Below are 114,470 nucleotides of genomic sequence, written 5' to 3' on the forward strand. Positions count from 1 at the left end.
GCCCGCACCGGGGTGGTCGACCGCGCCATCGCACAGGCCTTTGCGCTGAAAGACTGGATCGCCTGCCGCAAGAAGGGCCGGGTCACCACCTATGAGATCACAACGGCAGGCCGGGCCGCCCTCAAGCGGATGATCGACGAGAGCGATCTGGCCCGGCAGGCCCAGCACAGCGGCATGGCCGAGGCCGCCATGCCCTTTGCCGCCCAGCACCGGATCTGGGATGACCGCCAGATCGAAGAGGGCGGGGCGTCACGCCGCATCCGCTATAACCTTGCCGAAAGCCCGCTGGCGGCCCTGGGGCGGCGGCGCGACAAGGATGGCCGGCCGTTTCTGGAAAACGATCTGATCCGCGCCGCTGAACGGCTGCGCGAAGATTTCGAGCTGGCGCAGATGGGTCCGCGCGTGGCGCAGAACTGGGAGCGTTTCCTGACCCCCGGCGACCGCGGCGGCTTCCGCCCCGATGCTGGGCATGGCGAAGGCCCGACCCGCGCCCGCGACCGGGTGGCGGCAGCATTGCGCGATCTTGGCCCCGGTCTGGGCGATGTGGCGCTGCGGGTGTGCTGCTTTCTCGAAGGCATCGAGACGGCGGAAAAGCGGATGGGCTGGGCCGCCCGGTCCGGCAAGATCGTGCTGCGGATCGCGTTGCAACGCCTGCGCCGGCATTATGAGGAAGACACCTGCGCGCAGAGCCAATACATCGGCTGACCCCACAGGACTGGCCGGGGCAGGGGCCTTGCCCCGGCCCCGGCCTGCCATGCGCTGCGCGCAACCCCTTGTGCCCGCAGCGCCGGTTGTGTGCGGGGCGGGATCGGGCTAGACAGGTGTCAGCATGCATTGTGGAGGCCCCCTTGCGCGATCTGACCATTCCCGACCAGCGGCACCCGGAAAAGGCGCATCGTGCCGACAATGCGCAGCCCAAAAAGCCTGACTGGATCCGCGTGCGCGCCCCCACCTCTGAGGGTTACAAGCGCACCCGCGACATCCTCAAGGAAAAGAAGCTGGTCACCGTCTGCGAAGAGGCGGGCTGCCCCAACGTGGGCGAATGCTGGTCACAGGGCCACGCCACCATGATGATCATGGGCGAGATCTGCACCCGTGGCTGCACCTTCTGCAACGTCGCCACCGGCAAGCCGCAAACGCTTGATGCGTTTGAACCCGGCCGGGTGGCCCATGCGGTGGCCGAACTGGGGCTGAACCATGTGGTGATCACCAGCGTGGACCGCGACGATCTGGATGACGGCGGGGCCGAGCATTTTGCTCAGACCATCCGCGCCATCCGCCACCGTGCACCCGGCACCACGATTGAAATCCTGACCCCGGATTTCCTGAAATGCGCCCCTTCGGCGTTGGAGCGTGTGGTCGAAGCGCGGCCCGATGTGTTCAACCACAATCTGGAAACCGTGCCCGGCCTGTATCTGGAGGTGCGCCCCGGCGCGCGCTATTTCCACTCGCTGCGCCTGCTGCAAAGGGTCAAGGAGCTGGACCCGACGCTGTTCACCAAATCCGGCATCATGGTCGGTCTGGGCGAAGACCGCGCCGGTGTGCTGCAGGTGATGGATGACATGCGCAGCGCCGATATCGATTTTCTGACCATCGGCCAATACCTGCAGCCCACCCCGAAACACCACCGGGTAGACCGCTTCGTCACCCCCGATGAGTTCAAAAGCTATGAGACCGCGGCCTATGGCAAAGGCTTTCTGATGGTCTCTGCCACCCCGCTCACCCGCTCTTCCTATCACGCGGGCGACGATTTCGCGCAACTGCGCGCTGCGCGTCTGACAAAACTCGGCCGGGGCTGATCACCACCCCCGGCTCTTTGGCTTTGCAGCTTTTCCAAATACTCCCGCCGGAGGCATTTGCCCCGAGGAGACACGCCCCTTGGCGTGCGACGAGACAAAAACAATGCGCCGCAGGCGCTCTATCAGATCAACGCAGGTCTCAGCGCCGCCCGTACAAGTCTGCCGCGCGGCGCTCAAAGGCGCGCACGATCCGCAGCATCGCCTCGTTGAACACCACCCCGATGATCCCTTGCAGGATCGCATTGCGGAACTCGAAATCGACAAAGAAATCGACCTCGCAGCCGCCCTCCGCGTCCCGGAACTTCCATGTCGACCGCATGTGCCGGAACGGGCCGTCCAGATATTCGGTCTCGATCCGCTTTTCCTGCGGCCACAGCACCACGCGGCTGCCAAAGCGTTCGCGGAACACCTTGAAGCTGATCACCAGATCGGCCTCCATCACCTCGGACCCGTCGGGCGCCTGCGCGCGCGACCGGATGCGGGCGGCGGAATTCCAGGGCAGGAACTGGGGATAAGACCCGACATCGGCCACCAGATCATACATCTGTTGCGCGCTATAGGGCAGAAAGCGGGTTTCGGAATGGGTTGGCATCGCAGTATCCGTGACTTGTTCCGTGCTTTTGGGTAGAAAGCGCACAGAAATCAAGGGGACGCCATGACGCAACGACCTTATGTGATCGATCAGATGATCAGTGCCAAATCCATCGCCGCCCGGGTCGAGGCGCTGGCCCGCGACATCACCACGCATTTTTCGGGCACCGACAAGCTGGTGGTGGTGGGGCTGTTGCGCGGGTCTTTCGTGTTCATCGCTGACCTCGTACGCGAACTGGACCTGCCGGTCGAGGTCGATTTTCTTGAGGCGTCAAGCTATGGCGACTCGATGCACTCGTCCCGCGAAGTCCGCATTCTCAAGGACTTGCGTGGCGAAATTGCCGGGCGCGATGTGCTGTTGGTGGAAGATATCGTCGACACCGGCTTCACGCTCAGCCATGTCATCCACCTGCTCAAGGCCCGCGAACCGGCGCGGCTGAAGGTCTGTGCGCTGCTCGACAAACCCACGCGGCGCGAGGTGGCGGTCAAGGCGGACTGGACCGGATTTGAGATCCCCGATGAATTTGTCGTGGGCTATGGCATCGACTTTGCCCAACGCAACCGCAACCTGCCCTTTATCGGCAAGGTGCGCTTTACGGATGATGCGCCGTGAACCCGGTCTGGCTGATGCGTATGGCGCGCTGGGTGCGCAACCCGCCGTCGCCGGCGCGGGTCAAGCTGGTGGTGGGCGTGGTGCTGGTCTGTTTTTTGATCTTCGGCGTCGAATATTTCTGGGGCTGGCCCGAGGCATTGACGGTGCAGAAGGTCAGGCCCTGACCGGCTTGCCAGAAAGGTGATGCCCTGGCCGCGCAGAATGCGCTAGCCTTTGCCTGATGCCGCGACCCAAAGGAGTGCCCATGCGCCGCCTGTTTCTGTTTATGCTTGTCGCGGCTGTGCTGGGGGCCGGGGTGTTCTGGTCCGTCACACGGCCAGACCCGCTGCCTGCGGATCATTTCGCCGGGCTGACCGGCGATGCGGTGCGGGGCGGTTCGGTGTTTCACGCCACCGGCTGCGCCTCGTGCCACGCGGCTCCGGGCGCGGTGGGTGAGGCAAAGCTGGTGCTGGCCGGGGGGCAGGCCTTTCCTTCCGATTTCGGCACGTTCCTTGCCCCCAACATCAGCACCGACCCGGCGCAGGGCATCGGCAACTGGTCGCTGCCGGATCTGGCCAATGCCATCCAGCGCGGCATCTCGCCGGGTGGGGCGCATTACTATCCGGCCTTGCCCTACTGGTCCTATGCCCGGATGCAGCCGCAGGATGTGGTGGATCTCTACGCCTTTCTGCAGACCCTTCCGGCAGATGCCACCCCCAGTCAGCCGCATCAGGTGGGCTTTCCCTTCAGCATCCGCCGTCTGGTCGGCGGCTGGAAAGTCCTGAACACGGACCGGGATTTCGTGCTGCAGGGCGATCTGACCGAGGCGGAGACGCGCGGCCGCTACATTGCCGAGGCGATGGCCCATTGCGGCGAATGCCACACCCCGCGCAACGCGCTTGGCGGGCTGGACACCAGCCGCTGGATGGCGGGCGCACCCAATCCGTCGGGGCGGGGCACCATTCCCAACATCACCCCGGCGAAACTGGACTGGAGCGAGGGCGAGATCGTGCAATACCTGACCAGCGGCTTCACACCCGACTACGATTCGGCGGGCGGCCATATGGTAGCGGTGATCGAGAACATGGCGCTGCTGCCCGAAAGCGACCGTGCTGCGGTGGCGGCTTACCTCAAAAAACTGCCCGCCGTCGAGTAGCCGCTCCACGCTCCCTGCGGGCGCTTGTCGCTGCCCGGCGATGATGCCCGTCAGGGCGGAAGAGGGTTCAGGTCACCCCTGCCGCAACGCCCGTTCCAGCAGCACCAGCGCATGGGCCACCGTGGCCTGCCGCACCTGTGCGCGGCCAATGGCACCAAACTCCACCGTTTCGGTGATCACGGCTTGCCCGGCATGGGCCAGACCAAAGCACACCCGCCCTTCGGGCTTGAACTCCGACCCGCCCGGCCCGGCAATGCCGGTGACAGACACCGCCAGCCCCACCCTCGCGCGCAGCAGCGCGCCTTGTGCCATCTCGCGCGCCACCTCTTCACTCACCGCGCCGAAACCGGTCAGGCTCTGCGCCTGTACCCCCAGCATTTCGGTCTTGGCGGCGTTGGAATAGGTGACAAAGCCACGGTCGAACACGTCCGATGAACCCGCCACTTCGGTCAGCGCGCCGGCAATCAGCCCGCCGGTGCAGCTTTCTGCGGTGGCAATCCGCAGGCCCTTTGCCCGCGCCAACGCCAGAACCTGTTCCGCGCCGCTCACATCAGCACCCCATGCGCCACGCCCGCCGCGACCAGCACCGCAACCCCGGCGAAGACCCCGGCCCACAGATCATCCAGCATCACCCCCGCCGGATCGCCGCGCCGGTCGGCGCGACCGATGATCCAGGGCTTCCAGATGTCGAACAGGCGGAAGAACAGAAAGGCCGCCACCCAGCCGGGATAAGCCGCCAGCCACCAACCCTCCATCCCCCGCGACCAGAAGGCGGCGGCGGGGAACAGCAGGGCGATCCACTGGCCCGCCACCTCGTCGATCACAATTTCCGAAGGGTCGGCGCCGGGCCGGTCGCGCAGCGCCTGCTGGCAGGCCCAGAAACCGAGCGCCGTCACCGCAACCGTGGCCAGCACCAGCGCCGGAAACCCCAGCAGATGGTCAATGGCCAGCCCCAAAGCGACGGCCACGGCAGACCCCCATGTCCCCGGCGCAGGTCGCAGCAGGCCGACATAGCCAAAGGTTGTAATTGCCCGGATCCCTTTGGCGTTCATGCCCGCACCAGCGCGCAGGTGGCGAGTGCGGCGATGCCCTCTTCGCGCCCGGTGAAGCCCAGCCGTTCCGAGGTTGTGGCCTTGACGCTGATCCTGTCCATATCGACCCCCATGATACCCGCCAGCGCGCTGCGCATTGCCGCCTGATGTGGCCCGATTTTGGGCCGTTCGCAGACCAGTGTCACATCGCAATTGGCGAGTGTATAGCCGCGCGCCGCGACCCGGCTCATGGCATGGCGCAGGAATATGTGGCTGGCCGCCCCTTTCCACTGCGGATCACTCGGCGGGAAGTGCACGCCGATATCGCCCTCGGCCAGCGCGCCATAGATCGCATCGGTCAGCGCGTGCATTCCGACATCGGCGTCGGAATGGCCCAGCAGCGCCTTGTCATGCGCCACTTTGACCCCGCACAGCCAGACGTGATCGCCCGGCGTAAAGGCATGAACGTCATAGCCGTTGCCCAATCTGATATCCATGTCCCGCCCCCTGAGAAGCCTTTCTGCGCGGATGAAATCCTGCGGATAGGTCAGTTTCATATTGTCTTCATCGCCCTGCACGATGGTAACGCGATGACCTGCCCAGCGCGCCACCTCGACATCATCCGCCGCCCCGCCGGGGTGGGCGCGGTGTGCGGCCAGAATCGCCTCAAAGCGAAAGCCTTGCGGCGTCTGTGCCCGCCACAGCCCGTCGCGCGGGGCGGTGCCGGTGACGTTGCCATCGGCCCCGCGCCACAGCGCATCGGTCACCTGCAGGGCAGGGGCCGCGCCCGGGGCCTCATCCAGCGCCCGCAGCACCGCCGCGATCACGGTGGCCGACACCAGTGGTCGGGCACCATCATGGATCAGCACCTTGGTCACGCCTTGCCCCGCCAGCCAGTCCAGCGCGTTTCTTACCGACTCAGCGCGGGTTGCCCCGCCCTCCACCACCTGCAGGCCAAAGCCCGCCGCGCGGTCGCGGTCTTGCGGGTGGATGACCAGAATCACCCGGTCGACCTGTCCGGCAAAGGCGGCGATGGTATGGGCCAGCACGGGTTTTCCGGACAGATCCTGCCATTGTTTGGGCAGATCGCCCCCGGCGCGGGTGCCCCGGCCTGCGGCGACGATGATGGCGGCTGTGGTCATGGGTACCTCTTTGCCCCATGTGCTTAAATCAGGGGGAAGAGTTGCGCAACGTGCGTAGAATTCATCCCGTTTTGATTAAAAAACGTGCACTGCATGTTTTTCAACCGTTTTATTGCCCCTCTGCCTTTGTTATCCCCGCTAAACAGGATTACCTCCACCTCAGGCGCATAAGGATTGTGCAATTGGCTTTGGTGCTCGACAGGCTTGTCATCGACCCTCCGGTGCTGCTGGCCCCTTTGGCTGGCATCACGGATCTGCCGTTCCGCCGGGTTGTCGCCCGGTTCGGGGCCGGTCTGGTGGTGTCCGAGATGATTGCCAGCGAAGATGTGATGCGCGCGCAACCGCTTGCCCGCGCCAAGGCCGAGCTGGGCTTTGGTGAGGCGGCAACCTCGGTGCAGATCGCCGGGCGCGATCCGTACTGGATGGCCGAAGCCGCGCGCTATGCCGAAGCGCAGGGCGCGCGGGTGATCGACATCAACATGGGTTGCCCCGCCAAACGGGTGACAGCGGCGGGCGGCAACGGGGCCTGCGGCTCGGCGCTGATGCGCGACCCGGATCTTGCGCTCGCGCTGATGGAGGCTGTGGTCGGCGCCGTGAACCTGCCGGTCACGCTGAAAACCCGGCTGGGCTGGGATCATGACAGCCTGAACGCGCCCGAGATTGCGGCAAGGGCCGAGGCGGCAGGCATCCGCATGATCACCATCCATGGCCGCACCCGGAACCAGTTCTACAAGGGCAGTGCCGATTGGGCGGCGATACGGGCAGTCAAACAGGCGGTGACCATTCCGGTGATCGCCAATGGCGATATCACCGATGCCGATACCGCCGCCCGCGCGTTGCAACACTCGGGGGCCGATGGCGTGATGGTCGGACGCGGGGCGCAAGGAGCGCCCTGGCGTCTGGCCGAAATCGCCCATGCGCTGTACGGCACCCCGGCGCCGCAGGTGCCACAAGGCCCGGCCCGCGCCGATCTGATGACTGAGCATTATGAGGCGCAGCTGTCGTTCTACGGCCGCAGCCTTGGCATCAAAACCGCCCGCAAACACCTGTCCTGGTATCTGGAGGAGGCGGGGGCCATGACCCACCGCAGCGCGATCCTCACCTCTGACGACCCGGCGCAGGTGATCCGCCTGATCCGCGCCAGCTTTGCTGACCCTGAACAGGCCGCTGCATGACGACCCCGCCGCGCACCCCTTACCGCACGCCCTATCCGGTTCCCGGGGTGATCTGGGCCAGCCTGCCGATACCGGCGGTGCTTCTGGGTCTTGACGGACGCATCACCGAAGTGAACCCGGCGGCAGAGACTTTCCTGAACGTGTCGTCCCGCGCGCTGATCGGGCAGCCGGTGCTGGACCGCCTGTCGATCGACGCCCCGATGGAAGAGGCGTTTTCGCGCGCCCGCGCCAACCAGTCGACCATATTCATCAATGATATCGACGTGACCACCGGCGAACGTGCCCCGGTGCAATGCAACGTGCAGGTTGCCCCCATGCACGACAATTCCGACTTTCTGATGCTGCTGATCAGCCCGCGCGACATTGCCGACCGTCTGGGCCGGTCGATGAGCGTGAAGTCGGCGGCAAAATCCGCCATCGGCATGGCAGAAATGCTGGCGCATGAAATCAAGAACCCGCTGGCGGGCATCTCTGGCGCGGCACAGCTGATCAGCATGAACGTCAATGCCGAAGACCGCGAGCTGACCGATCTGATCGTCGAGGAAACCCGCCGCATCGTCAAACTGCTGGAACAGGTGGAACAATTCGGCAATCTGCGCCCGCCGGACCGGCGCGCGGTCAATATCCATGATGCGCTGGACCGGGCCCGCAAATCGGCACTGGTCGGCTTTGCCGCCCATATGCAGATTGTCGAGGATTACGATCCGTCGCTGCCCGCCACGCTGGCCGATCCGGATCAGCTGATGCAGGTGTTCCTGAACCTGATCAAGAACGCGGCCGAGGCGAGCAAGGGCCAGCCCGGCACCATCCGCTTGCGCACCTTTTACGACCTGTCCTTGCGCCTGCGCCGCAAGACCGGGTCGCCGTCAGTGCTGCCACTGACAATCGAAATCATCGACGACGGCCCCGGCATTCCGCCAGAGCTCGCTGCTGATATCTTTGAACCCTTTGTGTCGGGCCGTGAAAACGGCACCGGGCTGGGGCTTGCACTGGTTTCAAAGATCATTTCCGACCACGAAGGCTGGGTTCAGGTCGACTCGGTGCCAGGCCGCACCGCGTTCCGCGTCTCGCTTCCCGTGGCCCCCAAGAAGATGGAGAGCTACTGATGGATGGCACTGTTCTGGTCGCAGATGACGACCGCACGATCCGCACCGTGCTGACCCAGGCGCTGACGCGGGCGGGGTGCAAGGTGCACGCCACCTCCAGCCTGATGACGCTGATGCGCTGGGTCGAAGAGGGCAAGGGCGATCTGGTGATATCAGATGTGATCATGCCCGATGGCAACGGGCTGGATGCGCTGCCCCGCATCGGCAAAATGCGCCCCGGCCTGCCGGTAATTGTGATCTCGGCGCAGAACACCATCATGACCGCCATTCAGGCCGCTGAGGCCGAGGCTTATGATTACCTGCCCAAACCCTTCGATCTGCCCGACCTGATGAAACGCTCCGCCCGCGCGCTGGAACAAAAGCGCCGCGCGCCAAAACTCCCGGTGCAGCCGCTGCGCGAGGCGGGCGACGATCTGCCGCTGGTGGGGCGCACGCCTGCGATGCAGGCTTTGTACCGGCTGGTGGCGCGGGTGATGAACACCGATCTTGCGGTGCTGGTCACCGGCGAATCCGGCACCGGAAAAAGCCTGATCGCCCGCGCGATCCATGATTTCTCCGACCGCCGCAGCCAGCCCTTTGTGGTGGCGCAGGCTGGTGATCTGCAGGGCATGGAAGGCCCCTCGACCCTGCTGGCCCGCGCCAAGGGCGGCAGCCTGGTGTTTGACGAGGTGGCCGATTACGACGATGACACCCAGGCCCGCATTGTGCGGATGCTTGATCTGATGGGCGATGGCGCGCCGCGCATCATGGCCACCAGTCAGGTCGATCTGTCGGCGCGGATGGAGGCGGGGGCGTTCCGGCAGGATCTGTATTACCGCCTGTCGGGGGTCACCCTGCACGTGCCGTCCTTGCGCGAACGGGTCGATGACATTCCGCTGCTGGCAGACCACTTCCTGACCCGGGGCGAACGCGATGCCGGCACCATCCGCCGCCTGTCGAATGACGCGCGCGATCTGGTGCGCGGCTATTCCTGGCCCGGCAATGTGCGGCAGCTGGAAAACACCCTGCGTCGGCTGATGGTCACATCGTCCGAGGCGGAAATCACGCGCGCCGAGGTCGAATCGGTGCTGGGCAATCAGCCGGTGATGGAGCCGCTGAAAGGCGGCGGCGAGAATGAGAAACTGTCCGCCTCTGTCGCGCGGCATCTGAAGCGGTATTTCGATCTGCACGGCGGCCATCTGCCCCCGGCAGGGGTTTATCAGCGCATTCTGCGCGAGGTTGAGATGCCGCTGATCGAAATCGCTCTGGATGCCACGGCGGGAAATCAGGCCAAATGTGCCGATCTGCTGGGGATCAACCGCAATACCTTGCGTAAGAAGATCACCGACCTCGATATCCGCGTGACACGGAGGCGCAAGCTGATGTAAAACCGCAACATTAGGCGTGTCCTTGCCGCCGATGGCGGAATGGGCGGCTGATGTGGCGGAATGGGCACGCAATGCGTGCCTGCATCGGGGGGCGTTGGCGGAGTGCAGCATGCGTTGAGATCAGCAGCCTGGGAACGGCTGTCGCGCTTGCGCAGGCAACGTCGGGTGCAGACGGCCACCACCTTCGGGCTGGTGTTTCTGGGCCCGGTTCTGGCGGTGTTTACCTTTCTGACGCTGGGGCCGTTCAGCCAGGGGTCGAACAGCCCGGCGCTGCGGCTGGTTTTGCTGGCCGACCTTGTGTATATACTGGTGGTGGCCGCGCTGGTGCTGGCGCGGGTGGCAAAGCTGGTATCAGACCGGCGCAGCCAGTCGGCTGGGTCACGCCTGCACCTGCGCCTGTCGGGGGTGTTTGCGCTGGTGGCGCTGGTGCCGACCGTTCTGGTCGCGGTCTTTGCGGTTCTGACCGTCAATATCGGGCTGGAGGGCTGGTTTTCCGAACGGGTGCGCTCGGTCGTCGGCACCTCACTGGCGGCGGCGCAGGCCTATGACCGGCAAAGCCGCGATGACCTGATCGAGGATGCCACCGGCCTTGCCGCCTATCTGAACGTGGCCAAGCAATCGACCTTCTTTCTGCCCGATGACGGGCTGCGCCCCTTGCTGTCGCAGGGGCAAGAGGCGGTGCAGCGCGGGCTGAAAGAGGCGTTTCTGATCGATGGCAGCGGCACCTTGCTGACCCGTGGCCAGCGGTCCTACCTGTTCGATTTCGAAGAGCCCCCCGCCGACGCGCTGATCCGGGCGCGGACCCAGGGGCCGCAGCTGATTGAGGACTGGGAAAACGATGAATTCCGCGCGATTGTGGCGCTGGAAGCCTATGTCGACCGCTATCTCTACGTCAGCCGCACCGTTGATGGCCAGCTGCTGTCCCTGCTCGATTCCACGCAGGAAACCGTGCGGCTGTACAACCAGCTGGAGGCGGACCGGGGCCGGGTGCTGTTCAACTTCGGCCTGATCTACCTTGGCTTTGCCATCATACTGATCCTTGCCGCCACCTGGATGGGCCTGTGGTTCGCCGAACGCCTGTCAAAACCCGTGGGCCGTCTGGCAGGGGCGGCGCAGCGGGTGGGCGGCGGCGATCTGGATGTGCAGGTCATGGAGGAAAAGGGCGATGACGAAATCGCCATGCTGGGCCGGTTGTTCAACCAGATGACCCGGCAGCTGAAGGGCCAGCGAGAGGCGCTGATTGAAAACAACCGCCAGACCGAACGCCGCCGCCGCTTGTTCGATTCCGTACTGTCCAACGTGACCGCCGGGGTGATCGGGCTGAACTCTGACGGGCAGATAGACTTTGTGAACCGCGCCAGTGAACGCTTGCTCGATATGCCGCAGCCGGGCGATGATCTTTCTCTTGCCGATGCGGTGCCGGAATTTGCGCCGCTGTTTGACCGGCTGCGGGAAAGCAATACGGGCGCGGTGCAGGAAGAGGTGCGGCTGACCCGCAAGGGCAAGCTGGAAAGCCTGCTGGTCCGGATGAGCGTGCGCAGGAGCGATACCGAACGGCTGGAAGGCTATGTGGTGGCGTTTGACGATGTGACCGAACTGGTCAGCGCCCAGCGCATGGCCGCCTGGGGTGATGTCGCCCGCCGCATCGCGCATGAAATCAAGAACCCGCTGACCCCGATTGCCCTGTCCGCCGAACGCATCAAGCGCAAGTTCCGCGATCAGGTCAGGGAACCGGCCGACCTTGAACAGTACACTGACGTTATTGTCAGGCAGACCAATGACTTGCGGCGCATTGTTGATGAATTTTCCAAATTCGCCCGCATGCCCGAACCCGACCGGCGTGACACTGACCTGACCCGTCTGGTCCGCGATGCGGTGACCTTGCAGGAAAGCGGGCAGCCATCCGTGCGCTTTGTGTCCGATATCCCCGACACACCGCAGATGATGGAGCTGGACGCCACCATGATCACGCAGGCGTTGACAAACCTGATCAAGAACGCCGGCGAAGCCATTGAAACCCTGCACGAAAAGGACGCGCCGCAGGGGCATGTGCCCGAGATCCGGGTGCAGATGGCGATGGATGAGGATGGTGTCACCATCCGCATCATGGACAACGGCACCGGCCTGCCACCAGACCGGGCGCGGCTGTTTGAACCTTACGTGACCACCCGCGAAAAGGGCACCGGCCTTGGCCTGCCGATCGTGAAGAAGATTATCGAAGAACATGGCGGCACTCTGGCCCTGCTGGATGCCCCGGTTTTTGACGGACATACCCACGCGGGTGCCATGGCGGAAATCCGTCTGCCACGCCTGACCCGCAAACGGGGGCGTAACAACATGGTCGCACAGGGCCAGGGAGGCTGAGATGAGCATTCTGATCGTAGATGACGAAAAAGACATTCGCGAACTGATCGGGGATATTCTGAAGGACGAAGGCTATACCATTCGTCTGGCAGGAAATTCCGACGATGCGATGGCCGAGATCAACGCCGATCCGCCCAGTCTGATGATCCTGGATATCTGGCTGAAAGACAGCCGGATGGACGGGATCGACATCCTGAAAACCGTGAAACGCGACAACCCCGATGTGCCGGTCGTCATCATTTCCGGCCATGGCAATATCGAAATCGCGGTCGCGGCGATCAAGCAGGGTGCTTACGACTTTATTGAGAAGCCCTTCAACATTGATCAGCTGATGGTGGTGGTCAGCCGCGCGATGGAAACCAGTCGGTTGCGGCGCGAAAACGCCGATCTGCGCCGGCGTGAGGTCACCAGTTCGGAAATGCTGGGGTCCAGCCCCGCGTTCCGCGCGCTCAAGGCGCAGCTGGAAAAGGTGACGAAATCCAACGGGCGGGTGATGCTGACCGGGCCTTCGGGCAGCGGCAAGGAAATGGCGGCGCGCTTCATCCACACCAATTCCAACCGGGCGACGGCACCGTTTATCTCTGTGTCTTCGGCCACGGTCGAACCGGACCGGATGGAAGAGGTGCTGTTTGGCCGCGAAACGCCTGAGCGGGGGATCGAAAAGGGCCTGCTGGAACAGGCGCATGGCGGTGTGGTCTATTTTGACGAAGTGGCGGATATGCCGCTTGGCACCCAGTCGAAAATCCTGCGGGTGCTGACTGAACAACAGTTCACCCGCGCGGGCGGCACCGACAAGGTGCGTGTCGATCTGCGGGTGGTGTCCTCGACCACGCGCGACCTGCGGGTCGAAATCGCATCGGGCCGGTTCCGGCAAGAGCTGTATGACCGGCTGAATGTGGTGCCGATCCCGGTGCCCAGTCTGGAAGAACGGCGCGAGGATATTCCCGAGCTGACCCGCCATTTCATCGACCTTTTCCACCGCACCCAAGGCCTGCCGCAGCGCCAGCTGACGCAAGAGGCGGAAGCCATGTTGCAGACCACCGCCTGGCCCGGCAACGTGCGCCAGCTGCGCAATGTCATCGAACGGGTGCTGATTTTGGGCGAAGCATCCGGCCCGATCGAGGCGACAGAGCTGCCGGGGCAGGAGGCTGCGGTCGAAGGCAATGGCCGTCTGGTGCTGGGGGGTGCCATGGCAACCCTGCCGCTGCGCGAGGCGCGCGAGGTGTTTGAACGCGAATACCTGCTGACCCAGATCAACCGCTTTGGCGGCAACATCAGCCGCACTGCGAATTTTGTCGGCATGGAGCGCAGCGCCCTGCACCGCAAGCTGAAATCGCTGGGCGTCGTGACCACGTCAAAATCCGGTGGACGGTCCGCGCATTTTGACGAGATGGACGACGAGGATGACAGCTGAACCGGCACCGCAGACCCTGGCCCGACATTGACCCCGCCGCCGCCTTCTGCGATGCAAGGGGCGTATGGTGGGGCCAAGGCCGTTCGTGCCATCGCATAAGGGGCTGACATGAAAGTCATCATCTGCGGCGCGGGTCAGGTTGGCTGGCAGATTGCGCGTCAGTTGTCGGGTGAACGCAACGACGTGACTGTGGTGGATGTGAACCCGGATCTGGTGCGGCGTGCGACAGATACGCTGGATGTTCAGGGCATTGCGGGCTTTGCCTCATACCCCGATGTGCTGGAACGGGCGGGCGCGCGCGACGCAGATCTGATCATCGCCGCCACCCATTCCGACGAGGTGAACATGGTCACCTGTCAGGTCGCGCATTCGGTGTTTTCGGTCCCGCGCAAGATTGCGCGGCTGCGCGCGCAAAGCTATCTGGATGCGATCTATTCCGACCTCTACCGCCGCGAACATCTGCCGATCGACGTGGTGATCAGCCCCGAACGTGAGGTTGCCGAGGCCGCGCTGCAACGTCTTGCGGCGCCGTCGACCTTTGACACTGAAAGTTTCATGCTGGGCCGGGCGCAGCTGCTGGGCATCGCGCTGGATGATGACTGCCCGGTGCTGAACACGCCGCTGCGGCAGCTGAACGATCTGTTTTCCACCCTGCGCGCCATTGTGGTGGGCGTGCGCCGCGACGGACGGCTGTTCGCGCCCGACCCCGATGATCAGCTGTTTGCCCGCGACCAGATCTATGTCTTCACCCATTCCGAGGATGTGAACCGCACGCTGGAAATCTTTGGCAAGAAAGCCAAAAAGCAGGAACGCATCGTGATTATCGGCGGCGGGAATGTCGGCCTTGGCGTCGCCCGCGCGCTGGAGGCCCGCAGTGACAGGGTGCGCGCCAAGATCATCGAGAAATCCCGCGCCACCGCCGAACGCGCGGCTGACAGTCTGGAACGCACCATCGTGCTGCATGGCGACGGCATGGATATGGATATTCTGCTGGAAGCCGCCATCGACCGCGCCGATGCGGTGCTGGCGGTGACCGATGACGACAAGACCAACCTGCTGGTGGCGGTGCGCGCCAAGCAGGCCGGATGTCAGATGGCGATTGCGCTGGTGAACGACCCCACGCTTGCGCCGATGATGGGGCCCTTGGACATTGACGCCTATATCAACCCGCGCGCCACCACCGTCAGCTCTATCCTGCGCCACATCCGCCACGGGCGGGTGCGCGCGGTCTATTCCATCGGTGATGCCGAGGCCGAGATGATCGAGGCGCAGATCCTGTCCACCAGCTCGCTTGCGGGCAAGATGATCCGCGAGATCGATTTTCCCGAAGGCGTGCTGGTCGGCGGGGTGATGAAGGGCGACAAGGTGGTGAAACCGGCGGCAGAGCTGCGGCTGGAAGCGGGCGACATCATCGCGCTGTTTGCGATGACCTCTGACGTGCGGGAGGTGGAGCGGCTGCTGCAGGTCTCCATCGACTTTTTCTGATGGATCTGCGCGACCGTCTGCTGGCCGCACCGCTGCTGGTGACCCTGTCGGCCCTGTCGGGCGTGGCGATGTTCCTGCCGGCCGTGCATGCCACCCTGACCGGGATGCACAGGGTGGCACAAAGCTTTTTCTATTCCGGGATGCTGGTGCTGATTGTCACGGCGATGGTCTGGCTGGCCACGTCGAGCTGGCAGCCGCGCAATCTGGCGCGCAGCCAGCTGGCATCGCTGGTCGGGGCCTATGCGCTGATGCCGCTGATCTTTGCGGTGCCGGTCACGCAGGCGCTGCCCGATACCAGCTTTCTGAACGCCTGGTTTGAGATGGTCTCGTGTTTCACCACCACGGGTGCGTCGGTCTATGACACGCCGGGCCGGTTGGCCCCGTCGCTGCATCTGTGGCGTGCGACGGTGGGCTGGCTGGGCGGTCTGTTCATTCTGGTGGCCGCCAGCGCGATTCTGGCCCCGATGAATCTGGGCGGGGTCGAGGTGATGTCGGGCCGCGCGCCGGGGCGGGGGGCGGCGGGGCTGAGCCAGATCACCCGCGTGGCCGACCCGTCGCAGCGGTTCCTGCGCTATACGCTGCTGTTGTTCCCGATCTATTTCGGGCTGACGCTGCTGTTGTGGCTCTTGCTGATGATCGCGGGTGAGGTCAATCTGCTGGCGCTGATCCACGCCATGGGCACGCTTTCCACCTCTGGCATTGGTCCGGACGGTGATCTGAGCATGTTGCGCACCGGGCTTTGGGGCGAGGCGCTCATCGTGCTGTTCCTGATGCTGGCGGTCACCCGGCGGTTTTTCCCCGGCACACAATTTGCCTCGATGCAGGGGCCTTTGCGTCGCGACCCCGAGGTGCGGCTGGCCACCATCGTGGTCGCGACCACAACGGCGGTGCTGTTTTTCCGCCACTTCATCGGCGCGATAGAGGTTGAGGCGACCGATGATGCGGCGTCAGCCTTCCGGGCGCTGTGGGGCACGTTTTTCATGGCGGTCAGCTTTCTGACCACCACCGGCTACGAATCCGGCGAATGGGCGGGCGCGCGCAGCTGGTCGGGGTTGCCCAGCCCCGGCCTTGTGCTGCTGGGGCTGGCGATCATCGGCGGCGGGGTCGCCACCACGGCGGGCGGGGTAAAGCTGCTGCGGGTCTATTCCCTGTTCCGCCATGGCGAACGCGAGCTGGAAAAGCTGATCCACCCGTCGTCGATCGGTGGGCAGGGGCCGCAGGCACGGCGGCTGCGGCGCGAAGGGGCTTATTTCGCATGGCTGTTCTTCATGCTGTTTGCGCTGTCCATCGCGGCCAGCACCGCCGCTCTGTCGCTGATGCACCTGCCGTTCGAAGATGCGCTGGTGCTGACACTTGCGGCGCTGTCCACCACCGGCCAGCTGGCCGATCTGGCCGGATCGGCCCCGATCCGCTATGCCGCGCTGGACGGCACTGCCAAGGTGTTTCTGGCGATGGTGATGGTGGTCGGACGGCTGGAGACTCTGGCACTTCTGGCGCTGTTTGCCCCGTCCAGCTGGCAGCGCTGACGGGGCCTGCGGTAACGGACTGTTTTTTGGGCTGGAATCTCTGCGATTCGCGTCCCATACTGGCAGGCAATGCGCCAGCGGCAGACTTATAAGCCGAGGGACGGGTAAAACGCGCAACATTAAGGGCACGAAGAGAATGGCCGGTGATAAACAGAACTTGCAGGACGCTTTCCTGAACCATGTCCGCAAGGCAAAAGTTCCAGTGACAATTTTCCTGATCAACGGGGTGAAGCTGCAAGGCGTGATCACCTGGTTTGACAATTTTTGCGTGCTCTTGCGCCGGGATGGTCAGTCGCAGCTTGTCTACAAGCATGCGATTTCCACCATCATGCCGGGCGCGCCGATCAATCTGTATGAAGGTGAAGACTGATTTCCGATTTGCCTGACGATGATGAAGACGAAGATATCTGGCCCGACACGGGTACAGGCATCGACGCCTATGAAAGCGAAAGCCCCGCGATGCGGGCCTTTGTGCTGCACCCCGATATCAAATCCAGCCCGTCGCGCCGGCTGCCCGAACACGGGTTGGCCGAAGCGGTAAGCCTGGCCGCCGCCCTGCCGAAGATGGAGGTGGTGGGGGCCGAAGTGGTGCGGCTGCAGCGACTGCACCCCGGCATGCTGTTCGGCTCGGGCAAGGTCGAGGAACTGGCGGCGCGCTTCAAGGCGGCAGATGTCGGGCTTGTGCTGGTCGACGGGCCGGTGTCGCCGGTGCAGCAGCGCAATCTGGAAAAGGAATGGGGCGTCAAGCTTCTGGACCGGACCGGGCTGATTTTGGAGATTTTCGCCGACCGCGCCCGCACCCGCGAAGGCGTGTTGCAGGTCGAACTGGCGGCGCTGTCGTTCCAGCGCACAAGGCTGGTGCGCGCCTGGACCCACCTTGAACGCCAACGCGGCGGCTTTGGCTTTGTCGGCGGTCCGGGCGAGACGCAGATCGAATCCGACCGCCGCGCCATCGACGAACAGGTCATCCGGCTGAAACGCCAGCTGGCCAAGGTGGTGAAAACGCGCGAGCTGCACCGCGCCGCGCGCAAGAAGGTGCCGTTCCCGATTGTGGCGCTGGTGGGCTACACCAACGCCGGCAAATCGACACTGTTCAATCGCATCACCGGGGCCGAAGTGTTGGCCAAGGACATGCTGTTCGCCACGCTGGACCCCACGATGCGCGCCATGGTGCTGCCGACCCCGCAGGGCGGGGCGGGCCGCAAGATCATCCTGTCCGACACCGTGGGCTTTATCTCTGATCTGCCGACCCAGCTGGTCGCCGCCTTCCGCGCCACGCTGGAAGAGGTGCTGTCGGCCGATCTGATCCTGCATGTCCGCGACATCGCCCACCCGGAATCGGCCGAACAATCGGCCGATGTGATGGATATCCTGTCCTCGCTTGGCGTGAACAAGGCCACCCCGATGCTGGAAATCTGGAACAAGCTGGATCTGGTCGGCGGCTCGGCCCGCGAGGCGTTGGCGACACAAGCCGCGCAACGCAGCGATGTGCTGGCCGTCTCGGCCCTGACCGGAGAGGGCGTCGATGCCCTGCTCGACCGGGTGTCGCAGGTGTTTGACGAGGCGAAAACCGAACGCTCGCTCACATTGCCGTTCAGCGAGGGCAAACGCCACGCCTGGCTGCATGCGCAGGGCGTGATCGAGGAGGAAGCGCAGACCGATGACGGCTGGCAGCTTTCCCTGCGCTGGACCGCCCGGCAGGAAAAGCAGTACCGCGAGCTGTAGCGGCAGTGCCCTGCGCCAGCGTCGCCGGGGGCTTTCCGCCCCCGCGGCCTGCGGCCTTCCCCCGAGAGTATTTTTATCAAGATGAACTCCGGGCAGGCTCCTGGCCTTCATCTTGATAAAAATACTCCCGGGGGGTCAAGGGGGCAGGCAGCCCCCTTGTCGCGGCCAGTCCCAGGCGGCGGCATTTCCCCTTGCATCCCTGCGGCAGAGGTGAAACAGGGAACCGCCAAACGATCACTCCTTTGGAGGCTCCTATGGAGATTCGCGAGGCCCTTACTTTTGACGACGTTCTGCTGGTTCCGGCGGCATCATCTGTGCTGCCGTCTGAAGCGGATACGTCTACTTTCGTCACAAAATCCATCCGCATGAACATCCCGCTCTTGTCCAGCGCGATGGATACGGTGACCGAAGGCCGGATGGCGATTGCCATGGCGCAGGCGGGCGGGATCGGCGTGATCCACCGCAATCTGGACCTTGAGGCGCAGGCGACCGAAGTGCGCCGGGTCAAGCGGTTCGAATCCGGGGTGGTCTACAAGCCGATCACCCTGACCCCTGACCAGACGCTTGCAGATGCGAAAATCCTGATGGGGCGCTACAACATCACCGGCTTTCCGGTGGTGGACGAACGGGGCCGGGTGCTGGGCATCGTGACCAACCGTGACATGCGCTTTGCCAGCGATGACAAGACGCCGGTTTCGGTGATGATGTCTTCGGACAATCTGGCGCTGCTGCATGAACCGATCGACCGCGAACAGGCGATCAGCCTGATGAAGGCGCGGCGCATCGAAAAGCTGCTGGTCACCGATGGCACCGGCAAGCTGACCGGCCTGCTGACGCTGAAAGACACCGAACAATCGGTGCTGAACCCCAATGCCTGCAAGGATGAGATGGGCCGGCTGCGCGTCGCCGCCGCCAGCACCGTGGGCGATGCCGGGTTTGAGCGCTCGCAGGCGCTGATCGACGCCGGGGTTGATATGGTGGTGATCGACACCGCACACGGCCATTCCGAAGGTGTGGCGCGCGCGGTGGAGCGCATCAAGCGGCTGTCGAACACCGTGCAGGTGGTGGCGGGCAATGTCGCCACCGCAGAGGCGACGCGCGCGCTGATTGGCGCGGGCGCCGATGCGGTCAAGGTCGGCATCGGTCCGGGGTCTATCTGCACCACCCGCATCGTCGCGGGTGTCGGCGTACCGCAGCTGACCGCGATCATGGATGCGGCGCGGGCGGCGGGAGATATCCCGATCATTGCCGATGGCGGCATCAAATATTCCGGCGATTTCGCCAAGGCCATCGCGGCAGGGGCGTCCTGCGCCATGGTCGGATCGGCCATCGCGGGCACCGACGAGTCGCCGGGTGAGGTGATCTTGTGGAACGGGCGGTCGTATAAGTCCTATCGTGGCATGGGGTCTTTGGGCGCGATGGCGCGCGGCTCGGCCGACCGCTATTTCCAGAAGGATGCCGCCAGTGACAAGCTGGTGCCCGAAGGCATCGAAGGTCAGGTGCCCTACAAGGGCACGGCCGCGCAGGTCATCCACCAGATGGTCGGCGGCTTGCGGGCGGCGATGGGCTATACCGGCTGCGCCACCGTGGCCGAGATGCGCGCCAATTGTGAGTTTGTCCGCATCACCGGCGCCGGGCTGAAGGAAAGCCATGTGCATGACGTACAGATCACCCGTGAAAGCCCGAACTACCGGGTGGGGTAAGCCTGTGCGGGACGAGACCGGATCATGACCCCTGCCGCGCGCTGTTCTGCCGCCATTGACGTGCTGGACCGTATCCTGTCCGGCACCCCCGCCGAACAGGCGCTGACCAACTGGGGCCGGGCCAGCCGCTTTGCCGGATCGGGTGACCGCAACGCGGTACGCGATCTGGTCTATGACGCGCTGCGCTGCCGCCGGTCCTATGCGGCGCTTGGTGGGGCCCAAACCGGGCGGGGGCTGATGCTGGGCGCTCTGCGCGCCGCGGGCACCGATCCGGCCACGTTGTTTACGGGGGAGGGCCATGCCCCACCGCCAGTGGCGGCGGCGGAGGCGGGGCGCGCGCCGGAAGGTGCCGAAGCGCTCGATCTGCCGGACTGGCTTCTGCCACAGCTGACAGAGTCGCTGGGCGATGATCTGACGGGCATTGCACAGGCCCTGCGCCAGCGGGCACCGGTGTTTTTGCGGGTCAATCTGCGGCGCGGATCGGTAGCGCAAGCCATCACGGCGCTGCAGGCCGAGGGCATCACGGCAGAGCCACATGACCTTGCCGATACCGCGCTGAGGGTGACGACAGGCGCGCGCAAGATCCAGACCAGTCAGCCCTATCTGTCGGGCCTTGTCGAGCTGCAGGATGCGGCGTCGCAGGCCGTGGTGGCCGCCCTGCCGCTGCGTGACGGGATGCGGGTGCTGGACCATTGCGCCGGGGGCGGTGGCAAGACCCTTGCCATGGCCGCCCGCGCGCAACTGTCGCTGTTTGCCCATGATGCCGCCCCCGCCCGGATGCGCGATCTGCCCGCCCGCGCCGCGCGCGCCGGGGCCAGAGTCACGCTGACCGAGGCACCCGAAAAGCTGGCCCCGTTCGATCTGATCCTTGCCGATGCGCCCTGTTCCGGATCGGGCAGCTGGCGACGCGATCCGCAGGGCAAATGGGCGCTGACACCGGAGCGTCTGGCGCAGATCGGCGCGGTGCAGGACGCTATTCTGGACCGTCTGGCCCCGATGGTCGCGCCCGGCGGGGTGCTGGCCTATGCCACCTGTTCGCTGCTGCGGGTGGAAAATGAGGACAGGATTGCCGGTTTTCTGGCCCGCCACCCGGGGTGGAAAGTACACAGCCTGGACCGTTTTACACCACTGACCGGCGGAGATGGCTTCTTTCTGGCGCAACTGGTGCAGGCGCAGGCTTGAAACCCATCACGACCCCGCGCATTCTCGCGGTTCCGTAACGTCGTTAAGGCCCTATTAAGCATTTACATGCTGTGCTGCGCGGCGAAACGGGTGAACAAGGTGGGGACGGGGCGTGCTGGCCAGTATTCAGGGAGCCAACGAAATTGTCGCGCTGTCGCGGGCCATTGCGCCCCGGTCCCGGCTTTTGCTTGCCGGGGCGCTTGCGTCGCTGATTGCTGCAAGCTTTGCCACTGACCTTTTGGTCCGTGTGGCTGCTTCGGTGGTCGGGCTGACGCTGGTGGCGCTGATCGCGGTGCTATGGCTCATTCTGAGCCTGGCAGAACGGGCCGAACGTGGCGCTGAACGCAGCGTGGCCCTGCTGACGGGGCATGATGCCACGCCGTGTTTCACCACCGATCCGCAGGGCCATATCCTGTATCGCAATCCGGCGGCCCAGTCGCGCTTTGGCCTTGCGGCGGCGTCTCTGAATGCGGCGCTGCAGGATCATTTTACCAGTCCGGCCTCGGTCCTGTATCGTCTGCAGTCGCGCGCCATGAAGGCCGGTGCCGCGCGCGAAGACGTGGTCACCCGCCGCGGCCATACCCGGCTGACGGTGCACCGCATTGCCGAAGACCGTTTCCTGTGGCGGCTGGATGAATTTGTCGACCGTGCGGTGTCGGGGCGCGGGGCCGAAGGGCTCAGCCTGCCGATGCTGGTGGTCAACAAAAGCGGCGTCATCCTGTTCACCAATGAGGCGATGCGCCGTCTGCTGGGGGGGCGGCCAAAACGGCTGGAGGGGGTATTTTCCACCCAGAACCCGCGCAGTGGCGAAGTGCTGGAAGTGTCTGGCGTCGATGGTCCGGTGCAGGCCATCCTTGCCGAAATTTCCGGTGCGGGGGACCGGCGCGAGATCTATCTGCTGCCGGTCAGCGACCGGCCCGCCGGGGCGCAGATCGTCGAGGATTTCGAAGACATCCCGGTCGCCATCCTGCGCTTTGATGCCGACGGCAGCTTGCGGGCCGCCAACCGCGCCGCCCGCGATGTGCTGGATCTTGCAAAAGACGCGCATCCGATGTTTCATGATCTTTATCAGGGGCTTGGCCGGGCCGTTATGGATTGGCTCGATGATGTCGTCGCCGAACGGCACAGCGGCGGGTCAGAGGTGCTGCGCGCCCGCGTCGGCCAGCCGGATGCGTTTCATCAGGTCACCCTGCGGCGCTATGTCGATCATGGCCGCCCGGGGGTGATGGCCGTCGTGCAGGATGCAACGGCGATGAAACGGCTGGAGGCGCAGTTCGTGCAAAGCCAGAAGATGCAGGCCATCGGTCAGCTGGCCGGGGGAATTGCGCATGATTTCAACAATCTGCTGACGGCGATTTCCGGTCATTGTGATCTTTTGCTGCTGCGCCACAGCAAAGAGGACCAGGATTTCGCCGATCTTGTGCAGATTCATCAGAATGCCAACCGGGCGGCGGCGCTGGTCGGCCAGCTTCTGGCCTTTTCGCGCAAACAGACGCTGAAGCCGGAACGGATTGACCTGCGCGAGGTGCTGTCGGACATGACGCATCTGCTGAACCGGCTGGTCGGCGAAAAAATCCAGCTGCATCTGGCCCATGCCACCGATCTGGGTCTGATCCGCGCCGACAAGCGGCAGCTGGAACAGGTGCTGATGAATCTGGTGGTCAACGCCCGCGATGCGATGGCAGAGGGCGGCACCATCCGGGTTGAGACCGAAGCACTGACCTTGCACGACGAGCTGCGGCGCGACCGCGCCGTGGTGCCCGCGGGCGACTACGCAACCATCCGGGTGGTGGACACCGGCACCGGCATCGCGCCGGAACGGCTCGACAAGATATTCGAGCCGTTCTTCACCACCAAACAGCCCGGCGAAGGCACCGGTCTGGGCCTGTCGACGGTCTACGGCATCGTCAAGCAATCGGGTGGCTTTGTCTTTGTAGATTCAACGCCGGGCGAGGGGACGGTGTTTCACCTTTACTTCCCGATTCACGACGCTGCCGATGAAGATATCCCCGAACCCGCCCGCGAACCCGCTCGCAAGATTGTGCTGCGACAGGGCGAAGGCGTGGTGCTTCTGGTCGAGGATGAGGCCCCGGTGCGGGCCTTTGCCAGCCGCGCGCTGCGTCTGCGCGGCTATACTGTGCTGGAGGCGGATTGCGCCGAACAGGCGCTGCGCCTGCTGGAGGACCCGGCGCTGCAGATTGATGTCTTCGTGACCGATGTGGTGATGCCCGGCATGGATGGCCCCACCTGGGTCAAACGCGCGCTGGAGGCGCGGCCTGACGCGCGGGTTGTGTTCATGTCCGGCTATGCCGAGGATTGCCTGTCCGAAGAACAGGGCAGAGTGCCCAATTCGGTGTTTCTGGCAAAACCCTTTTCGCTCAACGATCTGGCGGTCACGGTGCAGGGTCAGCTGCACTGACTCTCAACGGCACTGACCCCGCCGCTTAGTCCAGACTGTCATAAAGCGCAAAATCATCCGCCGCCGCCGTCCGCAGCCGTGCCAGCGTTTCCGGCGTCAGATCCATCGGTGCCTTGGGCGACACGTTCAGCTGCGGCAGGAGGATCTGAAAATCCAGACGATCCTCCAGAAACGCGATGAAACTGCCAATGTTTTCATAACGGAACACCCGGTCCGCGCCCTGACCTTCCGGGCCTTTCAGGAACCGGGCCTGCGAGCCGACCTGGGCAAAACCCGGGCGCGGGGTCTGGCACCAGGCCTGCACAAAGGCATCAAAATCTATGCCTTGCGTGCTTTTGGCCGGGTCGGGAATGTCGTCGCGGCTGCGGTAGCGGTACCAGCTGCCCAACCAGTCGCGCGGTTCGCGCATCAGGGCGACCACGGTGAACGGCCCGCCCGCCGCCGTTTCCAGATAGGGGCCGACAAAGCGGCGGAACCGCGCGACATTGGTGTGCTTCAACGCCGGCGGCCGCTGGATCGACACGGCGGCCAGCGATTCGAGCGCCGATTCAATCGCGGTCGACCCGGTTTTCGGCGTTGCCAGTATGGCCAGCCGCTGCTCCCAAAACACCAACATCTCTGCCCGCCCCTTCATGCGCCTCTCTGCGACGCGTTTTTCTTTGTCTTCGGTAAACTATCGCTTAACCAAACTGTGAAAAAGATGATTTTACGAGAATTTTGGTTGATATGTTCCTGTTTTGGTCCCATACAAACAGGAACACTTGGGGAACAAGCGCAAAGATTGCCGCCATGTCGCGGCTGTGAAATAAGGAGCGGGAATATGGCGGTGGCGAACCTCCTCGATTTGAACGGGAAGCGCGAAATGGACAAGTCAAAGGCGCTGGAAAGCGCTCTGGCACAGATCGAACGGCAGTTCGGCAAAGGCTCGATCATGCGGCTGGGGATGAACAGCCCCGCCATGGATATCGAGGCGACATCAACCGGCTCTCTGGGCCTTGATATCGCCTTGGGCATCGGCGGTCTGCCGAAAGGCCGGATCATCGAGATTTACGGCCCGGAATCCTCGGGCAAGACCACGCTCACCCTGCATGTGGTGGCCGAAGAGCAGAAAAAGGGCGGGGTTTGCGCCTTTGTCGATGCCGAACACGCGCTTGACCCGCAATATGCCAAGAAACTGGGCGTCAATCTGGATGAACTGCTGATCAGCCAGCCCGACACCGGCGAACAGGCGCTGGAGATTGTGGATACTCTGGTGCGTTCCGGTGCGGTCAGCCTTGTGGTGGTCGATTCGGTCGCGGCCCTGACACCCAAGTCCGAGATTGAGGGCGATATGGGCGACATGCAGATGGGCGCTCAGGCCCGTCTGATGTCGCAGGCCATGCGCAAGCTGACCGCCAGCATCGGGCGCAGCAATTGCATGGTGATCTTCATCAACCAGATCCGCATGAAAATCGGCGTGATGTTCGGCTCGCCCGAAACCACCACCGGCGGCAATGCGCTGAAATTCTACGCCTCCGTGCGGCTGGATATCCGCCGCATCGGCTCGATCAAGGAAAAGGACGACGTGGTCGGCAACTCCACCCGCGTCAAGGTGGTGAAGAACAAGGTCGCACCGCCCTTCAAACAGGTGGAATTCGACATCATGTATGGCGAAGGCATCTCGAAGACCGGGGAACTGGTCGATCTGGGCGTCAAGGCCGGCGTGGTTGAAAAGTCGGGTTCGTGGTATTCCTATGGCGATGAGCGGATCGGGCAGGGGCGCGAGAATGCCAAACTGTTCCTGAAATCCAACCCGACCACCGCAGCCGAGATCGAAGACAAGATCCGCGCCGCCAACGGGCTGGATTTCCATATGGCGGAAAGTGAAGCCACCGCCGATGATGATGTGATGGATACCTGATCCATCTGGCGAACCGGCCGGGGTCCAGCCCCGGCCGGTTCAGGGCTTTTTCACTGGTGCCGCGCAGCCCCCGGTGGACAGGCAAGGCGCGCGGCGATAGACGGGGGGTCACAAGATGAACCCCTCAGCCGAAGGGCACCACCATGGCGTCGCTGAACGATATCCGCTCGACCTATCTCGATTTCTTTGCCCGCAACGGCCACAAGGTGGTGGACTCATCCCCGCTGGTGCCGCGCAACGATCCGACGCTGATGTTCGCCAATTCCGGCATGGTGCAGTTCAAGAACCTGTTCACCGGGGTCGAGACCCGCGATTACACCCGCGCCACCACCGCGCAGAAATGCGTGCGCGCGGGCGGCAAGCACAATGACCTTGATAACGTCGGCTATACCGCGCGCCACCATACGTTTTTCGAGATGCTGGGCAACTTCAGCTTTGGCGATTACTTCAAGGATGATGCGATTGCCTTTGCCTGGGAATTGCTGACGAAAGACTTCGGTCTGAACAAGAACAAGCTGCTGGTCACCGTTTATCATACCGATGACGAGGCGGCGGCGATCTGGAAAAAGGTCGCCGGGTTCAGCGATTACCGGATCATCCGCATTCCCACGGACGACAATTTCTGGCGCATGGGCCCGACCGGCCCCTGTGGCCCCTGCACCGAGATTTTCTATGACCACGGCGACCACATCTGGGGCGGCCCGCCGGGCAGCGCCGATGAGGATGGCGACCGTTTCATCGAGATCTGGAACAACGTGTTCATGCAGAATGAGCAGTTCGCCGATGGCAGCATGCGCCCGCTGGAAATGCAGAGCATCGACACCGGCATGGGGCTGGAGCGGATTGGCGCGCTGCTGCAGGGCAAGCACGACAATTACGACACCGACCTGATGCGCAGCCTGATCGAGGCCTCGGCCCATGCCACCAGCTCTGATCCCGATGGCCCGGGCAAGACCCACCACCGGGTGATTGCCGACCATCTGCGCTCCACCTCCTTCCTGATTGCCGATGGCGTGATGCCGTCGAATGAGGGGCGCGGCTATGTGCTGCGCCGCATTATGCGCCGCGCGATGCGTCATGCGCATATGCTGGGGTCACAAGACCCGGTGATGTTCAAACTGGTGCCAGCGCTGGTGCGCCAGATGGGGGCGGCCTATCCGGAACTGGCCCGTGCCCAAAGCCTGATTGAGGAGACGCTGAAGCTGGAGGAAACCCGGTTCAAGACCACTTTGGATCGCGGGTTGAAACTGCTGGATGACGAGCTGGTGCGCCTGCCCGAAGGCGGCGATCTGCCCGGCTCCACCGCGTTCAAGCTTTATGACACTTACGGCTTCCCGCTCGACCTGACGCAGGATGCGCTGCGCGAACGCGGCCGCGCGGTGGATGTGGCGGGCTTTGATAGCGCCATGGCCGAGCAAAAGGCCAAGGCCCGCGCCGCATGGTCCGGCACCGGAGAGGCTGCGGATGGCAAGATCTGGTTCGAGCTGGCCGAAGAGCATGGGGTCACGGAATTTCTCGGCTATGACACCGAAACGGCTGAGGGCGTGATCAACGCGCTGGTGCGCGACGGTGCTGCGATTGAGGCCGTCAAGGCGGGCGAGTCCATTCAGATTGTGGTCAACCAGACCCCGTTTTACGGCGAATCCGGCGGGCAGGTCGGCGATACCGGCCTGATCCGCACCGCCACCGGCATGGCCGAAGTGACCGACACCCGCAAGATTGCCGGCGTTTTCCTGCACATCGCATCGGTGATCGAGGGCAGTCTGACCAAAGGCCAGCCCGCCAAGCTGGAGGTCGGCCACGCGCGGCGTGCCCGCATCCGCGCCAACCATTCGGCCACGCACCTGCTGCACGAAGCCCTGCGCCGCGCGCTTGGCGACCATGTTGCGCAAAAGGGCAGCCTGAACGCGCCTGACCGTCTGCGGTTCGATTTCAGTCATTCGGTGGGCCTGACCGCAGGCGAGCTGGCGCAGGTGGAGGCCGAGGTGAACACTTTCGTCCGCCAGAACAGCCCGGTCGACACCCGGATCATGACGCCGGACGACGCCCGCGCCATCGGCGCGCAGGCGCTGTTTGGCGAGAAATATGGCGACGAGGTGCGCGTGGTGTCGATGGGCGTCCTCGATGGCAGCGCCAAGGGGACCGAGGGCAACACCTACAGTCTTGAGCTGTGCGGCGGCACCCATGTCGCGCGCACCGGCGATATCGGGGCCTTTGTGCTTTTGGGCGACTCGGCGTCGTCGGCAGGCGTTCGGCGGATCGAGGCGTTGACGGGGCAGGCGGCACTCGACCATCTGCGCCAGCAGGATGCGCGGTTGAGCGATGTGGCAGCGGTGCTGAAAGCGCCTGCGGCAGAGGTGGTGGAACGGGTGAAGGCCCTGTTCGATGAACGCCGCGCGCTCCAGAACGAAGTGGCGCAACTGCGCCGCGAGGTGGCGATGGGCGGCAAATCCGGCGGGCCAGAGGCGAAAGACATCAACGGAATCAAGTTCCTGGCGCAGGTTCTTCAAGGGGTTTCCGGCAAGGATCTGCCGTCACTGATTGATGAGATGAAAACCAAACTCGGCTCCGGCGCGGTACTGCTGATTGCTGACACCGGCGCCAAGCCTGCGGTGGCTGCTGGCGTCACTGCTGACCTGACCGCCACCTTGTCCGCCGTGTCACTGGTCAAGGCTGCCGCCGAAGCCATGGGCGGCAAGGGCGGCGGTGGCCGCCCCGACATGGCGCAGGCCGGAGGCGCTGACATCACCCAGGCGGAGGCGGCGATTGCCGCTGCCGAAGCCGTCATCAAAGGATAAACCCATGCCAACCGCCCTCTGGATCGCCCATGTCGAAGTGACCGACCTTGACGCCTATGCGCTTTATGCCAAGGGTGCGGGCCCCGCACTGGCCGCACACGGCGGGGTGTTTCTGGCCCGGGGGGGCCGCCATGTTCAGCTGGAAGGCAATGACCGTGCCCGCAACGTGGTCGCCCGCTTCCCCAGTCTGGAGGCGGCGGTAGAGTGCTACCACAGCCCGGAGTATCAGGCCGCACTGGCCCATGCCAAAGGCGCATCGGTGCGCGATCTGGTCGTCGTCGAAGAAAACGACTGAATTTTCAGCACAATTGTGCCGCAGACCGCGACGCCGGAAGGAACCTCCTTCCGGCGTCGCTTTGTTTCATGCTAGTGTTCCAGCAAGAAACGCTGCAAAAAATGACTGGGGCAGAGCCATGTTGATCACCGCTGGGGCCTGTTGATGTGCCGTTGGGCCGCCTATACCGGGCAACCGGTTTTTCTTGAGGATATCGTCAGCCGTCCGGGCCATTCGCTGATCCACCAGTCGCATTGCGCCACGCAATGCCACACCGCCATCAACGCCGACGGCTTTGGCGTGGCGTGGTATGGCGAACGCCCCGAACCGGGGCTGTACCGCGATGTGATGCCGGCATGGTCAGACCCCAACCTGCGCAGCCTGACAGCACAGGTCAGATCCGGCCTGTTCTTGGCCCATGTCCGCGCCAGCACCGGCACCGCAACCAGCCGCAACAACTGCCATCCGTTTACCTGGGGGCGCTGGTCTTTCATGCACAACGGCCAGATCGGCGGCTATGACAATTTCCGCCGGGATGCCGATATGATGATCCCCGATGCGCTGTACCCCTGCCGCAAGGGCGCGACGGATTCCGAAGCGCTGTTCCTGATCGCCATTGCCGAAGGGCTGGAGGATGACCCCAAGGGCGCGATGGAACGGGCGGCGGCCAAGCTGATCACCCTTGCCCGCGCCAAAGGCACCGCCCCGCATCTGCGCCTGACCGGGGCCCTGTCGGATGGCAAAAAGCTCTATGCCATGCGCTATGCGACGGATGATCACGCGCCCACGCTCTATCACCGCTGGTCAGACAGCCGGCAGGGCACAGCCGTGGTGTCGGAACCGCTGGAAACCGGCGAGGGTGGCTGGATAGAGGCGCCGCCGTTCAGTTTCTGCACCTTTGACGGCCCTGATGTGCGGGTGGAGGAGTTTCACCCCTGCCGTCTGGCCGTGGCTGCCTGAAGGCCGGTTGCGGCCCAGCCTGCTTTGCCGGTAGTCTGGCAGCACGGGGGCAACATGCGCAAAACCACGCGACCATGGCTATGGCTGGCTGCTGCACTGGCGGTTTTGTGCTGCTGTCTGGCCGGTTGGCTGACGTGGCAGCAAAGCCTTGCCCGGTCACTCGATGACACTGCGCGGCGCGGTGACAATGTGTTGCAGCTGGCGGCGACTGCGCTGTCGGGGCAGCTGGACCGCTTTGAGCGGCTGCCGCCGCTGATCGCGGAACAGGCCATCGTCACCCGCCTGTCGGCAGACCCGCGCAATCCGGGGCTGGTGGCACAGGCGAATGATTACCTGAGCCGGATTCAGAAACTGCTGGGGGCGACCGACATCTATCTGATGGACAGGCAGGGCCTGACCATTGCGGCATCGAACCATGATACCGACACCTCGTTCATCGGGGGGAATTTCGTGTTCCGCCCGTATTTCTTTGATGCTCTGGCGGGCGGGGCGGGGCAATTTTATGCGCTTGGCACCACCAGCGGCAAACGCGGCTATTACTTCGGCGCGCCGGTCTGGGTTGCGGGGCAGATCACCGGGGTTCTGGTGTTCAAGATCGACCTTGATGCGATTGAAAGCACGTGGAGCGGTGGCGATTACGCCGTGCTGGTCACCGACCCCGAGGGCGTGACCTTTCTGTCGTCGCGTCCCGACTGGCGCTTTGCCGCCATGCACCCGCTGACCGCAGAGGCGCAGGCGCGCATTGCCACCACGCGGCGCTATGCCGATACGCCGATCGGGCTGATGCAGATCACGGCAGAGGGGCTGCACCGCACCACCCCGGTGCTGCGCATCGCCGAAAGCGCAGGCGCGCGCGAATACCTGCAGCGTGACATGCCGATGGACCGGGCGGGCTGGGTGGTGCATGTGCTGATCGACACCGCCGCCGCGCGGGCGTCCGCCCTGACGCTTGCGATCCTGGCCATGCTCGCCGCCGGGGTGCTGGGAATGGTCGGGGCGGTGGTCTGGCAACGCCGGGCGGCGCTGGACGAACGGCTGCAGGTGCAGGCCGAAGCGCAGGCGGGTCTTGAACGCCGGGTGGAAGAGCGCACGCATGAGCTGCGGCAGGCGCAGGCCGATCTGGTGCAGGCGGGCAAGATGGCTGCCCTTGGCCAGATGTCGGCAGCGCTGAGCCACGAGTTCAACCAGCCGCTGGCCGCCGCCCGCACCTATGCCGACAATGCGGGTGTGCTGATGGACCGGGGGCGGATGGAGGAGGCGCGTGGCAACATCAACCGTATCCTGAGCCTGATCGACCGGCTGACCAGCATCAGCCGCCATCTGCGCAGCTTTGCCCGCGCGCCGGGGCAGAAACTGAGCCACGTCTCGCTGGCCGAAGTGGTAGAGGCGGCGGTGGAAATCGCAAAGCTGTGCATCCGTGCCGCCGATGCGACGCTGCGCATCGACCTTGAACCCGGTCTGCCACTGGTGATTGCCGGGCCGGTGCGACTGCAACAGGTGCTGGTCAACATCCTGACCAATGCCGCCGATGCGGTGGAGGGGCTGGCAGACCGGCGGATTACCCTGACCGCGACATGCGTGGCCGATCAGGTGCTGATCCGCATTTCCGACTCCGGCCCCGGCGTGCCCGAAGGTCTGGCCGCGCGGATCTTTGATCCGTTCTTTTCCACCAAGGGCGTGGGCAAGGGGCTTGGCCTTGGGCTTTCGATTTCCTACAACATCGTCAAAGACTTCGGCGGTGATCTTTCCGTGGCGTCTGACCCCGGGGCCTGCTTTACCCTGCGGCTGGCGGCGGCCCCCACCGCCCTGCAAGAGGCTGCCGAATGACCCCGATGCGTATCCTTCTGGTCGATGACGAACCCGATCTGCGCGCCTCGACCGCGCAGGCGCTGGATCTGGCGGGCTTTGCGGTGCAGGATTTTGCCCTGCCGGAACGGATCATGGATCTGGTCAGCTTTGGCTTTCCCGGTGTGGTGCTGACCGATATCCGCATGCCCGGCATGGACGGGCTGACGCTGATGAACCGCATCCACGAGATTGACCGGGATATTCCGGTGATTTTGATCACCGGGCATGGCGATGTGCAGCTGGCCGTGCGGGCGATGCGCGAAGGGGCCTATGACTTTGTCGAAAAGCCGTTCCCCGCCAGCCAGTTGGCCGAGATTGTTGCGCGCGCGTCTGATTACCGGCGGCTGGTGCTGGAAAACCGGGTGCTGAAGGCGGCGGCGGGGCAGGTTGATGATATGGAACAGCGGCTGATCGGCCGGTCGAATGTGATGATCGACCTGCGCCGCCGCATCCGCACCCTTGGCCCGACCGAAGCCGATGTGCTGATCGTGGGCGAGACGGGTGCCGGCAAAGAGGTGGTGGCGCGCGCCCTGCATGATATGTCGCCGCGCGCGCGCAAACCCTTTGTCGCCATCGATTGCGCCGCGATCCCGGCGGCGCTGATCGAATCGGAACTGTTCGGCCATGAGGCGGGGGCGTTTCCGGGGGCCTTGCGCGCGCGCTTTGGCAAGTTTGAACATGCGCGGGGTGGGACCATTCTGCTGGATGACATCGCCTCGATGCCGCTGGACATGCAGGGGAAACTGGTGCGGGTGATTGAAGACCGCACCGTCACCCGGCTTGGCTCGAATGAATCGTTGGCGCTGGATGTGCGTTTCATGGCCACCGCGCGCGTGCCGCTGGAGGCGGAGGTCGAGGCCGGGCGGTTCCGCGGTGACCTTTTGTACCGGCTGAATGTTGTCACCCTGCAGGTGCCCCCGCTGGCGGCCCGGCGGGAAGATATTCCGCTGTTGTTCCTGCGCCTGCTGTCAGAGGCTGCCAGCCGCCACCGATCAGACCCGGCCCCGGTGCCGCCATCACTGGTGGCGCAGCTGACCGCGCGCGACTGGCCCGGCAATGTGCGCGAGCTGCGCAATGCCGCCGACCGCTATGCACTGGGGCTGGGGGAGGGCGCGCAGGCGGTGGAAGAGGCACCGTCACGGCTGGCGCAGCGCGTCGCCGACTTTGAACGGCGCGAGATAGAGGCCGCACTGGCCGCCCATCGTGGCAACCTGAAGCCGGTCTATGAATCACTGGGCCTGTCGCGCAAAACCCTGTGGGAAAAGATGCAGAAGCACGGGCTGGACAAGGCGCAATTCGGTGCCGGGGGCGAGCCCGAGGCGGAATAGGCCACCAAATCCCCCCATGCTTTGCCTGCGATGTTACGATATCCACCCATCAAGCCCCGCTGAGCGCCATTTGATTGCGCAAACAGCGAACAACACGGTTGAGTGATCGCCGGATTAACCGCTTTCTAAGATCAGCACGGCGGGCGCAGGAGGCGCTGGCCAGTGTAGAATTTTTGGGAGGACTGCATGTTCATCAAGACACTCGCCGCCGCTTGCGCGGCTGGCCTCGTTGCAACCACCGCCATGGCGCAGGATAAATCGGACTGGCCATCGGAAATCACCATCGGCACCGCATCGCAGGGCGGCACCTATTTCGTTTATGGCAACGGCTTTGCCGGCTACATGTCCGAAGCGCTTGGCGTGAACTCCACCGGCGAAGTCACCGGCGGCCCGGTGCAGAATGTGACACTGGTGGAAACCGGCGATCACCTGATGGGTCTGGTCACCATGGGCCCGGCCTATGACGCCTGGATGGGCAAATCCGAACTGGCCCCGGGGCTGGAGCACCGCTCGATCCGCGCGCTGTTCCCGATGTATCAGACCCCGTTTCAGGTGGTTGTGCTGCGGTCTTCCGGCATCACCTCGGTGTCTGATCTGAACGGCAAGCGCGTGTCGGTCGGTCCGGCAGGCGGCACCCCCGGCACCTATTGGCCGCAGTTCATGACCGCGGTTGGTGTGAATGCCAATGTGTCCTATGCCGGTGCTGCCGATGCGGCGGGCCAGTTGCAGGATGGTCTGATCGACGCCTTCGCCTTTGCCGCCGGTGTGCCGATTTCGGCTTTCGCCGAACTGGCCGCGCAGCAGGATGTGGTGATGTTCGGCCTGACCGAAGACGAGCAGGCATCGGTGCTGGAAGCCTTCCCGGCGATGGCCCCGTTCACCATTGATGCGGGCACCTATGCCGGTCATGACTATGACCAGCCCACGGTCGCGCTGTGGAACTTTGCCATCGCGCATTCCGACATGCCGGATTCGCTGGCCTATGAGATCACCAAGCTGGCGCTCGACAACAATGACCGCATGGTCCAGATCCACGCCACCTCGTCCGAGACGCTGGCAGAGAACTGGGACAAGAACACCTTTATGCCGTTCCATCCAGGTGCAGTGCAGTACTATGAAGAAAAAGGGATCACGATCCCCGACACCCTGAAATAATCCACACAACGCTGCACTTTATGGGCGTCCGGCAAGGTTCGGACGCCCATTTTGATAAAAACCGTCATTCAGGGACACCAGATCATGATCGCTCCCAGCACGGACGCACCAGAAAAGGCCATTGCCTCTGGCGTCGACAATGAGATTTTCTCGGCCAACCAGCGCAAACCGATGGGTTCGGTCGGGCTGCTGATCGCCGCGATGTGCATCGCCTATACCGCATTTCATATCGGGGTGATGAACCTGTATCCGCTGGAAACCTGGACCTACCGGCTGCTGCATGTCGGCGGCGGGCTGGTGATCGGGTTCCTGCTGTTTTCATCGCTGACTTTTGCTGAAACCGATGGCACCCCGCGTGCGGGCCGCCTGCTGATGCTGGCCCCGGCGGCGGTGCTGGTGGGCGTGGCCTTTGTGCAGGTGCTGCTGTTCTGGATTTCCGGGTCGGGCGTCGATCAGGCCGCACAGTCCACCGCCATGCGCTGGACCTTTGGCGTGCCGCTGATGGCGGGGACAGTCTGGGCGCTGCTGGTGGGGTGGCTGATGCCGGACCCGCGCCGGGGCCAGCTGGATGCGGCTGATATCATTCTGGCTTTTGCCGCCGTTGCGGTGACCGCCTATATCATCTTCCACGCGCCGCTGTTGCGGCTGCGGGCGGGCACGGCGCTTGCGAAAGAGGCCGATATGTACGCGGCCCTGATCGGCGTGGTGTTGATTCTGGAGCTGACACGGCGCATGGCGGGCCTCGCGCTGGTGATCATCGCGGGCATCTTTGTGCTGTATAGTTTTGTCGGGCCTTGGCTGCCGGGCATCCTGTATCACCGGGGCTATTCGCTGACCCGGTTCTTTACTTACGTCTTCACCGACCAAGGTATCCTTGGACCCACGACGGCGATTTCTTCGACCTATATCATCCTGTTCGTGGCCTTCGCGGCCTTCCTTCAGGCCAGCCGCGTCGGTGAGTATTTCGTGAACTTTGCCTTTGCCGCCGCCGGGGATCGCCGGGGCGGGCCTGCCAAGGTGGCGGTGTTCGGGTCGGGTCTGATGGGCATGATCAACGGCACATCCGCCGGTAACGTGGTGGCAACCGGGTCGCTGACCATCCCCTTGATGAAAAAGGTCGGTTACAAGCCGCAGACGGCGGCGGCGGTTGAGGCGGCGGCGTCTTCGGGCGGGCAGATCCTGCCGCCGATCATGGGGGCGGGTGCCTTCATCATGTCGGAAATCACTGGCATTGCCTATTCCGAGATCGTGGTGGCCGCGATCATCCCGGCTTTGCTGTACTTCGTCAGCGTCTATTTCAACGTCGATCTGATGGCGCAGAAGTTCAACATGAAGGGCCTGCCGCGCGAAGAGCTGCCGCAGTTCCGCAAGCTGGCCAAGCAGGTGTTTCTCTTCATCCCGATCCTGATCCTGATCGGCGCGCTGTTCATGGGCTATTCCGTGATCCGCGCAGGCACGCTGGCAATGGCGGCGGCGGCGGTTGTCTCGTGGCTGACGCCGCACAAGATGGGCGTGCGCGAGATCCTGTTCGCGCTGGAAATCTCGACCAAGATGACCCTGCAACTGGTCGCGGTCTGTGCGGCGGCGGGTATCATCGTGGGCGTGATCGCGCTGACCGGGCTTGGCACGCGGTTTTCCAGCCTGCTCTTGGGGCTGGCCGCGAACAACCAGATGCTGGCGCTGTTCTTTGCGATGATCGTGTCGATCGTGCTGGGCATGGGCATGCCGACCACGGCGGCCTATGCGGTGGCGGCATCGGTGATTGCGCCGGGGCTGATCGGCATGGGCATTGATACGCTGACCGCGCACTTCTTCATCTTCTACTTCGCGGTGATGTCGGCGATTACCCCGCCGGTGGCGCTTGCGGCCTATGCCGGGGCGGCGATTGCCCGGTCGGACCCGATGAAAACCAGCGTTGAGTCGTTCAAGATGGGGATGGCGGCCTTTGTGGTGCCGTTCATGTTCTTCTCGTCGCCCGAACTGCTGATGCAGGGCGAATGGCTGAACATCATCCATGTGGTTGCCGGTGCGCTCTTGGGGGTGTTCCTGCTGTCGTCAGCGGTGCAGGCCTGGTACTTCGGTCATCTGCACACGGTGCTGCGGATTGTGCTGGGGGCGGCGGCGATTGCCATGATCGACTCCGGCTTCCTGACCGACTTCATCGGCATCGGCACGGCCGTGGTGGTCTGGGCGATCCAGAAGCGGCTGGTCAAGCCCGGCGCGGTGGCGCGCGGGGCCGACTGACAGGACCAAAGCCGCCCGGGCGACCGGGCGGCGGATCAAAGAAAACGCGCGCAGGGCCAATGCCTTGCGCGCGTTTTTTATTGCCGGATCTGAAGGGCATCACCCAAAATGAAAACGGCCCCCGAAGGGGCCGCAATCTTCAGGCGCTGCGGCTGTGCCGCTTGCGCTCATGCGGGTCGAGATAGCGTTTGCGCATCCGCACCGATTTCGGCGTCACTTCGACCAGCTCGTCATCGTCGATATAGGCGATGCACTGTTCAAGGCTCAGCTTCACCGGGGTGGTCAGGCGCACGGCTTCATCGGTACCGCTTGCGCGCACGTTGGTCAGCTGCTTGCCCTTCAGCGGGTTCACTTCCAGATCGTTGTCGCGGCTGTGCTCACCAATGATCATGCCGGTGTACACAGGTTCCTGCACGCCGATGAAGAAGTGGCCACGGTCTTCCAGCTTCCACATCGCGTAAGCGACGGAAACACCCGATTCCATTGAAATCAGCACGCCCTGACGCCGGCCTTCGATGGCACCCTTGTGCGGGGCCCAGCCGTGGAACACGCGGTTCAGAACACCTGTGCCGCGCGTATCGGTCATGAACTGGCCGTGATAGCCGATCAGACCGCGCGAGGGCACATGCGCGATGATCCGGGTTTTGCCCGCCCCTGCGGGTTTCATCTCGACCAGATCGCCCCGGCGCGGGCCGGTCAGCTTTTCGATCACCGGGCCGGTGTATTCGTCATCCACATCGATGGTGACTTCTTCAATCGGCTCGCAGCGCACGCCGTCCATCTCTTGCATCAGCACGCGCGGGCGGCTGATTGACAGCTCAAAACCCTCACGGCGCATGTTCTCGATCAGAACACCCATCTGCAATTCGCCACGACCCGCGACTTCAAAAGCGTCGCCGCCCGGGGTGTCGGTGACCTTGATCGCGACGTTGATCTCGGCTTCTTTCATCAGGCGTTCGCGGATCACGCGGGACTGCACCTTGCTGCCTTCTTTGCCAGCAAGGGGGGAATCGTTGATGCCAAAGGTGATCGAGATCGTCGGCGGGTCAATCGGCTGTGCGGGCAGGGCGGTATCGACATCCAGCGCGCAAAGTGTATCGGCCACGGTGGCCTTGGTCATGCCAGCCAGCGTGACAATGTCACCCGCCTCGGCGGCATCAATCGGGGTCATCACCAGACCACGATAGGCGAGGACTTTTGACACGCGGAACTGTTCGATCCGGTCGCCATCGCGGCTCAATGCCTTGATGGTTTTCCCGGCGCGCAGGGTGCCCGATTCTACCCGTCCGGTCAGGATGCGACCGATGAACGGGTCAGCCGACAGCGTGGTCGCCAGCATCTGGAACGGTTCAGCCCGGCGCGCGATCTGCTTTGGCTCCGGCACATGCTTGATCACCAGTTCGTACAGCGCGGACAAGTCCTTGCGCGGCCCGTCGAGTTCGACATCGGCCCAGCCAGAGCGGCCCGAGGCATAAAGCACCGGGAAATCAAGCTGATCGTCATCGGCACCAAGGTTGGCGAACAGGTCGAACACTTCGTTCAGCGCGCGGTCCGGTTCGGCATCGGCCTTGTCGACCTTGTTCAGCACCACAATCGGGCGCAGGCCAAGGGCAAGCGCCTTGGAGGTCACGAATTTGGTCTGCGGCATCGGGCCTTCGGCCGCGTCCACCAGCAGTACCACACCATCGACCATCGACAGGATGCGTTCCACCTCGCCGCCGAAATCGGCGTGGCCGGGGGTGTCAACGATGTTGATGCGCGCGCCGCCCCATTCCAGCGAGGTGCACTTCGCCAGAATGGTGATCCCGCGCTCACGCTCGATATCGTTGCTGTCCATGGCGCGTTCAGCGACGGCCTGGTTGTCGCGGAAAGACCCCGACTGTTTCAGAAGCTCGTCGACGAGCGTGGTTTTGCCATGGTCAACGTGTGCGATGATGGCAATGTTGCGAAGCTCCATCGGGAGGGGTCTCTTTCAATAGGGTCTGATGATTGTTGGGCAGCCCTTACAGGGTTTCACCCTGATTGGCCAGTGCCGATCATGTGGCGACGTAACGGTCACGGCGATGGTTGATGGCGATGATCAGATTAAGCACCACCGCACCCAGCAAGGACCACAAAACAACGGCCAGCGGGAACAGGAACAGCGCGACCGTGAAGATCACCGCATCGGCGCACAACTGCACATATCCGGCGCGGAACCCGGTCTTGTCCTGCACGATCAGCGCCACCACCCCCAGCCCGCCAAGCGAGCCGTTGTGGCGGAAGATCACCAGCAGGCCCACCCCGGTCAACGCGCCAAAGATGATGGCGGCCAGCGGGGTCGACAGGTGGGCGAAGGAAATATGGTCGGGGATGATCAGCGTCAGCGCCGACAGCGCGGTGACAGAGATCAGCGATTTGGCGGTGAACTGCGGCCCCAGCCGCATATAGGCCAGGATGTAGAACGGCAGGTTGACCACAAAGAACACCACCCCAAAGCTCCACCCAGTCAGGTAAGAGATGATCACCGCAATCCCCGCCGTCTGCCCGGTGATCAGCCCGGCATGGGTCAGGAACTGCAGGGCAACGGCACAGAGGAAGACGCCAAGCGCAAAGCCTTGGGCATCTTCGGTCAGGGTATGTCGGGAGGCGTCTTTCATGGCCGCGAAACTATGGCAGACATGCTGACCAGTCCAGCCCTTTTCCTGCCATAGATTGGCCCCGATGGTCTTGTTTCTTAAGACAAGCATCAAATGGGCTGAAAAACAGGCGAGGCAGATCATGCAGGCAAAACGCGTATTGGAAATTGTGTCCACCACTCTGGCCGATGCCGCGCCGGATCAGGCGGCGGCGCTGTCGGCCAGACTGGATCAGATGATCCGGCTGACGGAAGAGTCGCTGCATCTGCAACGGGTGGCGCTGCTGGAGGCGGGCCATATCCTGCGCTTTCATGCCGGGCTGACGCCCGTTGCGCTGTCCTTGCCCGAGGCGCAGGACGACTATGTGCAGCGCATCATCCTGCGGACCCGCCAGTTTTATGAGGCGCGGCTTTTGGCCACCGTTCAGGGCCTTGGGCTGATCAAACCCGGTGCCACGGTCTGCGACATTGGCGCCAATATCGGCAATGCGGCGGTGTTCTTCGGCAAGGTGCTGGGGGCAGCCCGCGTGGTGGCGTTCGAGCCGCTGCCGCAGGCCTACAGCACGCTGCGCCGTAATCTGGATCTGAACGGCCTCACCGATGCGCTGGCCTATCGCTGCATGGTGGGGGCGCAGTCAGGGCGCGGCGATATCGCCCGCTTCAACCCGCGCAACATCGGTGCCACCAGCTTTATCCCGATGCCCGAAGGCCCGGTGCCGATGGTGGCGCTCGATGATCTGATCGAGGCGGAAGAGCTGGATGGGCTGTCCTTCCTCAAGATCGATGTCGAAGGCATGCATCTGGAGGTGCTGCAGGGCGCAAAACAGGTGATTGCCGCCCACAAACCCGCAATCTGGGTCGCGCTGACCGATGCCGGCAGCGATTATGCCGCCTGCGCCGGTTTGCTGGAGCCGCTGGGGTACAAGGCCACACCGATTGGCCCGAACGACTTTGTTTTCGCGCAGACCGCATGAAAAAAATCCGGGGGGCTGTGCACCCCCCGGACCGATTCCGTCTGACCGTAAGACCTTAGCCCTTGAGCGCGCGGTTCAGGTAGTCATCCACCTTTTCCAGATAGCCCATGGTCGTCAGCCATTTCTGATCGGGGCCGACCAGCAGCGCCAGATCCTTGGTCATGTGGCCATCTTCCACCGCATCCACGGTGACCTTTTCCAGCGTGGCGGCAAAGCGGGCCAGCTGATCGTTGTTGTCCAGCTTGGCGCGGTGCTTGAGGCCCCCGGTCCAGGCAAAGATCGACGCGACCGAGTTGGTGCTGGTCTGCTGACCCTTCTGGTGCTGGCGGTAGTGGCGGGTGACGGTGCCATGCGCCGCCTCTGCCTCCACCACCTGACCATCGGGCGTCATCAGAACGCTCGTCATCAGACCCAGCGAGCCAAAGCCCTGCGCCACAGTGTCAGACTGCACATCGCCGTCATAGTTCTTGCAGGCCCAGACATACCCGCCCGACCATTTCATGGCGCTCGCCACCATATCGTCGATCAGGCGGTGTTCGTAATGGATGCCTGCGGCTTTGAATTTATCCTCAAATTCCTCGGCGTAAACCTTTGCAAACAGATCCTTGAACCGGCCGTCATAGGCTTTCAGAATGGTGTTCTTGGTTGACAGATACACCGGCCAGCCCTTCAGCAAGCCGTAGTTCAGCGACGACCGCGCAAAGTCGATGATGCTGTCATCAAGGTTGTACATGCCCATGTAAACGCCCGACGACGGGGCCGAATACACGTCACGCTCAATCACCGTGCCGTCGTCGCCGACGAATTTCATCGTCAGCTTGCCGGGGCCGGGGAAGCGGAAATCGGTGGCGCGGTACTGGTCGCCAAAGGCGTGGCGGCCGACCACAATCGGCTGGGTCCAGCCCGGCACCAGACGCGGCACATTCTTGCAGATGATCGGTTCGCGGAAGATCACGCCGCCAAGGATGTTGCGGATGGTGCCGTTGGGCGAGCGCCACATCTGTTTCAGCCCGAACTCCTCAACCCGCTGCTCATCGGGGGTGATGGTCGCGCATTTGACGCCAACGCCGTATTGCTTGATGGCTTCGGCGGCATCAATGGTGATCTGGTCGTTGGTGCGATCCCGCTCTTCGATGCCCAGATCGTAATATTTCAGGTCTATATCCAGATAGGGCAGGATCAGCTTTTGCTTGATGAAATCCCAGATGATCCGGGTCATTTCATCGCCGTCGAGTTCGACAACGGGGTTTGCCACCTTGATTTTGGTCATGATCGCCCTTTCGGTGTGGGTTGAGGTTGCCGCGTCTATAGCGCAAATCCGGCCCGCAGGGAAGCATTGTATGCAATTGCATACCGAAAATGCAGGATATCAGGAAAAGAACGGCGCGGCCCTTGCCTTGACCCAGTCCCACAACCCCGGTGCCCCACGGGCGATCTTGGTGCCCACGCGGGTTTCCAGCTGATCGGCGGTGACGTTATACGTCGTCCACGTCCCGCCACCCGACATCAGGTTGGCCATCACCGGCTGTACCCGGTCAAGGCTTTTGGCGAAGATGGCGTCGGGGGTCTCGGCCGCTTCGAACTCTTCCCACAGCGCGCGAAGATCGTGGCGTAAGTCACTGGGCAGAAGTCCGAAAATGCGGTCGGCGGCCTGCGCCTCTGCCGCCATCGTGTCCACCGATCCATGCGCCAACCCCCCCGCCGAATGGATCGGCACATCGCCCACGTCGATTTCCACCAGATCATGGATCAGCAGCATGCGGATCACCCGGTTGATATCGACGTTCGCAGCGGCCTGATCGGCCAGCACCAGCGCATAAAGCGCCAGATGCCAGGAATGTTCGCCTGAATTTTCCACCCGCGACCCGTCAACCAGCGTGGTCGCCCGCAGCACCGATTTCAGCCGGTCCGCCTCATTCAGAAAGGCGAACTGCGCCGCCAGCCGGGCAGAAGGGGTGCCCGCGCCGTCCACGTCAGTGCCCGCCCTTTTCCGCCTCACGCGGGGCGTCGGGCAGCTTGGCCCCGGCCCGTTTGGCGGCCAGGGCCTTTTCCAGAAATTCGCGCCCGCGCTTTTCGGCCAGCCGGATGCGGATCGAGGTCATGAATGCCTCTTGCAGGGTGGGCGAGGATGCGCCCACCACCTTGGCGACCTGTTCAAAGAAATAGGGATCATCCAGATCGACCGACCCTGCCAGCACATCGCGGGCAAGGCCATCGGCCAATTCCTGGACAAAATCGCTCACCGCGAAACCTCACCCAGACGGCGGCGGACATAATCCGACACGGTCCCGATCATCGGCTTCATATGGGCCTCTTCATCCTTGAAGAAGTGGTCGGCACCATCAACCTCTGTATGGGTGATGGTGATGCCCTTCTGCTCATGCAGCTTGCCCACCAGGGTTTTCGTGTCTTTCGGCGGGGCCACCTTGTCGGCGGACCCGTTGATGATCAGACCCGAAGACGGGCAGGGCGCGAGGAAGGAAAAATCATACAGGTTCGCAGGCGGGGCCACCGAGATGAATCCGGTGATTTCCGGCCGCCGCATCAGCAGTTGCATCCCGATCCATGCACCAAAGCTGAACCCGGCCACCCAGCAATGCTTGGCATTCTGGTTCATCGACTGCAGATAATCCAGCGCGCTCGCCGCATCGGACAATTCGCCAATGCCCTGATCGTATTCGCCTTGGCTTCGCCCGACACCGCGGAAGTTGAACCGCAGCACCGTAAAGCCCAGATTGTAAAACGCGTAGTGCAGGTTATACACCACCTTGTTGTTCATCGTGCCGCCATAGGCAGGATGCGGATGCAAGACGATGGCGATGGGGGCGTCACGGTCCTTTTGCGGGTGGTATCGGCCTTCAAGTCGGCCCTCTGGGCCTGCGAAGATCACTTCGGGCATGTGTTTCCTGCCTGTCTTTCCCGCGAGCGATTTCTTGACGATTCCGCTCGGCATATCTAGAACCGTTCTAAAGCATGACGTGTCAACATGTGACGGGGCCAGCCCACGGGTCGAATTCAGGTAATGGCCCCTGTGTGCGGCGTCAATCCATATGGGGCCATTTGCGGGCGGTATTTCCGCCATTCAGGGGTAAGAACATGAAACTCTCGACCAAAGGGCGCTATGCGATGGTCGCATTGGCCGATCTGGCACTGATGGAGGCGAAGGCAAAGTCGGGCGAGCTGGTCTCGCTGGCGGCGATTGCCAAGCGGCAGGATATCTCTTTGCCCTATCTGGAGCAGCTGTTCGTCAAGCTGCGCCGCGCCAAGCTGGTCGAGGCGGTGCGCGGTCCGGGCGGCGGCTACAAACTCGCGCGCCCCCCGGCCGAGATCAGGGTGTCCGAGGTGATGGAGGCGGTTGAGGAAACCGTCGATGCGATGCACACCGGGGCAGGGGCGTCGGGTGGCGTGTCGGGGTCGCGGGCGCAAAGCCTGACCAACCGGCTGTGGGAGGGGCTTTCGGCCAACGTCTATGTGTTTTTGCACCAGACCCGGCTGTCGGATGTGATCCGCAATGAAATGCGGCCCTGTCCGGCGGTGCCGGCGCTGTTCCGCGTGGTGGATGAAGAATGACCCGGCTGTATCTGGACTGGAACGCCACCACGCCGCTGCGCGATGAGGCCCGGGCGGCGATGATCGCGGCGATGGATCTGGTCGGCAACCCATCGAGCGTGCATGCCGAAGGCCGCGCCGCGAAAGCGTTGATCGAAAAATCCCGCGCGCAGATTGCGGCGGCCTTGGGGGCGGATGGGGCGGATATCGTGTTTACCTCGGGGGCGACCGAAGCTGCGGCCCTTGCTTCGGCGGGCCGCGATCTGGCCTGCTCGGAAGTCGAGCACGATGCGGTGCTGGCCTGGTGCGAACCGCTGCTGCCGGTCGATGCGGCGGGCCGGATCGAGGCGAATGTGCCGCGCGAATCCGCCATGCAGCTGGCCAATTCTGAAACCGGCATAATGCAGACCCTGCCACAGGGCCTTGCGCTGTCAGACCTGACGCAGGCCTTTGGCAAGGTGCCGATGGCCTTCAACTGGCTGGGCTGTGACATGGGGATGGTGTCAGCGCATAAGCTGGGCGGGCCAAAGGGCGTCGGCGCGCTGGTGATCCGGCAGGGGCTGGAGACTCACGCCCAGATGCGCGGCGGCGGGCAGGAAATGGGCCGCAGGGCAGGGACCGAAAACCTGATCGGCATCGCAGGCTTTGCCGCAGCGGCAGAGGCGGCGGCGCGCGATCTGGCCAACGGGGTCTGGGACGAGGTGGCTGAAATTAGAAATATTCTAGATTCAGCATTGTCCGCCTTGGCGAAGAATACTATTTCAGTCGGGAAAGAGGTGTCGCGCCTGCCCAATACCCTGTGCCTGATCGCACCGGGCTGGAAGGGCGAGACGCAGGTGATGGCGATGGATCTGGCGGGATTTGCCGTTTCGGCAGGGTCTGCATGTTCCAGCGGCAAGGTGCGTGCCAGCCGCGTGCTGCGGGCAATGGGCTATGAGGACGGGTTGGCCGCACAGGCGATCCGCATCTCGATCGGCCCCGGCATTTCGCGCGACGATGTGTTGCGCTTTGCCGATGTCTGGGCCGCCGCTTATGCAAGGGCGCAGACACGCGCCGCATGAAATACGGGTCGCAAGGCCCTGAGGAAAAGGAAAAGTCCGATGGACGGTGTTGAAGTAGAAGTGCGTGACGGTGTGGACCGCGAAACGATTGAAACCGTGGCGGCCATGTCTGGCAAATACAAACACGGCTGGGAAACCGACATCGAGATGGACTATGCCCCCAAGGGCCTGTCCGAAGACATCGTGCGCCTGATTTCCGCGAAAAACGAAGAACCGCAGTGGATGCTGGACTGGCGGCTGGATGCTTACCGGCGCTGGGTCAAGATGGTCGAGCCGACCTGGGCGATGGTCAGCTACCCCAAAATTGACTATCAGGATCAGTATTACTACGCCAAACCCAAAAGCATGGCCGTCAAACCCAAATCGCTGGATGAGGTGGACCCGAAGCTGCTGGCCACCTATGCCAAGCTGGGCATCCCGCTGAAAGAGCAGGCGCTGCTGGCGGGGGTTGAGGCCCCTGAAGGCGAACGTCAGGTGGCGGTGGATGCGGTGTTCGATTCCGTGTCACTGGGCACCACGTTCAAGAAGGAACTGGCGAAAGCCGGGGTGATCTTCTGCTCGATTTCCGAGGCGGTTCGTGAGCATCCGGAGCTGGTTCAGAAATACATCGGCTCGGTCGTGCCCCCCACCGACAACTTCTTCGCCACCCTGAATTCTGCCGTGTTCTCCGACGGGTCTTTCGTCTACATCCCGCCGGGCACCCGCTGCCCGATGGAGCTGTCGACCTATTTCCGGATCAACGCCGAAAACACCGGCCAGTTTGAACGCACGCTGATCATCTGTGACCGGGGGGCCTATGTGTCCTACCTCGAAGGCTGCACCGCGCCCAAGCGCGACATTCCGCAGCTGCACGCAGCCGTGGTGGAAATCGTGATTCTGGAAGATGCCGAGGTCAAATACTCGACCGTTCAGAACTGGTATCCGGGCGACGAGAATGGCGTGGGCGGCATCTACAACTTCGTCACCAAACGCGCCGATTGCCGCGAGGCGCGGGCCAAGGTGATGTGGACGCAGGTGGAAACCGGCTCGGCGATCACGTGGAAATACCCGTCCTGCATCCTGCGCGGCGACGACAGCCAAGGCGAATTCTATTCCATCGCCATCGCCAACAACGCACAGCAGGCCGATACCGGCACCAAGATGATCCACCTGGGCAAGCGCACCAAATCGCGCATCGTGTCCAAGGGCATTTCCGCGGGCCGCGCGCAGAACACCTATCGCGGTCTGGTGTCGATGCACCCGCGCGCCACCGACAGCCGCAATTACACCCAATGCGACAGCCTGCTGATCGGCGACAAATGCGGCGCGCATACGGTGCCCTATATCGAGGTCAAGAACAATTCGAGCCGGGTGGAGCATGAGGCGACCACATCCAAGGTGGACGAGGATCAGCTGTTCTATTGCCGCTCACGTGGGATGGATGAGGAAGAGGCGGTCGCCCTCGTGGTGAACGGTTTCTGCAAGGATGTGCTGCAGGCGCTGCCGATGGAATTTGCCATGGAAGCACAGGCGCTGGTGGCGATCTCGCTCGAAGGCTCGGTCGGCTGACGCCGCAAATATAAATTGGGCGTCGCGTGGCGCCGCTTCAGAAGTCTAGAAAGCCGAAAAAATGTTGAATATCAAAAACCTGCACGTTAAACTTGAAGAAGAAGACAAGGTGATCCTGAACGGCGTCGACCTGACCATCGGGGCAGGCGAGGTGCATGCCATCATGGGGCCGAACGGCTCTGGCAAGTCGACCCTGTCCTATGTTCTGGCCGGGCGTGAAGGCTATACCGTCACCGATGGCAGCGCTGTGCTGGAAGGCGCCGAACTGCTGGACATGGAACCGGAAGAGCGCGCGGCGGCGGGCCTTTTCCTGGCGTTTCAATATCCGGTCGAAATTCCCGGCGTTGGCAACATGACCTTTCTGCGGACGGCGGTGAACGCACAGCGCAAGGCGCGCGGCGAGGAGGAGCTGTCGGCCGGCGATTTCCTGAAAATCGTGCGGGCCAAGGCGAAAACCTTGCAGATCGACGCGGAAATGTTGAAGCGCCCGGTCAATGTGGGCTTTTCGGGCGGCGAGAAAAAGCGCAACGAGATCCTGCAGATGGCGATGCTGGAACCCAAGATGTGCATTCTTGATGAAACCGACTCTGGCCTTGATGTCGATGCGATGAAGCTGGTGGCCGAAGGCGTGAACGCGCTGCGGGGTACCGGCCGGTCGTTCCTTGTTATCACGCATTATCAACGGCTTCTGGACCATATCAAACCTGATGTCGTGCATATTATGGCTGGCGGTCGCATCATCAAATCCGGCGGGCCGGAACTGGCGCTGGAGGTCGAGAACAACGGCTACGCTGACCTGCTGGCGGAGGCGAAGTAATGCTGGCGCAAGCGAAAACCGACGCGCTGACGGCGCGCACGGCGGCGCTGACCGCCGGGGGCAACGGCTGGCTGGGCGCTGCCCGGCGCGACGCCGTGGCGCGGCTGAACGCGATGGGCATGCCGGGCAAGCGTGATGAATACTGGCGCTACACCGATCCCATCAGCCTGACCTCTGCCGAACCCACCCCGGCGGCGCTGTTTGACGCAAGGGATGAGGCCCCGGCCTTTGACGGCATCGACGCGGTGAAGCTGGTGTTTGTCGATGGTGTGTTTGACGCGACCCAATCAGACGACCCAAAGCTGGCGGGGGTAGAGATCACCCATCTGGGCCAAGCGGGGGACGTTGATATCCACTGGGCGCGCGATGTATATGGTGTGCTGGAAACCCGGGGACAAAACCCGGTGCAGCGCCCCTTGGCCACGCTGAACACCGCCTATGCGACGCAAGGCTTCCTGATCCGCGCGACCGCAAAGGCGGCGAAGCCAATTTCAATGATTTATCATCATAAATCAACGACATCCGACGCGCTTTTGCACCATTGCATCAAGCTGGAAAACGGGGCAGAGCTGACCATTCTGGAAAGCGGCCCCGCCGCCGCCCGCGCCACCGCGGTGATGGAGGTTGAGGTCGCCGATGGGGCCCGCTTTCACCACATCCGCGCGCAGGGCCGTGACCATGAATTGCGCACCGCAACGCATGTGTTTTCGCGTGTGGGGGCAGGGGCGCTGTTCAAGTCCTTTACCCTGACCGCCAACGGCTGCCTGACCCGGAACGAGCAGATCGTCGAACTGGTAGGCAATGATGGCGTGGCGCATGTGGCCGGTGCTGCGGTGGGCGATGGCACCTTCCACCACGATGATACAGTGTTCATGACGCATGAGGGCCTGCGTTGCGAAAGCCGTCAGGTGTTCAAAAAGGTGCTGATGAACGGTGCCGTCGGCGTGTTTCAGGGCAAGATCCTCGTCAAACAGGGCGCGCAGAAAACCGATGGCTATCAGATCAGCCAGAGCCTGCTGCTCGACGGTGACAGCCAGTTTCTGGCCAAGCCGGAGCTGGAAATCTACGCCGATGATGTGAAGTGCAGCCACGGCAGCACCTCGGGCGCGATTGACGACACGGCGCTGTTCTACCTGCAATCGCGCGGCGTGCCCAAGCGGATGGCGCAAAGCCTGCTGGTGCTGGCCTTTCTGGCCGAAGCCATTGGCGAGATTGAAGATGAAGCCATCGCCGAAGACATCCGCACCCGTCTGGAAGGCTGGCTGCAACGCCATGAACACTGATGTCGATCACCACCGACATTGTTGAATCGTGGCGGCGTCCGCGCGTTGTGGTGCGCCGTCACCTTGCGCGCGGGCAGTCGGAACCCTTTGCCTTCAGCCTGCTGGTGGCGTTTCTGGTGTTGGCCTTTGTGGCGCAATGGCCCGGTGCGTCGCGCGCCGCGTTTGCCGATGGCAATACGCCGGTGGCCCCGCGACTGCTTGCCATCGCGTTGGCGCTGTTGGCAACGATTCCGCTGTGGTACGGTCTGGCGGCGGCAAGCCGTTTGGTGGCGCGGGTGTTCGGGGGCAGGGGTAGCTGGTATGGCGCGCGGATTGCGCTGTTCTGGTCCCTGGTGGCGATCACGCCGCTGATGCTGCTGCAAGGCATGGTCTCGGGTCTGATCGGCCCCGGTCCGGGGCTGACGGCGGTGGGCATTCTTGCGGCAGCCGGGTTTGTGATATTCTGGGCGCTGGCCCTGATCGAAGTGGAACGCTGAATGGACCTGTCGCTGTCATCCTTGCTGTCGCTGGCGCGCTATACCGTGCAGAACCCGCGCGAAGGCGCGCGGATGGTGATGGGGGCCAATCTGCCGATCAGCGCGCGCTGGGTGGCGCTGGCGCTGATGGCGGTCACCTCGGCCATTCTGGCGCATCTGGCCTTCGCGCTGATGCCGGCCGATGTGCGCCTTGCCATGGACGGCGCGATGTCGAGCCCGCTGACCAGTGCTGTCATGCAGGGCGGGCTGATGCTGATTGCGGTCTTCGTCATCCATTACGTTGGCCGCTGGCGCGGGGGCACGGGCCGGTTTGACGATGCGCTGATCCTGATGATCTGGCTGCAGTTCATCCTGCTGATCCTGCAGGTGGTGCAGATCGTGACCCAGGTACTGCTGCCGCCGGCATCTGTGCTGGTGGGCTATGTGTCGATTGGCATTTTCCTGTGGCTGCTCAGCAACTTCGTGGCCGAACTTCACGGGTTTTCTTCAGTGCTGCTGACATTCTTCGGGGTACTGGTGACGCTGATCGCCATCGGCTTTATCCTCGCGCTGTTCCTGATCCCGTTCATCGGGCCAGTGGCATGACGGCGCTTGATGTCGCACAGATCCGCGCCGATTTTCCGATCCTGTCACGGCAGGTCAACGGCAAGCCGCTGGTGTACCTTGACAACGGGGCCTCGGCGCAGAAGCCGCAGTGTGTGATCGATGCGGTGACCACGGCTTATTCCATGGAATATGCCAATGTTCACCGGGGCTTGCACTACCTTTCCAACCTTGCCACCGACAAGTATGAAGCGGTGCGCGGCACCATCGCGCGCTTTCTGAACGCCGGGTCAGAGGATGAAATTGTCTTCACCACCGGCACGACGGAAGCGATCAACCTGATCTCCTATGCCTGGGCCGCGCCCCGGTTTGAACCGGGGGATGAGGTGGTGCTGAGCATCATGGAGCATCACGCCAATATCGTGCCCTGGCATTTCCTGCGCGAACGGCAGGGCGTGGTGCTGAAATGGGTCGAGTGCGATGCCAACGGCGATCTGGACCCGCAGGCGGTGATCGATGCCATCGGGCCGCGCACGAAACTGGTGGCGATCACCCAGATGTCGAACGTGCTGGGCACTGTGGTGGATGTCGCCAGCATCTGTGCGGCTGCGCGCGCGCGAGGGGTGGCAACGCTGGTCGACGGCTCGCAATCGGCGGTGCATATGCCGGTGGATGTGCAGGCCATGGGCTGCGATTTCTTTGCCATCACCGGACATAAGTTATACGGGCCAAGCGGTTCCGGCGCGATCTTCATCCGCGGTGACAGGATGGCAGAGATGCGTCCGTTCCTTGGTGGCGGTGACATGATCCGCGAGGTCGGGCGCGATATGGTCAGCTATAACGACGCGCCGATGAAGTTTGAGGCGGGCACGCCGGGCATTGTGCAGCAGACCGGGCTTGGCGTGGCGCTGACCTATCTGATGGACATCGGGATGGACCGGATTGCCGCACATGAACGGCAGTTGCGCGATTATGCGCAAACCCGGCTGTCGGGGCTGAACTGGCTGAACATTCAGGGCAATTCGGCGGGCAAAGGCGCGATTTTCAGCTTCACGCTGCAAGGTGCCGCCCATGCGCATGACATATCCACCATCCTCGACAAACGCGGCATTGCGGTGCGCGCGGGCACCCATTGCGCCATGCCGCTGATGACCCATATGGGCGTGGGGGCCACGTGCCGCGCGTCTTTCGCGATGTACAACACGCAAGCCGAGGTTGATGCGCTGGTCAACGCGCTGGAGTTCTGCCACGAGATTTTCGGCTGACGTGCCGCGTGGCATTCCTTTCCCGTTGCAGGGCCGCGCCAAGGCCGCTATAGAACCCCGCAGGCACCCATAGCTCAGCTGGATAGAGCGTTGCCCTCCGAAGGCAAAGGTCGCACGTTCGAATCGTGCTGGGTGCACCAAACCTCATAAGTTCAGCGTTGCAGGGGGCTTAATGGCCCGGTCTTGCCTTTAATGTCTCATTAACCGATAATGCATATTATGTAATATGCTCGCACTGGCAGACGCCTTAAACCACGGCCAGTTCACGAAACGCCCGGCCTTCGATCATCCGCCCTACGGAAAGATCGCTCAGGTCAATCGTCTGCCAGCTCCCCGTGAGGATGTGTTCGGCAATGCCGCGCCCCACGGCGGGTGCCTGTTGCAGACCGTGGCCGGAGAAGCCGTTGCACAGCATCAGGTTCGGCACCTCTGGGTGCGGACCCAGAATCGCGTTCTGATCCAGCGTGTTATAGGCGTAATGGCCGACCCAGTGCCGGATGACCTTGACCGCATCAAAGCCCGGTGCGCGGGCGTAGAGCTGTTCCCAGATCGCCTCTTCGAACAGATGCAGGTCCGGCTCGAAATCATCCGCCGCGCATGGGCCGTCATTTTGCGGCACGGTGGCGGTGATCCAGTGGTTCTGTTCGGGCCGCAGGTAGAACCCGGCATCGACCAGCAAGGGCGCATCCGGGTGGCGGGCGTTGGGTGCGTCGATCACAAAGACCGTGCGTTTGCGTGGCTCTACCGCCAGCGGCAGACCCGCCATCCGGCAGACATCGGCCGCGCGGGTGCCGGCGGCGTTCACCGCGAAACGGCAGGCCACCACGCCTGCCCGCTCCAGCACCACGCCTGCCACCTGCCCGCCTGCCATCTGCAACCCGGTCACCTGGTCGGTGACAAAGCGCGCGCCTTGCGCCTTGGCCTGTGCGCGAAAGCCTGACATCAGGCCCATGTTGTCAAACCAGCCCTCTCCCGTCGCGCCAAAGCTGCCGGCGGTCAGATCACCGACCTCCAGCCACGGATAGCGCGCCTTGATCTGGTCTGGCGTCCACACTTGCGTGGCGGCACCATGGGCGCGCTGCATCTGCGCCACGTTGTGCAGGGTCGCAGCGCCTTCGTCGGTCTGGGCAAGAAACAGATAGCCCTGTTCCTTCAGCCCCAGATCCAGCCCCATCCGCGCCTTGAACGCGCGGATGAACCCGATGCCAAAGCGCGAAATCTCGACGTTGACCGCCGTGGTGAACTGCTGCCGGATCGAGGCCACCGACAGCGCGGTCGAGGCATGGGCGAATGTCGGGTCCTGTTCGACCACCAGCACATCCAGACCGGGTTGCAGAACCGTCAGCCAATAGGCAACCGACGCCCCCATCACGGCTCCGCCGATGACAACCACATCTGCCTGCATCATTTGCCCTTTTCAGAATCACAGAAGTTTGACCAGACGGCCAGTGCGGGTTAGAACAATACTCAGGGATAAGGACAAGGCCATCAGGGGGGCCCGATGGGGAAAAGCGCAACGGCGGTTCTGCCGCTGATTTCACGTATGGCCGAAGCCGCAACGGTGGAAGAGGTCTGGGGCATTGCGACCGGATTTTTCACCAAACTCGGCTTTGCGCGGGCGAATTACGGATTCACCCGGTTTTTGTACATGCGCAATGTGGGCGACCCGGATGATGCGATTTTCCTGACCACCGGCGATGCCGATTATGCGCGGTTCTATTTTCAGAACGGCTTTTATGCCCGCACCCCGGTTTATCGCTGGGCGGTGTCGAATGTCGGGTCCTGCACCTGGAAATGGGTGAAGGAGGCGTTCGAAGCCGGGCAGCTCACGCCCGAGGAAATGGACGCCGTGCGCCAGAATGCCGCGATCGGCATTGTGGCGGGGGTTTCCATCAGCTTTCCCGAAGCAACGACCCGGTCCAAGGGCGCGCTGGGTCTGATCGCCGACCCCGGCATCAGCCCTGATCAGGTCGAGGCGATCTGGGAGCGGCACCGCGATGAGGTGCTGGCGGTTGCCCATCTGATGCACCTCAAGATCATCACCCTGCCCCAGCCGACCGCCAAGCGCAGCCTGACGGAACGCCAGCGTCAGGCGCTGGAATGGGTGGCCGATGGCAAGACCACGCAGGATGTCGCCATGCTGATGGCGGTATCGCCGGCCATGGTGGAAAAGCACCTGCGGCTGGCGCGCGAATCGCTGCAGGTCGAAACCACCACCCAAGCCGTTGCAAAGGCTTCACTTTTGAACATGATTTTCCAGAGGGTTCCCAAGGCCCCGATGGTAGGGAAATCCTGACTTACGCTGCGTCAGCTTTCAACGCATTGTGATGAAGTTCCGTGAGTGGTCGCCTTCGGGCAATGGAACGGTCAGCGGCAGGCAATGCATTTTCATTGATCTTCCGCTGGCCTCGGTATCGGCCGAAGGGATCCCCAGTCCCTTGGGTTTTAACTCTGTTGATCGCGTCAATTACGGGCGCAACCTGCAGACTGTTCCGCCTGGCACCCTGTTCTTATCCCCATAGGTGCGGTGTTGGCAAAGGGCGGTGCGTTCCTTCGGGGGCGCACCGTTTCTTTTTGTCCGGCGTCAGCCCCCTGCCCCACACGGTCTGCTGGCGGCAATGAAAAAGGGCGGCCCGAAGGCCGCCCGTTCAAAGTCTGCCAAGGCTGAAATCAGCCCTGAACCATTTTCGCGACTTCTGCCGCAAAATCTTCTTCTTTCTTCTCAATGCCTTCGCCGACCGCCACGCGGGCATAGCCCACGATTTCAACACCGGCGTCCTTGGCGGCTTGTTCCACCGTCAGGTCCGGGTTGATGACGAAAGCCTGACCCAGCAACGTGTTCTCGGCCAGAAACTTCTTCATCCGGCCCGGAATGATGTTGTTGGTGATCACGTTTTCCGGCTTCGGCTTGGCCGAGGTTGCGTTTTCTTCCAGCGCCTTGGCGGTCTGCACGGTCAGCTCACGCTCCACCACAGCCGGGTCCATCGTGGCTTCCGACAGCGACAGCGGCGCGGTGGCCGCGATGTGCATGGCGAATTGCTTGCCGATGGCCTGCGCCTTGTCGGCCGGGCCGTTCAGCGCGACCAGCACGCCGATCTTGCCCATGCCTTCAGCGGCGGCGTTGTGCACGTAGGACACCACCGTCTCGCCCTCAAGGATGTGCATCCGGCGGAAGGTCATGTTCTCGCCGATGCGGGCGATCGATTCCTGAATCACCTCATCGACGGTCTTGCCGTTCAGATGCGCGGCTTTCACCACTTCGACCGAATCGCCGGTGGTCAGGGCGACATTTGCGACATCACGCACCAGCGCCTGAAAATCGGCGTTCTTGGCGACAAAGTCGGTTTCCGAGTTGATCTCGACAGCGACGCCTTTGCCGGTGGTCACAGCCACGCCGACCAGACCTTCGGCGGCAACACGGTCGGCCTTCTTGGCGGCTTTCGCCAGACCCTTGGTGCGCAGCCAGTCGATGGCGGCATCCATGTCGCCATTGCTTTCGGTCAGGGCCTTTTTCACGTCCATCATGCCTGCGCCGGTGGATTCGCGCAGTTCTTTCACCATTGCAGCGGTGATTGTCATGGTCAGTCTCCCGAATTCCATAAATGGGGTTGGCGGGGGTTATCCCCCCGCCATGTCACAAATTGACGACAGCCAATCAGGCTTCGGCGGCAGCTTCTTCGACAGCTTCTTCCACGGGCGCTTCTTCCAGCGCGCCAAGGTCAACGCCAGCGGCACCCATCTGGGCCGACATGCCGTCAAGCGCTGCACGGGCGATCAGCTCGCAATAGAGCGCAATCGCACGGGCGGCGTCGTCATTGCCGGGGATCACGTAATCGACGCCCTTGGGCGAGCAGTTGGTGTCAACCACGGCCACAACCGGGATGCCAAGTTTTTTGGCTTCCAGAATGGCCAGATCTTCCTTGCCCACATCGATGATGAAGATCAGGTCAGGCGTGCCGCCCATTTCGCGGATCCCGCCAAGCGAGGCCTGCAGCTTGGACTGGTCGCGTTCCATGCCAAGGCGTTCTTTCTTGGTCAGACCTTCAGCGCCGGCAGCCAGCTGCTCGTCGATCTGCTTCAGACGCTGGATCGACATGGAAATGGTTTTCCAGTTTGTCAGCGTGCCACCCAGCCAGCGGTGGTTCATGTAGAACTGCGCGCAACGCTCTGCGGCTTCGGCGATCGGCTTCTGGGCCTGACGCTTGGTGCCGACAAACAGGATGCGGCCGCCTTTGGCAACCGTGTCACGCACGACTTTGAGCGCCTGATCCAGCATCGGAACAGTCTGCGTCAGGTCAAGAATGTGAATGCCGTTGCGGTCGCCGTAGATGTATTCGCCCATCTTCGGGTTCCAGCGTTGCGTCTGGTGACCGTAGTGAACGCCAGCTTCAAGCAGCTGACGCATGGTAAATTCTGGGAGCGCCATGTCCATGTATCCTTTTCCGGTTTGCGCCTCGGCAAGTGTTCTCAGGGTTTCCCCCAACCGGTGGACCAGACGGGATGTCTCCCCGTCATGGCCCGCACCTGCCTGTGAAGTGGCGTGTCGTTACCCCTATCGCTGTGGAATGGCAAGCCTCAACCTTGCGCTGCACTGCAGAAAGACTAGATTGCAGGCCAAAGGAGACCGTGATGACCACCAAGATCAATCTGGCACTGCAGGGCGGCGGCGCGCATGGGGCCTTTACCTGGGGCGTGCTCGACCGGCTGCTGGAGGAAGACAGCATCGAGATTGCTGCGATTTCCGGCACCTCAGCCGGCGCGCTGAACGCGGCGGCGCTCAAGGCGGGGATGATCAGCGGCGGGCGCACGGGCGCAAAGGCGTCGCTTGCCAAGCTGTGGCGCGATGTGGCGCGGGTGTCTGATCTGCGCATCCCCGAATGGATGCAGCCGATGGTCCCGGGGTTTGAGGCGCTGGGGCAGTTTGCGATGTCGATGTCGCCCTTTTCCCCGGCGGGCATGGCCGCGCAGGTCTATACCCCCTACGCCTGGGGGCCGATGTGGCGCAATCCGCTGGAGCGTATCGTGCGGCGGCTGGATTTCAGCCGGGTTTGCGCCACTGAGGGTCCGCGCCTGTTCATCGGGGCCACGCGGGTGGATACCGGGCGCATCCGTATCTTTTCCGGCGACGAGATCACGCCAGAGGCGCTGATGGCCTCGGCCTGCCTGCCGACCATCTTTCAGGCCGTAGAGATTGAGGGCCATGCCTATTGGGATGGCGGCTATGCCGGCAATCCGGCGATGTTCCCGCTGTATCAGCCCGATCTGCCCGATGATGTGCTGATCGTGTCGATCAACCCGATGCTGCGCGAAGGGGTGCCCAAAACCCCGATTGATATTCAGAACCGGGTCAATGAAATCAGCTTCAATTCTGCGTTGCTGGGTGAATTGCGCGCCGTGCATTTCGTGCGCCGCCTGCTGCGCGACGGGCGGCTGGAACCCGGCACGATGAAGGCGATCCGCACCCATCTGGTCAGCGATGATGCGCTGATGACCGAAATGACCGGGGCCACCAAAATGTCACCCTCGCCCACGCTGATTGCGCGGCTGCGGGCGGCAGGCCATCTGGCCACCGATGCGTTTCTGGAAGCGCATGGCAAAAAGCTGGGGCACGAGGCCAGCTTTGATCTGCGCGACCTATTTGGCTGACGGATTGCGCACCATGACCCCGGCGGCATCGCGGCCGTTGGGGTAGACCAGCCCGGCCGAGATGATCAGCTTGGCCGCATCTTCCACCTTCATATCCAGATAGACCACATCCTTTTCCGGCACATACAACAGAAAGCCCGAGGTCGGGTTCGGCGTGGTTGGCAGAAAGATAGAGATCACATCCATATAGCCGCCCGCGTTCAGCTTGGCCTGCAATTCGCCCTTTGCGCGGGTCGAGACAAAGCCTATGGCCCAGATATGTTCCTTGGGGTATTGCACCAGACAGGCGCGTTCAAAGCTGGACTCGTTTTGCGAAAACACGGTTTCGGCAATCTGCTTCAACCCGTTGTACAAGGATCGCACCACCGGCATCCGGTCGACCAGACCTTCGGCCCAGATCAGGAACTTGCGCCCGATAAAGCCCTTGCCCAGCCAGCCGACAAACACCGTAAAGATCAGAAAGACCACCACGCCAACGCCGCGCACCGGAATCGTCGCATCCGGCCCGAACCATTGGCGGACCAGAACGTCCGGCTTCCACGGTCCGGGGATCAGCGGCAAGATCCAGCCATCGATCCAGCCCACCACCGTCCAGATCAGATAGATGGTCAGCCCGATCGGCAGCACCACCACCAACCCGGTCAGGAAAGATGAGCGCAGGCCCGAAAACAGGCTTTTACGTTTGATGGGCGGCACTGGCTCTGACATGGTCCCTCACTGGTCGAGCCATAGTTAGGCAGGGCGTGGTTCATTCACAATGGCACAAGCATGGCCAAACCCTTTGGCCACACGAATTTTATGCGACAAGGGGCCGTCAGGCCGGTCAGCCTGCCACCATTTCGCGCGCAATGGCCGCGGCCAGCCGGGCGTTGTTCAGAACCAGCGCGATATTGGCGGTCAGGGACCGGCCTTCGGTCATCTCATACATCCGGTCCAGCAGATAGGGCGTCACCGCCTTGGCGCTGATGCCCTCGGCCTGCGCCTGTTGCAGCGCAGCCTCGATCACCGGGGTGATCTCATGGCTGGCAATCTCGGCCTCAACCGGGATCGGGTTGGCCACCAGCTGCCCGCCGGGCAGGCCAAGCGCGGTGCGCATCCGCTGCGCCAAAGCTATGTCGCGCGCGCTGTCCATCCGCAGCGGCGCCGTGAGGCCGGATGACCGCGACCAGAACGCCGGAAAGTTGTCCTGACCATAGGCGATCACCGGCACGCCATGCGTTTCCAGCACCTCCAGCGTTTTGGGCAGGTCCAGAATCGCCTTGGCCCCCGCTGCCACCACAGTCACCGGGGTGGCGGCCAGTTCCAGCAGGTCGGCGCTGATGTCGAATGTCGTCTCTGCCCCGCGATGCACGCCGCCGATGCCCCCCGTGGCAAAGACATGGATGCCCGCCAGATGGGCGCAGATCATCGTCGCCGCCACCGTGGTGGCCCCCATGCCCCCTGTGGCAAGGCAGGCCGCGAGGTCAGCACGGGACAGTTTCGCCACATCCGTCGCCTGCCCCAGCCGGTCCAGCTCTGCCTCGGTCAGGCCGATGTGGATGCGCCCGTCCATGATGGCGATCGTCGCGGGCACGGCGCCATGGGAGCGGATCTCATCCTCCACCGCGCGGGCGGTTTCCACGTTCTGCGGGAACGGCATGCCATGGGTGATGATGGTGGATTCCAGCGCCACGATGGCAGCACCATTGGCGCGCGCCTGTGCGACTTCGGGCGAGAATGTCAGGGGAAGGGTCATGATCCGATATCTCCAGAAACGTAATCGGCAGCCGCCTGCAGCGCTGCCTCCAATGCGCTGGCACGAGTGGCCCCGCGCGCTTCGGCCACGATGTGGGCCGCCATGAATGTATCGCCAGCACCCGTGACGCGGGTGACCAGCACCTGCGGCGGTGGCCCGGTGATCACACCCTGCCCCGCCGTGCCTTCCGCCGCATCGCGCCCACCATCGGTGACCAGCACCCGGGCCGCCCCGCGCTCCAGCAGTGCCTGAGCCGCCTCTGCCGCCGACTCGAACCGCCCCTTGGCGATCAGCCCGGCCTCTTCCAGATTGACATACAGCGTCGCGCGCGGATGGCCCAGCAGCGGCATCAGCCGTTCCGCCTTGCCGGGGCTGGCCGGTGCCACCCGCAGATCGGCCTTTGCAAACAGGGCAGACTTCGCAATGTCGGAAATCAACGCCTCGGTCAGATTGCCATCCAGCGCGATCAGCCCTGCATAGGGCGATGCTTCCGACCCCAGCGTGCCATCGCCCAAGGCGCGCAAGATCTTGTCGCCCGCCATTTCCAGAGAGTGCGCATCGGCAATCGCGGCAATCAGGCCGTTCGCGCCCTCAATCGCCATATAGCGGTCGGTCGGCAGATCGTCTGATCGGTACACATGGCCACAATCCAGCCCCATCCGCAGACAGGCCGCGATCAGCTCATCGCCTTCGGCGTCGCGGCCCACCGCGGTCAGCAGCGCGGGCCGCAGGCCAAAGCGCGTCAGCGTCATCGCAATGTTCAGCGCCACACCCCCGGGCAGCCGCGTGATCCGCCCCGGCACATCCGACCCCAGCCGCAACGAGGCTGGCGCGCGGCCGATGATGTCCCACAGGACAGACCCAATGCACAGAATATCGCTCATCAGAACCCGCCTTTCGCGGGCCTTGATGCAGCGCTGTTACAGCGCCGTCCAGCCCCCATCGACCGAAATTGTGGTGCCGGTGATCTGCGCCGCCGCGTCGGACGCCAGAAACACCGCCGTGCCGCCGATCTGTTCCACGGTCGCGAATTCGCGGCTGGGCTGGCGTTCCAGCATCACCTGTTCGATCACCGTCTCGCGGTCCATGTTGTGCTTTTTCATCTGATCGGGGATCTGCGCCTCGACCAGCGGGGTCAGCACATAGCCGGGGCAGATCGCATTGGCCGTAATCCCCTGCCCCGCACATTCCAGCGCCGTCACCTTGGTGAACCCGACCTGCCCATGCTTGGCCGCAACGTAAGCGCCCTTGTACGGGCTGGCCGTCAGGCCGTGGGCCGAGGCCACGTTGATCACCCGGCCCCAACCGGCCTTGCGCATCAGCGGCAAAGCGGCGGCGGTGGTGTGGAAGGTGGAATTCAGGTTGATGGCAATGATCCGGTCCCAGGTCTCAACCGGGAAATCCTCGATCCCGCAGACATGCTGGATGCCCGCATTGTTCACCAGAATATCGCAGGCCCCGGCCTTTTCGATCAGCGCGCGGCAGTCATCGCCCTTGGACATGTCGGCCTGAATGTAGCGCACCGTGACGCCATGCTTTTGCGCCAGCTCTTTGGCCAAGTCATGATCCTCATCCTTGTCGGTAAAGCTGTTGAGCACGATATCGGCCCCGGCGCGTGCCAGCTCTTCCGCGATGCCCAGACCGATGCCCGAGGTGGATCCGGTGATGACGGCGGTCTTGCCCTTCAGGCTCATGGCGTTCCCCTCATTTTGCTGTTGCGGCAGCTTACATGCTGCAAACGCGAATGACAGGGGGGCGTTCCTGCAATGCCCAAAAAAAACGCCGGCACGAAGCCGGCGTTAAGTTATTGAGGCAGGTTTCATACAGGCAAGAAACCTATCGAGCAGTACAGTCTATATACGCCGCTTGTTGCCGATGGCCAAGTTAAAAGTTTGAAAAGGCTCACAACCCGGCCTAGCGTGCGGCCAAGGAAACCAAGGCATCAGGGGATTGTCACCGGAATGGGACGAGATTTTTTCCACATCAGACAGGGATTTGTGGTGGCAGTCCTGCTCGCTTTCACGGCGGCTCCCGCGCTTTCACAGGGAAGTGATTCTCCGGCCCATGGCATAGCTATGTATGGCGACCCTGCCCTCCCCCCGGATTTTGTGTCGCTGCCCCATGTGAACCCCGACGCGCCCAAGGGCGGGCGCATCGTGATGGGAGAGTCGGGCAGCTTTGACTCGATGAACCCGTTCATCCTGCGCGGCCGTGCGCCCGCTGCGGTGTCCAGCCTCACGGTCGAGACGCTGATGGGCCGGTCCTATGACGAACCCTTCACGCTTTACGGCTTGCTGGCCGAATCGATCACCACCGATGCCGCCCGGACCTACGCAGAATTTACCCTGCGTGAGGCCGCCCGATTCTCTGACGGCGCGCCGGTCACGGTCGAAGACGTGCGCTGGTCGTTTGAAACACTGGGCACCCTCGGCAACCCGCGCTATCACACCGCCTGGAACAAGATCGACCGGGCCGAGATCACCGGCCCGCGGTCCATCCGCTTTACCTTCAACACCGAAGACCGCGAACTGCCCCTGATCCTCGGCCTGCGCCCGATTCTGCAAAAGGCGCAGTGGGAGGGCAAGGCGTTCGACGCCTCGACGCTGGAAGCGCCGATCGGATCGGGCCCCTATGTGGTCGACAGGTTTGAAACCGGCCGCTACGTCAGCTTCCGGCGCAACCCCGACTGGTGGGGCAAGGATCTGCCCTTCAACCGGGGCCAGCACAATTTCGACGAGGTGCGCACCGATTATTTCGGCGATGGCGGCGTGGTGTTCGAGGCGTTCAAGGGCGGGCTGATCACCACATGGCGCGAAACCAGCCCGGCAAAATGGGCCAGCAGCTATGGCTGGCCCGAGGTCACCAATGGCACCATCGTGAAATCCGAAATCCCGCACCAGCGCCCGTCGGGCATCGAAGGCTTTGTGATGAACACCCGGCGCGCGCTGTTTGCCGACTGGCGGGTGCGTGAGGCGATGATTCTGGCCTTCAATTTCGAACTGGCAAACCAGACCATCAACGGCGGGGCCTATCCGCGCATTCCGTCCTATTTCGGCAACTCGCCGCTGGGCTTCACCCCCGGCACCCCGGCGACAGGTCGCGTGCTGGAGCTGCTGGAGCCGTTCCGCGACAGCCTGCTGCCCGGTGCGCTCGATGGCTATACGGTGCCGACCGGCGATGGCAGCGTCGCCAACCGCCGCAACATCCGCGCCGCCACCGCCCTGCTGGCGCAAGCCGGGTACACGGTTGAGGCAGGCCAGTTGAAAGACCCCGCCGGCACGCCTGTCAGCTTCGAGATCCTGCTGGTCAACGGAGCCAGTGACATGATTTCCGCCGCCGATATCTATGTCGAAAGCCTGAAGCGCCTTGGCATCACGGCCCGCGTGACCACGGTCGACAACGCGCAATATATCGAACGCACCAACACCTATGCCTTTGACATGACCCATTACATCCGCAGCCTGTCGCTTTCCCCCGGAAATGAACAGACGCTGTACTGGGGGGCGGCAGGCGTGACCCAACCGGGCACCCGCAACTGGATGGGCATGGATTCTCCGGCGGCGGAAGCGATGATCGACACCATGCTGAACGCCCCCGACCCGGAAACCTTTGCAGCCGCGACACAGGCGCTGGACCGTGTGCTGACCACGGGTAGATATGTGATCCCGATGTGGTATTCTGACGTCTCGCGACTGGCGCACCGCAAAGAGCTGAAGTTCCCGGCGCGCCCGCCGCTGTATGGCGACTGGATCGGCTTTCAGCCAGAGGTCTGGTGGTATGAGCAGTAAACCAAGAAACGGGCAGACAGATGTGTAAACTTTGCTTGATGGCGGCGGCGGCCGCCCTGACACTCCTCACAGGCTGCGGCACGGTCGAAGGCATCGGCCGCGACATTTCCGGCGGGGCCAACCGGGTGTCGAACTGGATCAACTGATCCGCCGGATCTGACGCGGCGCGCGGATTGCGGTGGCGTGAAGATGAGTATTTAGGAAAGGTGCAAGCCAGCCGGGTCTGCACCTTTCTGAAATACTCCCGCCGGAGGCAGGCGCCGCGTCGTCATGCGCGCCTGCGCAAGCCGGGCACCTGGTTTCAGATTGCACCGGCGCGCGCGGCGCATTAGGCACAGACCATGCTGTCACTTCTGGATACCGGCCCTGCCCCGACCGTGCCTTCGCCCTTCAACATGGCGCAGCATGTGCTTGCGCAGGCGGCGGCGCGCACGCCCGACAAGCTGGCGCTGCGCATCCTTACGCCCACGGGGGCTGAGGACTGGAGCTATGCCCGCCTGCTGGGTGCCGTGCTGGGCTGTGCCAGCGGGCTGCTGGCACGGGGGCTGCAGCCCGGCGACCGCATTCTGATGCGGCTGACCAGTCAGGTGGAATTTCCCATCCTGTTTCTGGGCGCATTGGCCGCAGGCATGGTGCCGGTGGCCACCTCTGCGCAACTGACCCGCGCCGAGATCACCCCGATGGCCGCGCGCATTGCGCCGCGTCTGATTGTCGCCAGCGACGGTGTTGCCCTACCTGACGGGCAGGACTGCCCGGTGATCAGTGATGCGGATGTCCGCATGATGGAAATCTTGCCGCCTGCAGCCTTCCACATGGGCGACGCAGAGCGGCCCGGTTACATCATCTTCACCTCCGGCACTTCCGGAAGCCCGATGGCGGTGGTGCATGCGCACCGCGCCATCATCGCGCGCAGCCTGATGCATGCCGGGTGGGAGGGGCTGACCGAAGGCGACGTGCTGCTGCACGCAGGTGCGTTCAACTGGACCTATACGCTGGGCACCGGGCTGATGGACCCGTGGACCGTGGGGGCGACCGCGCTGATCCCCGGCGCGGGCACAGGTGCCGCCGATCTGCCCGATCTGTTGCATGGCTACCGCGCCACGATCTTTGCCGCCGCCCCCGGCGTCTACCGCCAGATGCTGCGTGCGCCGTTGCGCCCCCTGCCGCATCTGCGCCACGGCTTGTCTGCCGGCGAAAAGCTGAGCGCAGAGACGCGAAGGGCCTGGACCCGCGCCACCGGCACCCCGGTGTGTGAGGCGCTGGGCATGTCGGAAATCTCGACCTTCATCTCGGAATCGCCGACGTGCCCTGCCCCTGACGGGGCCACCGGCTTTGCCCAGCCCGGGCGGCGGATTGCGGCGCTTGGTCCCGATCTGGCCCCGGTGCCGCGCGGGCTGCCCGGGCAGCTGGCAATCGACCGCCGCGATCCGGGGCTGATGCTGGGCTATCTGGATGCGCCCGAGGCCACCGCCGCGCGGCTGACGGGCGACTGGTTCCTGACCGGCGATCAGGTTCTGATCGATGCGGCCGGTGCCGTCACCTATCTGGGCCGCGACGATGACCAGATCAACGCCGGCGGCTACCGTGTCAGCCCGGTCGAGGTCGAGGCGGCAATGGCCCGCTTTCCCGGTCTGGCAGAGGCGGCGGTGACCGAGGTCGAGGTCAAGCCCGGCGTCAGCGTGATCGCCTGTTTCTACACTGCCGCCACGCCGCTTGATGACACAGCGCTCGCCGCCCATGCCGAAGCCCATCTGGCGCGCTATAAACAGCCGCGTCTGTTCCGCCACTTGCCCGCCCTGCCGCGCGGCGCCAATGCCAAACTCAACCGCCGCGCGCTGCGGGACCTGGGGGTTTCATGATCAAGCTTGATGTCTTTTCCGACCCGGTCTGCCCGTGGTGCTATATCGGCAAGGCCAATCTGGACCGCGCGCTCGAATCCGCGCCCGACCATCCGTTCGACATCGAATGGCATCCGTTCCAGCTGAACCCCGGCATGCCCGTCGAAGGGGTTGACCGGGCCGAGTATCTGGAGGCGAAATTCGGCGGCAAGGCCAAGGCGGTGGAAATCTACGCCCGTGTTGAGCAGGCCGCCCGCGATGCGGGGCTGACAATCGACTTTTCCACCATTTCCAGAATGCCCAACACCCTGAACGCCCATCGCCTGATCCATTGGGCGGGGCTGGAGGGGCGTCAGACCGCCATCGTATCGGCGCTGTTCCGCGCCTATTGGCGCGAGGGGCGCGACATCGGCGATGCCGCCACCCTGACCGACATTGCGGCAGGCTCCGGAATGGACCGTGCCCTGACCGAACGCCTGCTCGCCACCGATGAAGATGCCGAGGCTTTGCGCGCCCGCGACATTCACGCACGGCAGCGCGGTGTCACCGGGGTTCCCTGCTTTATCATCAGCAATCAATACGTGGTGTCTGGCGCGCAACCGCCGCAGGTCTGGGCCGATGTGCTGGCCGAGTTGCGCGCACGCGCACAGGCCACCGGCAGCTAGGGCCATGGTCCTGCCCGCGCCCGCATGCTAGCGAAGCGCGGAAAGGAGACTGCTGATGTCTCACTCCCACCCCCAGCCACGCGCGCTTGGCCAGACCGAGTTCATCGCGCTGATCGCGATGCTGTTCGCCACGATCGCGTTTTCCATCGATGCGATGCTGCCCGCCCTGCCCGAAATCGCGGCAGAGCTTTCCCCCGATGCGCCCAATAACGCGCAACTGATCCTGACCAGCTTTGTCTTTGGCATGGGGCTGGGCACGTTGTTTGCCGGGCCTTTGTCCGACAGCTATGGCCGCAAGACCGTGATCGTCGGCGGCGCGCTTCTCTATTGTGCCGGGGCGCTCCTCGCCTATGTCGCGCCCACGCTGGAGACCATGCTTCTGGCACGGGTGCTGCAGGGGCTGGGGGCGGCTGGCCCGCGTGTGGTGTCGCTGGCGCTGGTGCGCGATGTGCATTCCGGGCCGCGCATGGCGCGGATCGTCAGCTTTGCGATGATGATCTTCACGCTGGTGCCCGCCGCAGCCCCGCTGCTGGGCCAGTACATCATGGCAGGCTTTGGCTGGCGCAGTATTTTCCTTGCGTTCATTCTGTTCTCGGGTGCCTCGGTGCTGTGGCTGACGATCCGCCAGCCCGAAACCCTGATGCCCGCCGACCGCCGCCCGTTCCGCGCCGCCCCGCTTTGGGCCGCGTTGCGCGAAGTGATGTCCCTGCGCAGCATCCGCCTGTCGATCCTTGCCCAAACCCTTGGCTTTGCCGCGCTGTTCGGCACCCTGTCCTCGACCCAGCAGCTGTTTGACCAGACCTATGGCCGCGCCGAGAGTTTCCCGCTGTACTTCGCGCTGATCGCGGTGGTGTCCGGTTCATCCTCCTTGCTCAACGCCTCATTGGTGATGCGGCTTGGCATGCGCAAACTGGTGCGGGTGTCGTTCGCCACGCAGATGCTGGTGTCGGCGGGTTTTGTCATTGCCTTCACCCTGAACCTCTGGCCCGCACCCGAGGTGCTGCCGGTGGAGTTCTTCGCCTATCTGATCTGGACCATCGGCGTGTTCTTCATGGTCGGCATGACCATCGGCAACCTGAATGCGATGGCGCTGGAACCTGTGGGCCATATCGCAGGGATGGCGGCCAGCGTTGTGGGGGCGCTGTCGACCGTGTTTTCGGTGATCCTCGCGGCCCCCGTCGGGCTGGCCTTCAACGGCACACCCCTGCCGCTGATGATCGGCGTCACGCTGTTCACCGGGCTGGCCTATGCGGTGGTGCGCAGGCTCTGAACCCTATTCGCAGGGGCTGGAGCACAGATTTTCGCACGGGATGCCGTCATTGTCGGCGTCGCGCTGCCGATGCCCGCAGATCAGCAGCTTATAGCAGGCCTCTTCGCAGGACGAGATCTGCTTGCAGGTCGTTTTGGCGCAGGTATAGCCCTGCGCCAGCCACAGGGATTGCGGCCTGTCGGATGGGGCCGACAGATCGGCCAAAAGCGTTGCAAGACCCAGTGAAACGGCAAGAAAGACTGACATGACAGGTCCGCCCTGAGGAAAGTGTTAACAATCGTTAACACCTTAGCCTTTGGGCCGCACGATCTTTTCCGCCAGATCGCGGGCGATGGCAAAGGCCCCCTTGATCCGGTCCGCTTCCGTCTTCCAGACGCGCAGCAGCACGATCTTGTTGCCCTGCACCTTTGCGCCCACACCTTCGGCCTTGATGAAATCGACCAGCCCCGCCGGATTGCCGAACTTGTCGTTGTGGAACTGGATCGTGGCCCCCTTCGGCCCGGCATCGATGCGTGAAATCCCGGCGCGTTTCGCCATGGCCTTGATCCGCACGATCAGCATCAGCGTGTTGACCTCTTTCGGCAGCGGGCCGAAACGGTCGATCAGTTCGGCGGCAAAGCCTTCCAGCTCGACCTTGGTCGCAAGACCCGACAAACGGCGATAGAGGCCCAGCCGCACATCCAGATCGACCACGTAATCTTCCGGGATCATCACCGGCAGGCCAAGGTTCAGCTGCGGCGACCATTGGTCATCAATCGGCGACAAGCCGTTGATTTCACCTGATTTGATCTTGGCAATCGTCTCTTCCAGCATCTGCTGATACAGCTCATACCCCACCTCGCGGATATGGCCCGACTGTTCCTCACCCAAAAGGTTCCCTGCGCCGCGCAGGTCAAGGTCATGGCTGGCAAGGTTGAAGCCCGCGCCCAGATTATCCAATGACCCGAGTAGCTTAAGCCGTTTTTGCGCCTGCGGCGTCAGCGGGCTGCGCGGCTTGGTGGTCAGATAGCAATAGGCGCGGGTCTTGCTGCGCCCGACCCGGCCCCGGATCTGATAGAGCTGTGACAGACCGAACATATCGCCGCGATGGATGATCATCGTGTTGGCGGTCGGGATATCCAGCCCCGATTCCACAATTGTCGTGGCCAGCAGCACATCGTATTTGCCGTCGTAGAACTGGTTCATCCGGTCATCCAGATCGCCCGCCGCCAGCTGGCCGTGCGCGATCACGTAAGTCACCTCCGGCACATGGGTTTTCAGGAACTCCTCAATCTGCGGCAGGTCGGAAATGCGCGGCACCACATAGAAGGACTGGCCGCCCCGGAACCGCTCACGCAGCAGCGCCTCGCGGATGGTGACGGAATCGAACTCGCTGACGTAAGTGCGGATCGCCAGACGGTCCACCGGCGGCGTCGCGATGATCGACAGGTCACGCACGCCGGTCAGCGACAGCTGCAAGGTGCGCGGGATCGGGGTGGCGGTCAGGGTCAGCACGTGGATTTCCGACCGCATCTCCTTGAGCCGTTCCTTATGGCTGACGCCGAAATGCTGTTCTTCATCAATGACAAGCAGGCCAAGGTTCTTGAACTTCACGCCCTTGGCCAGCAGCGCATGGGTGCCGACCACGATATCGACGGTGCCATCGGTCATCGCGGCCCGCGTCGCATTCGCATCCTTTGTGGAAACAAAGCGCGACAAGGGTTTGACAGAAATGGGAAATCCGCGAAACCGCTCGACAAAGCTGCGGTAATGCTGCCGGGCGAGCAAGGTGGTCGGGCAGATCACCGCGACCTGCATCCCGGCCATGGCGGCGACAAAGGCCGCGCGCATTGCCACTTCGGTCTTGCCAAAGCCCACGTCCCCCACGACCAGCCGGTCCATCGGGCTGCCCTTTTCCAGATCGGCCACCACATCGGCAATGGCCGACAACTGGTCATCGGTTTCCTGATAGGGGAAACGGGCTGCAAACGCCTCCCAGACCGAATGCGGCGCCTCCAAAATCGGCGCGTGGCGCAGGGCGCGTTCCGCCGCAATCCGCATCAGGCGGTCGGCGATTTCCTTGATCCGCTCTTTCAGCTTGGCCTTTTTCGCCTGCCACGCCCCGCCGCCCAGACGGTCCAGCAGACCCTCTTCATGGCCATAGCGCGACAGCAGTTCGATATTCTCGACCGGCAGGTAAAGTTTTGCACTGTCGGCATATTCCAGCGCCACGCAGGCATGTGGGGCACCAAGCGCGGTGATCGTCTCCAACCCCAGATAGCGGCCGACCCCATGTTCGACATGCACCACCAGATCGCCCGGCGTCAGGGTATCGACCTCGCGCAGGAAATTGTCGGCCTTGCGCTTTTTGCGCGGTTTGCCGACCATCCGGTCGCCCAGCACATCCTGTTCCGAGATCACCGCAAGGCCCGGTGCCGTGAACCCCGCCTCCAGCGCCCAGACCAGCAGGAACACCCCGCCGCGCCCCTCGGGCACTTCGCGCATATCGCGGATGCGCTTGGCATCGCGCAGGCCCTGATCCTGCAACAAGCCTTCCAACCGCTCGCGCGCGCCGTCGGACCAGCTGGCGATCACCACCTGCGCATCCTGACGCAATGCACGAAGATGGTCAGCCAAGGCCCCGAACAGGCTGACAGATTCCATCTGGCGTTCGGGCGCAAAACTGCGCCCCTGCCGCCCGCCGGCATCCAGCACTCCCGGACCGGGGCTTTGCGGATAGGGTGACAGCTGCACCAGCCGGTGCGCGGCCACCGCCGCCTCCCACGCCGCATCGTCCAGATACAAAAGCCCGGGTGCAGCGGGTTTATACACCGTGTCCAGCCGCCCCTTTGCCGTCATCGCCTCGCGCCGGGAATCATAGGCATCGTCAATGCCTTCCCACCGCGACAGCCGCATCGGCGTGACCTGATCGTCCAGCATCACCGAGGCATCCGGCAGATAGTCGAACAGCGTTTCCAGCCGGTCATGGAACAGGCCCAGCCAATGCTCCATCCCCTGATGCTTTCGGCCCGCGCTGACCGCTTCATACAGCGGATCATCCGACCCGCCGACGCCGAATTCAATCCGGTAGGCCTGCCGGAACCGGGTGATCGAGGCCTCGTCCAGAATGACCTCGGACACCGGCGACAGATCCACCGCCGTCAGCTTTTCCACCGTGCGCTGCGTCACCGGATCGAACCGGCGCAAGCCATCCAGCACGTCGCCGAAGAAATCCAGGCGCACCGGCCCCGGATGCCCCGGCGGGTAGATGTCGATGATCCCGCCGCGCAGCGCGTAGTCGCCCGCCTCGGCCACGGTCGACACCGGCGAAAAGCCCATGCGTGACAGGAACCCCTTCAGATGCGCCTCGTCCACCCGCTTGCCGACCTGCGCGGTAAAGCTGCTGGCCGCCACGGTTCCGCGCGACGGCACCCGCTGGGTCGCCGCATTCACCGTGGTCAACAGCACAAACGGCCCCGGCATCCCGGCGGCAAGGGCGGCCAGAGTTGCCATCCGCCGCGCGGCAATATCGGGATTGGGCGACACCCGGTCATAAGGCAGGCAGTCCCATGCCGGAAAGTCCAGCACCACCACTTGCGGGGCCAGCACGACAAGCGCCACCCGCATCGCCTCCATCCGCTTGTCGTCGCGGGCGATGTGGATCACCGGCGCACCGCGCGCCAGTTCGCGCGCCAGCAGACGGGCGTCAAAACCTTCGGGCGCGCCGCCCAGCACGATACGGTCGGGAGAGGATGTCTTGCTCATGGCCGCCTTACCTACGCCCCTTTGCCCGCCCGTCAAGGGCGCAACCCCGTCAGGTGATGTTGTGATACATGCCAAACAGGGCGGTGACGAAGATTGCGATCATCCCGATCAGCTGGGTGACAAAACGGTGCCGCATCATCAGCCGCACCAGTGCTGCGCCTGCCGGGGCCTCGGCCTCGACCCGCAAGGCCAGCCGCAGCGTCAGATAGCCGATCAGCACCATCGGGCCGGCCATCAAAAGCACCGCCTGCGCGAATTCCACCCGGTACAGACCTGCCAGCATCCCCAGCACCGTCAGCACAAAGCACACAAAGCCGATCACCCACATGCCGCCCCGGCGCGAGATATACAGCATCCGCCGGGCGTTGATCCGGGCCAGCACCGTCAGATCCTCCACCGCCTCGGCGTCCTGCCGCCGGGCGCGGGTGATCAGATCAAACGGCACCCCCATCACCCAATGGCTGACCGACGACCACAGCACCGCCAGGGCGATCCAGTACCACAGGCTCGAGAACGACCGCATGTCGATCAACAGAAAAACAAGGGTATACCATTCCAAGATCAATACCATTCCAAGATTGGCGCAGCTTTTGCCTGATATCACGCTCAAGGCTTGCAGCCCCGCGCCTTTCCATGGCAGGCAAGACCAAAAGCTGCAAGCCCCTCACCAGATGCGAGCCCTGCCATGCGCCCGACCGTTGCCCCGACGCCTACCTCCCGCTTTCGCCGCCTGCGCAAATCTGCCAGCCTGCGGGCGCTGGCGCAGGAAAACACGCTGTCGGTGAATGATCTGATCTGGCCGGTGTTTGTGCGCGACGGAAACAATCTGCGTGAACCCATCGCGTCGATGCCGGGGGTCGACCGTCTGTCGGTCGATCAGGTGGTCCGCGCGGCGGAAGAGGCGGCGGAATTGGGCATTCCCGCCATCTGCCTCTTCCCCTACACCGACCCCGCAAAACGCACCGCCGATTGCGCCGAGGCGTGGAACCCCGACAATCTGGCGAACCGCGCCATCCGCGCGATCAAGTCGGCGGTGCCCGACATCGCGGTGATGACCGATGTGGCACTGGACCCCTATAACGCCCATGGTCATGACGGGCTGGTGCAGGATGGCATCATCCTGAACGACGAAACCGTTGAGGCATTGGTCAAAATGACTTTGGCGCAGGCCGAGTCGGGGGCCGATATCCTTGGCCCGTCTGACATGATGGATGGCCGCATCGGCGCGATGCGCGCGGCGCTGGAGGCGGCGGGGCACAAGGATGTGGCGATCATGTCCTATGCCGCGAAATACGCCAGCGCGTTTTATGGTCCGTTCCGCGATGCGGTGGGGGCGACTGCGGCACTGAAAGGCGACAAGAAAACCTACCAGATGAACCCCGCCAACAGTGACGAGGCGATGCGCCTGATCGAACGCGATCTGGCGGAAGGTGCCGATATGGTGATGGTCAAACCCGGCCTGCCCTATCTCGACATCATCCACCGCGCCAAGACCATGTTCGGCGCGCCGACTTTTGCCTATCAGGTCTCGGGCGAATACGCGATGATCCGGGCCGCGGCGCTGAACGGCTGGATTGATGGTGACCGGGTGATGCTGGAAAGCCTGATGGCGTTCCGCCGGGCGGGCTGTGACGGGGTGCTGACCTATTTCGCGCCCGAGGTCGCCCGGGCGATCCGCGACGGGCGGGCCTGATTTGCGGGGCTGATCGGCAAACTGCCGCCAAGACCGCGATCGTCGCATGACAATTGTTCACAAACCCGCTATATATGGTGGGAACGGGCCAGCAGAGCCCTGATCGGCCCCCGCGGCCACAAGAGGCAGAGGCGACAGCATATGACCGCAGCACGTAATTTATCCAGACGGGTCTTCCTTGGCGCGACGGGGGTCACCGGCTTTCTCGCCGCCTGCGGCAACGGCGTGGGCAGCAATGGTGCCGCCCAGATCGACGCGCGGGTGGTGTCGACCGAGCAATATCTGTATTCGAGCTTCCCCGGCACCCGCGATCTGGCCAGCCGCGCCGCCGGCGTGCTGATCATGCCGCTGATCACCGAAGCCGGGCTGATCTATGGCGGCGGCTACGGGCGCGGCGCGCTGCGGGTGAATGGGGTGACGGTGGATTACTATTCCGCCACCCGCGCAACCTTCGGGTTGCAGATCGGCGCCCAGCAATATGCCCATGCGCTGTTTTTCATGACTGAAAGCGCACTTGGCCAGTTCCGCCGCAGCCCGGGTTGGGCCGCCGGGGCCGATGTGCGCTATGCCACGCCTGCGCAAGGCGCGTCCATCGGCAAGGAAACCACTGAAATGGAGCCGGTGATCGCGCTGGTCTTCGGTCAGCAGGGCTTTATCGCCGGGGCCACGCTGACGGGCGTGAAATACAACCGTATCATCCCGTAACCGGACGATCTTTCTGCGAAACGTCCGGGGCCACTGAATGTTCGCAGAACAGTCGTAACCCCGGACGTTTCGCAGAAGATCTGTGCTCAGCGCAACCGGCGGATCAGGCTTGAGGTGTCATTGCGCCCGCCGCCCATCCGCTGCACGTCCTTGTAGAACTGGTCCACCAGTGCCGTCACCGGCAGCGATGCCCCGATGTCGTTGGCTGTGGCAAGGCAGATCCCCAGATCCTTGCGCATCCAGTCCACCGCAAAACCATGATCAAACTTGTCTTCCAGCATGGTCTTGTGCCGGTTGGCCATCTGCCACGACCCTGCCGCGCCCTGGCTGATCACCTCGATCACCGCCTCGCCGTCCAGCCCGGCCTTTTCGCCAAAGGCAAGCGCCTCGGCCAGACCCTGCACCAGCCCGGCGATGCAGATCTGGTTCATCATCTTGGCGATCTGCCCGGCACCCGAGTCGCCCAGACGGCGGCAGACCCGTGCATAGGCGTCGATCACCGGCTCGGCGCGGTCGTATTGGTCCTGCGATCCGCCGCACATCACCGACAGCGCGCCGTTTTCCGCCCCCGCCTGCCCGCCCGACACGGGTGCGTCGACAAAGCCAAGCCCCATCTCTGCCGCCAGTGCTGCCATCTCGCGCGTGACCTGCGCCGACACCGTGGTGTGATCGACAAACACCGCGCCCTTGTTCATCCCGGCAAAGGCCCCATCGGCCCCGGTGCACACGCCGCGCAGGTCGTCGTCATTGCCCACACAGGCAAACACGAAATCCTGCCCCATCGCCGCCTCACGCGGGGTTGGGGCCGCGCGGCCGCCATGCTTTTCCACCCAGGCGTCAGCTTTCGCGGAGCTGCGGTTGTAGACCGTCACCTCGTGCCCTTTGGCCGCCAGATGGCCCGCCATCGGAAACCCCATCACGCCCAAGCCCAAGAATGCTACCTTTGCCATCACATGCCTCCCTTCGCATTGCTCTTTTGTCTGCAATGTCTTAGGTAACAGGCCCACCCCTGCCGTCAAGAACAGGCCCCTTATGCTCAGTGTTTTCCGTTGGATGCTACGGCTGTTGACAGGGCTTGTGGCCTTGGGTTTGCTCTGTCTGATCGGTGTTTACTACTTTCTGGAACGCTCGATCCCGGATTACACCGAATCCTTCACGATTGCGGGCATTTCCGCCCCGGTCGAGATTTTGCGCAACAATGACAACGTGCCGCACATCTTTGGCGCGACCGACCGCGATGTGTATTTCGCGCTTGGCTTTGCCCATGCGCAGGACCGGCTGTGGCAGATGACCATGCTGCGCCGTACAGCGCAGGGCCGGTTGTCTGAGGTGTTTGGCAACCGCACTCTGAAAATCGACGAGCTTTTGCGCCGCTATGACCTTTACACCCTGTCGCTGCAATCGGTCGAAGCGCAGGACGCCCCCACGCGGGACGCGCTGGAGGCTTATGCCGCCGGGGTCAATGCGTGGATCGGCGAGATCAACAACGGCGCGCGCGGCCGGGGTGCGCCGGAGTTCTTCTTCTTTTCCAACGAGATTGCCGCCTGGGCCCCCGCCGATTCCATCGCCATCCTGAAACTGATGGCGCTGCAACTCTCGGGCCACCTTGAGGCCGAGGTGCTGCGCGCCCGGATGTCGATGCTGCTGCCCGCCGACCGGCTGCGCGATATTCTGCCTGATGATCCGGGTCAGGCGATCACCGCCCTGCCCGATTATGCCCAGCTGATGCCGGGCGTTTCCCCCTCTACCGCGCCGCTGCGCATGGCCACCGATGACCCGCTGTCGCCGTTTCCCCGCGTCGATCTGGCGGGGGCGTCGAACGCATGGGCCGCCGTGCCGGACCGCTCGGCGGCGGGCGGTACGCTGCTGGCCAATGACCCGCACCTTGGCTTCACCGCGCCCACCATCTGGTATCTTGCCCGGCTGGAGCTGCAATCGGGCGGCGTGATCGGGGCCACCATTCCCGGCGTGCCCAGCATTCTGATCGGGCGTTCGGCGGCTTTGGGCTGGGGGCTGACCTCTTCTTACGTCGATGATCAGGATCTGATCATGGAAAAGCTCAACCCCGCCAATACCGAGGAATATCAGACGGCCGAGGGGATGAAGCCGTTCACCACCCGCCGGTCCATCATTCAGGTCCGCGGCCAGACCCCGGTGACCATCACCCTGCGCTGGTCAGAGGCGGGGCCGGTCCTGCCCGGATCACATTACGATCTGGCCTCTGTCACCCCGCCCGGCCATGTGGCGGCGCTGTCATGGACTGCACTGTCGGGGGCCGACACCACGATGACCGCCGCCCTGCGGGTGATGCAGGCACGCTCGATCAATGACGCGATTGAGGCCGGGCGGCTGTTTGTCGCCCCGGCGCAGAACCTGATGCTGGCGGATGCCAATGGGATTGCGCTGCAGGTGATCGGTCAGATCCCGGTGCGCGATGCCGGCCACCCGACGCAAGGCCGGATGCCCGCCCTTGGCACCAATGCCGCCAGCCGCTGGCAGGGCACCCTGCCCTATGACAGCAACCCGCGCGTGATCAACCCGACCAGCGGCATCCTTGGCAATACCAACAACAAGACCGTCGATCAGCCCTTCCCCGACCATCTGTCCTTTCTTTGGGGCGACACGCAGCGCATCCAACGCTGGCTGGCGCTGATGCAGACGCGCGAGGTGCACACCCGCGAAAGCTTCATCGAGGCGCAGCTTGATACCGTCTCGCCCGCGGCGCGTTCGATCCTGCCGCTGATCGGGGCCGATCTGTGGTTTACGGGTGAGGCCGCCGCCGACAATACCCCCGAACGCCTGCGCCAGCGGGCGCTGAGCCTGCTGGCCGAATGGAACGGCGAGATGAACGAACATCTGCCCGAACCGCTGATCTATCAGGCCTGGGTCCGCGCGCTGAATGACCGGCTGATCCGCGATGAGCTGGGGCCCCTTGCCGATACCATCACCCACCCCGATCCGGTGTTCATCGACCGGGTGTTCCGCAACACCGGCGGGGCGGGCATCTGGTGTGATGTGATCCAGTCGGCGGCGGTGGAAACCTGCGCTGACCTTGCGCGTATTGCGCTGGATGAGGCGCTGATCGCCCTGACCGGGCGCTATGGCCCCAACCCCGAAAGCTGGCGCTGGGGGCAGGCGCATGAGGCGACGCATGACCATCCGGTGATGGGCGAGGTGCCGTTCCTGAAATGGTTCGTCAACATCCGCCAGTCGACCAGCGGCGATGACCACACCCTGATGCGCGGCCGCACCAAAGGCACCGGGCCGAACCCTTATCTGAACGTGCATGGCGCGGGCTATCGCGGGGTGTATGACTTTGCCGACCCGGATTCCTCGGTCTTCGTGATCTCGACCGGACAGTCCGGCCACCCGCTGTCACGCCATTACGACGATCTGGGCGAACGCTGGCGGCGCGGCGACTATGTGCCGATGAGCCTTGATCCGGAGCTTGCCCGCGCAGCGGCCGTCGGCAGCACGATGCTGACGCCGCGCCCTTAGGCGGTGGCGGCGTTGGTCTTGCTGGCCAGCGTGCCCGCAGGCCACATAGCGATCACCCGCCACGCAATCACCGGCACCGCGCCCAGTGCCAGAACGCTGACCACCACCCCCGCCAGCCCCCAGCCGTTGATCAGAAGGGCCGAGGCGAAGGCCGCCAGCGGAAAGGTGAACGCCCCCCACAGCGGGGTAAACCCGGCCTGAATGATCCAGCGACCCGAGATGATCAAGGCGACGAAAACCGCGCAACCCACCAGCAGCATCCCCTGCGCCAGCGTGGTCATCCCCAGAAGCCCGGCGACCGAGGCGAACAGGCTGGCCGGGGCCAGATGAATCGCCAGCAGCGGGCGCAGTGGCGCGGGCGGGATGCGTTTGATCAGCTGCGCCGCGCTGATGCCCCAGATCACCACCGCCACCAGAATCGTGCCCCACAAGATCCCTGCGGCCAGCCGGTCCCACCCCAGCGGCACCGCCGCCAGCGCCCCCACGATGGAGCCGACAAAGGCCAGATGCCACACGGGGGTGACACCCCGCCCCTCAGCCGGGGCGCGCCGCAGGCTGCGGATCATCAGCACCGCCAGCACGGTCTGCAACCCCAGCCCGAAGATCAGCACGCCCTGCGCCAGACCGGCGTGAAAGAACCCCAGCACCCCGGCACAGGCAAGACTGCCGACCGACGCCGCCGCCAGCCCCGCCCGCCCCGGCAGGGTGCGCAGATCTTCCGTCACCACAGCGGGGCGGCGGGCGATCTTGATGGCATAAGCCACCGCACAGAACAGCCACAGCCCCAGCGCCAGCCCCATCACCAGATCACCAAGGCCCTGCGGCACCTGCACCTCGATCAGCGTGCGTTTCAGCGCCAGCGACAGGCCCAGCAGGCCCAGCACCACCGCAAACACCGCAGGCGGCATCCGCGCGAACAGCGGCAGCTTGCGCGGCGGGAACTCGGGGGCCGGGAATTTCGGTGGCAGCCGCTTGCGGCGGGGGTGGGTGGAACTGGTGGGCATGAAACACACTCCTGTAGGCTCAATGACTAAGCGCATATGCATGGCCGTTGCAAGCACGCCCCAACCGCCGCGCTATCCCGGCAGCACCAGACAGGTCGGCCCCAGCCGGTGCAGCGCCGCCCCGGTGCCCAGCTTGAACCGCGCAAGGCCCGGCGCATCCTCGGTGTTGATGTCGCCCAAATCCAGCACCGTCACCCCTTCGGCCCGCAGGGCCAGAGCGGCCTGCCACAACAGCACTCGGTGCGCCCCCGCCGCCCGTGCGGCAGAATCGGCATGGCCCAGATGATAGGTTGCCCAGTCCCCATGACGGACAAAGCACATCATCGCCCGCGCCCGCCCGCCCTGCCGCCATTGCCACAGCCGCACCGCCTCTGGCGGCAGCGCCTGCGTGAACGCCCCCGGCAGGGCGCGATAGCCGCGCGCCTGCCGCTGCGCGCCCTCGGCCGCGATCAGCGCGGGCAGCGCACTATGGGGGGCCGCCGCCGCCTGCACCCCGCGCAGTTCCGCCGCCCCCAAGGCGTTGCGCCATTTGCCCGCCATCCCGGCGCGCAGATCCTGCGGCGTGGGGCGCAGATCCCACAGCGCCACATGGCGCGGCGTCATCAGGGGGATGATCCCCAGCCCATGCACATCCTGCTCGGGCAAAACGATCAGCGCCGCCGCCAGCCGCGCCAGTCGGCGCAGCGCCCGCCGGTGCAGCGCAGGCTCTACCCGCTGCGCCCAGACCGGGCCGCGCAGCGCAACCGCCAGCCCGGCGCGGCGCATCACCTGCACCCGCGCCAGCACCTGCCCGTCTGCCCGCAGCTCTGCCCGCGCCACCCGCCCGCCACAGGCCCGCACCGCCGCTGCATAGGCGGCGCTTTGCTGCAAGGGGCCGGTTGGCGAAAACTCTTCACAATCCCAATGCCAGTTCATCCTGCCGTTAACGCATAGGAAACTGAATCATCGTTTAACACCGGCATGTCACAGCCAAAGATCACCCCCCGCCTCGCCCCCGCCCCGCGCCTCACGCTCTGGGTGCCCGGGCTGCTCGCCTCTGGCCTCGGGCTGGTGTTTCTGGCGGTGCTGGCGCTGGTGCCATAGCAAAAGGCCCCGGCTTTCGCAGGGGCCTTTGGTCAGGGATCAGACATCAGCGATACAGCAGGCTGATCCCATTGCTGAACAGATGCACCTTGGCCGGATCGGCGCCCAATGCCACCGTGGTGCGGCGCACATCGTTGTGGATGCCGGGCAGCTTGGCCACCACCTGCGCATCGCCGCCGGCGCGCTTGAAATACAGCAGCGTCACCTCGCCCAAGGCTTCGGTAATCTCAACCTCACCGCTGAAAATCGGCGTGCCGGTGGTGGCCAGCAGATCCTCTGGCCGCACCCCGATGTTCACCTTCATCCCCATATCGGCGGCCAGCGTCGGCACGGATGATACCGCCTCACCGCCGTTTTCCAGCTGCACCCGGGTCTGCGCGCCGGTGCCTACAACCTCACCCGCCATCAGGTTCATCGCCGGGCTGCCGATGAACTGCGCCACGAATTCGTTCTGTGGCCGTTCGTACAGTTCCAGCGGCGTGCCGACCTGCGAAATCCCGCCGCCCGCCAGCACCACAATGCGGGTGGCCAGCGTCATCGCCTCGACCTGATCATGCGTCACATAGATCATCGTCGAATTGGGCATTGACTCTTTCAGCTGCGCAATCTCCAGCCGGGTCGCCACCCGCAAGGCGGCGTCGAGGTTGGAAAGCGGCTCATCAAACAGATAGACCTTGGGGTCGCGCACGATGGATCGCCCGATTGCCACCCGCTGCCGCTGCCCGCCCGACAGCGCCTTTGGCAGACGGTCCAGATACGGCTCCAGCTGCAGGATTTTTGCCGCCTTCGCCACTGCCGCATCAATCTCGGCCTGCGATTTTTTGGCGATCTTCAGCGCAAAGCTCATGTTGTCGCGCACGGTCATATGCGGGTACAGCGCGTAGGACTGGAACACCATCGCAATGCCGCGCTGCGCCGGGGGCACCTCATTCATGCGGTCGCCGTCGATGGTGAAATCGCCGCCGGAAATCTTTTCCAGGCCCGCAATCATCCGCAGCAGCGTCGATTTTCCGCAGCCCGAGGGGCCGACGAAAACGATCAGCTCGCCGGTCTTGATGTCGAGGTTGATGTTCGACAGCACCGTGACCTCGCCATAGGCTTTTGCCACATTTGTCAGTTTCAATTCGGCCATGTCCGGGCTCCCCTCCCTTATTCCTTGCGCATCAGACAGAAGCCCCAGCCGCCGAGTGTGACCTCGCCACCGATGGCCGCTGTTGCGCCAAGATCGCCGCCAATGGCGGCCCACTGTCCTTCGGGCAGCCGGATATGTGTTTGTTCGGCCCCAAGATTGAAGGCGCAGAAAATCTCTTCCTCGCCCATCCGGCGGAAGGAGGCCAGATCGCCATCGGCGACCAGCCCGGCCAGATCGCCATAGCGCAAGGAGTCATGCGCGCGGCGGAACGCCAACGCCCGGCGGTAATGGTTCAGCATCGACGCAGGCTCTGCGTCCTGCGCGCTGACCGCCCGGTTCAGATGCGGCGATTTCACCGGCAGCCACGGGTTGCCATCGGAAAACCCGCCATTGGCATTGTCGGTGACCCATGTCATCGGCGTGCGCGCGCCGTCGCGGCCCTTGAATTCGGGCCAGAATTCAATGCCGTAGGGGTCGCGCAGCTCTTCAAAGTCGATATCCGCTTCGGGCAGGCCAAGTTCCTCACCCTGATACAGGCACAAAGACCCGCGCAGGCACATCAACAGCACGGTGTAAGTCCTTGCTGCAGCGTCAGAAAGATCCCACCTTGTGATATGGCGCACCGTGTCGTGGTTGGAATAGGCCCAGCACGGCCAGGCATCCGGGGCCACCGCATTCATCCGCCCAAACGTCTCGGCCAGCAGATCCGCCGTCAGCCGTGTGGGCTGCAACATCTCGAACGGATAGCACATCTGCACCTTATCCCCGCCCGAGGTGTATTCGGCCATGATCTCCAGCCCGCGCTGCGCATCGCCGACCTCTCCCACCGCCGCCGCGCCGTAGGGGTTCATCACCTCACGCAATTTTCGAAGGAATTCAAGGTTTTCCGGCTGGTTCTTGTCAAACAGGTGTAGCTGGTGGTTATAGGGGTTCACGCCCGGCGCGATGCTGTCATTGCGCAGGTCTTTCGGCAAGGAAGGATTGTCGCGCAAGTATTTGTCGGCAAAGTAGAAATTGATCGTGTCCAGCCGGAAGCCATGCACCCCGCGTTCCAGCCAGAACCGCACCACATCCAAGAGCGCCTCCTGCACAGGTTCATGGTGCAGGTTCAGGTCGGGCTGGCTGGTCAAGAAGTTGTGCAGATAATACTGCTCGCGCCGCGCATCCCAGTGCCAGGATGATCCGCCAAAGATCGCCAGCCAGTTGTTGGGCGGCGTGCCATCCGGTTTTGGTTCCGCCCAGACATACCAGTCGGCGCGCGGGTTGGTGCGGTCGCGGCGGCTTTCCTTGAACCACGGATGCTGGTCGCTGGTGTGCGACAGCACCAGATCAATCATCACCTTCAGCCCCAGTTCGCGCGCCCGCGCCATCAGCGCGTCGAAATCCGACAGGGTGCCGAACATCGGGTCCACGTCGCAATAGTCTGACACGTCGTAGCCGAAATCCTTCATCGGGCTGGTGAAGAACGGGCTGATCCACACCGCATCGGCCCCAAGGCTGGCGATATGATCCAGCCGCGCGGTGATGCCGCGCAAATCGCCGATGCCGTCACCATTGCTGTCCTGAAAGCTGCGCGGATAGATCTGGTAAATCACCGCCCCGCGCCACCAGTTGGCATCGGTGCCCATCACGAATTGTTCTTGTTTGGCCATAGATCTCTCACTTCACCGATCCGGCCAGCAGGCCGCGGACCAGGTATTTCTGCATTACAAAGAACACCAGCAAAGGCACCGCGATGCTGATGAAAGCGGCGGTCGCCAGAATTTCCCAGTTGCCGCCACGGGTGCCCAGAAGTTCCACGATCTGCTTGGTCATCACCGTGGTTTCCCCCGACGAGTCGATCAGGAACACCAAAGACACCAGCAGGTCATTCCACGTCCACAGAAACTGGAAGATGGCAAAGGAGGCGAGCGCCGGGAAGGACAGCGGCAGGATGATCTTGGTAAAGATCTGGAAATCAGACGCGCCATCGACCTTGGCGCACTCGATGATATCGCGCGGCAGACCCACCATGTAATTTCGCAAAAGATAGATCGCCAGCGGCAGCCCGAACCCGGTATGCGCCAGCCATGTGCCCAGATAGCCCTTGCCGATGCCAATCTCGTTGTGCAGTTTCAACAGCGGAATCAGCGCCAGTTGCAGCGGCACCACCAATAGCCCGACAATCGCCGCAATCAGCAGCGCCCGGCCGGGAAAATCCATCCACGCCAGGGCATAAGCGGCAAAAGCTGCCACAAGGATCGGGATGATGGTGGCGGGAATCGTCACCGTCAGCGTGTTGAAGAACGCCTTCGACATGCCGTCGGTGTTGCTGGGTTCAAACAGGATGGCGCGGTAGTTCTCGAACGTGAACTCCGGCGGGGTGGCGGCGGTGCTGAAAATCCGTGGCAGGCGGGTGCCTTCGGTTGTCACCGGGCTGGACAGCACATAGGCGCCATCCTCGGCCACGCTCAGCGTAACACCGTCGCCCAGATCGGCCACGTCGCCGGGCTCAAATGCGGTCGGTTGCACCGAAGACGTGCCCCAGGCGCTGACGGTGGCATCGGTGGCGGCAAACAGCCGCCCCTCGATCACAAACCGCCCGTCCACCTCGACCTCGGCCCCGCCGACGCGGATGGCGGGCACCTGACGTTCCTGCGTCGACAGCGCCGACCACCAGCCGGATGTGGCGATCTGATCCGCCGTGCGGAACGATGACACAAACAGCCCCAGCGTCGGGAACAGCCAAAGCGCCACCAGCACCGCCATCGAGATATGCACCGCCCAGGTCAGCCCGGACTTTTGACCCACTACATTGTCCATGTCAGCGCATCTCCTTGCGGGCGTTGTAGACGTTCCAGATCAGGATCGGCGTCACCAAAAGCATGATCACCATGGCAGAAGCCGAGCCGACACCCCAATCGTTGGCGCGGAACAGCTTGTCATACATGTAATTGGCCAGCACCTGCGTTTCCCATTGGCCGTTCGACATGGCAAAGACGATGTCGAACACCTTGAGCACGACGATGGTGATCGTGGTCCAGACCACCACGATGGTGCCCATGATCTGCGGCACCTTGATCTTGAAGAAGATCTGGAACGGGTTGGCCCCGTCGACAATCGCGGCCTCGATCGTGTCTTCGGGCACCCCGCGCAAGGCCGCCGACAGGATCACCATGGCAAAGCCGGTCTGGATCCAGACCAGCACGATCATCAGAAAGAACGAGTTCCAGAACGGAATGGTCAGCCATGTCTGCGGCACCCCATACGGCAGATCCGCGCCCAGCACCCCGAGGACCGAGCGCAGCGATATGTAGATCAGCCACAGCGCCACCGCTGCCCCCAGAACCCGCAGCGGAATGGTCCCGCGCCCCACCGGCTGGCCCGCAGGGCGCAGCATCGGGCGCACAAACACCCATGCGATCCACCCGACCGCAGCGGCAAAGGCCAACAGCCCCAGCGCCGGCACAATCTTTAGGAACAGCACCGACGCAGGCCCGCCCTCAAACGCCAGCCATACCGCGTTCAGAATCCCGATCTGCTCCTGATCGGCGGGGCGGGTGTCATAGACCAGCTTCCAGATCACGGCGGCACCCACAAAGGAAATCGCCATCGGCATGAAGATCAGCGATTTGGCGATATTGCCCCAGCGAATGCGGTCAGACAGTTGCGCCGCCAGCAGGCCGAATGCGGTCGACATCGCCGGCACCACGATCAGCCACAGCATGTTGTTGCGCAGGGCCTCCCAGAACTTCGGCTCGCCCGACATCTTGCGGTAATTGTCCAACCCCACCCAGACATAGCCGCCCCCCGGCACCCGCTGGGTCAGCGACAGGCGCAAGGTCTCCACCACCGGATAGGCGAGATACACCGACAGCGCGATCAGCGCCGGGGCAAGAAACAGCCAGGGCCGGATCAGATTGGCGCGGTTGATGTTGCGCCCGGCATGCGGGCCGGATGGCGGATACAGCACCTTGTCCAGAAACAGGTTGGAAAAGTAGAAATAGCCGACGCAGCCGCCAACCCCGATGATGATGGTGATCAAACCCTGAAGTGCCGGTGACATGGCGCCTCAACCTCCCCCTTTGTGTTCCCCGGTCCGTGGCCGGTTGACCCGGCTCGCATTCTGTCGGTCTGCGCGCATCTGCGGCAAAGAAACCCCCGGCGGCAGGTGATGCCGCCGGGGGTGGTCAGGCTTTACTGCAACCCGTCCCAGGATTGCTGGATGGCATCCGCCACCTCTTGCGCCGGTTTGCCGCCTGCATAATCGACCATCCCGGTCCAGAAAGAGCCAGCCCCAACACCGCCCGGCATCAGATCGGACCCGTCAAAGCGGAAGGTATCGGCGCTCAGCAAAATCTCCCCCATGCCTTTGAGCGTGTCATCGGCATAAAGATCGACGTTGACCCCGGTATGCGGCGTCAGGAATCCCGATTGCGCCATCCACACCTCATGCGCGGCGGGCACTTTCAGCCATTCGATAAAGGCGCGCGCCGCCGGGCTGTCCTTGGTGATGCCAAACAGCGTGCCCGCGCCCAGAACCGGCTTGCCGAGGTCTTTTTCCGCATAGGCCGGGAAATAGAAGAAATCGGCGTCCAGCCCCATCTGCGTGCCCTCGGGGAAGAAGGACGGGATGAACGAGGCCTGACGGTGCATCATGCACTGCGGCGGCGACGAGAACAGACCCTTGGGGCTGTCGCGGAAATCGGTGGTGGCAACGGCCCCCCGGCCCCCGGCGACGCGGCCCTCTTCGATGAACCAGCCGAATTCCTCAATCGCGGCCACGACCTTGGGATCGTTGAACTTCAGCTCATTGCTGACCCATGCGTCATAATCCTGCGGCGTGTTGACCCGCAGCATCATGTCTTCCACCCAATCGGTCGCAGGCCAGCCGGTCGCCCCGCCCGACCCCAGACCGACGCACCATGGTGTCACACCATCGGCCACCATCTGTTCGGTCAGCGCTTTCAACTCTTCCATGGTTTCGGGCACGTCATAGCCCGAATCCTCAAAATTCTCCGGGCTGAACCAGACCAGCGATTTCAGGTCGACCTTGTAGAAAAAACCGTACAGCGCCTCGGTGCCATCCGGGCCGGGAAAGGTCGCCAGATCGACCCAGGACTGGCCCGCCGCGTAATTTTCCTGAAAGAAGGTCGCATCCGCATCGGTCAGCGGGGCCACCTGCCCCAGACGCGCCAGATCGGCGGCAAGGCCGGGCTGCGGGAACACCGAGATATTGGCGGCAGACCCCGCCTCGGCATCAATGCGCACCTGCGTCTCAAAGCTGTCCGATCCGACGTATTGCACGGTCACGCCGGTGGCAGCCGCAAAATAGGCCAGCATCGACTCGACCAGTTCCTGATCGGGGCCAAGCCATGGGCCGGCAATCGTCAGGGTCTGCCCGGCCAGATCGCCATGCGCGGCCTTGAACTCTTCATACGAGGCCCAGTTGAAGGCCCCCTCACCGATCGGAAAAGTCAGGTCTTGCGCCACAGCGCCGCCCGCCATCATCGCCAGCGCGGCAACGCTGACTGTCAGTTTCAATGTCATATGCAGTCCTCCCGGATGACCCCGCCCATCCTGCGGGGCGCTGTGCCAACAGCGGCGGAATGGCGACCGAAAAGAATCGCCCTCAAACCGCTTTGGATAGCGCACTTTTGCCGAAGGCCCCGCAGCTGTCAATCCAATGTGCCTGCTGCTGGTGCAAAGCGGTGTTTTTGCAGGCGCAGCATGGGCCTGTAACGATTACGCCATCGTCGCTTTACCTTTGACCTCTTGGTGCCGTCTGGCTAAGGTCAGCCCCGATTGAAACCGTTTTGGGCGCACCCGCCACAATGATCCTGCCACTATGAACCTCAAGGAACTCGCGTCCCGTCTGGGCCTGTCGCCCACCACCGTCAGCCGCGCGCTGAACGGCTACCCCGAGGTGAATGAGGCCACCCGCGAACGCGTGATGGCGGCTGCAAAACGCCACAACTACCATCCCAACACCCGCGCCATCCGTCTGGCCACCGGGCGGGCGATGGCGGTGGGGCATGTGATCCCTGTCGCCACCCGGCATGAGATTGTGAACCCGGTCTTTGCCGATTTCATCGCTGGCGCAGGCGAGACCTACAGCCGCAACGATTACGACATGGTGCTGTCGGTGGTGCCCGACGATCAGGAAGAAGCCGCCTATCGCGGGATGAAATCCAAGGGCAATGTCGATGGCGTCATCGTCCACGCGCCCAAGCTGAACGACCCGCGCATCGCCCTGCTGCATGATATCGGCCTGCCCTTCGTGGTGCATGGCCGCGCCACCGGGGCCACGCTGCCCTATAGCTGGCTTGATGTGAACAACCGTCGCGCCTTTCAGCGCGCCGCCGAATTCCTGCTCGATCTGGGCCACACAAGGATTGCGCTGGTCAACGGTCTGGAGTTCATGGATTTCGCCATCCGCCGCCGCAGTGGCTATGAAGGGGCGCTGATCGCCCGTGGCATCACGCCAGACCCTGCGCTGATGTCCTCGGATGAGATGACCGAAATCGCCGGCCACCGCGCCGCGCGGCGCATGCTGGCGCTGCCCGACCGGCCCACCGCCTTCATGGTCGCCTCGATGATCTCGGGCATGGGGGTGCGGCGCGCGCTGGAAGAGGCGGGGTTGCAGATGGGGCGCGATATCTCGGTCATCATCCATGACGATGACCTGAGCTACATGAAGAACGGCGAGGATGTGCCGATCTTCACCGCCACCCGGTCTTCGGTGCGCGATGCCGGACGGCTGGCGGCAGACATGCTGCTGGACCTGATCGCCAACCCCGGCCCGGTCCAGCAACGCCTGCTGGAGGCAGAGCTGATCATGGGCCAGTCCACCGGCCCCTGCCCGCGCGCCTGACACCTCAGATCTTACCTGAAAGTCCCCTCCCATGCCCCTGTCACGCTTTGATTTTCCACCCGGATTTGTCTTCGGTGCCGCCACCGCCGCCTATCAGATCGAAGGCGCAGGATTCGGTGGCTGTGGCCCCAGCCATTGGGATACCTTCGCCGCCACCCCCGGCAATGTGGTGCGCGCCGAGGATGGCGCGCGCGCCTGCGACCATTACCACCACTGGCCCGCCGACCTTGATCTGTTGCAAGCGGCCCATATGGATGCCTACCGCTTCTCCACATCCTGGGCGCGGGTGATGCCCGATGGGGTGACGGTGAACGCGGAGGGCATGGATTTCTACGACCGTCTGGTCGATGGCATGCTGGCCCGCGGGCTGAAGCCGTTCCAGACCCTCTACCATTGGGAGCTGCCCTCCGCCCTCGCCGACACAGGCGGCTGGACCAACCGCGACACCTGCGCCCGTTTCGCCGATTTCGCCCAAACCATCACCGAACGCCTCGGCGACCGCGTGGCATCGATCGCCACCATAAACGAGCCGTGGTGCGTGGCATGGCTGTCGCATTTCATCGGTGCCCATGCGCCGGGCCAGCGCGACATCCGCGCGGCTGCCCGCGCCATGCACCACATTTTGCTCGCGCATGGCATGGCGGTGCAGCGTCTGCGCGACATGGGCCAGCAAAACCTCGGCATCGTGCTGAACTTCGACTATGCCGAACCCGCGACCGACAGCGCGCAGGACCAACAGGCCGCCGCCCGCTGGGACGGCATCTTCAACCGCTGGTTCATCGAAGGCATCACCAGACAGACCTACCCGCAGATCGTGCTCGACGGCCTCGCCCCCCATATGCCGCAGGGCTGGCAGGATGACATGGCGCTGATCGGCCAAAAGCTCGACTGGCTCGGCGTGAACTACTACACCCGCCACCTGCACGCGCATGACCCCGCCAGCCCCTGGCCCCATCTGCGCGATGTGCCGGGCCCCCTGCCGAAAACCCAGATGGGGTGGGAGATCTACCCCGAGGGGCTGCACCATTTCCTGACGCGGATGGCAAAGGACTATGTTGGCAGCCTGCCGATCTATGTCACCGAAAACGGCATGGCCAATGCCGATCAGATCACGGATGGCACCGTCCCCGATCAGATCCGCGAAGACTTCCTCTTCGCCCATCTCGCCGCCACCAGGCGGGCCATCGCGGACGGGGCCAATGTCAAGGGCTTCTTCTACTGGTCGCTCTTGGACAATTACGAATGGGCCGAGGGGTATGAAAAGCGCTTCGGTCTCGTGCATGTCGATTTCGACAGCTTGGCAAGGACCCCGAAAGCCTCGTATCACGCACTGGCCCGGGCGCTGGCCCGCAATGCGTAACGCCCAAGGACGCCGCCCATGACCCTCGCCCTTCTTGCCGATATCGGCGGCACCAACACCCGCGTCGCTCTGGCAGACGGCGACCGCGTGCTGCCCGACACGCTCGCGCGCTTTGCCAATGCCGACTATCAGGCGCGCGGTCAGGACATTGCCAATATCCTGTCCGATTACCTGAACACCAGCGGCCAGACCGTCTCGGGCGTCTGTGTCGCCGCCGCAGGGCCGGTGCAGGACGGCGTTGCGCAGATGACCAACCTGCATTGGGTGATCGACGACGGCAAACTGCGCGCCGCCACCGGCGCGCGCCATACCGCCATCCTCAACGATCTGCAGGCGCAGGGTCAGGCGCTGGGGCACATCGCACCGGACAAACTGCGCCTGGTCACCGATGGCCCGAAGGTGCCCGGCACCATGCTGGTGGTGGGCCTCGGCACCGGCGTCAACGCCGCCCCCGTGCATGGCAGCGGGGCCGCCCGCATCGTACCGCCGTCGGAATGCGGCCATGTCAACATGCCGGTGCGCTGCGAAGAAGACCTGGCGCTGATGCGCTTTGTCGAAGCCCTGCTGGCCGCGCGCGGCGAGGTCGCGCATTGCGGCGTGGAAGAGGTGCTGTCAGGACGCGGCCTGATCAACCTGCACGCCTTTGCCGCAGCACAAGCGCACGCACCCGCCGCCACCACCTCGGCGCAGGTTTTTGAGGCTCTCGAAAACGGCGATCCGACAGCCACCCATGCCGCCACGCTCTACACCCGGATTCTGGCGCAAACACTTGCGGACCTCGCGCTGATCCACCTGCCCTATGGCGGCATCTACCTGATCGGCGGCATGGCCCGCGCCATGACCCCGCATTTCGCGCGGCTGGGGCTGAGCACACATTTCCGCGAAACCCGCCGGGTGGACCTGCTGGAGACCGGTTTCTCGATCACGGTGGTCGAGGATGATTTTGCCGCGCTCACCGGCTGCGCCGCTTATCTGCACGCGCAATCGGCCTGAGCGGACGCGCCCCTGCGTCATCTCCTGTTCAGAAATATCCTCGGGGGTGGGGCGCCGCAGGCGACCAAGGGGGCAGACAGCCCCCTTCGCTCTGAACAAAAAAACAATGCGGCCCCTCTTCGGGGCCGCTCCGCCAGATCACCCCGGCAGCCGCTCGCGCAGAAACTGCAAGGCCACGCCCAGCCCGTCCGGCGCAATCCCATGCCCGGAGCCTTGCATCACATGGCCGAACACCTCGAACCCCGCCCCCAGCAGCGCGTCGCCTGCCAGTGACATATCGGCAAAGGGCACCACAGGGTCCTGATCGCCGTGGATCAGCAGCACCGGCGGTTTCACCCCCGCCTCCGCCATCAGCAGTTCCGGCCCCAGCAACCGGCCCGAGATCGCCACCACGCCTGCCAAAGCCACATCACGGCGCGGTGCGACATGCAGGCTCATCATCGCGCCCTGCGAAAACCCGACCAGCGCCAGTGCCTCCGGCCCGATGCCTTCCTCCGCCATAATCCGGTCCAGAAACCCGTTCAGATCCTCCGCCGCGCGCAGCAGCCCGGCACGGCTGTCGGCCTCATCAGACCCGTCCAGCCATGGAATCGAAAACCACTGCCGGCCAAAGCCATTGCCCGTGGTCCGCTCCGGCGCGTCGGGGGCATAGAATGCGGTGCCCGGCAGATGCGGGGCCAGCGGGTCGGCCAGCCCCAGAAGGTCTGCGCCATCCGCCCCGTAGCCATGCACGAACACCACCACGCTCGTGGCAGCCCCCGGGGCCACCCCCCGCCGTGCCGATTGCAACTCCCGCATCACATCACCCCTTCGCGTGCCTTTGCGACCCGGTAATAGGCCCAAAGCACGCGTGCCGCAACCGACCGCCACGGGCTCCACGCCGCGGCCATCGCGCGCAGCGCCTTCTCAGATGGCCGCGCCTCCAGCCCGTACAGAACCCGCGCCGCCTCCTGCAGGGCCAGATCGCCTGGCGCAAACACATCCGCCCGCCCCAGCGCGAACATCGCGTAAATCTCGGCGGTCCATGTCCCGATGCCGGGCACCGCCACCAGCGTGGCGATCACCTGATCGTCGGGCACGCCGCGCAAGCCCTCAAAATCAATCCCCGCCCGCGCAAGCGCCTGCCCATAGCGCGCCTTTTGCCGCGACAGACCCACGGCGCGCAGAGTCTCTTCACCGGCATCCGCCATCGCCTGCGCTTCAGTCAACCCTGCCGCCTCCAGCCGCGCCCAGATCGCCCGGGCCGAGGCGACGGAAACCTGCTGCGACACGATGGCCGACAACAGCGCCGCAAACCCGTCCGGCTGCCGCCGCAGCGGCAACGGCCCGCACAGTGCAATCGCCTGCGCCATCCGCGCATCGCGCGCGGCCAGCCACGCAGCCCCTTCGGTCACGCAAGCCTCGGTCCGTATGATCCGTCCCACCATCGCGCCACCCTGCCCCGGCATGTCGGCACAGGCAACCCGGTCCTTGCGCCAAAACGCCTCTTGCCCACCCCTGCCAAACCTCCTACCGCTTGGCACATCATGACTCAGGATGCCCTCGCCCGCCGCAATGTTTTCGTCCTTGTCGCGGCGCAGGCCGTGCTGGGCGCGCAGATGCCGATGATCTTCACTATTGCCGGTCTGGCCGGGCAAAGCCTTGCGCCCAATGCCTGCTGGGCCACGTTGCCGATCACGCTGATGGTCGTCGGCTCGATGCTCACCGCCACGCCGATTTCTGCCTTCATGCAGCGCTATGGCCGCCGCGCGGGCTTTGTCGCGGGCGCGCTTGGCGGTGCGCTTGGCGCGGCGATCGGGGCGTATGGCCTGATGACCGGCAGTTTCGTGCTGTTCTGCATCGGCGGGTTGTTCACCGGCACCTACATGAGCGCGCAAGGCTTTTACCGCTTCGCCGCAGCCGACACCGCATCCGATGAATACCGGCCCAAGGCGATTTCATGGGTCATGGCCGGGGGCCTGTTGTCCGCCGTGCTTGGCCCGCAACTGGTGAAGGCCACGGCCGAGGCGATGGTGGTGCCGTTCCTTGCCACTTACCTCGCGGTGATCGGGCTGAACCTGAGCGGCATGTTCCTGTTCCTCGGGTTGAAGATCCCGAAACCCAAACCCCCCGCCGCCGGTGCCCCGATCGGCCGCACACGCGGCGAGCTGATCCGCAACCCGACTATTGCGGTGGCGATGATCTGCGCCACCGTGTCCTATGCGCTGATGAACCTGGTGATGACCTCGTCGCCGCTTGCGGTGGTCGGCTGCGGGTTTGAAACCGGCGATGCCGCCGATGTCGTCACCGCCCATGTGCTGGCGATGTATGCCCCCAGCTTCATCACCGGCCATGTGATCGCCCGCATCGGCGTGGAACGGGTGATCGCGCTTGGCCTGATCATCCTTGCCGGATCGGGCGCTGTCGCGATGTCGGGGGTAGAGCTGGGGAATTTCTTTGTGGCGCTGGTCCTGCTGGGCATTGGCTGGAACTTCGGCTTCATCGGTGCCACCACCATGCTGACCTCGGCCCAACGGCCGGAAGAGCGTGGGCGGCTGCAGGGTCTGAACGACCTGATCATCTTTGGCGGGGTCTCGGTCGCCAGCTTCGCCTCGGGCGGGCTGATGAACTGCTCGGGCGGGTCGGTGCAGGCCGGGTGGCAGCTGGTCAATATGGCGATGCTGCCATTTCTGGTGGCGGCTGGTGGCGCGCTGATCTGGCTGTGGCTGCGGCCGCGCGAGATGCGGGGCTGATGGCGCTTGTGGCTGGGTGCGGGAGCGCGCCGCGCGGGAGTATTTGGAAAAGGTGCAAGCGGCAGGGGGTCAGAACAGACCTGTCGTTGCTTGCCAAAGCAGGCGGCCCCGGCGCGCGAAGTCTGACAGCTGCAGGCGTCCCTCGGCCACCGCCGCCGGGTCGCGTGCGGCCTGTTTGAGCAGACCTTCGGCCTGCCAGCCCGCCAGCAAGGCCGGGCGCAGCGCGCGCGGCACGCCTGCCTTGCGCGCCGCGTTCAGCCGGATCAGCCCGCGCAGCGCCAGTTGGCTGACCGCCTGCGGCCGGCCATCGACCAGCGGCACCCGGCCCCGCGCCGCAAGCTCGGGGATCGCGCGCAGATATTGCGCAAGCGCCGCCGCCCAGCCATAGCTGCGCACGGCAGCCTCGGCCTGTGGCTGCGCGCCCAAGGCACAGGCCGACAGCCACATCAGCCCGGCGCCGGTATCCTCCAGATACGCATCCATCGCCGCCTGATCCTCGAACGGATCGCGGGTGATGTCCCAGCGGCGCGCCTCGATCATCCGGTCCAGCACATCGGGCGGCAGGCCAGCTTCAAGGATCAGCGCCTGCAGGGGTGCTGCCACCTCATGCGCGCGGGGGGTGGCGGGTTCCGCCACCACATCGCGCCACCATTGCAGCCGCATCTCGGCGATCATCGGCTCGGTGCTGACCCATGGCGCGCGCGCGACCTCCAGGTTCAGCGCATACAGCGGCAGCAGCCGTGCGCGCGCCGCCTGCGGGGCGGCCAGAACGGCGGCAAACCGGTCCGGATCGCCGCGTTCAACCAAGGCGGCACAGGCATCAAGGCTCATGCCGGTTGCACCCTGCGGGCGGCACAGAAGCGCCCCGGCTCCCCCGGCGTCTTGTGCGGCAGGCCGCAACACGCCGTGTACAGCGCCTCACTCATTCCGCTGCCTCGGTCGCGGGATGACCCAGATCGCGGATCAGCTTCCACTGGATCGCATCGAGCAACGCCTCGAAGGACGCATCGACTATGTTCGGGCTGACCCCCACGGTCGACCAGCGCCTTCCCTGATCATCCTCGGAATCGATGATCACCCGCGTCACCGCCTCAGTCCCGCCTTGCGTGATGCGCACCTTGAAATCCACCAGCTTCATGCTGTCGATACAGTGCTGATAGGGCCCCAGATCCTTGGCCAGCGCCTTGGCCAGCGCGTTCACCGGGCCACGGTCGGTGCCGGTGGCGTCCATCGATTCGCTGACCGACAGCATCTTGCGGTCGCCGATCTTGACCACCACCACCGCCTCGGACAGGCTGATCATCCGGTCATACTTGTTCTTCCTGCGCTCCACCGTCACCCGGTAGCGCTTGACCTCGAAGAACGTGGGGTTCAGCCCCAGCGCGCGGCGCGCCAGCAGCTCAAAGCTGGCCTGCGCGCCGTCATAGGCATAGCCCTGATCCTCGCGCTCCTTCACCAGCTCCAAAATCTGCCCCAACTGTGCATCCTTGGGGTCCACCACTATTCCCGCCTGTGCCAGCCGTGTTCGCAGGTTCGACTGGCCGGCCTGATTGCTCATCGGGATGATGCGCGCGTTCCCGGTCACTTCCGGCGGCACATGCTCATAGGTGGTGGGGTCTTTCAGAATGGCACTCGCATGCAGCCCCGCCTTATGGGCATAGGCACTGGCCCCCACATAAGGCGCCGCCCGTAGCGGCACCCGGTTCAGAATGTCATCCAGCATCCGGCTGGTCTTCAGCAAGCCCGCCAGAGCGTCATGGCTGACCCCGGTGTCAAACCGGCTGGCATAGGGTTCCTTCAGCAACAGCGTCGGGATCAGCGACACAAGGTTGGCATTGCCACAGCGCTCCCCCAAACCGTTCAAAGTGCCCTGCACCTGCCGCACCCCGGCATCCACCGCCGCGAGCGAGCAGGCTACCGCCATGCCGGTATCGTCATGGCAATGGATGCCCAAGCTGTCGCCCGGAATGCCGCTGGCAATCACCTCCGCCACCACCCGGCCCACCTCCGATGGCAAGGTGCCGCCATTGGTGTCGCACAGCACCAGCCAGCGCGCGCCCGCATCATACGCCGCGCGCAGACAGTCCAGCGCATACTCCGGGTTCGCCCGGTAGCCGTCAAAGAAATGCTCGGCGTCAAACAGCGCCTCGCGCCCTTGCGCCACCACATGCGCGACCGAATCCGCAATCGCCGCCCGGTTCTCGGCCAAGGTACAGCCAAGCGCCGTGGTCACATGAAACTCATGGGTCTTGCCGACCAGACAGACCGATTTCGTCCCGGCATCCAGCACCAAGGCCAGCACATCATCATTGGCCGCCGACCGCCCGACCCGCTTGGTCATGCCAAACGCCGTCATCACCGCCCGCAGCTTTGGCACCGCGCTGAAAAACTCCGAGTCGGTGGGATTGGCCCCCGGCCAGCCCCCCTCGATATAATCCACCCCCAGCCGGTCCAGCGCCTGCGCGATCATGACCTTCTCGGCCACCGAGAACTGCACGCCTTGGGTCTGCTGCCCGTCGCGCAGGGTGGTGTCGTAGAGGTAAAGGCGCTCACGCATCACGGTACCTTTCATCTTGACCCAAATACTCATCTTGCGCACCGCCAACACCGCCCCCGACAAGCCAGTCCCGCCGCCTCACCCCCAGAATTTTCGCAGAAAATTCGCTCACTTCAGCGCCTCCAGCTTGGCGGGATCGAAGTTAGGGCCGGGTGAGAGTTTAACGCCGGCCTTAGTCATCTGCACCTCAAGCCCGGTTGCGATAAGCGCCAATTTAAGAGCGTCGACGGAAGAAAAGTCGCGCGTTAGCATTGCCTCCTGACGAACTTTGGAGAGCCTACCGCCCCATTCGTTCAGCAGGTTCTCGTAGGCATTTGCGGCAGACCCATGTGTTGCGAGACGGTGACTTGAAACAATTCCGTTATCAAATGCTTCAAATTCCGCCGCAGAAAAAGATTGCTTTAGAGCGGCGGTATTGAAACCAAGAAGATGCAGTGCTCCAATCAGGTCCGCTTCGCGTTCTTCTTTGAGGTACTTGGCAACAAGTGTCAGGGCCAAAGAGGTGTTCAGATCATTTGCCAAGGCTTCAACAAATTCCTGAGGCGGCTTGGCAAATTCAGGAAGCACCCAAGGCTTGGAGAGCAGATCTGTGCTGAGGAACTTCGCGATCTTGCGCAGAACCGCCTCCGCCTCCCGCGCCTTCTCCTCCGTCCAGTCCATCGGCTTCCTGTAATGCGTGCTCAGCAGCACAAACCGGATCACCTCGCCCGGCACGCCCTGATCCAGCAGATCCCGCACCGTAAAGAAGTTGCCCAAAGACTTGGACATCTTCTTGCCCTCCACCAGCAGCATCTCGTTGTGCAGCCAGTACCGTGCAAAGCCCGAAGCGGTGCCATCATCCTCTGCCTTGCACTCATGGGCGCAGCAGCTTTGGGCGATCTCGTTCTCATGGTGGGGAAATTGCAGGTCCAGCCCGCCGCCGTGAATGTCAAACGCATGCGGATGCGCCTGTGCCTCCGGCGACAGGCTGTCCTTCACATCCTCCCACAGCAGCTTGTCTGCCATGGCCGAGCATTCGATATGCCACCCCGGGCGACCAAAGCCCCAAGGAGACTCCCACCCCGGCACGCCCTCCTCTGACGGTTTCCACAGCACGAAATCCATCGGGTCTTCCTTGAACGGCGCCACCTCGACCCGCGCGCCCGCGATCATGTCATCGACCGACCGCCCCGACAGCGCGCCGTAGTCCGCATAGGACCGCACCCGGAACAGCACATGGCCCTTGGCTTCATAGGCATGGTCCCTGGCGACCAGCCCTTCGATCATTGCCACCATCGCCCCGATATACTCGGTCGCGCGCGGCTCATGCGTCGGGCGCAGCGCCCCCAAAGCATCCATATCGTCGTGATACCAGCCGATCGTCTCATCGGTGATGGTGCGGATGTCGCGCCCGGTCTGCGCCGCCCTGGCGTTGATCTTGTCATCCACGTCCGTAAAGTTGCGCACATAGGTGACGTGATCCGGCCCGTAGACCTGCCGCAGCAGCCGGTACAGCACATCAAACACCACCACAGGCCGCGCATTGCCCAGGTGCGCCCGGTCATACACGGTCGGCCCGCAGACATACATCCGCACATTGCCCGCATCCAGGGGGACAAACTCCTCCTTGCGGTGGGTCATTGAATTGGTCAGCCTGATCGTCACCATATCCGGTCCCCTTACGCACAGCACTCTCCCGGCGCGGGGTCTGGCAACGGTCCTCAGCTTTGGGATGTTGACAAGAGCCGCGCGACCAAAGGTCAGCGGGGAATGCAGCAGCAGATGATGTGCATCATTGTCATGGCGTATCCATACCGCCGCACCCGCCCCGCGCCAAGCCCTTTTCGCGCAGGCCCCTGCGGCGCACGGGGCCGCAGGGATTACGCCCGCTCTTCCAGCGCCAGCCATTCGGCTTCGGCGCTTTGCAGGGCGATCTGGCGTTCGGTCAGCGCCTCGGTGCCCTTCTTGAACTTGACCGGGTCCTTGGAATACAGATCGGGCACCGCCAGAAACTCTTCCAGCTTCACGATCTCGGCCTCCAGCCGCGCGATGATCGGCGGCAGATCATCCAGCCGCTTGCGCTCGGTAAACGACAGCCCGGTGTTTTTTGAAGGTTTGGGCTGCTCGCGCGCCGGGGCCGCCTTGGCCGCAGCTTTCGCGGCGGCGGCCATGGCCTCAGGCCGCTGGGCCGCATAATCCGACCAGCCGCCCGGATAGGCGGTGGCCCGGCCATTGCCCTCCATCGCCACGGTGGCGGTGGCAATCCGGTCGATGAAATCGCGGTCGTGGCTGACCAGCAGCACGGTGCCGTCATATTCGCCCAAAACGTCCTGCAACAAGTCGAGGGTTTCGACGTCCAGATCGTTGGTCGGTTCGTCCAATATCAGCAGGTTCGACGGCCGCGCCATCAGCTTGGCCAGCAACAGCCGTGCCTTTTCCCCACCCGACAGGCTGCGCACCGGGGCCCGCACCTGCCGTTCATCAAACAGAAAATCCTTCAGGTACGCCACCACATGCTTCGGCGTGCCGCGCACCATCACCTGATCTGACGCGCCCGACACCGCCATCAGCGGATCGCCGGTCAGGTTTTCCCACAGCGTCGCATCCGGGGCCAGCTGCGCGCGGGTCTGGTCAAACACCGCAATCTCCAGATTGGTGCCCAGCACCACTGATCCCTGATCCGGGGCAATCTCGCCGGTCAGCATCTTCAGCAGCGTGGTCTTGCCCACGCCGTTGGGGCCGACAAAGGCCACCCGGTCGCCGCGCAGCACCCGCAGGTCGAACCCTTCCAGAATCGTCTTGTCGCCAAACCATTTGCCGATACCGCGTGCCTCGATCACCCGCTTGCCGCTGGTGGTGCCCGACTCCATCTCCAGCGCGGCGGTGCCCTGACGGCGGATCTGGCTGCCGCGTTCCTCACGCAACGCCGCCAGCGCCCGCACCCGGCCCTGATTGCGCTTGCGGCGGGCCGAAATCCCCTCGACCGCCCATTTCGCCTCGGCCTTGATCTTGCGGTCCAGCTTGTGGCGGGCGTCGTCTTCTTCGGCCCAGACGGTCTCGCGCCATTCCTCGAACCGGTCAAAGCCGCTTTCCCGCCTGCGCACCTCGCCCCGGTCGATCCACAGCGTGGCCTTGGTCAGGGCGCGCAGGAACGTGCGGTCGTGCGAGATCAGCACAAAGGCGGTGCGGGTGCTGGTCAGCTCCGCTTCCAGCCATTCGATCGCCTGAATGTCCAGATGGTTGGTCGGCTCGTCCAGCAGCATCAGCTCCGGCGCTTCGGCCAGCAGTTTGGCCAAAGCCGCGCGCCGCCGCTCGCCCCCCGATGCGGTGGCCACCGGCGTCTCGGGGTTGAACTTCAACCCTTCCGCCACCATCGCCACCCGGTATTCCTCGCCCTCATCCAGCCGGCTGGCGGCAAAATCCCCCAGCGTCTCAAAGCCCGACAGATCAGGGTCCTGCTCCATATAGCCGACGCTCACACCGGGCGAGACCACCCGTGTGCCACGGTCCACCTCGACCAGCCCGGCCATCACCTTCATCAGCGTGGATTTGCCAGAGCCATTGCGCCCCACCAAAGCCACCCGGTCGCCGGGCTGAACCACCAGAGACAGATTGTCGAACACAGGGTTCCCGCCAAAGGTGAGCGAGATATCGGAGAGCTGTAAAAGGGGTGCGCGTGCCATGCGCCGTCAGGTATGCGGCCAACCCGGCGGCGTCAAGCCACCTCCCCCCGTAACGCTTGCACCTTTTCAAAATACTCCGGGGGGAGGCGAAGCCGGGGGGCTGGCCCCCCTATACCAGCCGCGGCGGGCGCTTCGGGTCCATACCGGGGGCCGCCCCCGGCACCGTGCGCGCCTCCACCTCCGGCAGATCAAAGCGCAGCGCCACCCGCGCCATCGCCGCCACTGCCGGATCGGCGGAATGCAAAAATGCCACGTCCAGCTCCCCGGCCTCGATCCCGGAAAACACCAGCGCTTCCGATGCCGCCCGCGCCAATGCGCCTTGCGCGCCGTCGGCGACATCCAGAAACGCCAGCATATGCCCGCGCCGCCCGCCGCGATAGGTGACAGCGGCCAGCAAGGCCCCCGATGCCAGCCCCGCCGCCCGCGCCAGCTTGGCATCCAGCCCGGTGATCAGCGCCTCCGGCACGGCGGGCGCATGGAACTGCTCTGGCAGCGCCTCCACCGCCTCCGGGCCTTCGTCCAGCGTCTCGGCCAGCCAGTCCATCGCTTCCGGCGGCAGCAGCATCTCGGACCGGCCCACGCCAAGGTTGACCCCCAGCCCGATGCCCTGCCCTTTCAGCAGCCCCGCAATCACCCGACCCGGCAGCGCGGCATAGGGCGCGATACCCCCCGTAAACCCGGCCAGACGCTCCTCACGGTCAAAGACCAGCACAAAGCGCCCGTCTTCCAGATCAAACACCTTGGGGTCCAGCGTGTCGCCCTGCGCTTCACGCTCCAGCAGCAGGAACATCTCGCCATCGGCCAGCCGTTCAAAGAACCGCAGGCGCAGGGCCTCGTTCTCGGGGTCGGCATGCACGGCGGCATGGGCGGCGTCCAGCAGGCTTATGATCTCAGACATGTTAACTCTCCATCACCCGGGCCACGGCGCGGCGCAGTTCCGGCACCAACTCGCGCGCGAACCATGGGTTGCGTTTCAGCCACCCGGTATTGCGCCAGGACGGGTGGGGCAAGGGAAAGATGCCACGCGCGGCGTAGGTGCGCCACTCCGCCACCGTATCCGTTACATTGCGGGTGCCCAGATGCCAGCGCATCGCCGCCCCGCCGACCAGCAGGGTCAGGCGTAGGTCCGGCAGGTCCGCCAGCACCTGCACCCGCCATGTCGCGGCACAGATCGCAGGCGGCGGCAGGTCCGACCCCTTGGCATCATAGCCCGGAAAACAGAACGCCATCGGCACAATTGCCACGCGGTCAAGATCGTAGAACGCCTCCGGTGACAGCCCGGTCCAGCCGCGCAGCCGGTCGCCCGAAGGATCGGTGAACGGCTGGCCAGAGCCATGGACCCGCGCGCCCGGCGCCTGCCCCGCGATCAGCAGCTTTGCCTTGGGGCGGAACCACACCACCGGGCGCGGCGCATGTGCAGTGGCCGTCGCGGCAAAGCGCGCGGCACAGATCCGGCAGGCGGCAATGTCATCGGCCAGTGTCAGCGGAACAGCACCAGCGCACTCGGGCTCCAGGCCACATCGACCGAAGTGCCCACATCGAGGATCGGGCGCCCGGGCGTGTTGCGCATCGACAGCCGCACTTCCACATCCGTCCCGCCAAGGTAGACATCGTAATAGGTCATGTCGCCGAAATAGATCACCTCGTCGATGATGCCATCCACCGTGCGCTCGGTCGTGGTCTGGCCGGGATACATCAGCGTCAGCGTTTCTGGCCGCAGGCCGACCATGGGGCTGTCGCCCTGCCCAGTCGGGCATTGGTCGGCGTCCAGCAGCGCGCGGCCCAGACCCTTGGCTTCCACCTCGATCTGGCCGCCCTGCTCCCCAATCACCTGCGCCGGGATGAAGTTCATCGTGCCGATGAAATCCGCCACTTTCTTGGAATTGGGCCGGCGGTACAGGGTTTCCGGGTCGGCCAGTTGCGCAATCTCGCCCTCGAACATCACGGCGATGCGGTCCGACATCACCAGCGCTTCTTCCTGATCATGGGTCACCAGCACAAAGGTGATGCCAACCTGCCGTTGCAGCTTGATCAGCTCCACCTGCATATGTTCGCGCATTTTCTTATCAAGCGCCGACAAAGGTTCGTCCAGCAACAGAACTTTCGGTTTCAGGATCAGCGCCCGCGCCAGCGCCACCCGTTGCCGCTGCCCGCCCGACAGCGCATGTGCCGCCCGTCCGCCATAGCCTTTCAGGCCGACCATCTCCAAGGCCTCTTCCACCGCGCGGGCCTTTTCGGCCGACGATCGCGGGTCGCGGCGCAGGCCAAAGCCCACATTCTCGCCCACGCTCATGTGCGGGAAAATCGCGTAGGACTGGAACACCATATTGGTGGGCCGGTTGTTGGCCGCCACCCGCGCCATATCCTTGCCGTCGATCAGCACAGCACCACCGTCGATGCCTTCAAACCCGGCAATCGTGCGCAACAGCGTGGTCTTGCCGCACCCCGACGGCCCCAGCAGCGAGAAAAACTCGCCCGCGCGGATGGTGCCGTTGATCCCGCGCAGCGCGTGGTAATCGCCGTAATATTTGTGGACATCGCGGAATTCGATCATGGTCGGCTTTGGAAGGGCGGGATTGACAGTGCTCACAAAAAGCCTCCGGTATCCTTGCCGCCGGTCTTCGCGATGCCGCGACGGCGGAAAAATTCTGCGATGGAAAGAAGGGTCACCGACACCAGCACCAGAATGGTGCCGAGCGCCAGCATGGCGGGAACCTTAGCCGGAAAACGGAACTGACCGTAGATATAGGACGACAGCACGGTATCGGCCCCGGCAAGGAAATAGGCGATGATGAACTCATCCAGCGAAATGGTGAAACAGATCAGCAGCGATGAGATGATGCCCGGTGCCACCAGCGGCAGGATGATCAGCCGGAAGGTCGACACCGGCCCCTCGCCCAGATCATACGCCGCCTCTTCCAGCGATTTATCAAGGCTCTGGAACGCCGATGACAGGATCGCCACCGCAAAGGGCGTGGTGATCAGCACATGGCCCAGGATGACGGTAAAGATCGACAACGGCACCGATATCGCCAGCAGCACGACCAGCAGCGACATCGCCACGATCATCTCGGGCAGCACCAGCGGCAGCATGATCAGCCCGACCAGCCCGCCCTTGCCGGGAAAGCTGTAGCGGGTGCTGGCGCGTGCCCCGAACACCCCCAGCACCGTGGCAATCACGGCGGTAGAGCTGGAAATCACCAGCGAATTGCGCAGCGCCTGCCACAACTGGCGGTCGGCCCACATCTCGGAAAACCAGTTGGTGGTAAAGCCCGACAACGGAAAGGCGATGATGCGGCTGTCGTTGAAGGCAAACAAAGGCAGCAGCACAATCGGCGCATAAAGAAAGATCAGATATCCGATGGCATAGACGCGCAGGCCCGTGGCTTTCATCGCATCCCCCCTATTTCGCCGGCCCAAGGAAGCGCCGGTTCACCATCACAAACGCCACCGAGATGATCGCCACGATCACCATGGCCGAGACCGCAATCGCCGACCCCAACGGCTTGTTGTTGATCTTCAGCATCTGCACTTCCATCATATTGGCAATCATCGGCAGCTTGCCGCCGCCGATCAGATCGGGCGTCACATAATCGCCGATGGTGGGGATGAACACGATCAGCGTGGCCGCAATCACGCCCCCCATCGACAGGGGCAAGGTCACCCGCCAGAAAGTGCGAAGGCGCGACTCTCCCAGATCCTGCCCCGCCTCCAGCAGGCTGCGGTCAATCTTTTCCAGCGCCACAAAGATCGGCAGAATGGCAAACGGCGCATAGGCATGTGCCAGCGTCACCACCAGCGCGCCGACGTTATAGTTGATCCAGGTCAGCGGCTCATCAATCACCCCGATTCCCAGCAGGCCGGAATTGATCACCCCGTTATAGCCAAGGATCACCTTCCACAGAAACACCCGGATCAGATAGCTGGTCCAGAACGGAATGGTGATCAGAAACAGCCACAGCGATTTTTTCGACGGGGCCACGTGAAAGCTGACGAAATAGGCAATCGGATAGGCGATTACCACCGTCACCACCGTCACCGACAGCGCCACGATCAGGGACCGCAGCATGATCGCGCGGTAAACCGGGCCGGTCCAGACCTCGATATAATTGGCCAGCGTGAAATCCCAGGTGATCATCCCGCGCCCGCCGGTCAGCAGGGAATACAGCACCACCGTGCCCAAGGGCGCGGCCAGCAACAACACCGCATAAAGCGCCGTCGGGCTGATCAGCAGCAGCCCGGACCGCGCCTCGGACCGGCCAAGAACGGATGTGGATTTTGCCATGTCACCCCCTGTTGTGCCCGTCCTGATCTGACGGCCGTGCCGCTGTGCCGCAGCTTTGATCAAAACTTAGTCACAAGCGTGGAAGGCTGGCAAGTGCCCTTGTGCCATCACGCAAAGATGCCGGACCAGCGGCCCGGCATTGCACAACTTCAAGGCAGCAGCCCCTAGCCTGCGATGCGTTCAATCGCGATGGCCCGCTTTTTCAGCTCGTCATACAAAGATGGCACCACCCGCAGCGAGCCCACCGCCGCGCGCAAGGCATCTGACAACCGCGCCTCATTCGGGGTGCTGGACACCCGCCACACCATGCGCCGGGCAACGCCATCATCATAGACGATCTCGGTTTCACCGGCGCGCTTGCGATATCCCAGAAAATCAGCCCCGCCATGCGGGGCATGGAAAGTGGTTTGCTGTCCCATGACGGGCCTGTCCTGTCTTTTTATGCATGTCGTTGCATGCGTCTGCTCGTTATTGACCAGAAATGCGGCCATGCCGCGGCACGCGTCAAGACACAGCGGCGTGAAGGGAAAACGTTACATTTGAAGGCCGGTAAATGGAGTCATCCGTGCAACAGCCGCCGCAAACCGGCCCGGCCTGTGCCGCATCTTCGCCACAATTGCGCCACAGTTCCTTCTGGGTCAGACCATCAGTTCCGCCGGGGGCTGCGCCAGCAACCGGGCCAGCCGCATGATTCCATCGCGGAACCGCTCGGTGGATACATTGCCCGCCAAAGCCACCCGAACCGCATTGGGCGCGCGGCCATGGATCAGCGCATATTCATCGGCCGACCGCACCATCACCCCCGCGCTTTCCGCATGGCTGCAAAAGCTGCTGGCCCGCCAGCCCGAGGGCAGCCGCAGGAAGATGAACTGCAACCCCGGCTGCCAGCTCAGATCAAACGCACCCAGGGCATTGACCGCAAACTGCAACCGCCGCTCCAGCTCTTCCTGCACCAGCCCGCGCAAGCGCACGCCCTCGCCCGATTGCAAAAGGTGCAGCACAATCGCCTCGATCGGGCGTGACAGCGCGAAAAACTGGTGCTGCGCCGTCAACCTGCCCGTCGGTCCCATGCCGGACGGGGCCACCAGATAGCCAAAGCGCAAGCCCGCCGAAATGGTCTTTGACAGGCTGCCGACGTGCCAGACCCGCTCGGGTGCCAGCGCCCGCATCGATGGCAGGGTGGTGGTCGCCACCGAATAGCAGTCATCATCAATGATCTGCAGGTCATAGCGCCTTGCAATCGCAACAATCGCCTGCCGCCGTTCCAGCCCCATGCGCACCGTGGTCGGGTTCTGCGCCTCGGTCGTCAGGCACAGCACCTGCGCGCCTTGCCTGCGGCAGGCTTGTTCCAAGGCTTCGGGGACAATGCCCTCGCCGTCGATCTCCACCGCCACCACTTCGGCGCGGCTCAGCCGGGCAGCGTGGCGAAAGCCGGGATAGGCCAGCTCTTCGGTCAGCACCAGGGGTCGGTCGCCGCGCAGGCAGCACATGAACACAAGGTTGATCGCATTCTGCCCGCCATGTGCCAGCACAATGTCGTCGGCAGACACCGGCCCCAGCACCCGGTCGGACACCCAGTCACAAATGGCAGTGCGCAGCGGCAGTTCGGCCTGCTGGCTGGGATAATCGATCCAGTCGGTATCGTCATCGCCCCCCAGCGCCATCAGCGCCGCCGAAATCGCGGCCCCCTGCCCCACATTCGGCAGGATCGGTGCGCGCAGGTCGACCTTGCCCATCAGCCGCGCCGGATCACGGTCGACAAACAGCGCCTGCGTCGGCCCCAGACGCGGCGCACTGGCCGCGACAAAGGTGCCCCGGCCCACGGTGGCCGCCAGCATCCCCTCTTGCGTGGCCAGAGAATACGCCCGCGCCACTGTGCCCGGCGTGACCTTCAGCTGCCAGGCGAGTTCGCGCACCGTGGGCAATTGTGCTCCCGTCTGCAGCTCACCCGAGCGGATTGACTCGCGCAGCGCACGGGTCAGCGCCAGATATTTGGGGCCATCGTCCTCGGACAGCGTCGGAAGCCATATTGTATCAGCCACAATGTTCCTCTGGCGTGAAAGACTCAACCTTTGTATCACTATCATATGGCCAATTGTGCCATTGTATCAATACAAAACTTTCACGCTGTAAAGGAATGCGTCATGTCTCCCGTCGAAACGCTGGTCTTCCGCCCCGCCTCCCTCCCCCCGCTGTCGCGGTTGGTGCTGGCCGCTGCGGTCCGCGTTGTGATGTGGGAGACCCGCCAGCGCACCCGAAAGGACCTGCGGCGCCTGTCCCCGCACCTGCTGCGCGATGTCGGCATCGACCCGATGACGGCACAGGCAGAGTCCAGCCGCCGGTTCTGGCAGGAGTAACCCCTGCCCCCATGCTCCCCGAGTTTTCCCCGACTGGGCCGGATTTATCCGGCCCTTTTTTTTACGTGCTGGACCCGGGACCCTGTAACACAGGGGCAAATGCAAAAAGGCCCGCCAGTTGGCGGGCCTTTCCAAAGACAGTATTGAAAGCTCAGCGCTTCGAGAACTGGAAGGATTTACGGGCTTTCGCCTTGCCGTATTTCTTCCGTTCCACCACGCGGCTGTCGCGGGTCAGGAAGCCGGCGGCTTTCAGCGCGCCACGCAGGCCGGGTTCATAAAGCTGCAGGGCTTTCGAGATGCCATGCTTCACGGCTCCCGCCTGCCCCGACAGACCGCCGCCAACCACGGTGGCCATCACGTCGAACTGGCCTTCCACGTTTGCGATTGTGAAGGGCTGCTTCAGGATCATCTGCAGAACCGGACGGGCGAAATAGGCCGCCATTTCCTTGCCGTTCACAGTGACCTTGCCGGTGCCGGGCTTGACCCAGACGCGGGCAACCGCGTTTTTCCGCTTGCCGGTCGCATAGGACCGACCCAGCGCATCGCGCACAGCCACACGCGGGGCTGCCATCGGCGCGGCAGGCGCGTCAGCAGCGGTGCCGGACACGGCCGATTTCAGATCGTCGAGAGATTTGATGTCAGCCATGATCACGCGCTCCGGGTGTTCTTGGGGTTCAGCGCGCCAACGTCGAGGACGGTGGGCTGCTGAGCTTCATGCGGATGATCCACACCGGCATAGACGCGCAGATTGGTCATCTGCTGGCGGCCAAGACGGTTGCGGGTGATCATACGCTCGACGGCCTTGATCACGACACGCTCGGGGTGGTTGCCTTCCAACACCTGCCGCGCGGTGCGCTGCTTGATGCCGCCCGGGTGGCCGGTGTGCCAGTAGTAGATCTTGTCGGCACGCTTGTTGCCGGTCATCTGGATCTTGTCCGCATTGATGATGATGACATTGTCACCCATATCCATATGCGGAGTAAACGTCGGCTTGTTCTTGCCGCGCAGGATGTTGGCGACGATCGTGGCAAGGCGGCCCAGAACGATGCCTTCGGCATCGATCAGGATCCACTTTTTCTCGATGTCCGCCGGTGTAGCGGTAAAGGTTTTCATCGGTGGTGTCCCATGGAGGTCAGGCAGGGGTTGCCCCCCGGTAACTCGGATGGCGGCTTATCGCGCATCGGTGATGCAGCGTCAAGCGGCGTGGGCAATATATAATCAAGCAAAATCAATGGTTTGCAAAAGTGGTATTATGTTACCCCAAGGTGTCGGCTGCAATCATCCGCAGGGCGCGGGCCCGTGCCGGGGGGATGGCGGCAATTTCCACCCCGGTCAGCACATGCAGCGTATCCAGATCGCGGTCGATCACCGCATGGTCACTGACCCAGCCCCCCATCGACAGATAGGTGCGCAGCAAGGGCGGGATCTGCGGCGGCACCGCAGAGGGTGCCGCGCGGTCCGGCAAGGCAACCCGTTCCGGCGCGCGCGGGCCGGGGCACCACTGTGCGGGGGCCCGGCGCCCCGACAATGCGGCCAGTGCGCCTGCGTGGCGTGCCGGATCGGCCCCGGCAAAGCTGGAACAGCCAAACAGCAGCCCCACCCCGGCGGCATCGACCATCCGCGTCATCGCGGCCCAGGCCAGCCGCAGGATATCGGGGTCATGCTGATCGGGGTCGAGACAGAAGCGCCCCATTTCCAGCATCGGGGCCGGATACTGCGCCAGCCGCGACAGGTCATAGAACTGCGCGGCATAGGACTGCGCGATTGTGCCTCCGTCAAACACCTGCACCCGGTAGGTGGCCACCAGCGCCCCCGTGCTGCGGTCCTGCACCAGCACATGCTGGGCGTGGTCGTCATAGGCATCCGCATCGCGCCCCTGATCGCCGCCCCGCCCCGCCCGGAACGCACTGTGGCGCAGGCGCTGCGCCGCGGCGACCTCATCCCCGCTGCGGGCAAGGCGCACCTCGTACTGACCGCGCGACAATGGCTGCATGCCGCCCCCCTGACCCTTGGCACCCGAACCGGCCAACCCTAGATATACCGCAGACGCCGCACAGAACCACAGGAGATGCATATGGACAAGGTCGTGAAACCAGATGCCGAATGGCAGGAAATGCTGTCGGACCTTGCCTATAAGGTCACCCGCAAACATGGGACCGAACGCGCGTTCAGCCATGACGATTTTCCGAAAGACCCCGGCACCTATCGCTGTGTGTGCTGCGATGCGCCGCTGTTCGACCAGTCGACCAAGTTCGACTCAGGGACAGGCTGGCCCAGCTTTTACGCACCGATCAGTGCGGAACTGGTGGGGGAAACCGAAGACCGCAGCTGGTTCATGCGGCGCACCGAAGTGCATTGCAACCGCTGCGACGCGCATCTTGGCCATGTGTTTCCCGACGGACCGGCGCCCACCGGCCTGCGCTATTGCATGAACGGCGTGGCGCTGACCTTTGAGCCCGAGGCGGACTGACCAGCCCGCCCCAGCCGCATTGCCCGTGCCGGATCAGTTGTCCAGCAACTGCCCGGCGCTCAGGCGGCCGACATTGGCGAACAGCTGGCTCAGCACGCTCTGGCCCCTGACGCTGCTTTCGGTCACACGGCGCGACAGCGGCACGATCTGGCCGCGCTCCAGCCCGAAGCGTTCGACATTCTGCAAAACGCCGCTTTCGCTGAAACTCAGAGCGACCACCTGACGGTCGATTTCCTGCGGGGCCAGTGCGCCGCGCTGCTGCCAGCGGCTTTGCACATAGAACCAGCCGGTATCATTCAGCAGGCCCGAGGCCGAGGGCCGCCCGACCTTTGGCGCGGCGGTGTCGCGGGTATCTCTGCCGACCACCAGCTGCGCCAGATCTTCTTCGGACGGCACATAGCCGTGGTTGCGGTAGATCGGCGCGCAAGCCGTCAGCGCGGCCGCAAGGCAGATCACGGCAACAAACCGTAGGGCCGCAGGTCTGCGGTCGCGCTGTGCTGTCGTCCATGCCATCCGTCGTAATCCCTACCCCAGTTCCCGCACGACCCGGCCCAGACTGCACCTGCGGACTTGCCAAGCGGGGTATCGCCGCTTAGGTGCCGAAGGATCAAGACCCGTCTCCTGAGGCAAAGGCTTACAGAAGGACGCGGGCCGGTTCAAGAATGGAACGCGTCTTGCCCGCGTCTCTGGCCTGCGCTGTGCCCGTACTGCCCTGTCTGCCCGTGGCCCGGCCCCTGTGACACAAAGGTGTTTCCGCCATGAAAAAACCAAGCGCGCCCGTTTCCCCGCCCGAAGCCGCCCTTCCGGCGGCCCCGCCACCGCTGAGCCAGACTTTCCGCAGCGGTGCGCTGTCGATGCGCAAGCCGACCCGGTTCGACCTGCAACCCGATCTGGAAACCCGCAAGGCGATTGCGGCCGATCTGGGCCTGCTGGCGGTGCCCTACCTGCGGTTCAAGGGCGAAATCCGCCCCGCCCCCAACCGCGATTTCGTGCTGGAGGCAGAGGTGACGGCGGTGGTCGATCAGCCCTGCGTGGTCACCCTTGCGCCGGTGCGGGCCGAAATCACCGAAACCGTGCGGCGGCGCTATGTGTCCGACTGGGTGGAGCCGACCGGGGACGAGGCCGAGATGCCCGAAGATGACACCGCCGAACCCATCCCCGAGGTGATTGATGTCGGCGTCGTGGCGCTGGAATCGCTGGTGCTGGCGCTGCCGATGTATCCGCGGGCACCCGGCGCGGAATTTGCCGAGATCAGCGCCACCCCGCCGGGGGCGGCCCCGTTGCGCGACGAAGACCTCAAACCCTTTGCCTCGCTTGCCGCGCTCAAGGACAAACTGGGCGGCGGCAGTGACGCGTGATCCCCCCCCTGCCGGAACGGTTTGCAGATTGGGGCTTGCACAGGGCCCAGATAAATGTATTTTCCGCGCTTCATTCGGGGTGTGGAAACATGCCCCCGGCGGCGCTATCCGCTAGAAGAATCGTCAAGTAAAACAGGGGCATGTCCCCACTACCCAAAGGTTGCGACATGGCTGTCCCGCAGAACCGAGTCACCAAATCCAAACGTAACATGCGTCGTGCACACGATGCGCTGGTTGCTGGAAACCCCGCAGATTGCCCCAACTGTGGCGAGCTGAAGCGCCCGCACCATGTCTGTGGTGCCTGCGGTCATTATGACGCCCGCGAAGTCGTGGCGACCACCAAGGACGTCGATCTGGACGAGGACGCGGCGTAAGCCGCGCACAGACGGCGCACCCTGCCCATGTCAAGCGGACTGCAAAATCCGGCGGCGGAAAAGCTTGAAGGCGGGGCTTTGCCAGTTAATTCGGCTTTGCCAGTTAACCCGGATTTTACAGTCATTTCGGTTGACGCCATGGGCGGTGACCGGGGGCCGGCGGCAGTTGTCGCCGGTCTTGGCCTGTCTGCAGCCAAACACCCCGATGTGCGGTTCATCCTGCATGGCGACTCGGCCACGCTGACCCAGCTGGTCAGCGCGCAACCCGGCCTGTCAGGCCGGGTCACTGTCGTTCATGCCGAGCGGATTGTGACGATGAACGACAAGCCCAGTCAGGTCATGCGCCATGGGGCCGGCACGTCGATGTGGTCCACCATTGATGCGGTGAAATCGGGTGAGGCGCAGGCGGCGGTGTCGTGCGGCAACACCGGCGCGCTGATGGCGGTGTCGATGTTGCGCCTGCGCAAGATTGCCGGCGTCAACCGCCCCGCGATTGCCTGTCTGTGGCCCAGCCGCAACCCCGGCGGGTTCAACCTGATGCTGGATGTCGGTGCCGGGATCGAGGCCGAGGCCGAAGACCTTTTGCAATTTGCCGCCATGGGGGCGTCCTACGCCCGCAACGGCCTTGCCCTGTCGCGCCCGCGTGTCGGCCTGCTCAATGTGGGCACCGAAGAGCATAAGGGCCGGGCCGAGCTGAAAATCGCGCATGACCGCATGGTCGAGGCGGCCGATGCCGGCGGCTTCGAATTTGTCGGCTTTGTCGAGGGCGGCGATATTCCCGGCGACCGGGTTGATGTCATCGTCACCGACGGCTTTACCGGCAATATCGCGCTGAAAACCGGCGAAGGCACTGCCAAGTTGATCTCGGATTTCCTGCGTGAGGCGTTCGGGGCCGGCATCCTGTCAAAATTCGCCGTCCTTCTGGCGCTCAACTCCCTGAAACGGCTGCAAAGACGCATCGACCCGCGCCGGGTGAACGGCGGGGTGTTTCTGGGTCTGAACGGCACGGTGGTGAAATCGCACGGATCGGCGGATGAAACCGGCGTCGCGGCGGCCATCGGTCTGGCCATCCAGCTGGCCCGCACCGGCTTTGTCGAGCGTCTGGCGGCCCGGGTGGCATCAACCGGCAAACAGGCGGCAGATCAGACTGCTGCGGAAAACGGGGCAAGAGCATGACGATACGCGCCGTTGTTGCGGGCGTGGGGCACTACCTGCCCGCCCGCGTGGTGGAAAACGCCGATCTGGAAGCGCTGGTCGAGACCAGCGACGAATGGATCCGCTCGCGCTCTGGGATCGAGCGGCGGCACTTCGCGGCGGAAGGCGAGATGACCTCGCATCTGGCCAGCCATGCGGCGCGTGCCGCCCTTGCCGATGCCGGGCTGGTGGCGGATGATATCGACGCGATCATCCTTGCCACCTCGACCCCCGATCTGACCTTTCCGTCGGTCGCCACCATGGTGCAGGCTGACCTTGGGATGACCCGCGGCTTTGCCTTCGACATTCAGGCGGTCTGCGCCGGATTTGTGTTCGCGCTGACCACGGCGAATGGCATGATCCTGTCCGGTCAGACCAGACGCATTCTGGTGATCGGGGCAGAAACCTTCAGCCGGTTGATGGACTGGAACGACCGCACCACCTGCGTTCTGTTCGGCGATGGCGCAGGCGCGCTGGTGCTGGAGGCGCAGACCGGCACAGGTGCGCCCACCGACCGGGGCATTCTGGCCAGCGATCTGCATTCCGATGGCCGGTTCCGCGATCTGCTTTATGTCGATGGCGGCACCAGCACCGGCACCACCGGCCATCTGCGGATGGCGGGCAAAGAGGTGTTCCGCCATGCCGTTGAAAAACTTGCAGAAACCGCGCATGCCTGCCTGGACAAGGCCGGTCTGACCAGCGCCGATGTCGACTGGATCGTGCCGCATCAGGCCAATATCCGCATCATCGAAGGCACCGCGAAAAAGATGCAGCTGCCGATGGAAAATGTGGTGGTGACGGTGCAGGATCATGGCAACACCTCTGCCGCGTCGATCCCGCTGGCGCTGTCGGTGGGCCGGGCGCGGGGCCAGATCAAGCAGGGCGATTTGATCGTGACCGAAGCCATCGGCGGCGGTCTGGCCTGGGGATCGGTGGTTCTCCGCTGGTAAGCGACTTAACGAAGCGCTTCAACTGTCTGATCCAACTGTCTGATATTGACTCGCAAATCGTGACGGCGCATCCTTTGCGTCAAATGCCGGGGGGATTTGCGAATGAGCGAAAAGACACTGACCCGAATGGACCTGTCGGAAGCCGTCTTCCGTGAGGTGGGACTAAGCCGGAATGAATCGGCGCAACTGGTCGAAGCCGTGCTGCAACACATGTCCGACTCCCTGTCGGCGGGGGAGCAGGTGAAAATCTCGTCCTTCGGCACCTTTTCGGTGCGCGACAAATCTGCCCGCGTTGGCCGCAACCCGAAAACCGGGGATGAAGTGCCGATCAGCCCGCGCCGCGTGCTGACCTTCCGCCCGTCGCACCTGATGCGCGACCGTGTGGCCGCTGGCAAAAAGAAGTAATCTTATGGCTGCAGGAGTGCGCGGCGCATGACCAAATCGCCCGACGCCTTTCGCACGATTTCGGAAGTCTCGGAACTTCTGGAAACCCCGGCCCATGTGCTGCGGTTCTGGGAAAGCCGGTTTCCGCAGATCCGCCCGGTCAAACGGGCGGGCGGTCGCCGTTATTACCGGCCCGCCGATGTGGCGCTGCTGACCGGCATCAAGCGCCTGTTGCACGATGACGGGATGACCATCCGCGGCGTGCAGAAAATCCTGCGCGAACATGGGGTCCGGCATGTCTCCGGTGTCAGTGATGACCTGGATGCGGAAGATGACAGCGAACTGCCGCAAGGTCTGGTGCCCGCTGCGCCGAAGGTGCCTGAAACCGCCAGAATCATCCCGATGCAACCCACCCGCCGCGCGCCAGAGCCGGAACCGGATATGGCGGAAGATGACTCCGCCGAAGACCTGCCCCTCGCCGCAGAGTCCCCGCCCGAATTTGCCACCGCAGACGATACCGCCGGGGATGACCTGCCCGCCGATCCGCAGCCGCCTGTGGCCGCGCCGCCGCCGCCGGTCATGGCCCGGCCCCCCATCTCTGCGCCCGTTGTGGAAGATCTCTTCGCCCGCACCGCCCCGCCCGCCGCCGATGACCCGGTGACAGAGGCCCCGATGGCGGTCTGGGCGGATGAGGCCGACGCGGGCGCAGCGGCGCCGGAAGACACCAGCGCCGCCATCATCCCGATGACCCCCGCCGCACCAGCCCCGCCGGTGCCCGCCGATCCGCCGCTTGCAGACCCCGGCCCGACCCTTGCGCAAGGCCCGACCCTTGCGCAAAGATTGCGGGCGGTGTCATCCGATGATCTGGACCCGGCTGACCGGCAGCGCTTTGCGCACATCCGCGATCACGCCGTGGCCCTGCGGTCGCGTCTGTCCGGCCCGGCGCGGGCCCAAGGCTAGGCGCGCGTTTTTTGGACCGCAAAGTGATGCATTCGTGCTTGTGCCGCCTGCGAATATCAGTATGTATCCCGGCATGTTCGGGCCGTAGCGCAGCCTGGTTAGCGCGTCCGTCTGGGGGGCGGAAGGTCGAGAGTTCGAATCTCTCCGGCCCGACCATCACCAAAACCGCCCGCTTGGCCCCGTGCCTTGCGGGCGGTTCTGTTTAACGCGTCTTTTCAAAGCAACCGGGGGGTTCAGAATGTCACTGACCGGAGTTCTTGCCGCCCAGCACCTGCGCCGGATGATCGGCGACGGGGCCATCACCGCCACCCCCGCCATCCTGCCCGAACAGGTGCAGCCCGCCAGCCTCGATCTGCGGCTGGGCACCATTGCCTACCGCGTCCGCGCGTCATTTCTGGCCGGCAAGGGCCGTCCGGTGGCGATGCGTCTGGCCGAGTTCGAGATGCACCGGGTGGACCTGACCGCCGGGGCTGTGCTGGAAAAGGGCTGTGTCTATGTCATCCCGCTGATGGAACGGCTGGCCCTGCCCGCTGGGCTGTCGGCGGTGGCCAATGCCAAATCCTCCACCGGGCGGCTGGATCTGCTGACGCGTCTGATCACCGATGGCGGCACCGAATTTGACCGCATCCCTGATGGGTATGATGGCCCGCTTTATGCCGAGGTGTGCCCAAGGTCGTTTTCCGTGCTGGTCCGCGCCGGGCAACGGCTGAACCAGATCCGCTTCCGCTATGGTCAGGCCGTGCTGTCCGACGCGGATCTTGCCGCGCTGCACGCGCGCGAACCGCTGGTCAACGGCACCCCGGTCATTTCCGAAGGCTTGGGGTTTTCGGTCGATCTGCGCCCCGGGAGCGGCGATCTGGTCGGTTACCGCGCCAAGCCGCATACCGGGGTGGTCGATCTGGACCGCATCGGCCATTATCCGGCGGCGGAGTTCTGGGAGGAAATCCGCACGCATGAGGGCCGCATCATCCTCGACCCCGGGGCCTTCTACATTCTGGTCAGCCGCGAAGCGGTGACCATCCCCCCCGATTACGCGGCCGAGATGGCCCCCTACCTTGCCATGGTCGGCGAATTCCGGGTGCATTACGCCGGTTTCTTCGACCCCGGCTTTGGCCATGCCGCCGCAGGCGGGGCCGGATCGCGCGGCGTGTTGGAGGTGCGCTGCCACGAGGCCCCCTTTGTGCTGGAACACGGCCAGATCGTGGGGCGTCTGGTCTATGAGCGCATGGCCGAACGGCCCGATGCGCTGTACGGCGAAAAGATCGCGTCGAACTATCAGGGTCAGGGCCTCAAACTGGCCAAGCAGTTCCGCTGACCCTTCACCGGGCCGCGCGGGCGGACAGCTTCGCCTCCGGCGGGAGTATTTCAGAAAGGTGCAGATCTGAGGCGGATGTCTTGCCTCTGTCGCTTGCACCTTTTCCAAATACTCCCGCCGGAGGCGGATACAAGGCCGGCTCAGGTCACCACATCCGGCGCATCGCGCCCGGTGAACTCGGTCAGCCGTGCCAAAGAATGCGCCGCGCGGATCACCGGGGCCAGAGCCTCTTGCGGATCAAGATCGAGGCCATCCGGGCCAGCGGCATAGCGTTCGAGGTAAACGCGCAGCGTCGCCCCTTCGGTGCCGGTGCCCGACAGGCGCATCACGATGCGGCTGCCGTCTGCGAACAGGATGCGCACGCCCTGCTTTGCACTGACCGAGCCATCCACCGGGTCGGTATAGGCGAAATCATCGGCGGCGGTGATGGTCATGCCTTCGATCTGCTGGCCCGGCAGGCCGGGCAGCGTGGCGCGCAGCGCGGTGATCATCGCATCGGCCTTATCCGTCGCAATCGCCTCAAAATCATGGCGGCTGTAGTAGTTGCGGCCGTATTTTGCCCAATGCTCGGCCAGAATATCGGCCACGGACTGTTTGCGCACCGCCAGAATGTTCAGCCACAACAGGATGGCCCAAAGCCCGTCCTTTTCGCGCACATGGTCGGACCCGGTGCCAAAGCTCTCTTCGCCACACAGCGTGACCTTGCCATCGTCGAGCAGGTTGCCGAAGAATTTCCACCCCGTCGGCGTCTCGAACTTCGCAATCCCCAGCGCATCGGCCACCCGGTCGGCGGCGGCAGAGGTGGGCATCGACCGTGCCACGCCCGCCAGCCCGCGTGCGTAGCCCGGCGCCAGATGCGCGTTAGCAGCCAACACCGCCAGAGAATCCGACGGCGACACATAGATGCCGCGCCCCACCACCATATTGCGGTCGCCGTCGCCGTCTGACGCCGCGCCGAAATCGGGGGCGTCTGGCCCCATCATCTCGGCCATCAGCTCATGCGCCCAGGTCGGGTTCGGGTCGGGGTGCATGCCGCCGAAATCGGGCAAGGGGGTGGCGTGGGTGACGGTACCCTGTGCCGCACCCAGCCGGTTTTCCAGAATCTCCACCGCGTAAGGCCCGGTCACCGCGCACATCGCATCCATCCGCATCCGGAACCCGCCCGCGAACAGTGCGCGCAGGGCGGGAAAATCAAACAGAGTTTCCATCAGTGCCGCATAATCGCTGACCGGATCAACCACATCGACGATCATCCCACCAAGGGTCTGGCGGCCGACCGTGGCCAGATCGACATCCTGCGCCTCCAGCATCTGATATTCCGTGATCTCCTCGGTGCGCCGGAACATGGCTTCGGTCACCGATTCCGGGGCCGGGCCGCCGTTGGGCATGTTGAACTTGACGCCGAAGTCTTCCTCTGGCCCACCGGGGTTGTGCGAGGCAGACATGATGATGCCGCCATCGGTTTTGTTCAGCCTTATCAGATGGCTGGCGGCAGGCGTGGACAGGTTCGCGCCCTGCCCCACAATCACCCGTGCCGCCCCGTTGGCTGCCGCCATCCGCAGGATGACCTGTGCGGCACGGTCGTTGAAATAGCGCCCGTCGCCGCCCAGAACAAAGGTTTTTCCCTTGGCCCCCACCACATCAAAAATCGCCTGCGTGAAATTCTCCAGATAATGCCGCCCAATGAACACAGGGGTTTTCTTGCGCAGGCCGGATGTGCCCGGCTTTTGTCCGGCAATCGGTTGGGTGGGAACGGTGGTGATCATAGACTCTCTCCTTGTGCCGGCCCGTCATCGGGCCTTGCGCGAAACATCAGCACAGACTGCGCCGGCAACGCGTCCGGTGCAGGTCCGCTTGTCAGATCGGGGCGCGTGCTGTCCAGCACCAGCTGCCATGTGGCCGTGCTGGGCAGGGTCAGCGGCACGGCCCCACCGCAGTTGAAATAGGCCAGCACTGCATCGACCGACGGATCAAAACCCTCGGCGGCCATCCGCAGTTCCACCCCCAACGCGCGAAACGCCGGGTCGTGCCAGTCCTGCGGCGTGGGGCTGGTGCCATCGGGTTTGCGCCAAGCCACATCGGCCAGCCCGTCCGCCGCGCGCTTGCGCGCGTGCAAAAAGCGCCGCTGCCGCAGCACCGGATGCGCCCGGCGCAAAGCGGTCAGCCGCGCGATGAAATCGGCAAGCTGCGTGTCAGGCTGCGACCAGTCCAGCCATGTCACCGCATTGTCCTGCGCATAGGCGTTGTTGTTGCCGCCCTGGCTATGGCCCAGCTCATCCCCCGCCAGCAGCATCGGCACGCCCTGGCTCAGCATCAGCGTGGCCAGCAGGTTGCGCTTGCGAAGTGCGCGGGCCGCCAGCACGGCGGGGTCATCGCTCGGCCCCTCCACCCCCATGTTATCGGAATGGTTGTCGGAATGGCCGTCGCGGTTGTCTTCGCCATTGGCCA

The 114,470-nt window shown here is 63.9% G+C and carries 106 protein-coding genes and 2 tRNA genes (2 of these 108 running past the window's edge); 60 read left to right on the forward strand and 48 right to left on the reverse strand.

Translation table 11 applies throughout. The features are described 5' to 3' along the window. Together Q7J44_RS08775 and lipA are read left to right on the forward strand one after the other, a co-directional pair. Positions 1–705, forward strand: partial view of a DUF6456 domain-containing protein gene (locus tag Q7J44_RS08775; protein WP_304878964.1) — the 3' portion only. The gene continues 414 nt to the left of window position 1, outside the view; only the last 705 of its 1,119 coding nucleotides appear in the window; its start codon lies beyond the left edge, outside the window; the stop codon is at positions 703–705. A 143-nt stretch (positions 706–848) separates the two neighbouring features. Then, a complete protein-coding gene (gene lipA / locus Q7J44_RS08780) occupies positions 849–1,799 on the forward strand; it encodes a lipoyl synthase (protein WP_370692974.1) in 951 nt (316 codons plus the stop codon). 139 nt (positions 1,800–1,938) lie between these two features. Here lipA and Q7J44_RS08785 read toward each other — a convergent pair whose 3' ends face one another. Next, positions 1,939–2,391 (reverse strand): type II toxin-antitoxin system RatA family toxin, encoded by a 453-nt coding sequence (locus tag Q7J44_RS08785; RefSeq protein ID WP_304878966.1) that lies wholly within the window; start codon positions 2,389–2,391, stop codon positions 1,939–1,941. A 63-nt stretch (positions 2,392–2,454) separates the two neighbouring features. Between Q7J44_RS08785 and hpt the strand changes: the two genes are divergently transcribed. From hpt to Q7J44_RS08800, 3 genes are all read left to right on the forward strand, one after another. Further along, positions 2,455–3,003, forward strand: coding sequence for a hypoxanthine phosphoribosyltransferase (hpt, locus tag Q7J44_RS08790; protein ID WP_304878968.1), 549 nt, complete (start codon positions 2,455–2,457; stop codon positions 3,001–3,003). Beyond that, positions 3,000–3,167 (forward strand): hypothetical protein, encoded by a 168-nt coding sequence (locus Q7J44_RS08795; protein WP_304878970.1) that lies wholly within the window; start codon positions 3,000–3,002, stop codon positions 3,165–3,167. Before hpt ends, Q7J44_RS08795 begins: the two co-directional genes overlap by 4 nt. A gap of 80 nt (positions 3,168–3,247) precedes the next feature. Continuing rightward, positions 3,248–4,138 (forward strand): cytochrome c, encoded by an 891-nt coding sequence (locus tag Q7J44_RS08800; protein WP_304878972.1) that lies wholly within the window; start codon positions 3,248–3,250, stop codon positions 4,136–4,138. A 72-nt stretch (positions 4,139–4,210) separates the two neighbouring features. Here Q7J44_RS08800 and Q7J44_RS08805 read toward each other — a convergent pair whose 3' ends face one another. Genes Q7J44_RS08805 through Q7J44_RS08815 form a run of 3 tightly spaced genes read right to left on the reverse strand, consistent with a single transcriptional unit; the run spans position 4,211 to position 6,311 of the window. Continuing rightward, a complete protein-coding gene (locus Q7J44_RS08805; RefSeq protein WP_304878973.1) occupies positions 4,211–4,687 on the reverse strand; it encodes a CinA family protein in 477 nt (158 codons plus the stop codon). After that, positions 4,684–5,190 carry a phosphatidylglycerophosphatase A gene (locus tag Q7J44_RS08810; protein WP_304878975.1) on the reverse strand — a complete coding sequence of 169 codons (507 nt, stop codon included), beginning with the start codon at positions 5,188–5,190 and terminating at the stop codon, positions 4,684–4,686. Before Q7J44_RS08810 ends, Q7J44_RS08805 begins: the two co-directional genes overlap by 4 nt. Continuing rightward, entirely contained in the window at positions 5,187–6,311 is a 1,125-nt protein-coding gene (locus tag Q7J44_RS08815; RefSeq protein ID WP_304878976.1) for a bifunctional 2-C-methyl-D-erythritol 4-phosphate cytidylyltransferase/2-C-methyl-D-erythritol 2,4-cyclodiphosphate synthase, read from the reverse strand. Before Q7J44_RS08815 ends, Q7J44_RS08810 begins: the two co-directional genes overlap by 4 nt. Before the next feature lie 182 nt (positions 6,312–6,493). Between Q7J44_RS08815 and dusB the strand changes: the two genes are divergently transcribed. The 12 genes from dusB (at position 6,494) to Q7J44_RS08875 (ending at position 23,777) form a co-directional block, all read left to right on the forward strand. Beyond that, complete coding sequence (gene dusB, locus Q7J44_RS08820; RefSeq protein WP_304878978.1) at positions 6,494–7,486, forward strand: tRNA dihydrouridine synthase DusB; 993 nt, start codon at positions 6,494–6,496, stop codon at positions 7,484–7,486. Beyond that, positions 7,483–8,592: a nitrogen regulation protein NR(II) gene (locus tag Q7J44_RS08825; RefSeq protein ID WP_304878980.1), complete on the forward strand. Its 1,110-nt coding sequence runs from the start codon at positions 7,483–7,485 to the stop codon at positions 8,590–8,592. The genes dusB and Q7J44_RS08825 overlap by 4 nt, the downstream gene beginning before the upstream one ends. Further along, entirely contained in the window at positions 8,592–9,959 is a 1,368-nt protein-coding gene (locus Q7J44_RS08830) for a response regulator (protein ID WP_304878982.1), read from the forward strand. Before Q7J44_RS08825 ends, Q7J44_RS08830 begins: the two co-directional genes overlap by 1 nt. A gap of 102 nt (positions 9,960–10,061) precedes the next feature. After that, on the forward strand, positions 10,062–12,323 hold the full coding sequence (locus Q7J44_RS08835; protein WP_370692975.1) for an ATP-binding protein: 2,262 nt from the start codon (positions 10,062–10,064) through the stop codon (positions 12,321–12,323). A gap of 1 nt (position 12,324) precedes the next feature. Beyond that, a complete protein-coding gene (locus Q7J44_RS08840; protein WP_304878986.1) occupies positions 12,325–13,737 on the forward strand; it encodes a sigma-54 dependent transcriptional regulator in 1,413 nt (470 codons plus the stop codon). Positions 13,738–13,845: 108 nt separating this feature from the next. After that, positions 13,846–15,222, forward strand: a complete 1,377-nt coding sequence (gene trkA / locus Q7J44_RS08845) for a Trk system potassium transporter TrkA (RefSeq protein ID WP_304878988.1) — start codon at positions 13,846–13,848, stop codon at positions 15,220–15,222. After that, positions 15,222–16,748: a TrkH family potassium uptake protein gene (locus Q7J44_RS08850; protein WP_304878990.1), complete on the forward strand. Its 1,527-nt coding sequence runs from the start codon at positions 15,222–15,224 to the stop codon at positions 16,746–16,748. Before trkA ends, Q7J44_RS08850 begins: the two co-directional genes overlap by 1 nt. A 136-nt stretch (positions 16,749–16,884) precedes the next feature. Further along, the gene (gene hfq, locus Q7J44_RS08855; protein WP_023664101.1) at positions 16,885–17,118 is read left to right on the forward strand and encodes an RNA chaperone Hfq; all 234 of its coding nucleotides are present in this window, start codon (positions 16,885–16,887) and stop codon (positions 17,116–17,118) included. Positions 17,119–17,207: 89 nt separating this feature from the next. Continuing rightward, positions 17,208–18,473 (forward strand): GTPase HflX, encoded by a 1,266-nt coding sequence (hflX, locus tag Q7J44_RS08860; RefSeq protein ID WP_304879347.1) that lies wholly within the window; start codon positions 17,208–17,210, stop codon positions 18,471–18,473. Between the two features lie 254 nt (positions 18,474–18,727). After that, entirely contained in the window at positions 18,728–20,176 is a 1,449-nt protein-coding gene (gene guaB, locus Q7J44_RS08865; protein ID WP_304878992.1) for an IMP dehydrogenase, read from the forward strand. A gap of 24 nt (positions 20,177–20,200) precedes the next feature. Then, a complete protein-coding gene (locus Q7J44_RS08870; RefSeq protein ID WP_304878994.1) occupies positions 20,201–21,358 on the forward strand; it encodes an RsmB/NOP family class I SAM-dependent RNA methyltransferase in 1,158 nt (385 codons plus the stop codon). Positions 21,359–21,470: 112 nt separating this feature from the next. Next, positions 21,471–23,777: an ATP-binding protein gene (locus tag Q7J44_RS08875; protein ID WP_370692976.1), complete on the forward strand. Its 2,307-nt coding sequence runs from the start codon at positions 21,471–21,473 to the stop codon at positions 23,775–23,777. A gap of 25 nt (positions 23,778–23,802) precedes the next feature. Here the strand turns inward: Q7J44_RS08875 and Q7J44_RS08880 are convergent, their stop codons facing one another. Beyond that, positions 23,803–24,393, reverse strand: coding sequence for a hypothetical protein (locus Q7J44_RS08880; protein ID WP_304878996.1), 591 nt, complete (start codon positions 24,391–24,393; stop codon positions 23,803–23,805). Positions 24,394–24,597: 204 nt separating this feature from the next. Between Q7J44_RS08880 and recA the strand changes: the two genes are divergently transcribed. The 8 genes from recA (at position 24,598) to Q7J44_RS08920 (ending at position 36,284) form a co-directional block, all read left to right on the forward strand. Next, complete coding sequence (gene recA / locus Q7J44_RS08885; protein ID WP_135428434.1) at positions 24,598–25,677, forward strand: recombinase RecA; 1,080 nt, start codon at positions 24,598–24,600, stop codon at positions 25,675–25,677. A gap of 143 nt (positions 25,678–25,820) precedes the next feature. Beyond that, entirely contained in the window at positions 25,821–28,475 is a 2,655-nt protein-coding gene (alaS, locus tag Q7J44_RS08890) for an alanine--tRNA ligase (protein WP_304878998.1), read from the forward strand. A gap of 4 nt (positions 28,476–28,479) precedes the next feature. Further along, positions 28,480–28,770 (forward strand): DUF1330 domain-containing protein, encoded by a 291-nt coding sequence (locus tag Q7J44_RS08895; protein ID WP_304879000.1) that lies wholly within the window; start codon positions 28,480–28,482, stop codon positions 28,768–28,770. A gap of 144 nt (positions 28,771–28,914) precedes the next feature. After that, positions 28,915–29,709, forward strand: a complete 795-nt coding sequence (locus Q7J44_RS08900) for a class II glutamine amidotransferase (protein WP_304879002.1) — start codon at positions 28,915–28,917, stop codon at positions 29,707–29,709. Between the two features lie 54 nt (positions 29,710–29,763). Further along, positions 29,764–31,536, forward strand: coding sequence for an ATP-binding protein (locus tag Q7J44_RS08905; protein WP_304879004.1), 1,773 nt, complete (start codon positions 29,764–29,766; stop codon positions 31,534–31,536). After that, positions 31,533–32,885, forward strand: a complete 1,353-nt coding sequence (locus Q7J44_RS08910; RefSeq protein ID WP_304879006.1) for a sigma-54 dependent transcriptional regulator — start codon at positions 31,533–31,535, stop codon at positions 32,883–32,885. Before Q7J44_RS08905 ends, Q7J44_RS08910 begins: the two co-directional genes overlap by 4 nt. Before the next feature lie 186 nt (positions 32,886–33,071). Next, positions 33,072–34,040, forward strand: coding sequence for a TAXI family TRAP transporter solute-binding subunit (locus Q7J44_RS08915; RefSeq protein WP_304879008.1), 969 nt, complete (start codon positions 33,072–33,074; stop codon positions 34,038–34,040). Positions 34,041–34,124: 84 nt separating this feature from the next. Beyond that, positions 34,125–36,284 (forward strand): TRAP transporter fused permease subunit, encoded by a 2,160-nt coding sequence (locus tag Q7J44_RS08920; RefSeq protein WP_304879010.1) that lies wholly within the window; start codon positions 34,125–34,127, stop codon positions 36,282–36,284. Between the two features lie 139 nt (positions 36,285–36,423). On the opposite strand, the gene typA is transcribed toward Q7J44_RS08920, so the two are convergent. Together typA and Q7J44_RS08930 are read right to left on the reverse strand one after the other, a co-directional pair. Beyond that, positions 36,424–38,241: a translational GTPase TypA gene (typA, locus tag Q7J44_RS08925; protein WP_304879012.1), complete on the reverse strand. Its 1,818-nt coding sequence runs from the start codon at positions 38,239–38,241 to the stop codon at positions 36,424–36,426. A 79-nt stretch (positions 38,242–38,320) separates the two neighbouring features. Continuing rightward, entirely contained in the window at positions 38,321–38,923 is a 603-nt protein-coding gene (locus tag Q7J44_RS08930; protein ID WP_304879014.1) for a YitT family protein, read from the reverse strand. 121 nt (positions 38,924–39,044) lie between these two features. Between Q7J44_RS08930 and Q7J44_RS08935 the strand changes: the two genes are divergently transcribed. Next, on the forward strand, positions 39,045–39,875 hold the full coding sequence (locus Q7J44_RS08935; RefSeq protein WP_304879016.1) for an FkbM family methyltransferase: 831 nt from the start codon (positions 39,045–39,047) through the stop codon (positions 39,873–39,875). A gap of 55 nt (positions 39,876–39,930) precedes the next feature. Here Q7J44_RS08935 and Q7J44_RS08940 read toward each other — a convergent pair whose 3' ends face one another. The 4 genes from Q7J44_RS08940 to Q7J44_RS08955 all read right to left on the reverse strand — a co-directional run bounded on the left by Q7J44_RS08940 (position 39,931) and on the right by Q7J44_RS08955 (position 42,774). Next, a complete protein-coding gene (locus Q7J44_RS08940) occupies positions 39,931–41,145 on the reverse strand; it encodes an NADP-dependent isocitrate dehydrogenase (RefSeq protein WP_304879018.1) in 1,215 nt (404 codons plus the stop codon). A gap of 99 nt (positions 41,146–41,244) precedes the next feature. Further along, positions 41,245–41,847: an HD family hydrolase gene (locus tag Q7J44_RS08945; protein ID WP_304879020.1), complete on the reverse strand. Its 603-nt coding sequence runs from the start codon at positions 41,845–41,847 to the stop codon at positions 41,245–41,247. Position 41,848: 1 nt separating this feature from the next. Beyond that, positions 41,849–42,118: a hypothetical protein gene (locus Q7J44_RS08950; RefSeq protein ID WP_370692977.1), complete on the reverse strand. Its 270-nt coding sequence runs from the start codon at positions 42,116–42,118 to the stop codon at positions 41,849–41,851. Continuing rightward, a complete protein-coding gene (locus Q7J44_RS08955; protein WP_304879021.1) occupies positions 42,115–42,774 on the reverse strand; it encodes an alpha/beta hydrolase in 660 nt (219 codons plus the stop codon). The genes Q7J44_RS08950 and Q7J44_RS08955 overlap by 4 nt, the downstream gene beginning before the upstream one ends. A 197-nt stretch (positions 42,775–42,971) precedes the next feature. Here Q7J44_RS08955 and Q7J44_RS08960 point away from each other — a divergent pair, with 197 nt between their 5' ends. From Q7J44_RS08960 to Q7J44_RS09000, 9 genes are all read left to right on the forward strand, one after another. After that, complete coding sequence (locus tag Q7J44_RS08960; RefSeq protein WP_304879023.1) at positions 42,972–43,445, forward strand: Rrf2 family transcriptional regulator; 474 nt, start codon at positions 42,972–42,974, stop codon at positions 43,443–43,445. Continuing rightward, positions 43,442–44,485, forward strand: coding sequence for a cysteine desulfurase family protein (locus Q7J44_RS08965; RefSeq protein ID WP_304879025.1), 1,044 nt, complete (start codon positions 43,442–43,444; stop codon positions 44,483–44,485). The genes Q7J44_RS08960 and Q7J44_RS08965 overlap by 4 nt, the downstream gene beginning before the upstream one ends. A 39-nt stretch (positions 44,486–44,524) precedes the next feature. After that, entirely contained in the window at positions 44,525–46,033 is a 1,509-nt protein-coding gene (gene sufB / locus Q7J44_RS08970) for a Fe-S cluster assembly protein SufB (protein ID WP_304879027.1), read from the forward strand. 61 nt (positions 46,034–46,094) lie between these two features. Beyond that, on the forward strand, positions 46,095–46,850 hold the full coding sequence (sufC, locus tag Q7J44_RS08975; RefSeq protein WP_304879029.1) for a Fe-S cluster assembly ATPase SufC: 756 nt from the start codon (positions 46,095–46,097) through the stop codon (positions 46,848–46,850). Positions 46,851–46,852: 2 nt separating this feature from the next. Then, the gene (locus Q7J44_RS08980; protein WP_304879354.1) at positions 46,853–48,133 is read left to right on the forward strand and encodes a SufD family Fe-S cluster assembly protein; all 1,281 of its coding nucleotides are present in this window, start codon (positions 46,853–46,855) and stop codon (positions 48,131–48,133) included. After that, the gene (locus tag Q7J44_RS08985; RefSeq protein WP_304879031.1) at positions 48,133–48,609 is read left to right on the forward strand and encodes a YIP1 family protein; all 477 of its coding nucleotides are present in this window, start codon (positions 48,133–48,135) and stop codon (positions 48,607–48,609) included. Before Q7J44_RS08980 ends, Q7J44_RS08985 begins: the two co-directional genes overlap by 1 nt. Then, entirely contained in the window at positions 48,610–49,194 is a 585-nt protein-coding gene (locus Q7J44_RS08990) for a Yip1 family protein (RefSeq protein ID WP_304879032.1), read from the forward strand. Further along, positions 49,191–50,417 (forward strand): cysteine desulfurase, encoded by a 1,227-nt coding sequence (locus Q7J44_RS08995; protein WP_304879033.1) that lies wholly within the window; start codon positions 49,191–49,193, stop codon positions 50,415–50,417. The genes Q7J44_RS08990 and Q7J44_RS08995 overlap by 4 nt, the downstream gene beginning before the upstream one ends. A 63-nt stretch (positions 50,418–50,480) precedes the next feature. After that, positions 50,481–50,557 (forward strand) — tRNA-Arg (locus tag Q7J44_RS09000). Between the two features lie 107 nt (positions 50,558–50,664). Here the strand turns inward: Q7J44_RS09000 and Q7J44_RS09005 are convergent. Next, complete coding sequence (locus tag Q7J44_RS09005) at positions 50,665–51,822, reverse strand: FAD-binding oxidoreductase (protein WP_304879034.1); 1,158 nt, start codon at positions 51,820–51,822, stop codon at positions 50,665–50,667. A gap of 96 nt (positions 51,823–51,918) precedes the next feature. Here Q7J44_RS09005 and Q7J44_RS09010 point away from each other — a divergent pair, with 96 nt between their 5' ends. Further along, a complete protein-coding gene (locus Q7J44_RS09010) occupies positions 51,919–52,713 on the forward strand; it encodes a LuxR family transcriptional regulator (protein ID WP_304879036.1) in 795 nt (264 codons plus the stop codon). 374 nt (positions 52,714–53,087) lie between these two features. On the opposite strand, the gene tsf is transcribed toward Q7J44_RS09010, so the two are convergent. After that, positions 53,088–53,996 (reverse strand): translation elongation factor Ts, encoded by a 909-nt coding sequence (gene tsf / locus Q7J44_RS09015; protein WP_304879037.1) that lies wholly within the window; start codon positions 53,994–53,996, stop codon positions 53,088–53,090. A gap of 76 nt (positions 53,997–54,072) precedes the next feature. Beyond that, on the reverse strand, positions 54,073–54,849 hold the full coding sequence (rpsB, locus tag Q7J44_RS09020) for a 30S ribosomal protein S2 (protein WP_304879038.1): 777 nt from the start codon (positions 54,847–54,849) through the stop codon (positions 54,073–54,075). Between the two features lie 197 nt (positions 54,850–55,046). Between rpsB and Q7J44_RS09025 the strand changes: the two genes are divergently transcribed. Next, positions 55,047–56,063, forward strand: a complete 1,017-nt coding sequence (locus tag Q7J44_RS09025; RefSeq protein WP_304879039.1) for a patatin-like phospholipase family protein — start codon at positions 55,047–55,049, stop codon at positions 56,061–56,063. Here Q7J44_RS09025 and Q7J44_RS09030 read toward each other — a convergent pair. The 4 genes from Q7J44_RS09030 to Q7J44_RS09045 all read right to left on the reverse strand — a co-directional run bounded on the left by Q7J44_RS09030 (position 56,052) and on the right by Q7J44_RS09045 (position 59,492). Continuing rightward, positions 56,052–56,771: a DUF502 domain-containing protein gene (locus Q7J44_RS09030; protein ID WP_304879041.1), complete on the reverse strand. Its 720-nt coding sequence runs from the start codon at positions 56,769–56,771 to the stop codon at positions 56,052–56,054. The two genes, Q7J44_RS09025 and Q7J44_RS09030, sit on opposite strands and share 12 nt — an antisense overlap. 115 nt (positions 56,772–56,886) lie before the next feature. After that, complete coding sequence (locus Q7J44_RS09035) at positions 56,887–57,798, reverse strand: pseudouridine-5'-phosphate glycosidase (protein ID WP_304879043.1); 912 nt, start codon at positions 57,796–57,798, stop codon at positions 56,887–56,889. Continuing rightward, positions 57,795–58,682, reverse strand: coding sequence for a PfkB family carbohydrate kinase (locus tag Q7J44_RS09040; RefSeq protein WP_304879045.1), 888 nt, complete (start codon positions 58,680–58,682; stop codon positions 57,795–57,797). The genes Q7J44_RS09035 and Q7J44_RS09040 overlap by 4 nt, the downstream gene beginning before the upstream one ends. A 36-nt stretch (positions 58,683–58,718) precedes the next feature. Continuing rightward, positions 58,719–59,492, reverse strand: coding sequence for a 3-hydroxybutyrate dehydrogenase (locus Q7J44_RS09045; protein WP_304879047.1), 774 nt, complete (start codon positions 59,490–59,492; stop codon positions 58,719–58,721). A 381-nt stretch (positions 59,493–59,873) separates the two neighbouring features. On the opposite strand from Q7J44_RS09045, the gene Q7J44_RS09050 reads away from it, so the two are divergent. The 5 genes from Q7J44_RS09050 (at position 59,874) to Q7J44_RS09070 (ending at position 65,359) form a co-directional block, all read left to right on the forward strand. Next, positions 59,874–61,586, forward strand: a complete 1,713-nt coding sequence (locus tag Q7J44_RS09050; RefSeq protein WP_370692978.1) for an extracellular solute-binding protein — start codon at positions 59,874–59,876, stop codon at positions 61,584–61,586. Between the two features lie 20 nt (positions 61,587–61,606). Then, a complete protein-coding gene (locus Q7J44_RS09055) occupies positions 61,607–61,732 on the forward strand; it encodes an entericidin (RefSeq protein WP_304879051.1) in 126 nt (41 codons plus the stop codon). Positions 61,733–61,927: 195 nt separating this feature from the next. Continuing rightward, the gene (locus Q7J44_RS09060; protein WP_304879054.1) at positions 61,928–63,445 is read left to right on the forward strand and encodes a class I adenylate-forming enzyme family protein; all 1,518 of its coding nucleotides are present in this window, start codon (positions 61,928–61,930) and stop codon (positions 63,443–63,445) included. After that, positions 63,442–64,089, forward strand: coding sequence for a DsbA family oxidoreductase (locus tag Q7J44_RS09065; RefSeq protein WP_304879056.1), 648 nt, complete (start codon positions 63,442–63,444; stop codon positions 64,087–64,089). Before Q7J44_RS09060 ends, Q7J44_RS09065 begins: the two co-directional genes overlap by 4 nt. A gap of 55 nt (positions 64,090–64,144) precedes the next feature. After that, positions 64,145–65,359, forward strand: a complete 1,215-nt coding sequence (locus tag Q7J44_RS09070) for a multidrug effflux MFS transporter (RefSeq protein WP_304879057.1) — start codon at positions 64,145–64,147, stop codon at positions 65,357–65,359. Between the two features lie 3 nt (positions 65,360–65,362). Here the strand turns inward: Q7J44_RS09070 and Q7J44_RS09075 are convergent, their stop codons facing one another. Genes Q7J44_RS09075 through Q7J44_RS09085 form a run of 3 tightly spaced genes read right to left on the reverse strand, consistent with a single transcriptional unit; the run spans position 65,363 to position 69,662 of the window. Then, positions 65,363–65,605, reverse strand: a complete 243-nt coding sequence (locus Q7J44_RS09075) for an excalibur calcium-binding domain-containing protein (RefSeq protein ID WP_304879059.1) — start codon at positions 65,603–65,605, stop codon at positions 65,363–65,365. 42 nt (positions 65,606–65,647) lie between these two features. Beyond that, a complete protein-coding gene (mfd, locus tag Q7J44_RS09080) occupies positions 65,648–69,103 on the reverse strand; it encodes a transcription-repair coupling factor (RefSeq protein WP_304879061.1) in 3,456 nt (1,151 codons plus the stop codon). Between the two features lie 49 nt (positions 69,104–69,152). Then, positions 69,153–69,662 (reverse strand): component of SufBCD complex, encoded by a 510-nt coding sequence (locus Q7J44_RS09085; protein ID WP_304879064.1) that lies wholly within the window; start codon positions 69,660–69,662, stop codon positions 69,153–69,155. A 126-nt stretch (positions 69,663–69,788) separates the two neighbouring features. Between Q7J44_RS09085 and hemB the strand changes: the two genes are divergently transcribed. Beyond that, positions 69,789–70,796, forward strand: coding sequence for a porphobilinogen synthase (gene hemB / locus Q7J44_RS09090; RefSeq protein WP_304879066.1), 1,008 nt, complete (start codon positions 69,789–69,791; stop codon positions 70,794–70,796). 141 nt (positions 70,797–70,937) lie between these two features. Further along, the gene (locus tag Q7J44_RS09095; RefSeq protein WP_304879068.1) at positions 70,938–71,501 is read left to right on the forward strand and encodes a YSC84-related protein; all 564 of its coding nucleotides are present in this window, start codon (positions 70,938–70,940) and stop codon (positions 71,499–71,501) included. Between the two features lie 86 nt (positions 71,502–71,587). Here Q7J44_RS09095 and Q7J44_RS09100 read toward each other — a convergent pair whose 3' ends face one another. Further along, entirely contained in the window at positions 71,588–72,451 is an 864-nt protein-coding gene (locus Q7J44_RS09100; RefSeq protein WP_304879070.1) for an NAD(P)-dependent oxidoreductase, read from the reverse strand. Between the two features lie 82 nt (positions 72,452–72,533). On the opposite strand from Q7J44_RS09100, the gene Q7J44_RS09105 reads away from it, so the two are divergent. Beyond that, complete coding sequence (locus Q7J44_RS09105; protein ID WP_304879072.1) at positions 72,534–74,999, forward strand: penicillin acylase family protein; 2,466 nt, start codon at positions 72,534–72,536, stop codon at positions 74,997–74,999. Here the strand turns inward: Q7J44_RS09105 and Q7J44_RS09110 are convergent. Then, entirely contained in the window at positions 74,996–76,003 is a 1,008-nt protein-coding gene (locus Q7J44_RS09110) for a tellurium resistance protein (protein ID WP_304879074.1), read from the reverse strand. The two genes, Q7J44_RS09105 and Q7J44_RS09110, sit on opposite strands and share 4 nt — an antisense overlap. A 72-nt stretch (positions 76,004–76,075) precedes the next feature. After that, positions 76,076–76,918 (reverse strand): GNAT family N-acetyltransferase, encoded by an 843-nt coding sequence (locus Q7J44_RS09115; protein ID WP_304879076.1) that lies wholly within the window; start codon positions 76,916–76,918, stop codon positions 76,076–76,078. A 45-nt stretch (positions 76,919–76,963) separates the two neighbouring features. Here Q7J44_RS09115 and Q7J44_RS09120 point away from each other — a divergent pair, with 45 nt between their 5' ends. Next, complete coding sequence (locus Q7J44_RS09120; RefSeq protein ID WP_304879078.1) at positions 76,964–77,086, forward strand: hypothetical protein; 123 nt, start codon at positions 76,964–76,966, stop codon at positions 77,084–77,086. A gap of 46 nt (positions 77,087–77,132) precedes the next feature. On the opposite strand, the gene Q7J44_RS09125 is transcribed toward Q7J44_RS09120, so the two are convergent. The 5 genes from Q7J44_RS09125 to Q7J44_RS09145 all read right to left on the reverse strand — a co-directional run bounded on the left by Q7J44_RS09125 (position 77,133) and on the right by Q7J44_RS09145 (position 83,747). Further along, positions 77,133–78,218 carry an ABC transporter ATP-binding protein gene (locus Q7J44_RS09125; protein WP_304879080.1) on the reverse strand — a complete coding sequence of 362 codons (1,086 nt, stop codon included), beginning with the start codon at positions 78,216–78,218 and terminating at the stop codon, positions 77,133–77,135. A 17-nt stretch (positions 78,219–78,235) separates the two neighbouring features. Further along, positions 78,236–79,870: an alpha-amylase family glycosyl hydrolase gene (locus Q7J44_RS09130; protein ID WP_304879082.1), complete on the reverse strand. Its 1,635-nt coding sequence runs from the start codon at positions 79,868–79,870 to the stop codon at positions 78,236–78,238. Between the two features lie 7 nt (positions 79,871–79,877). Then, positions 79,878–81,020 (reverse strand): carbohydrate ABC transporter permease, encoded by a 1,143-nt coding sequence (locus tag Q7J44_RS09135; RefSeq protein ID WP_304879084.1) that lies wholly within the window; start codon positions 81,018–81,020, stop codon positions 79,878–79,880. A gap of 1 nt (position 81,021) precedes the next feature. Then, entirely contained in the window at positions 81,022–82,263 is a 1,242-nt protein-coding gene (locus tag Q7J44_RS09140; protein WP_304879086.1) for a carbohydrate ABC transporter permease, read from the reverse strand. A gap of 131 nt (positions 82,264–82,394) precedes the next feature. After that, positions 82,395–83,747 (reverse strand): ABC transporter substrate-binding protein, encoded by a 1,353-nt coding sequence (locus Q7J44_RS09145; RefSeq protein WP_304879088.1) that lies wholly within the window; start codon positions 83,745–83,747, stop codon positions 82,395–82,397. Positions 83,748–84,045: 298 nt separating this feature from the next. On the opposite strand from Q7J44_RS09145, the gene Q7J44_RS09150 reads away from it, so the two are divergent. Genes Q7J44_RS09150 through Q7J44_RS09160 form a run of 3 tightly spaced genes read left to right on the forward strand, consistent with a single transcriptional unit; the run spans position 84,046 to position 87,424 of the window. Further along, positions 84,046–85,071 (forward strand): substrate-binding domain-containing protein, encoded by a 1,026-nt coding sequence (locus Q7J44_RS09150; protein WP_304879090.1) that lies wholly within the window; start codon positions 84,046–84,048, stop codon positions 85,069–85,071. A gap of 31 nt (positions 85,072–85,102) precedes the next feature. Further along, positions 85,103–86,431, forward strand: a complete 1,329-nt coding sequence (locus tag Q7J44_RS09155; RefSeq protein ID WP_304879091.1) for a GH1 family beta-glucosidase — start codon at positions 85,103–85,105, stop codon at positions 86,429–86,431. An 18-nt stretch (positions 86,432–86,449) separates the two neighbouring features. Continuing rightward, entirely contained in the window at positions 86,450–87,424 is a 975-nt protein-coding gene (locus tag Q7J44_RS09160; protein ID WP_304879094.1) for an ROK family protein, read from the forward strand. Between the two features lie 138 nt (positions 87,425–87,562). Here the strand turns inward: Q7J44_RS09160 and Q7J44_RS09165 are convergent, their stop codons facing one another. Further along, positions 87,563–88,222 (reverse strand): alpha/beta hydrolase, encoded by a 660-nt coding sequence (locus Q7J44_RS09165; RefSeq protein WP_370692979.1) that lies wholly within the window; start codon positions 88,220–88,222, stop codon positions 87,563–87,565. Beyond that, positions 88,222–88,851 carry a DNA-3-methyladenine glycosylase gene (locus Q7J44_RS09170; protein ID WP_304879097.1) on the reverse strand — a complete coding sequence of 210 codons (630 nt, stop codon included), beginning with the start codon at positions 88,849–88,851 and terminating at the stop codon, positions 88,222–88,224. Before Q7J44_RS09170 ends, Q7J44_RS09165 begins: the two co-directional genes overlap by 1 nt. A gap of 99 nt (positions 88,852–88,950) precedes the next feature. Between Q7J44_RS09170 and Q7J44_RS09175 the strand changes: the two genes are divergently transcribed. Beyond that, positions 88,951–90,156, forward strand: a complete 1,206-nt coding sequence (locus tag Q7J44_RS09175; RefSeq protein ID WP_304879099.1) for an MFS transporter — start codon at positions 88,951–88,953, stop codon at positions 90,154–90,156. Positions 90,157–90,225: 69 nt separating this feature from the next. On the opposite strand, the gene Q7J44_RS09180 is transcribed toward Q7J44_RS09175, so the two are convergent. The 11 genes from Q7J44_RS09180 to Q7J44_RS09230 form a co-directional block, all read right to left on the reverse strand. Next, a complete protein-coding gene (locus tag Q7J44_RS09180) occupies positions 90,226–90,987 on the reverse strand; it encodes a squalene/phytoene synthase family protein (protein WP_304879101.1) in 762 nt (253 codons plus the stop codon). Positions 90,988–91,078: 91 nt separating this feature from the next. Further along, a complete protein-coding gene (gene cimA / locus Q7J44_RS09185; RefSeq protein WP_304879102.1) occupies positions 91,079–92,713 on the reverse strand; it encodes a citramalate synthase in 1,635 nt (544 codons plus the stop codon). A 108-nt stretch (positions 92,714–92,821) separates the two neighbouring features. After that, positions 92,822–94,360: a cysteine--tRNA ligase gene (cysS, locus tag Q7J44_RS09190; protein ID WP_304879103.1), complete on the reverse strand. Its 1,539-nt coding sequence runs from the start codon at positions 94,358–94,360 to the stop codon at positions 92,822–92,824. A 212-nt stretch (positions 94,361–94,572) separates the two neighbouring features. Then, complete coding sequence (locus Q7J44_RS09195; RefSeq protein ID WP_304879105.1) at positions 94,573–96,375, reverse strand: ABC-F family ATP-binding cassette domain-containing protein; 1,803 nt, start codon at positions 96,373–96,375, stop codon at positions 94,573–94,575. A gap of 109 nt (positions 96,376–96,484) precedes the next feature. Further along, on the reverse strand, positions 96,485–97,273 hold the full coding sequence (locus tag Q7J44_RS09200; RefSeq protein ID WP_304879108.1) for an SseB family protein: 789 nt from the start codon (positions 97,271–97,273) through the stop codon (positions 96,485–96,487). A gap of 1 nt (position 97,274) precedes the next feature. Further along, complete coding sequence (locus tag Q7J44_RS09205; RefSeq protein ID WP_304879356.1) at positions 97,275–97,859, reverse strand: uracil-DNA glycosylase family protein; 585 nt, start codon at positions 97,857–97,859, stop codon at positions 97,275–97,277. After that, a complete protein-coding gene (locus Q7J44_RS09210) occupies positions 97,856–98,929 on the reverse strand; it encodes an ABC transporter ATP-binding protein (protein ID WP_304879358.1) in 1,074 nt (357 codons plus the stop codon). The genes Q7J44_RS09205 and Q7J44_RS09210 overlap by 4 nt, the downstream gene beginning before the upstream one ends. A 32-nt stretch (positions 98,930–98,961) precedes the next feature. After that, positions 98,962–99,768: an ABC transporter permease gene (locus tag Q7J44_RS09215; protein WP_304879110.1), complete on the reverse strand. Its 807-nt coding sequence runs from the start codon at positions 99,766–99,768 to the stop codon at positions 98,962–98,964. Between the two features lie 10 nt (positions 99,769–99,778). Continuing rightward, positions 99,779–100,660, reverse strand: coding sequence for an ABC transporter permease (locus Q7J44_RS09220; RefSeq protein ID WP_304879112.1), 882 nt, complete (start codon positions 100,658–100,660; stop codon positions 99,779–99,781). A 164-nt stretch (positions 100,661–100,824) separates the two neighbouring features. After that, entirely contained in the window at positions 100,825–101,079 is a 255-nt protein-coding gene (locus Q7J44_RS09225; RefSeq protein WP_304879114.1) for a hypothetical protein, read from the reverse strand. Positions 101,080–101,298: 219 nt separating this feature from the next. Then, positions 101,299–102,702, reverse strand: coding sequence for a PLP-dependent aminotransferase family protein (locus Q7J44_RS09230; protein WP_304879116.1), 1,404 nt, complete (start codon positions 102,700–102,702; stop codon positions 101,299–101,301). Positions 102,703–102,804: 102 nt separating this feature from the next. Between Q7J44_RS09230 and Q7J44_RS09235 the strand changes: the two genes are divergently transcribed. Further along, positions 102,805–103,017 (forward strand): DUF1127 domain-containing protein, encoded by a 213-nt coding sequence (locus tag Q7J44_RS09235; protein ID WP_304879118.1) that lies wholly within the window; start codon positions 102,805–102,807, stop codon positions 103,015–103,017. A 151-nt stretch (positions 103,018–103,168) separates the two neighbouring features. On the opposite strand, the gene rpsI is transcribed toward Q7J44_RS09235, so the two are convergent. The 3 genes from rpsI to Q7J44_RS09250 all read right to left on the reverse strand — a co-directional run bounded on the left by rpsI (position 103,169) and on the right by Q7J44_RS09250 (position 105,010). Beyond that, on the reverse strand, positions 103,169–103,663 hold the full coding sequence (gene rpsI, locus Q7J44_RS09240) for a 30S ribosomal protein S9 (RefSeq protein ID WP_304879120.1): 495 nt from the start codon (positions 103,661–103,663) through the stop codon (positions 103,169–103,171). Positions 103,664–103,665: 2 nt separating this feature from the next. Continuing rightward, entirely contained in the window at positions 103,666–104,130 is a 465-nt protein-coding gene (gene rplM / locus Q7J44_RS09245; RefSeq protein ID WP_304879122.1) for a 50S ribosomal protein L13, read from the reverse strand. A 142-nt stretch (positions 104,131–104,272) separates the two neighbouring features. Then, positions 104,273–105,010 carry a GNAT family N-acetyltransferase gene (locus tag Q7J44_RS09250; protein WP_304879124.1) on the reverse strand — a complete coding sequence of 246 codons (738 nt, stop codon included), beginning with the start codon at positions 105,008–105,010 and terminating at the stop codon, positions 104,273–104,275. Between the two features lie 81 nt (positions 105,011–105,091). Here Q7J44_RS09250 and msrB point away from each other — a divergent pair, with 81 nt between their 5' ends. Further along, the gene (gene msrB / locus Q7J44_RS09255) at positions 105,092–105,487 is read left to right on the forward strand and encodes a peptide-methionine (R)-S-oxide reductase MsrB (protein ID WP_304879126.1); all 396 of its coding nucleotides are present in this window, start codon (positions 105,092–105,094) and stop codon (positions 105,485–105,487) included. Between the two features lie 33 nt (positions 105,488–105,520). Here the strand turns inward: msrB and Q7J44_RS09260 are convergent, their stop codons facing one another. Next, positions 105,521–106,000, reverse strand: coding sequence for an outer membrane protein assembly factor BamE (locus tag Q7J44_RS09260; protein WP_304879128.1), 480 nt, complete (start codon positions 105,998–106,000; stop codon positions 105,521–105,523). A 245-nt stretch (positions 106,001–106,245) separates the two neighbouring features. Between Q7J44_RS09260 and Q7J44_RS09265 the strand changes: the two genes are divergently transcribed. The 8 genes from Q7J44_RS09265 to Q7J44_RS09300 all read left to right on the forward strand — a co-directional run bounded on the left by Q7J44_RS09265 (position 106,246) and on the right by Q7J44_RS09300 (position 112,022). Then, positions 106,246–106,845: a DUF177 domain-containing protein gene (locus Q7J44_RS09265; protein WP_304879130.1), complete on the forward strand. Its 600-nt coding sequence runs from the start codon at positions 106,246–106,248 to the stop codon at positions 106,843–106,845. A gap of 167 nt (positions 106,846–107,012) precedes the next feature. Beyond that, complete coding sequence (gene rpmF, locus Q7J44_RS09270; protein WP_103333526.1) at positions 107,013–107,219, forward strand: 50S ribosomal protein L32; 207 nt, start codon at positions 107,013–107,015, stop codon at positions 107,217–107,219. A gap of 27 nt (positions 107,220–107,246) precedes the next feature. Further along, complete coding sequence (gene plsX / locus Q7J44_RS09275) at positions 107,247–108,395, forward strand: phosphate acyltransferase PlsX (RefSeq protein WP_304879132.1); 1,149 nt, start codon at positions 107,247–107,249, stop codon at positions 108,393–108,395. Further along, complete coding sequence (locus Q7J44_RS09280; RefSeq protein WP_304879134.1) at positions 108,392–109,363, forward strand: beta-ketoacyl-ACP synthase III; 972 nt, start codon at positions 108,392–108,394, stop codon at positions 109,361–109,363. The genes plsX and Q7J44_RS09280 overlap by 4 nt, the downstream gene beginning before the upstream one ends. Positions 109,364–109,465: 102 nt before the next feature. Further along, positions 109,466–109,768 carry an integration host factor subunit alpha gene (gene ihfA / locus Q7J44_RS09285; protein WP_135428563.1) on the forward strand — a complete coding sequence of 101 codons (303 nt, stop codon included), beginning with the start codon at positions 109,466–109,468 and terminating at the stop codon, positions 109,766–109,768. Between the two features lie 27 nt (positions 109,769–109,795). Continuing rightward, positions 109,796–110,707, forward strand: coding sequence for a MerR family transcriptional regulator (locus Q7J44_RS09290; RefSeq protein ID WP_304879137.1), 912 nt, complete (start codon positions 109,796–109,798; stop codon positions 110,705–110,707). Between the two features lie 78 nt (positions 110,708–110,785). After that, positions 110,786–110,863: transfer RNA gene (locus Q7J44_RS09295), tRNA-Pro, on the forward strand. Between the two features lie 82 nt (positions 110,864–110,945). Beyond that, entirely contained in the window at positions 110,946–112,022 is a 1,077-nt protein-coding gene (locus tag Q7J44_RS09300) for a 2'-deoxycytidine 5'-triphosphate deaminase (protein ID WP_304879138.1), read from the forward strand. Between the two features lie 140 nt (positions 112,023–112,162). On the opposite strand, the gene Q7J44_RS09305 is transcribed toward Q7J44_RS09300, so the two are convergent. Further along, positions 112,163–113,788: an alpha-D-glucose phosphate-specific phosphoglucomutase gene (locus Q7J44_RS09305; RefSeq protein ID WP_304879140.1), complete on the reverse strand. Its 1,626-nt coding sequence runs from the start codon at positions 113,786–113,788 to the stop codon at positions 112,163–112,165. After that, positions 113,785–114,470, reverse strand: the 3' portion of a protein-coding gene (glgX, locus tag Q7J44_RS09310; RefSeq protein WP_304879142.1) for a glycogen debranching protein GlgX. 1,441 nt of this gene lie beyond the right edge of the window; the window shows 686 of its 2,127 coding nt (coding positions 1,442–2,127); the start codon falls outside the window, past its right edge — the gene reads right to left on this strand; it ends in the stop codon at positions 113,785–113,787. The genes Q7J44_RS09305 and glgX overlap by 4 nt, the downstream gene beginning before the upstream one ends.

The organism is Pseudotabrizicola sp. (assembly GCF_030656345.1).
Lineage (GTDB): Bacteria > Pseudomonadota > Alphaproteobacteria > Rhodobacterales > Rhodobacteraceae > Pseudotabrizicola.

Bases quoted from the DNA above. Each gene is read 5' to 3' on its own strand.
- Q7J44_RS08940 (WP_304879018.1), bottom strand. From the start codon at position 41,145: ATGACCAAAATCAAGGTGGCAAACCCCGTTGTCGAACTCGACGGCGAT.
- Q7J44_RS09210 (WP_304879358.1), bottom strand. From the start codon at position 98,929: ATGATCGAATTCCGCGATGTCCACAAATATTACGGCGATTACCACGCG.
- Q7J44_RS09035 (WP_304879043.1), bottom strand. From the start codon at position 57,798: ATGACCCTTCCCCTGACATTCTCGCCCGAAGTCGCACAGGCGCGCGCC.
- Q7J44_RS08930 (WP_304879014.1), bottom strand. From the start codon at position 38,923: ATGAAAGACGCCTCCCGACATACCCTGACCGAAGATGCCCAAGGCTTT.
- Q7J44_RS08990 (WP_304879032.1), top strand. From the start codon at position 48,610: ATGGACCTGTCGCTGTCATCCTTGCTGTCGCTGGCGCGCTATACCGTG.
- Q7J44_RS09065 (WP_304879056.1), top strand. From the start codon at position 63,442: ATGATCAAGCTTGATGTCTTTTCCGACCCGGTCTGCCCGTGGTGCTAT.
- Q7J44_RS09300 (WP_304879138.1), top strand. From the start codon at position 110,946: ATGTCACTGACCGGAGTTCTTGCCGCCCAGCACCTGCGCCGGATGATC.
- Q7J44_RS09045 (WP_304879047.1), bottom strand. From the start codon at position 59,492: ATGAGCCTGAAGGGCAAGACCGCCGTCATCACCGGATCCACCTCGGGC.
- Q7J44_RS09250 (WP_304879124.1), bottom strand. From the start codon at position 105,010: ATGCAGCCATTGTCGCGCGGTCAGTACGAGGTGCGCCTTGCCCGCAGC.
- mfd (WP_304879061.1), bottom strand. From the start codon at position 69,103: ATGAGCAAGACATCCTCTCCCGACCGTATCGTGCTGGGCGGCGCGCCC.
- Q7J44_RS09175 (WP_304879099.1), top strand. From the start codon at position 88,951: ATGACTCAGGATGCCCTCGCCCGCCGCAATGTTTTCGTCCTTGTCGCG.
- Q7J44_RS08840 (WP_304878986.1), top strand. From the start codon at position 12,325: ATGAGCATTCTGATCGTAGATGACGAAAAAGACATTCGCGAACTGATC.
- Q7J44_RS09200 (WP_304879108.1), bottom strand. From the start codon at position 97,273: ATGTCTGAGATCATAAGCCTGCTGGACGCCGCCCATGCCGCCGTGCAT.
- Q7J44_RS08810 (WP_304878975.1), bottom strand. From the start codon at position 5,190: ATGAACGCCAAAGGGATCCGGGCAATTACAACCTTTGGCTATGTCGGC.
- recA (WP_135428434.1), top strand. From the start codon at position 24,598: ATGGCGGTGGCGAACCTCCTCGATTTGAACGGGAAGCGCGAAATGGAC.
- Q7J44_RS09040 (WP_304879045.1), bottom strand. From the start codon at position 58,682: ATGAGCGATATTCTGTGCATTGGGTCTGTCCTGTGGGACATCATCGGC.
- rpmF (WP_103333526.1), top strand. From the start codon at position 107,013: ATGGCTGTCCCGCAGAACCGAGTCACCAAATCCAAACGTAACATGCGT.
- Q7J44_RS09280 (WP_304879134.1), top strand. From the start codon at position 108,392: ATGACGATACGCGCCGTTGTTGCGGGCGTGGGGCACTACCTGCCCGCC.
- sufC (WP_304879029.1), top strand. From the start codon at position 46,095: ATGTTGAATATCAAAAACCTGCACGTTAAACTTGAAGAAGAAGACAAG.
- Q7J44_RS09130 (WP_304879082.1), bottom strand. From the start codon at position 79,870: ATGGCCAAACAAGAACAATTCGTGATGGGCACCGATGCCAACTGGTGG.
- Q7J44_RS09140 (WP_304879086.1), bottom strand. From the start codon at position 82,263: ATGTCACCGGCACTTCAGGGTTTGATCACCATCATCATCGGGGTTGGC.
- Q7J44_RS09215 (WP_304879110.1), bottom strand. From the start codon at position 99,768: ATGAAAGCCACGGGCCTGCGCGTCTATGCCATCGGATATCTGATCTTT.
- Q7J44_RS08880 (WP_304878996.1), bottom strand. From the start codon at position 24,393: ATGTTGGTGTTTTGGGAGCAGCGGCTGGCCATACTGGCAACGCCGAAA.
- alaS (WP_304878998.1), top strand. From the start codon at position 25,821: ATGGCGTCGCTGAACGATATCCGCTCGACCTATCTCGATTTCTTTGCC.
- Q7J44_RS08920 (WP_304879010.1), top strand. From the start codon at position 34,125: ATGATCGCTCCCAGCACGGACGCACCAGAAAAGGCCATTGCCTCTGGC.
- Q7J44_RS09155 (WP_304879091.1), top strand. From the start codon at position 85,103: ATGCCCCTGTCACGCTTTGATTTTCCACCCGGATTTGTCTTCGGTGCC.
- Q7J44_RS09260 (WP_304879128.1), bottom strand. From the start codon at position 106,000: ATGGCATGGACGACAGCACAGCGCGACCGCAGACCTGCGGCCCTACGG.
- Q7J44_RS08905 (WP_304879004.1), top strand. From the start codon at position 29,764: ATGCGCAAAACCACGCGACCATGGCTATGGCTGGCTGCTGCACTGGCG.
- Q7J44_RS09220 (WP_304879112.1), bottom strand. From the start codon at position 100,660: ATGGCAAAATCCACATCCGTTCTTGGCCGGTCCGAGGCGCGGTCCGGG.
- Q7J44_RS08825 (WP_304878980.1), top strand. From the start codon at position 7,483: ATGACGACCCCGCCGCGCACCCCTTACCGCACGCCCTATCCGGTTCCC.
- Q7J44_RS08910 (WP_304879006.1), top strand. From the start codon at position 31,533: ATGACCCCGATGCGTATCCTTCTGGTCGATGACGAACCCGATCTGCGC.
- Q7J44_RS09120 (WP_304879078.1), top strand. From the start codon at position 76,964: ATGTCACAGCCAAAGATCACCCCCCGCCTCGCCCCCGCCCCGCGCCTC.
- Q7J44_RS09100 (WP_304879070.1), bottom strand. From the start codon at position 72,451: ATGGCAAAGGTAGCATTCTTGGGCTTGGGCGTGATGGGGTTTCCGATG.
- Q7J44_RS09160 (WP_304879094.1), top strand. From the start codon at position 86,450: ATGACCCTCGCCCTTCTTGCCGATATCGGCGGCACCAACACCCGCGTC.
- Q7J44_RS09055 (WP_304879051.1), top strand. From the start codon at position 61,607: ATGTGTAAACTTTGCTTGATGGCGGCGGCGGCCGCCCTGACACTCCTC.
- Q7J44_RS09305 (WP_304879140.1), bottom strand. From the start codon at position 113,788: ATGATCACCACCGTTCCCACCCAACCGATTGCCGGACAAAAGCCGGGC.
- cysS (WP_304879103.1), bottom strand. From the start codon at position 94,360: ATGGTGACGATCAGGCTGACCAATTCAATGACCCACCGCAAGGAGGAG.
- Q7J44_RS09195 (WP_304879105.1), bottom strand. From the start codon at position 96,375: ATGGCACGCGCACCCCTTTTACAGCTCTCCGATATCTCGCTCACCTTT.
- Q7J44_RS09145 (WP_304879088.1), bottom strand. From the start codon at position 83,747: ATGACATTGAAACTGACAGTCAGCGTTGCCGCGCTGGCGATGATGGCG.
- Q7J44_RS09165 (WP_370692979.1), bottom strand. From the start codon at position 88,222: ATGCGGGAGTTGCAATCGGCACGGCGGGGGGTGGCCCCGGGGGCTGCC.
- plsX (WP_304879132.1), top strand. From the start codon at position 107,247: ATGTCAAGCGGACTGCAAAATCCGGCGGCGGAAAAGCTTGAAGGCGGG.
- Q7J44_RS09235 (WP_304879118.1), top strand. From the start codon at position 102,805: ATGTCTCCCGTCGAAACGCTGGTCTTCCGCCCCGCCTCCCTCCCCCCG.
- cimA (WP_304879102.1), bottom strand. From the start codon at position 92,713: ATGCGTGAGCGCCTTTACCTCTACGACACCACCCTGCGCGACGGGCAG.
- Q7J44_RS09075 (WP_304879059.1), bottom strand. From the start codon at position 65,605: ATGTCAGTCTTTCTTGCCGTTTCACTGGGTCTTGCAACGCTTTTGGCC.
- Q7J44_RS08960 (WP_304879023.1), top strand. From the start codon at position 42,972: ATGAAACTCTCGACCAAAGGGCGCTATGCGATGGTCGCATTGGCCGAT.
- hpt (WP_304878968.1), top strand. From the start codon at position 2,455: ATGACGCAACGACCTTATGTGATCGATCAGATGATCAGTGCCAAATCC.
- msrB (WP_304879126.1), top strand. From the start codon at position 105,092: ATGGACAAGGTCGTGAAACCAGATGCCGAATGGCAGGAAATGCTGTCG.
- Q7J44_RS08800 (WP_304878972.1), top strand. From the start codon at position 3,248: ATGCGCCGCCTGTTTCTGTTTATGCTTGTCGCGGCTGTGCTGGGGGCC.
- typA (WP_304879012.1), bottom strand. From the start codon at position 38,241: ATGGAGCTTCGCAACATTGCCATCATCGCACACGTTGACCATGGCAAA.
- trkA (WP_304878988.1), top strand. From the start codon at position 13,846: ATGAAAGTCATCATCTGCGGCGCGGGTCAGGTTGGCTGGCAGATTGCG.
- Q7J44_RS09060 (WP_304879054.1), top strand. From the start codon at position 61,928: ATGCTGTCACTTCTGGATACCGGCCCTGCCCCGACCGTGCCTTCGCCC.
- Q7J44_RS09030 (WP_304879041.1), bottom strand. From the start codon at position 56,771: ATGTCAGAGCCAGTGCCGCCCATCAAACGTAAAAGCCTGTTTTCGGGC.
- hflX (WP_304879347.1), top strand. From the start codon at position 17,208: ATGCGGGCCTTTGTGCTGCACCCCGATATCAAATCCAGCCCGTCGCGC.
- Q7J44_RS09290 (WP_304879137.1), top strand. From the start codon at position 109,796: ATGACCAAATCGCCCGACGCCTTTCGCACGATTTCGGAAGTCTCGGAA.
- Q7J44_RS08985 (WP_304879031.1), top strand. From the start codon at position 48,133: ATGTCGATCACCACCGACATTGTTGAATCGTGGCGGCGTCCGCGCGTT.
- Q7J44_RS08815 (WP_304878976.1), bottom strand. From the start codon at position 6,311: ATGACCACAGCCGCCATCATCGTCGCCGCAGGCCGGGGCACCCGCGCC.
- Q7J44_RS08850 (WP_304878990.1), top strand. From the start codon at position 15,222: ATGGATCTGCGCGACCGTCTGCTGGCCGCACCGCTGCTGGTGACCCTG.
- ihfA (WP_135428563.1), top strand. From the start codon at position 109,466: ATGAGCGAAAAGACACTGACCCGAATGGACCTGTCGGAAGCCGTCTTC.
- Q7J44_RS08995 (WP_304879033.1), top strand. From the start codon at position 49,191: ATGACGGCGCTTGATGTCGCACAGATCCGCGCCGATTTTCCGATCCTG.
- Q7J44_RS09170 (WP_304879097.1), bottom strand. From the start codon at position 88,851: ATGGTGGGACGGATCATACGGACCGAGGCTTGCGTGACCGAAGGGGCT.
- Q7J44_RS09180 (WP_304879101.1), bottom strand. From the start codon at position 90,987: ATGAGCCTTGATGCCTGTGCCGCCTTGGTTGAACGCGGCGATCCGGAC.
- Q7J44_RS09125 (WP_304879080.1), bottom strand. From the start codon at position 78,218: ATGGCCGAATTGAAACTGACAAATGTGGCAAAAGCCTATGGCGAGGTC.
- Q7J44_RS09095 (WP_304879068.1), top strand. From the start codon at position 70,938: ATGACCGCAGCACGTAATTTATCCAGACGGGTCTTCCTTGGCGCGACG.
- Q7J44_RS08965 (WP_304879025.1), top strand. From the start codon at position 43,442: ATGACCCGGCTGTATCTGGACTGGAACGCCACCACGCCGCTGCGCGAT.
- Q7J44_RS08830 (WP_304878982.1), top strand. From the start codon at position 8,592: ATGGATGGCACTGTTCTGGTCGCAGATGACGACCGCACGATCCGCACC.
- Q7J44_RS09225 (WP_304879114.1), bottom strand. From the start codon at position 101,079: ATGGGACAGCAAACCACTTTCCATGCCCCGCATGGCGGGGCTGATTTT.
- Q7J44_RS09150 (WP_304879090.1), top strand. From the start codon at position 84,046: ATGAACCTCAAGGAACTCGCGTCCCGTCTGGGCCTGTCGCCCACCACC.
- hemB (WP_304879066.1), top strand. From the start codon at position 69,789: ATGCGCCCGACCGTTGCCCCGACGCCTACCTCCCGCTTTCGCCGCCTG.
- Q7J44_RS09005 (WP_304879034.1), bottom strand. From the start codon at position 51,822: ATGCAGGCAGATGTGGTTGTCATCGGCGGAGCCGTGATGGGGGCGTCG.
- Q7J44_RS08785 (WP_304878966.1), bottom strand. From the start codon at position 2,391: ATGCCAACCCATTCCGAAACCCGCTTTCTGCCCTATAGCGCGCAACAG.
- tsf (WP_304879037.1), bottom strand. From the start codon at position 53,996: ATGACAATCACCGCTGCAATGGTGAAAGAACTGCGCGAATCCACCGGC.
- Q7J44_RS08915 (WP_304879008.1), top strand. From the start codon at position 33,072: ATGTTCATCAAGACACTCGCCGCCGCTTGCGCGGCTGGCCTCGTTGCA.
- Q7J44_RS09110 (WP_304879074.1), bottom strand. From the start codon at position 76,003: ATGCCCACCAGTTCCACCCACCCCCGCCGCAAGCGGCTGCCACCGAAA.
- Q7J44_RS08870 (WP_304878994.1), top strand. From the start codon at position 20,201: ATGACCCCTGCCGCGCGCTGTTCTGCCGCCATTGACGTGCTGGACCGT.
- Q7J44_RS08935 (WP_304879016.1), top strand. From the start codon at position 39,045: ATGCAGGCAAAACGCGTATTGGAAATTGTGTCCACCACTCTGGCCGAT.
- sufB (WP_304879027.1), top strand. From the start codon at position 44,525: ATGGACGGTGTTGAAGTAGAAGTGCGTGACGGTGTGGACCGCGAAACG.
- Q7J44_RS09070 (WP_304879057.1), top strand. From the start codon at position 64,145: ATGTCTCACTCCCACCCCCAGCCACGCGCGCTTGGCCAGACCGAGTTC.
- Q7J44_RS08895 (WP_304879000.1), top strand. From the start codon at position 28,480: ATGCCAACCGCCCTCTGGATCGCCCATGTCGAAGTGACCGACCTTGAC.
- rpsB (WP_304879038.1), bottom strand. From the start codon at position 54,849: ATGGACATGGCGCTCCCAGAATTTACCATGCGTCAGCTGCTTGAAGCT.
- Q7J44_RS09265 (WP_304879130.1), top strand. From the start codon at position 106,246: ATGAAAAAACCAAGCGCGCCCGTTTCCCCGCCCGAAGCCGCCCTTCCG.
- Q7J44_RS09050 (WP_370692978.1), top strand. From the start codon at position 59,874: ATGTATGGCGACCCTGCCCTCCCCCCGGATTTTGTGTCGCTGCCCCAT.
- Q7J44_RS09010 (WP_304879036.1), top strand. From the start codon at position 51,919: ATGGGGAAAAGCGCAACGGCGGTTCTGCCGCTGATTTCACGTATGGCC.
- hfq (WP_023664101.1), top strand. From the start codon at position 16,885: ATGGCCGGTGATAAACAGAACTTGCAGGACGCTTTCCTGAACCATGTC.
- rpsI (WP_304879120.1), bottom strand. From the start codon at position 103,663: ATGGCTGACATCAAATCTCTCGACGATCTGAAATCGGCCGTGTCCGGC.
- Q7J44_RS08955 (WP_304879021.1), bottom strand. From the start codon at position 42,774: ATGCCCGAAGTGATCTTCGCAGGCCCAGAGGGCCGACTTGAAGGCCGA.
- rplM (WP_304879122.1), bottom strand. From the start codon at position 104,130: ATGAAAACCTTTACCGCTACACCGGCGGACATCGAGAAAAAGTGGATC.
- Q7J44_RS09135 (WP_304879084.1), bottom strand. From the start codon at position 81,020: ATGGACAATGTAGTGGGTCAAAAGTCCGGGCTGACCTGGGCGGTGCAT.
- Q7J44_RS09105 (WP_304879072.1), top strand. From the start codon at position 72,534: ATGCTCAGTGTTTTCCGTTGGATGCTACGGCTGTTGACAGGGCTTGTG.
- Q7J44_RS09115 (WP_304879076.1), bottom strand. From the start codon at position 76,918: ATGAACTGGCATTGGGATTGTGAAGAGTTTTCGCCAACCGGCCCCTTG.
- Q7J44_RS09025 (WP_304879039.1), top strand. From the start codon at position 55,047: ATGACCACCAAGATCAATCTGGCACTGCAGGGCGGCGGCGCGCATGGG.
- guaB (WP_304878992.1), top strand. From the start codon at position 18,728: ATGGAGATTCGCGAGGCCCTTACTTTTGACGACGTTCTGCTGGTTCCG.
- Q7J44_RS08900 (WP_304879002.1), top strand. From the start codon at position 28,915: ATGTGCCGTTGGGCCGCCTATACCGGGCAACCGGTTTTTCTTGAGGAT.